General features: G+C 71.2%; 82 protein-coding genes and 3 pseudogenes. 28 read left to right on the plus strand and 57 right to left on the minus strand.

Annotation, left to right across the window (positions count from 1 at the left end):
* Both DI272_RS44390 and DI272_RS01800 read left to right on the plus strand, forming a co-directional pair.
* Positions 1-563: pseudogene (locus DI272_RS44390) on the plus strand (glycosyl hydrolase); the annotation flags it as partial.
* 402 nt (positions 564-965) lie between these two features.
* On the plus strand, positions 966-1,598 hold the full coding sequence (locus tag DI272_RS01800; protein ID WP_109493367.1) for a PASTA domain-containing protein: 633 nt from the start codon (positions 966-968) through the stop codon (positions 1,596-1,598).
* A 154-nt stretch (positions 1,599-1,752) separates the two neighbouring features.
* Here the strand turns inward: DI272_RS01800 and DI272_RS01805 are convergent, their stop codons facing one another.
* On the minus strand, positions 1,753-3,093 hold the full coding sequence (locus DI272_RS01805; RefSeq protein ID WP_109500629.1) for a phosphoribosyltransferase family protein: 1,341 nt from the start codon (positions 3,091-3,093) through the stop codon (positions 1,753-1,755).
* A 434-nt stretch (positions 3,094-3,527) separates the two neighbouring features.
* Here DI272_RS01805 and DI272_RS01810 point away from each other — a divergent pair, with 434 nt between their 5' ends.
* From DI272_RS01810 to DI272_RS01820, 3 genes are read left to right on the plus strand one after another with little or no spacing between them, the layout of a single operon-like run.
* On the plus strand, positions 3,528-4,835 hold the full coding sequence (locus DI272_RS01810) for an ABC transporter substrate-binding protein (RefSeq protein ID WP_109493368.1): 1,308 nt from the start codon (positions 3,528-3,530) through the stop codon (positions 4,833-4,835).
* A complete protein-coding gene (locus tag DI272_RS01815) occupies positions 4,832-5,779 on the plus strand; it encodes a carbohydrate ABC transporter permease (protein ID WP_258314425.1) in 948 nt (315 codons plus the stop codon). Before DI272_RS01810 ends, DI272_RS01815 begins: the two co-directional genes overlap by 4 nt.
* 11 nt (positions 5,780-5,790) lie before the next feature.
* Entirely contained in the window at positions 5,791-6,612 is an 822-nt protein-coding gene (locus tag DI272_RS01820; RefSeq protein ID WP_109493369.1) for a carbohydrate ABC transporter permease, read from the plus strand.
* A gap of 260 nt (positions 6,613-6,872) precedes the next feature.
* Here the strand turns inward: DI272_RS01820 and DI272_RS01825 are convergent, their stop codons facing one another.
* From DI272_RS01825 to DI272_RS01840, 4 genes are all read right to left on the minus strand, one after another.
* Complete coding sequence (locus tag DI272_RS01825; protein ID WP_109493370.1) at positions 6,873-7,901, minus strand: DUF2157 domain-containing protein; 1,029 nt, start codon at positions 7,899-7,901, stop codon at positions 6,873-6,875.
* 274 nt (positions 7,902-8,175) lie between these two features.
* On the minus strand, positions 8,176-8,322 hold the full coding sequence (locus DI272_RS01830) for a hypothetical protein (protein ID WP_258314426.1): 147 nt from the start codon (positions 8,320-8,322) through the stop codon (positions 8,176-8,178).
* A 118-nt stretch (positions 8,323-8,440) separates the two neighbouring features.
* Positions 8,441-9,067: a helix-turn-helix transcriptional regulator gene (locus DI272_RS01835; RefSeq protein ID WP_109493371.1), complete on the minus strand. Its 627-nt coding sequence runs from the start codon at positions 9,065-9,067 to the stop codon at positions 8,441-8,443.
* A 157-nt stretch (positions 9,068-9,224) separates the two neighbouring features.
* On the minus strand, positions 9,225-10,736 hold the full coding sequence (locus DI272_RS01840) for an MFS transporter (RefSeq protein ID WP_109500631.1): 1,512 nt from the start codon (positions 10,734-10,736) through the stop codon (positions 9,225-9,227).
* A gap of 240 nt (positions 10,737-10,976) precedes the next feature.
* On the opposite strand from DI272_RS01840, the gene DI272_RS01845 reads away from it, so the two are divergent.
* Positions 10,977-11,738, plus strand: a complete 762-nt coding sequence (locus DI272_RS01845) for a maleylpyruvate isomerase family mycothiol-dependent enzyme (RefSeq protein WP_109493372.1) — start codon at positions 10,977-10,979, stop codon at positions 11,736-11,738.
* A gap of 42 nt (positions 11,739-11,780) precedes the next feature.
* Here the strand turns inward: DI272_RS01845 and DI272_RS01850 are convergent, their stop codons facing one another.
* Positions 11,781-12,161 (minus strand): hypothetical protein, encoded by a 381-nt coding sequence (locus tag DI272_RS01850; RefSeq protein ID WP_258314427.1) that lies wholly within the window; start codon positions 12,159-12,161, stop codon positions 11,781-11,783.
* A 182-nt stretch (positions 12,162-12,343) separates the two neighbouring features.
* Positions 12,344-14,419, minus strand: coding sequence for a glycosyltransferase family 4 protein (locus DI272_RS01855; RefSeq protein WP_181387058.1), 2,076 nt, complete (start codon positions 14,417-14,419; stop codon positions 12,344-12,346).
* Between the two features lie 177 nt (positions 14,420-14,596).
* Between DI272_RS01855 and DI272_RS01860 the strand changes: the two genes are divergently transcribed.
* Positions 14,597-15,934, plus strand: coding sequence for a glycosyltransferase (locus DI272_RS01860; RefSeq protein ID WP_109493375.1), 1,338 nt, complete (start codon positions 14,597-14,599; stop codon positions 15,932-15,934).
* Positions 15,935-15,961: 27 nt separating this feature from the next.
* Here the strand turns inward: DI272_RS01860 and DI272_RS01865 are convergent, their stop codons facing one another.
* The 4 genes from DI272_RS01865 to DI272_RS01880 all read right to left on the minus strand — a co-directional run bounded on the left by DI272_RS01865 (position 15,962) and on the right by DI272_RS01880 (position 18,841).
* Positions 15,962-16,768, minus strand: a complete 807-nt coding sequence (locus DI272_RS01865) for a YqjF family protein (RefSeq protein WP_181387059.1) — start codon at positions 16,766-16,768, stop codon at positions 15,962-15,964.
* Positions 16,769-16,775: 7 nt separating this feature from the next.
* Positions 16,776-17,477 (minus strand): SDR family oxidoreductase, encoded by a 702-nt coding sequence (locus tag DI272_RS01870; RefSeq protein ID WP_109493376.1) that lies wholly within the window; start codon positions 17,475-17,477, stop codon positions 16,776-16,778.
* Between the two features lie 208 nt (positions 17,478-17,685).
* Positions 17,686-18,018 carry a hypothetical protein gene (locus DI272_RS01875; protein ID WP_109493377.1) on the minus strand — a complete coding sequence of 111 codons (333 nt, stop codon included), beginning with the start codon at positions 18,016-18,018 and terminating at the stop codon, positions 17,686-17,688.
* Between the two features lie 268 nt (positions 18,019-18,286).
* The gene (locus DI272_RS01880; RefSeq protein WP_109493378.1) at positions 18,287-18,841 is read right to left on the minus strand and encodes a dihydrofolate reductase family protein; all 555 of its coding nucleotides are present in this window, start codon (positions 18,839-18,841) and stop codon (positions 18,287-18,289) included.
* 128 nt (positions 18,842-18,969) lie between these two features.
* Here DI272_RS01880 and DI272_RS01885 point away from each other — a divergent pair, with 128 nt between their 5' ends.
* Positions 18,970-19,881, plus strand: a complete 912-nt coding sequence (locus DI272_RS01885; protein WP_258314428.1) for a LysR family transcriptional regulator — start codon at positions 18,970-18,972, stop codon at positions 19,879-19,881.
* 202 nt (positions 19,882-20,083) lie between these two features.
* On the plus strand, positions 20,084-20,689 hold the full coding sequence (locus tag DI272_RS01890; protein ID WP_109493379.1) for a dihydrofolate reductase family protein: 606 nt from the start codon (positions 20,084-20,086) through the stop codon (positions 20,687-20,689).
* 214 nt (positions 20,690-20,903) lie between these two features.
* On the opposite strand, the gene DI272_RS01895 is transcribed toward DI272_RS01890, so the two are convergent.
* The 10 genes from DI272_RS01895 to DI272_RS01940 all read right to left on the minus strand — a co-directional run bounded on the left by DI272_RS01895 (position 20,904) and on the right by DI272_RS01940 (position 29,573).
* Positions 20,904-21,236: a TcmI family type II polyketide cyclase gene (locus tag DI272_RS01895; RefSeq protein WP_109493380.1), complete on the minus strand. Its 333-nt coding sequence runs from the start codon at positions 21,234-21,236 to the stop codon at positions 20,904-20,906.
* A 20-nt stretch (positions 21,237-21,256) separates the two neighbouring features.
* Entirely contained in the window at positions 21,257-21,736 is a 480-nt protein-coding gene (locus DI272_RS01900; RefSeq protein WP_109493381.1) for an SRPBCC family protein, read from the minus strand.
* Position 21,737: 1 nt separating this feature from the next.
* Complete coding sequence (locus tag DI272_RS01905; protein ID WP_109493382.1) at positions 21,738-21,995, minus strand: acyl carrier protein; 258 nt, start codon at positions 21,993-21,995, stop codon at positions 21,738-21,740.
* 80 nt (positions 21,996-22,075) lie between these two features.
* A complete protein-coding gene (locus DI272_RS01910; protein ID WP_109493383.1) occupies positions 22,076-23,323 on the minus strand; it encodes a ketosynthase chain-length factor in 1,248 nt (415 codons plus the stop codon).
* Positions 23,320-24,588, minus strand: coding sequence for a beta-ketoacyl synthase (locus DI272_RS01915; protein ID WP_109493384.1), 1,269 nt, complete (start codon positions 24,586-24,588; stop codon positions 23,320-23,322). The genes DI272_RS01910 and DI272_RS01915 overlap by 4 nt, the downstream gene beginning before the upstream one ends.
* Positions 24,585-25,022 carry a cupin domain-containing protein gene (locus DI272_RS01920; RefSeq protein ID WP_109493385.1) on the minus strand — a complete coding sequence of 146 codons (438 nt, stop codon included), beginning with the start codon at positions 25,020-25,022 and terminating at the stop codon, positions 24,585-24,587. The genes DI272_RS01915 and DI272_RS01920 overlap by 4 nt, the downstream gene beginning before the upstream one ends.
* Positions 25,023-25,116: 94 nt before the next feature.
* On the minus strand, positions 25,117-26,268 hold the full coding sequence (locus DI272_RS01925) for a SchA/CurD-like domain-containing protein (protein ID WP_109493386.1): 1,152 nt from the start codon (positions 26,266-26,268) through the stop codon (positions 25,117-25,119).
* Positions 26,269-26,430: 162 nt separating this feature from the next.
* Positions 26,431-27,030 carry a class F sortase gene (locus DI272_RS01930; RefSeq protein WP_109493387.1) on the minus strand — a complete coding sequence of 200 codons (600 nt, stop codon included), beginning with the start codon at positions 27,028-27,030 and terminating at the stop codon, positions 26,431-26,433.
* 173 nt (positions 27,031-27,203) lie between these two features.
* Positions 27,204-27,674, minus strand: coding sequence for a hypothetical protein (locus DI272_RS01935; RefSeq protein WP_258314429.1), 471 nt, complete (start codon positions 27,672-27,674; stop codon positions 27,204-27,206).
* A gap of 231 nt (positions 27,675-27,905) precedes the next feature.
* Positions 27,906-29,573: an FAD-dependent monooxygenase gene (locus DI272_RS01940; protein WP_109493389.1), complete on the minus strand. Its 1,668-nt coding sequence runs from the start codon at positions 29,571-29,573 to the stop codon at positions 27,906-27,908.
* 269 nt (positions 29,574-29,842) lie between these two features.
* On the opposite strand from DI272_RS01940, the gene DI272_RS01945 reads away from it, so the two are divergent.
* A complete protein-coding gene (locus tag DI272_RS01945; protein WP_109493390.1) occupies positions 29,843-30,928 on the plus strand; it encodes a bifunctional class I SAM-dependent methyltransferase/NUDIX hydrolase in 1,086 nt (361 codons plus the stop codon).
* Positions 30,929-31,246: 318 nt separating this feature from the next.
* Here the strand turns inward: DI272_RS01945 and DI272_RS01950 are convergent, their stop codons facing one another.
* Genes DI272_RS01950 through DI272_RS01960 form a run of 3 tightly spaced genes read right to left on the minus strand, consistent with a single transcriptional unit; the run spans position 31,247 to position 35,158 of the window.
* Positions 31,247-33,313, minus strand: coding sequence for an iron ABC transporter permease (locus DI272_RS01950; RefSeq protein WP_109493391.1), 2,067 nt, complete (start codon positions 33,311-33,313; stop codon positions 31,247-31,249).
* A 4-nt stretch (positions 33,314-33,317) separates the two neighbouring features.
* A complete protein-coding gene (locus DI272_RS01955; protein WP_109493392.1) occupies positions 33,318-34,304 on the minus strand; it encodes an iron-siderophore ABC transporter substrate-binding protein in 987 nt (328 codons plus the stop codon).
* Positions 34,301-35,158: an ABC transporter ATP-binding protein gene (locus tag DI272_RS01960; RefSeq protein WP_109493393.1), complete on the minus strand. Its 858-nt coding sequence runs from the start codon at positions 35,156-35,158 to the stop codon at positions 34,301-34,303. The genes DI272_RS01955 and DI272_RS01960 overlap by 4 nt, the downstream gene beginning before the upstream one ends.
* Before the next feature lie 489 nt (positions 35,159-35,647).
* Between DI272_RS01960 and DI272_RS01965 the strand changes: the two genes are divergently transcribed.
* The gene (locus DI272_RS01965; protein ID WP_258314430.1) at positions 35,648-35,935 is read left to right on the plus strand and encodes a carbohydrate-binding module family 20 domain-containing protein; all 288 of its coding nucleotides are present in this window, start codon (positions 35,648-35,650) and stop codon (positions 35,933-35,935) included.
* Between the two features lie 196 nt (positions 35,936-36,131).
* On the opposite strand, the gene DI272_RS01970 is transcribed toward DI272_RS01965, so the two are convergent.
* Complete coding sequence (locus DI272_RS01970) at positions 36,132-36,971, minus strand: GntR family transcriptional regulator (protein WP_109493395.1); 840 nt, start codon at positions 36,969-36,971, stop codon at positions 36,132-36,134.
* Positions 36,972-37,400: 429 nt separating this feature from the next.
* On the opposite strand from DI272_RS01970, the pseudogene DI272_RS01975 reads away from it, so the two are divergent.
* From DI272_RS01975 to DI272_RS01985, 3 genes and pseudogenes are all read left to right on the plus strand, one after another.
* Positions 37,401-37,757 (plus strand): annotated as a pseudogene (locus DI272_RS01975) (cellulose binding domain-containing protein); the annotation flags it as partial.
* Positions 37,745-38,092, plus strand: a pseudogene (locus tag DI272_RS01980) (Type 1 glutamine amidotransferase-like domain-containing protein); the annotation flags it as partial. The pseudogenes DI272_RS01975 and DI272_RS01980, both read left to right, overlap by 13 nt.
* An 80-nt stretch (positions 38,093-38,172) precedes the next feature.
* The gene (locus DI272_RS01985; RefSeq protein ID WP_258314431.1) at positions 38,173-38,826 is read left to right on the plus strand and encodes an ATP-binding protein; all 654 of its coding nucleotides are present in this window, start codon (positions 38,173-38,175) and stop codon (positions 38,824-38,826) included.
* A 182-nt stretch (positions 38,827-39,008) separates the two neighbouring features.
* On the opposite strand, the gene DI272_RS01990 is transcribed toward DI272_RS01985, so the two are convergent.
* The 3 genes from DI272_RS01990 to DI272_RS02000 all read right to left on the minus strand — a co-directional run bounded on the left by DI272_RS01990 (position 39,009) and on the right by DI272_RS02000 (position 42,111).
* A complete protein-coding gene (locus tag DI272_RS01990; protein WP_109493397.1) occupies positions 39,009-39,443 on the minus strand; it encodes a hypothetical protein in 435 nt (144 codons plus the stop codon).
* 155 nt (positions 39,444-39,598) lie between these two features.
* Positions 39,599-40,555: a helix-turn-helix transcriptional regulator gene (locus DI272_RS01995; protein WP_258314432.1), complete on the minus strand. Its 957-nt coding sequence runs from the start codon at positions 40,553-40,555 to the stop codon at positions 39,599-39,601.
* 539 nt (positions 40,556-41,094) lie between these two features.
* On the minus strand, positions 41,095-42,111 hold the full coding sequence (locus DI272_RS02000; RefSeq protein WP_109493398.1) for a LacI family DNA-binding transcriptional regulator: 1,017 nt from the start codon (positions 42,109-42,111) through the stop codon (positions 41,095-41,097).
* A gap of 174 nt (positions 42,112-42,285) precedes the next feature.
* Between DI272_RS02000 and DI272_RS02005 the strand changes: the two genes are divergently transcribed.
* From DI272_RS02005 to DI272_RS02025, 5 genes are all read left to right on the plus strand, one after another.
* Complete coding sequence (locus DI272_RS02005; protein ID WP_109493399.1) at positions 42,286-44,112, plus strand: glycoside hydrolase family 2 protein; 1,827 nt, start codon at positions 42,286-42,288, stop codon at positions 44,110-44,112.
* 132 nt (positions 44,113-44,244) lie between these two features.
* Positions 44,245-45,591 carry an extracellular solute-binding protein gene (locus DI272_RS02010; protein WP_109493400.1) on the plus strand — a complete coding sequence of 449 codons (1,347 nt, stop codon included), beginning with the start codon at positions 44,245-44,247 and terminating at the stop codon, positions 45,589-45,591.
* Positions 45,592-45,626: 35 nt separating this feature from the next.
* On the plus strand, positions 45,627-46,532 hold the full coding sequence (locus DI272_RS02015; protein WP_109493401.1) for a carbohydrate ABC transporter permease: 906 nt from the start codon (positions 45,627-45,629) through the stop codon (positions 46,530-46,532).
* A gap of 1 nt (position 46,533) precedes the next feature.
* Entirely contained in the window at positions 46,534-47,481 is a 948-nt protein-coding gene (locus DI272_RS02020; protein WP_109493402.1) for a carbohydrate ABC transporter permease, read from the plus strand.
* Positions 47,482-47,541: 60 nt separating this feature from the next.
* Entirely contained in the window at positions 47,542-48,999 is a 1,458-nt protein-coding gene (locus DI272_RS02025) for a glycoside hydrolase family 43 protein (protein ID WP_109493403.1), read from the plus strand.
* A gap of 71 nt (positions 49,000-49,070) precedes the next feature.
* On the opposite strand, the gene DI272_RS02030 is transcribed toward DI272_RS02025, so the two are convergent.
* From DI272_RS02030 to eccD, 12 genes are all read right to left on the minus strand, one after another.
* Entirely contained in the window at positions 49,071-50,165 is a 1,095-nt protein-coding gene (locus tag DI272_RS02030; protein ID WP_109493404.1) for a mannose-binding protein, read from the minus strand.
* 61 nt (positions 50,166-50,226) lie between these two features.
* Positions 50,227-51,627, minus strand: a complete 1,401-nt coding sequence (locus DI272_RS02035; RefSeq protein WP_258314433.1) for an RICIN domain-containing protein — start codon at positions 51,625-51,627, stop codon at positions 50,227-50,229.
* Between the two features lie 18 nt (positions 51,628-51,645).
* Complete coding sequence (locus DI272_RS02040; protein ID WP_109493406.1) at positions 51,646-54,372, minus strand: hypothetical protein; 2,727 nt, start codon at positions 54,370-54,372, stop codon at positions 51,646-51,648.
* A 386-nt stretch (positions 54,373-54,758) separates the two neighbouring features.
* The gene (locus tag DI272_RS02045) at positions 54,759-69,845 is read right to left on the minus strand and encodes a hypothetical protein (protein ID WP_109493407.1); all 15,087 of its coding nucleotides are present in this window, start codon (positions 69,843-69,845) and stop codon (positions 54,759-54,761) included.
* 53 nt (positions 69,846-69,898) lie between these two features.
* The gene (locus DI272_RS02050) at positions 69,899-70,264 is read right to left on the minus strand and encodes a hypothetical protein (RefSeq protein ID WP_109493408.1); all 366 of its coding nucleotides are present in this window, start codon (positions 70,262-70,264) and stop codon (positions 69,899-69,901) included.
* An 11-nt stretch (positions 70,265-70,275) separates the two neighbouring features.
* Positions 70,276-70,746, minus strand: a complete 471-nt coding sequence (locus DI272_RS02055) for a YbaB/EbfC family nucleoid-associated protein (RefSeq protein ID WP_109493409.1) — start codon at positions 70,744-70,746, stop codon at positions 70,276-70,278.
* Positions 70,743-73,955: an AAWKG family protein gene (locus DI272_RS02060; RefSeq protein ID WP_109493410.1), complete on the minus strand. Its 3,213-nt coding sequence runs from the start codon at positions 73,953-73,955 to the stop codon at positions 70,743-70,745. Before DI272_RS02060 ends, DI272_RS02055 begins: the two co-directional genes overlap by 4 nt.
* Before the next feature lie 61 nt (positions 73,956-74,016).
* Positions 74,017-74,511: a type VII secretion system-associated protein gene (locus DI272_RS02065; protein ID WP_109493411.1), complete on the minus strand. Its 495-nt coding sequence runs from the start codon at positions 74,509-74,511 to the stop codon at positions 74,017-74,019.
* A gap of 73 nt (positions 74,512-74,584) precedes the next feature.
* Positions 74,585-74,905 (minus strand): WXG100 family type VII secretion target, encoded by a 321-nt coding sequence (locus DI272_RS02070; RefSeq protein ID WP_109493412.1) that lies wholly within the window; start codon positions 74,903-74,905, stop codon positions 74,585-74,587.
* Positions 74,906-74,961: 56 nt separating this feature from the next.
* Positions 74,962-75,306, minus strand: coding sequence for a WXG100 family type VII secretion target (locus tag DI272_RS02075; RefSeq protein ID WP_109493413.1), 345 nt, complete (start codon positions 75,304-75,306; stop codon positions 74,962-74,964).
* A gap of 126 nt (positions 75,307-75,432) precedes the next feature.
* Entirely contained in the window at positions 75,433-76,959 is a 1,527-nt protein-coding gene (gene eccB, locus DI272_RS02080) for a type VII secretion protein EccB (protein ID WP_109493414.1), read from the minus strand.
* Between the two features lie 107 nt (positions 76,960-77,066).
* Positions 77,067-78,467: a type VII secretion integral membrane protein EccD gene (gene eccD, locus DI272_RS02085; protein WP_109493415.1), complete on the minus strand. Its 1,401-nt coding sequence runs from the start codon at positions 78,465-78,467 to the stop codon at positions 77,067-77,069.
* Between the two features lie 216 nt (positions 78,468-78,683).
* Here eccD and eccCa point away from each other — a divergent pair, with 216 nt between their 5' ends.
* Positions 78,684-82,679, plus strand: a complete 3,996-nt coding sequence (eccCa, locus tag DI272_RS02090; protein ID WP_109493416.1) for a type VII secretion protein EccCa — start codon at positions 78,684-78,686, stop codon at positions 82,677-82,679.
* Between the two features lie 235 nt (positions 82,680-82,914).
* Here eccCa and DI272_RS02095 read toward each other — a convergent pair whose 3' ends face one another.
* Positions 82,915-84,102 (minus strand): S8 family serine peptidase, encoded by a 1,188-nt coding sequence (locus DI272_RS02095; protein ID WP_109493417.1) that lies wholly within the window; start codon positions 84,100-84,102, stop codon positions 82,915-82,917.
* A gap of 187 nt (positions 84,103-84,289) precedes the next feature.
* On the opposite strand from DI272_RS02095, the gene DI272_RS02100 reads away from it, so the two are divergent.
* The 3 genes from DI272_RS02100 (at position 84,290) to DI272_RS02105 (ending at position 91,514) form a co-directional block, all read left to right on the plus strand.
* Positions 84,290-87,607, plus strand: a complete 3,318-nt coding sequence (locus DI272_RS02100; protein WP_109500635.1) for a right-handed parallel beta-helix repeat-containing protein — start codon at positions 84,290-84,292, stop codon at positions 87,605-87,607.
* A 119-nt stretch (positions 87,608-87,726) separates the two neighbouring features.
* A complete protein-coding gene (locus DI272_RS46140) occupies positions 87,727-87,921 on the plus strand; it encodes a nucleotidyltransferase domain-containing protein (protein ID WP_375138021.1) in 195 nt (64 codons plus the stop codon).
* Between the two features lie 314 nt (positions 87,922-88,235).
* Positions 88,236-91,514: a LamG-like jellyroll fold domain-containing protein gene (locus tag DI272_RS02105; protein WP_109493418.1), complete on the plus strand. Its 3,279-nt coding sequence runs from the start codon at positions 88,236-88,238 to the stop codon at positions 91,512-91,514.
* Positions 91,515-91,594: 80 nt separating this feature from the next.
* Here the strand turns inward: DI272_RS02105 and DI272_RS02110 are convergent, their stop codons facing one another.
* From DI272_RS02110 to DI272_RS02165, 12 genes are all read right to left on the minus strand, one after another.
* Positions 91,595-93,958: an AbfB domain-containing protein gene (locus tag DI272_RS02110; protein WP_109493419.1), complete on the minus strand. Its 2,364-nt coding sequence runs from the start codon at positions 93,956-93,958 to the stop codon at positions 91,595-91,597.
* 125 nt (positions 93,959-94,083) lie between these two features.
* Positions 94,084-95,118, minus strand: coding sequence for an ABC transporter permease (locus DI272_RS02115; RefSeq protein ID WP_109493420.1), 1,035 nt, complete (start codon positions 95,116-95,118; stop codon positions 94,084-94,086).
* A complete protein-coding gene (locus DI272_RS02120; protein ID WP_109493421.1) occupies positions 95,115-96,077 on the minus strand; it encodes an ABC transporter permease in 963 nt (320 codons plus the stop codon). Before DI272_RS02120 ends, DI272_RS02115 begins: the two co-directional genes overlap by 4 nt.
* Positions 96,070-97,629, minus strand: coding sequence for a sugar ABC transporter ATP-binding protein (locus tag DI272_RS02125; protein ID WP_109493422.1), 1,560 nt, complete (start codon positions 97,627-97,629; stop codon positions 96,070-96,072). Before DI272_RS02125 ends, DI272_RS02120 begins: the two co-directional genes overlap by 8 nt.
* Positions 97,630-97,744: 115 nt before the next feature.
* On the minus strand, positions 97,745-98,839 hold the full coding sequence (locus tag DI272_RS02130) for an ABC transporter substrate-binding protein (RefSeq protein ID WP_109500636.1): 1,095 nt from the start codon (positions 98,837-98,839) through the stop codon (positions 97,745-97,747).
* Positions 98,840-99,536: 697 nt separating this feature from the next.
* Positions 99,537-100,571, minus strand: a complete 1,035-nt coding sequence (locus tag DI272_RS02135; RefSeq protein ID WP_109493423.1) for a LacI family DNA-binding transcriptional regulator — start codon at positions 100,569-100,571, stop codon at positions 99,537-99,539.
* A 299-nt stretch (positions 100,572-100,870) separates the two neighbouring features.
* Positions 100,871-101,158, minus strand: coding sequence for a DUF6510 family protein (locus DI272_RS02140; protein WP_109493424.1), 288 nt, complete (start codon positions 101,156-101,158; stop codon positions 100,871-100,873).
* 50 nt (positions 101,159-101,208) lie between these two features.
* Positions 101,209-101,943, minus strand: coding sequence for an FAD-binding oxidoreductase (locus DI272_RS02145; protein ID WP_109493425.1), 735 nt, complete (start codon positions 101,941-101,943; stop codon positions 101,209-101,211).
* A complete protein-coding gene (locus DI272_RS02150; protein WP_109493426.1) occupies positions 101,943-102,545 on the minus strand; it encodes a molybdopterin-dependent oxidoreductase in 603 nt (200 codons plus the stop codon). Before DI272_RS02150 ends, DI272_RS02145 begins: the two co-directional genes overlap by 1 nt.
* A 118-nt stretch (positions 102,546-102,663) precedes the next feature.
* Entirely contained in the window at positions 102,664-103,641 is a 978-nt protein-coding gene (locus DI272_RS02155) for an alpha/beta hydrolase (RefSeq protein WP_109493427.1), read from the minus strand.
* A 208-nt stretch (positions 103,642-103,849) separates the two neighbouring features.
* A complete protein-coding gene (locus DI272_RS02160; RefSeq protein ID WP_109493428.1) occupies positions 103,850-104,446 on the minus strand; it encodes an NADPH-dependent F420 reductase in 597 nt (198 codons plus the stop codon).
* Positions 104,447-104,510: 64 nt separating this feature from the next.
* Positions 104,511-105,395, minus strand: a complete 885-nt coding sequence (locus DI272_RS02165; RefSeq protein ID WP_109493429.1) for an inositol monophosphatase family protein — start codon at positions 105,393-105,395, stop codon at positions 104,511-104,513.
* 133 nt (positions 105,396-105,528) lie between these two features.
* On the opposite strand from DI272_RS02165, the gene DI272_RS02170 reads away from it, so the two are divergent.
* Positions 105,529-106,443 (plus strand): LysR family transcriptional regulator, encoded by a 915-nt coding sequence (locus DI272_RS02170; protein WP_109493430.1) that lies wholly within the window; start codon positions 105,529-105,531, stop codon positions 106,441-106,443.
* Between the two features lie 134 nt (positions 106,444-106,577).
* Here DI272_RS02170 and DI272_RS02175 read toward each other — a convergent pair whose 3' ends face one another.
* From DI272_RS02175 to DI272_RS02185, 3 genes are all read right to left on the minus strand, one after another.
* The gene (locus DI272_RS02175) at positions 106,578-109,118 is read right to left on the minus strand and encodes a discoidin domain-containing protein (protein ID WP_109493431.1); all 2,541 of its coding nucleotides are present in this window, start codon (positions 109,116-109,118) and stop codon (positions 106,578-106,580) included.
* Between the two features lie 276 nt (positions 109,119-109,394).
* Entirely contained in the window at positions 109,395-109,997 is a 603-nt protein-coding gene (locus DI272_RS02180; protein WP_109500637.1) for a GNAT family N-acetyltransferase, read from the minus strand.
* A 73-nt stretch (positions 109,998-110,070) separates the two neighbouring features.
* Entirely contained in the window at positions 110,071-110,832 is a 762-nt protein-coding gene (locus DI272_RS02185; RefSeq protein WP_109493432.1) for a ZIP family metal transporter, read from the minus strand.
* Positions 110,833-111,127: 295 nt separating this feature from the next.
* Between DI272_RS02185 and DI272_RS02190 the strand changes: the two genes are divergently transcribed.
* The gene (locus tag DI272_RS02190) at positions 111,128-111,619 is read left to right on the plus strand and encodes an SPW repeat protein (protein WP_258314434.1); all 492 of its coding nucleotides are present in this window, start codon (positions 111,128-111,130) and stop codon (positions 111,617-111,619) included.
* Positions 111,620-111,760: 141 nt separating this feature from the next.
* On the opposite strand, the gene DI272_RS02195 is transcribed toward DI272_RS02190, so the two are convergent.
* On the minus strand, positions 111,761-112,324 hold the full coding sequence (locus DI272_RS02195) for a DM13 domain-containing protein (RefSeq protein WP_109493434.1): 564 nt from the start codon (positions 112,322-112,324) through the stop codon (positions 111,761-111,763).
* 335 nt (positions 112,325-112,659) lie between these two features.
* On the opposite strand from DI272_RS02195, the gene DI272_RS02200 reads away from it, so the two are divergent.
* The 3 genes from DI272_RS02200 to DI272_RS02210 all read left to right on the plus strand — a co-directional run bounded on the left by DI272_RS02200 (position 112,660) and on the right by DI272_RS02210 (position 115,248).
* A complete protein-coding gene (locus DI272_RS02200) occupies positions 112,660-113,598 on the plus strand; it encodes a hypothetical protein (protein ID WP_146238303.1) in 939 nt (312 codons plus the stop codon).
* 29 nt (positions 113,599-113,627) lie between these two features.
* A complete protein-coding gene (locus tag DI272_RS02205) occupies positions 113,628-114,056 on the plus strand; it encodes a hypothetical protein (protein WP_109493436.1) in 429 nt (142 codons plus the stop codon).
* Between the two features lie 187 nt (positions 114,057-114,243).
* Complete coding sequence (locus DI272_RS02210; protein WP_109493437.1) at positions 114,244-115,248, plus strand: helix-turn-helix transcriptional regulator; 1,005 nt, start codon at positions 114,244-114,246, stop codon at positions 115,246-115,248.
* The last annotated feature ends 95 nt before the right edge of the window (positions 115,249-115,343 follow it).

A 115,343-nucleotide genomic window follows, 5' to 3' on the forward strand; every position in this document is an offset into this window, starting at 1 on the left:
CCGTCAAGGCCCGCGACACCGCCGATCAAGTGGGCCCGGCCAGCGGCACCATGACCGTCACCACCAGCGGGCCTCCGCCGGTCACGGGTGACACCTTCTATCTGCGCTCCGACGGGCAGCTGAGCACTCAGGCGGCCGCTACCGGTTCCTCGGACACGATCCCGTCCGCCGGCGGCGCAAACCACGACGGGACCCCGTACAACCCGCTCGTCTACGAGGTGAAGAACGTCAACGGGGCCCTCAAGACGAGCTCCGGCACGAACTTCGTCTTCAAGGTCGACGCCGGCACCCACGTCGGCTACGCCCAGCAGGCCCGGGTCTCCTACGACCTGACCGGCGACGGCACCTTCGACCGTGTCGAGACGTTCCGCTACTTCGCCACCGATCCGGTCGACGGCTGGGAGGACTACTCCGCCGCCCGGCAAGGGCTGCACTCCGCGTCGGGCACCCTGGGCGACCTGAAGGGCGGCACCGTCCGCGTCGAGATCTGGAGCGCCCTCGGCAACGGTCCGTCCACCCTCCAGGTGGGCACGGGATCCGTCCTGACCATTCCGTTCGCCTGACAGCCGATCGGACCGGCCCGGCCTGGAGACGCGACGTCCCACAGGCCGGGCTCGTCCGGTGGGCGCTCCGTCGACATCGCCCTACTCGTACCACCGCAGAACGGGCCTGCCCACGGAGCGGCCGGGGCCCGGCCCACGTCAATGGCCCATGACGCGGGGGGCGTCGGTACTGGCAGAGCCGTTTGCCACTGCTGTCGTCCTTCGCCGCCGCGTGGACCAGGCTCCACGGGAGAAGCGCACCGACGCCGGGCCGGACAGCGCGGCGCACATGAGGTCGGACATCCCAGCCCCAAGGGCCCAACGGCCCACGCCGCGCCTCCAATCGAGCGGGATGCTGGAATCGGCCGTCGTCCCCCCGACCGAGCGACTGGCACTCGACCGCGGCAGGAAGGAGACCAGGCCATGACCGACTTCGCCGGCGCACTCGTCACGCAGGAGTCGCCATCGCCCTCGCCGGCTGATGGAGTGGACACGCTCACCTGGGGGCAATCCCTCACCGTGCTGGTGATCATGGGCGGCGTCGTCCTGGCCGTCGGCTTCATCGTCATCTTCGCCCGATGGGCTCTGGCCCCTCGACGCCGGAGGGTCGAGCCGGCGGCGGCCCAGAACGACGAGAAAGTCAACGAAAAGGCCATAGAAACCGATGGCGTTGTCCGCAGCTGGTTGGCCATCGCTTTCGCAGCCGGCGCACTGATCCTCGTTCCCATCACATTCGCCCTGCAAGACAGTACGACGCGGAACGTTTTGATCGGCGCGCTGGTGGCGACCCTGTCCGCGGCAACCACCTTCTACTTCACCACGAAGTCCGCTCAGGAAGCCCAACAGAACCTACTCAAGGCGCAGGGCACCGAGCGCGTACCCGACCTGGTGGGCTTCACGCTGACTGAAGCGAGGAAGATCACCTCCGTCTCCTCCCTGATTCTGGACGTCGACCCCAACACACCGGACGGCCAGAACAAGAGGGTCAGGACAGTCCAACCGACTGCCGGCACAGAGATCACGAAGGGCGCCCACGTAACACTGACACTGGGATGAGTGCGGGCCCGACGAAGAGACCAAGCGGGTCCCGATGCCGACGAATTGCGCGGGGTGAGTCCCGGCGACTCACCCCGGTGCTGGAGCGCGATCAGCCAAGTGTGCACACCCCTCGACGAGCACCCGACCCGTCACGACCGGACGCTGACGACGGTCACGCCGACCGGCGAAGCGGTGTTTCGGTCGGAGTCTCGGCGAGGTGGGCGGTGAACCAGTCCCCCGCCAGCTCGGCGACCTTGGCCAGGGCGCCGGGCTCGGTGAACAGGTCGGTCGCGCCGGGAACGGCGACGAGTCGGTGTTCGCAGTGCATCCGGTCGGCGGCGCGTCGGTTGAGTTCGACAACCGTGGCGTCCCGGCTGCCGACGATGAGCAGTGTGGGCGCGCGCACCCGGGCCAATGCGGTGGGGGTGACAAGGTCGGGGCGGCCGCCCCGGGAGACGATCGCGCGGATGTCGGCGTCGGGAGCGGAGGCGGCTTCCAGGGCTGCCGCAGCTCCCGTGCCACGCCCGAAGCAGACGACGGGCAGGCCGGTTTCGTGCCGCAGCCAGTCGGTGGCCGCGCGCAGGCGCCGGGCGAGCAAGAGGACGTCGAACACGTTGCCCCGGTCGTGTTCCTCGTCCTCGGTGAGCAGGTCGAGCAGCAGAGTGCCCAGCCCCGAGCGGTTCAGCGCATCAGCGAGGTACCGGTTGTGGCGGCCGTGTCGGCCGCTGCCGCTGCCGTGCGCGAAAGCCACCACCGCCGGGGCCTCGTCGGGGAGGGTCAGGCGGGCGGCCAGCCTCACCCCGGCGGCGGGCAGTTGGACCTGCCTGCGCCACAACCGCGGGCTCGGCGCGGCGGCCACGAGCGGGACGGCGGGCATGGGGTGGGCAGCTCGGACGAGCAGGTCGGCCACCTCGGCATCGGACGTCTGGCCGAAGTGGTGGTACCAGGCGCCGACCGAATCCATGTGCAGAAGGGTCTGCAGACAGATGACGTCGTCCGCCACATCGTGCAGATCCGTGACGACGGCCGCCGGTCCGACCGGCACGGCAAGGACGATCTCCGCCGCCCCTTGACCGCGTGCGACCCGGCATGCGGTCTCGGCCGTGAGGCCGGTGGCCAGCCCGTCGTCCACGATCAGCGCCCTCCGCCCGGCCAGCGGGAGAGCCTGCCGGCCTGCGCTGTAATGGCGTACCCACCAGGCGAGTTCGGCCCGCGCCCGCCGTTCCACCACCCTCTGCTCGGCAGGACTCAGTCCGGCTTCCCGGACCACGGCATCGTCCAGCACGCGCACCCCGTTCTCACCGACGGCGCCGAACTTCCACTCCGGCTGCCACGGCACGCGCATCGTGCGCACCACGAGTACGCTCAACGGCGCGCCCAGTTCCTGGGCCACTTCATAGGCCACCGGCACACCGTTCCGTGCCAGCCCCAGCACCACCACGTTGTGGCCGCGCAGAAACTCGAGGTGCCAGGCCAGCTGCCGCCCTGCTTGCCTGCGGTCGTCGAAGAGCATCGCCGCCACCCCCACTCCTGACAGACGTGCGGCGGCACTCAACCGCCGCGACAGGGCGCTGAGTTGTTCCTCCACTCTCATTGCAGCGCGCTTCGCCGCACTCCGGTAGGGGCATCCGGCCCAGGCCCTGGCCCATCGGGCCCTGCCCGTCACCCGGTTCCGCCGATCGGGATGCCCATCCTGTCCGCAGGAGAGGCGAGTTCGGGAACGAGTCGCGCTCCCGGACACCGGCCCCGGGTACCTGCTGGTCCCGGTCCAGGGGCCGTTCAGACCCTGGGCAGTCCCCGGCGAGAGGCAGTCGGATGGAAGATGCGCATTCAACTACGCCGTGGGGCACGCCATTTGCCGCACCGCGGTCCGGCAGGTCCGGTGCCGGCGGCACAACGCGGCAGCCCCGGTTCGGCGCTGCGCGTCCGACGTCCAAGGGAGGAAACATGACCACGCGCATCCCCCGGCCCTCGGGGCCGAGCCGCCGAACGGTGCTGGCCGTGACGGGACTCAGCGCCGCCTCCTGGGCCCTGGCGGCCTGCGGCGACGACGACGGGTCCGGGAAGGGCAAGACCGACGTGGAGGTCTTCTCGTGGTGGACCGGCGGCGGCGAGGCGGCCGGACTCAAAGCGATGGTCGCCGACTTCGAGAAGCGCAACCCGGACATCGGCTTCAAGAACGAGGCGGTCGCGGGCGGCGCCGGCACCGCGGCCAAGCCGCAACTGGAGGCAAACCTCAAGGCGGGCAACCCGCCCGACTCCTTCCAGGGGCACGCCGGTGCCGAACTGCTGGACTACGTCAAGGCCGGCTACGTCGAGGACCTCACCTCCCTCTACGACCAGCAGGGCTGGACGAAGGTCTTCCCGGCCACTCTGCTCCCGCTGATCACCCAGGGCGGCAGGATCTACTCGGTTCCGGTCAACATCCACCGGGCCAACATGCTCTGGTCCAGCCCGGAGCTGCTGAGCGCGGCGGGGATCACCGGGGCGCCCCGGACCTGGGACGAATTCCTCGGCTTCCTCGACAAGGTGAAGGGAAAAGGCAAGATCCCCCTGTCACTGGGCGAGCAGTGGACCGCCAAGCACCTGCTGGAGACGGTTCTGCTGGGCGAGTTGGGCCGCGACGGCTACGAAGCACTGTGGAAGTCCGGCGGCGACTGGGGCGGGACGCGGGTGACGGGCGCACTGGACACCTTCGGCAAGGCCCTGGGCTACACCAACTCCGATGCGCCGTCGCTGACATGGCAGGACGCCGGCAAGCTGGTGGTGGACGGCAAGGCGGCGTACAACATCATGGGCGACTGGACCGAGGGCTACTACCGCACCGACCCGCCTGACGGTCTGGCGAAGAAGCCGAAAACCGACTACGACTGGGCCGCCGCCCCCGGCACCGACGGCCTGTACCAGTTTCTGTCGGACTCCTTCACCCTGTGCAAGAAGGCCCCGCACCGCGATGCCGCGATCGCCTGGCTGAAGGAGTGCGGCAGCAAGGCCGGCCAGGACGCCTTCAACCCCAAGAAGGGCTCCATCCCCGCCCGCAGCGACGCCGACGCCTCGCTGTACGACACCTATCTGCAATGGGCGCTGGGCGAGTGGAAGAAGGACAGGATCGTCGGCTCGCTCACGCACGGTGTGGTGGCCAGCAATGCCTGGAACACCGCCATCGACAGCGCGCTGGGTGTGTACCTCAAGGACAAGAAGGTGGCCCGGTTCCAGGACACCCTGGCCGAGGCGGCGGGGAAGTACGCGGCGTGACCGCCACCGCCACCCCCGCCAGGCCCTCCGCCGGCTCGTCGGGCGGCGCGCGGGTACGCCGCGCGCGCCGCCCCCGGGCCTGGCTGCCGGGGCTGCTCCTGCTCAGTCCGTCGATCCTGGCCATAGCCGTGTTCGTCTACGGCATGATCGGCTGGAACATCCGGGTGTCGCTCTCCAACTGGCACACGACGGTGGAAGACATGTCCTGGGGCGGCTTCGGCACGTACCGGGGCCTGCTGGACGACCAGCGGTTCAGGGACGCCTGGCTGAACCTGCTCACCTTCACCCTGGCCTTTGTCGTCGGCACCCTGGTGATGGGTCTGGTGATGGCCCTGCTGCTGGAGAAGGGCGTGCGCGGCGAGGGTTTCTTCCGGGCCGTCTACCTCTTCCCGATGGCCGTCTCCTTCATCGCCTCCGGCATCGTGTGGCGATGGCTGATGAACCCCGCCCCCGGCGACCGGGCCGCCGGGCTCAACAAGCTCTTCGGCTCCATCGGTCTCGGCGGCCTGTCCAACCCCTGGTGGCAGGACCCGCACTGGGGCATGGCCGCGATGGCCCTGCCGGCCGTCTGGCAGATGTCCGGCTATGTGATGGCGCTGTTCCTGGCCGGATTCCGGGGCGTACCGGAGGAGTTGCGCGAGGCGGCACGGGTCGACGGCGCGAACGAGTTCCAGGTCTACCGGCACATCGTCTTCCCCCACCTGCGCCCGGTCACCCTCAGCGCGCTGATCATCATCGGCCACATCTCGCTGAAGGTGTTCGACCTGATCGTCGCCATCGCCAGCCGGCAGATCATCGCCGACGTCCCGGCCGTCTACATGTGGGACATCACCTTCTTCGGCCAGGACTACGCCAAGGGCGCCGCGATCGGCGTCGTCCTGCTGCTGTTCGTCGCGCTGCTGATCATCCCGTACCTGGTTCACACCTTCCGCCAGGAAAAGTGAGGGGAAACGCCATGGTCGTCTCCACGGCCCTGCGGACCGCGAAGTACCTCGGCCTGCTCTTCCTCGTCCTGGTCGTGCTGCTGCCGGTGTACGTCCTGCTGGTCACCAGCTTCAAACCGCTGTCCGAGGCCGATCCCACCCAGGCCTGGCAGTTGCCCCGGCACTTCACCACACAGGCGTGGTCCACGGCGTACGACGCGCTGCGCGAACCGCTGCGCAACAGCGTGCTGCTGACCGTGCCCGGCTCGCTGCTCTCCGCCGCGCTCGGCTCCCTCAACGGCTACGTCCTCGCCAAGTGGCGCTTCCCGCACGCGGATCTGGTCTTCACCCTCATGTTGTTCGGCATGTTCATCCCCTACCAGGCGGTGATGATCCCCCTCGTGCAGCTGTGGACCGACCTGGGGCTCAGCGGCAGCGTCCTGGGCCTCATGCTCGCCCACATCGTCTACGGCATCCCGATCTGCACCCTCATCTTCCGCAACTACTACGCCGCCATCCCCACCGAACTCATCGAGGCGGCCCGGGTCGACGGCGCAGGCATGCTGCGCGCCTACTCCTCAGTCGTGCTGCCCAACTCCGGACCCGCCTTCGTGGTCGTCGTCATCTGGCAGTTCACCGCGATGTGGAACGACTTCCTCTTCGCCGTCTTCCTCAACGCGGGAGGCTCTCAGCCGGTGACCGTCGCCCTGAACAACCTGGCCGGCTCCCAGGTCGTGCCGTTCAACCAGCAGATGGCGGCAGCCTTGCTGGCATCACTGCCCACGCTTGTCGTGTACGTCGTCCTCGGCAGGTTCTTCATGCGGGGCCTGATGGCGGGAGCACTCCGGGACTGACGACCGAGCTCGGCAAGGCCGGGGGGGACAGAGGAGAGGGGCGGTGCCTCGGAACTGTCCAGAGGCTGCACCGAAGCCGCAGTGATGCTGCGCGGGCCGGTCGGCGTTCCCGGGCCGCGGCCCGCCCACGGCTGCGGCCGTCCTGTGACCGTCAAGGAACCAGGTGCGGTCCGCCTGCCCCGCACCGCTGGGGTCGCCCCGCGCGCCAAGGCTCGGCGACGGGAGCGCCACGCGGCTTGCGGTGGCCGCGTCATGCCGCGTCATCCGGCGGTGCGGGCGCCGCCGGGAGGGCGACGCGGACCGGTCCGCTTCGACCACTTCGCCAGGACAAGCGCGAGCATGAGCAGGACCACCCCGACCATCAGCACCGACAGCGGCGCGGCAAACGAACCGGGCAGATACCGCTCCGCCGTCTGCGGCACCGTCTGTACCGTTCCGTAGGCGCCCAGGGCCAGCAGCCACACCCGGCGCAGAACCACTCCGGCGGTCAGCAGGCCGCCGACGGTCGCCAGTGCCAGAACATGTCCGACGGGCAGTTCCAGCGTCATCTGCGCGCTGACCAGCAGACCGATCGCAGCCACGAGATACCCGGTGCCCCTGGGGGGCACACGGTCGTGGTGCGCGGCGACAGCCCAGGCCGCGGACAGCAGCCAGACCCCGCTGCCCGGCGCCCACAGTGGCACGTCGTCGCCGACGCAGGCGATGGCCGCCCCCGTCATCACCGCCGCACTCGCGAACACCGCCAGATGCTGCAACGGCAGTGGCTCGCGCAGCCACAGCAATGTGGCGTACGCCGTCGCCGTCCCGGCGGCTGCAAGCACGGTGATCTGCGGTGAGAAGTCCCCCACGCGGCCTGCGAGGACGCCCGCGAAGGCCGCCAGGCAGGCGGTGGACAACAGCCACAGCGTGCTCCGCAACCGCACCAGGGACGGCTGGGCAGCGGCAGAAACAACGGTCGCGGCACCACCGAGGGCAGCGGCAGCGACCGCGGCGAAGGTAGCCTGCGCCCCGGCCGGAATGTCGGGCCACAGCCGGTGTACCGCCAGGAATCCCGCGACCACGGTCATGGCCGCCCCCAGGTAGCCCAACGCCTCGACGACCAGGGAACCGCGCCCGCCGCGGTCCGCCGCTGAAGGCACGTGAGCAGACGGGGCACGCTCCGATGTCCAGGACGTGCGCCCCTGCTCGGCCGCTTCGATCCGCTCCGCTTGACCGCGATCCAGCAGCCCTGCAGCAACCCAGGCCGCGAGCCGGGCGTGCAGATCGGGATCGGGTGGGATTGCAGGCATGGACAGCCTCCTGTCCTCCTGCTTCCAGGGTGGACCGGACGACTGCCTCCTCACGGGGCCCAAGTGGCCTGCACCGGGGGCCTGTCGGCCCTTTCCGCTCCGATGCAGCCCGCTCGGCACCGCTGACGGCGCGCACCCCCGGGTACGGCCAGGTCCTCGATCGGTGGTGTCGTCGGTGAGCACTGGGCGAAAGCCGTCGGCAGTTCTTGACGGGACTACCTGTGTAACGGCCGTCGGCCGTCGGCCGGTCCCCGTTGGTGCCGCGGCATGGTGTTCACGCTCCCGCCGTGGCGGCCAGGGGCTTCCGGCCGGAGAAGACGTCGTTGATCTCGTCCTCGGTCCAGCCCTGCCACGAGACGGCCCGGAGCTTGCCCGTCACCGGCTTGCGGGTCGCCTGGTGCCGGGCGAGGTCCTCCTTCACGGAGGCACACGTCTTCAGGCACCACCGACGTCCCGGGCACGTCATCAACAGGGTGAGCGTCCCTTGACTCAGCACCGCCGCAGAGCCGAGGCAGCATCGTGACGCCGTCGCCGGTCGGCTACCGCGTGTCGCCGTCGTAGAGCCCGGCGATGACTGTGACGTCCGCCTCGGACATGCCCAGAATCCTGGCGATCTCGCGGACGAGGAGCGGTTCCGGGTTGTGGCTGCCGCTGCGCAGCATGTGGATGGTGGACATCGACCGTCCGGACTCCCTCGCCATCTCCCTGACCGAGATCCCGCGTACGTCCATCAACCCGGTGAGCAGCGTGGCGAACGGATGCGGCTCCAGCCGTCCGGCGGAGGCCACGGCCGGACCGAGGACCACATCGCCGATCTTGGCTTGGAATCGGATCAGCTGGTGGCTCGTGAACCCCACCTTCGCAACGAAGGGCAGGCTCTCACCACCATGGGAGCCGACCGTACCCGGTACTGACACCTCAGTGAACCGTGCAGGGTGACCGTGGTGATCGCTGTCGATCTCCAGGGGAAGCCCCGCCTCGACATCGCGGACCGTCCAGTCGCTGTTCCACCAGGGAAGTTCCCGAAGCACCTCGTCGAAGAAAGGTGGCAGGACCGTGAGATCCACCGGATCCGGGGGGTTCTTCTGACCTCCCCAGATGACACCGGGCCAGTACCTCAGTGCCGCGATCACGTCGGCTGTCAGCGTGCGGTGGGCCATCTCCATGGCCACACTCTCCCACCGGTCGACAGGGCCACGGCAGCGCCGGCTCCAGGCCGCCCTCGACGCCGGGTACCGCCGCATCGGCTCAACAGCCGCAGGCCCGCCCCGGCGCGCTCGGCCGGGGGTGAGAAGACGAGGCCGGGCCGCCGGTGCCTGCCGCTCAGTTCTGCCGGGAGTGGACCGGGCTGTTGGCGACCTCGTCAGGGCAGCGGCGGTGCGCGGCCTCGCCGTCGCGGTCGCGCAGCCAGTCGCTGACGGCCAGCGCCAGTGAGGCGGCCATGCCGACGAGAGCCACCCCGAGGGCGGCCAGCAGGGCCGTGCGGTAGTGGTCGGTGTCGCCCAGGACGAGGTAGTAGATGCCCGGTAGGGCCGCGGTGCCCACGGCGGCGCCGAGGCGCTGGCCGGTCTGGAGGGCGCCGCCCGCCGCCCCGGCCATCCGGACGGGGACCTCGCGCAGGGTCATGGTGATGTTCGGGGAGACCACGAAGCCTCCTCCGATACCCGCGACGAAGAGGGCCGGTGCGGCGATCCAGGGCGCTGCGTCGTCCGACACGAGCCACAGCGACAGCGCGGTGGTGCCCATCCCGATGATGACCGCGCTCAGTCCGCACACGGTGAGCAGGCGGCCGAAGCGGTCCACGAGGCGGCCGGCCGTCACCGCGGCGGCGGCCGACCCGAGGGCGAACGGGGTGACCGCCAGCCCGGACTGCAGCGGGGTGAAGTCCAGGCCCCGCTGGTAGAAGAGGGCGAAGACGAGCCACACCCCGCTGAAGCCGATGAAGTACAGCGTGCCGACGCCCGCGCCGACGGCGTAGCCCCGCACCGTGGTGAACAAGCGCGGGTCCAGCAGGGGCTGGGCGTCGCGCGCGACGAGGCGGTACTGGCGCCGTGCGAAGAGCGCGAGGAGCACCGCGCCCACGGGGAAGAGCCACCACAGCCGTCCGAGGCCGCCGGCGTCCGCCTGCACCAGCGGGTACATCACCGCGAGCACTCCCAGGCCGAGCAGGACGACGCCGGGGACGTCCACCGATCCTCGTCCGGAGCGTTCGACGCGCGGCAGCAGGCGCAGGCCGAGCAGGACGGCGAGGACGCCGATCGGCACGTTGACGAAGAAGATCCACCGCCAGCCGTCGGCCGAGCCGGCGAGGGCGATGATCGCGCCGCCGGTCAGGGGCCCGGCGGCGGAGGAGATGCCCACGGTGGCGCCGAAGAAGCCGAAGGCGCGGCCCCGTTCGGCGCCGCGGAACATCTGCTGGATGAGGGCGGAGTTCTGCGGGGCCATGAAGCCGGCGGCCAGGCCCTGAGCCAGTCGGGCCACCACCAGCAGGGCGATGCCGGGGGCCGCGCCGCACGCGGCGCTGAAGAGGGTGAACGCGCTCAGCGCCAGCAGGAAGATGCGGCGCCGGTCGAGTGCGTCCCCGAGCCGCCCGGCGGTGACCAGGGCCAGGGCGAATGCCAGCGCGTACCCGGAGACCACCCACTGCACCTGGGCGGGGGTGGCGCCCAGGCCGCGCTGGATGGTGGGCAGGGCCACCGCCACGATCGTCACATCGAGCAGGCTCATGAATCCCGCGACAAGGGTCACCCACAGCGCGCGCCACCGGTTCGGATCCGGGGTGTACCCGGTCCCGTCACCGCCCGCGCGCGGTCCGTCCGCCTCCGAGTCCGACACCGCCGCCACAGGACCCCTTCCGCCGCTCCATGATCAGGGGACGGGTTCCCTTTCGCGGCCACCCGCACACCCGGACGGCGCCGACGCCGCTGCCAGACCGGCAGCAACGGCTCCACCCGCCCCCACAGGTCATCCGGCACCCCCACGGAGGACCAATCCCTCCCAGGTGCTCCGACTCCCGCATCTGACGGCCTCGAAAAGAGGGTGCGGTCGGCTGAACTGGGGTGATAGGTAAGCGATGTGACAGAGAGTCTTGAGTATTCCGCTTTGCTGCGCCTGATCGACGAGCGGTCGGCCGCGTTCCGGAGTGCGGTTGCCACCGCGCCCAGCCTTGACGCGCCGGTGCCGTCCTGCCCCGAGTGGACGCTGTTCGATCTGGTGCAGCACCTGGGTACCGGCCAGCGCTGGTGGGCCGCGATCGTCGCCGCGGGCCCGGCCGCGGCTCCGCCGGCCAAGGATGCCGCGCAGGCGCCGCGCGAACTCGAGGCGCTGCTGGCCTGGTACACCGAGTCGAACGAGCTGCTGCTGCGCACGCTGCGCGAGGCCGGCCCGGACCGCGAGTGCTGGACATGGTGGAGCGCCGGTGTGTCGCCGGCGAATACCTGGGGCGTTGCCCGGCGCCGGGTGCACGAGGTGCTGGTGCACACCTACGACGCCCAGCTCGCCGCAGGTGCCGTGCAGCCGATGCCGACGGACGTCGCGATCGACGGTGTGGCCGAGTTTCTCGACACCTGCAACTCCACCCCGGCGGCCTGGCCGCACGAGGCCGCCACCGTCCACTACCACGCCACCGAGGGCCGCTCCTGGCTCCTCACGCTGGACAGCACCGGCGCCTGGCCCGCACCCCTCACGGCCGACGCCGCGCCCGCCTCCGCTGCGGCCACGGGCACGGCCGAGCAACTGCTCCTCTTCGTCTGGGGCCGCCTCACGCTGCGCGACCTGAGGATCGAGGGCGACCAGAAGGTGTTCGAGCAGTTGATCGCCTGGGAGCCCGAGGAGTAGCCAGAACGCCGTCGGTGGAGTCGTCGAGGGTCTCGTCGGCTGCTACGTGGCGGCGAGCGGGACGGTCACTGCAAGGTGCCCGTCATCGTCGGGTCGCGGGGTGTCGAGAGCATGCATGCGGGCGGCCAGGTGGCCGATCACGCGACTGGTGAGTGACTCGTCCGGTGCGGCCGTGCCGTCTGGGGGCAGACGTGTTTCGTCCTCACTCGGCGGGTTGCTGCCGAAGTAGCGGGCTGTGTCCATGTTCACGACCCAGCAGGCCAGCGAGACCCTGACCTGTCCGGGTGCCGTGGGGCGTACCCGGACGTGGGCACACATGTTGAAGTCGTCTCCGCGCAAGGTGACCGTCGTGGACGGCTCCTGGCCGTCGGCGCATTGCTGCATCAGCTCGCGTACGGCCGGTTCCACGACGGCTTGAGCCATGGGTTCTGCGTAGACCATCTGACCTCCTCGTCTACGACTGAAGATCCCAGGCGGGGTGCTCCACGGCTACCCCCGCCGGCGCCAAGGCGTCCTCGCAAGGCTTGCCCGCGCGCGACCGATCGCGCCTCGCCGAATCGTCCGGCGGGACCTGGGGCGGGGCCGCAAGCAGCTCTCGGATCGTTTCAGTGGCGCTGCAACGCGGTGTACTCGGCGGCCAGTTCGTCCGCCATCCGAGTCACTGAGAACCGGTCCGCGACCAGGTCCCGGCCCGCGGCGGCGTACCGGTGTCGGTCGGCGTCAGGGACGGCCATCAGGCGCCGCAGGCCGCGCGCGAGTCCGGTGTGGCCGGAGGTGTCCAGCAGGATTCCGTTGGCCCCGTCACGCACGTAGTGGGCGACGCCACCGCGGCGCGGCCCGGCGACGGGAAGGCCCGCTTCCATCGCCTCCAGGATCGCGATCCCGAACTCCTCCTTGGCGCTCGGGCACACGTACCAGCAGGACGCCGGCCGGGGGCGTCCGGCCAAGGCGCGTTGAAGACGTCGTACGTCGGCGTTGGGCAGCGCGGGCAGCAGGGCGAGCCGCCGGGACGCCTGCGGGCAGTCGGCGAGCAGGGTGTCGATACGGCGCCGCATGTCGGTCTCGGCCTCGGTGCCGGCGCGGGGGCTGCCGCCGATCAGCACCAGTGTGCTGGTGCGATGTCCGCCCGTCGCGAGCCAGGCCCGCACCAGGAGGTCCTGCTGCTTGACCGGGTGGAGGCGGCCCACGGACAGCAGCAGCGGCAGTTCGCGGTCCTCGGGGTCCAGGGCGTCCGGGCGGGCGCCGTCCCGGTACAGGTCCGCGAGCCCCGCTCGGCGCCGCGCGTCCTCGTCGGGGGCGGGCCGGTAGGGGGTGATGCCCTCGGGCGGGGCGCTGGGCCCGTCGCCCCCGGCGAGCCGGGTCAAGTGGGGGAAGTGACGGACGAGTTCGCGGGTGCCGCCGCGGCCGGGGATGCCGACGACCGTGTCCGCGCGCTCCACGAGCCGGTCGGCCACGAAGACCCGGTGCAGGTCGTGCCGGAGCGCCCGGGACGCCCGCGGGTCGCCGCGGTCGCTCGCGGTGTGCCGCTCGGCGAGTCCGCGGTGCGGGTCGGGCGTGGCCGTGAAGACCGTGGCCGCGCCCAGCCGTTCGGCGGCGTCGGCGAGGGCGAGGCTGCCGTCGTCGGCGTATCTGACGTGCAGTACGTCCAACGGCCGCGGCATGCCGCCGAGCAGCCGGACCGCCCACCAGGTGAGCGCGGCTCGGTGCAGGTGCATCTGCGTCGGGTCGGGTGCGCCGGGCGTGTCGAGGGGAAGTCTCACGACCCAGTGCCCGGCGCGTCGTTCGTGGGCGAGCCGGCCGTCGGCCGCCAGGTCCTCGTGCCCGGCCGTCACGATCGTGATCACACCGGCGATCCCCGCGGTCTCGGCCAGCTGGTCGCCGAGCCCGCCCAGCAGGACGGCCAGTCCCCCGCTCATTCCCTGCCCCGGTGTGTCCAGCCCGCCCAGCAGCATGGTCTGCGCGACCAGTCGGCCGGCGCGCCCGCCCCTTCCCGGTTCCAACGCGGGCTTCGGCGGTTCCAGCAGCAGCCGCTCGTAGACATCCGCGGCCGCTGCCGGGCGGGGCAGGTGGGCCGCACCGCCGGGGAGCTGGTGCAGATACCGCCATGCGGAGTGGCGTACGGCGCGGTCGGCGTGGTGGGCCGCGAAGTCGGTCTCGGACGGGGTCAGCGGGGCGAGTCCGGTGGCCGCCGCGAGGTCCAGGAGGTGGCCGGTCGCGGGGGCGCCGGGCGATGCGGTGAGTATTGCGGTGAGCGTTGCGCGGAGCGCTTCCTCCGCGTGGCGGTGGCCGTGCCAGCGCACCGTCTCCGGCCACAGCTCGGTGAGGACGGCCCTGAGCCACGGGCCGCCGTCGTGGTGGGCGAGCAGGGCCTCGGGCGTCAGCGGTACGCCGAGACGGGCCGCGCGCCGGAGGCCCGCCACGGCCGCGTCCTCGCGTCCGACACCGAGTCCGTCGCCGGGCGGCACGGCGCGTGGCCGCAGCCCGTACTCGGCCTCCAGCAGCCGGGCCAGCTCCTCCGGCGGACGTCCGGTGGGCCGGTCGTCGGCGAAACCGGTCCATCGGGCATCGCTGAAGAAGGCGGTCCGGGCGGCCACCAAGAGGTCACGGTCCTGGGTGCCGACGGTGGCCGGTCGTCCCGGGGACGGGGTTGCCCGGGTGGGTGCGAAGGCGGCGGTGGCCACGCGTTCTCCTGTCTCAGGAACGGCTCTGACCTTGGTGGTTCCGGGGCTGCCGGGCATGCGGATGCACCCGGCGACGGTGGTGATCGTCATGCGGTGCGATGCGCCGGGGCGCGGCTACGATGCGCTGGCCCGCTTCCGGTCGACCGCGGGCGCAGGACGTCTGACCGAAGGGTTCGCATGCCGCGTGTCGTTGTCGTCAGTCCCCCGTTCCTCTCCCACGCCCAGCCCCTGTCGGTCCTGGCCGGTGCCTTGCGCGAGCAGGGCGCGGACGTCCACTTCGCGTGCGCGCCGGCCTTCGAGCATCTGGCCCGGCGGGCGGGTACGGGCTTCGTACCGGTGTCCGTGACGCGCAACGCGAACACCGGGGTCGCCGAGGCGACCCGGCAGGACGCGGGGGAGGCAGAACGGCTGCGGGAGTTCCTGGACGCCACGCGGCAGGGAGCCGTCGCCGCGCTCGTCACCCAGGCCCGGCACCGGCGCGCGGACATGCTCGCGGACCCCGAAGGGGTGCTGGAGGCGCTGCGGGCGACCGACCGGCGGCTGCGGCCCGACTGGTACGTCGTCGACCAGCTCAGTTACCCCGTCACTCTGGCGCTGCACTGCCTGGGTCTGCCGTACGCCACGTTCTGCCCCGGTCATCCCAGCTATGTGCTGTCGGGCCCCGACGCCTGGTTCGGCGTTCCGTACGCCTGGCCGAAGGCCGTACGGCCCGAACCGGACGCTCTGGAGGAGCTGTACGCCGCCGCGCGGGCCAACGATGAGGCCTTCACCAGCCTTTTCGCAGCCTTCGCCCGCAAGCACGCGCCGTCCCGGCCGGCTCCGGGCAGGGCCTTCGCCCTCAGCTCCCCGTACGCCGTCGTGCACGCCTATCCCGACTTCGGCTGGCTGCCCAGGCCGCCGCAGGGGCCGGTCCGGCTGTTCGCGGGGCACATGGCCGCCCCGGCGGCAGCCTTGGACGCGGAGTGGGAGGCGCGGCTGAAGGGGCTGCGCGCTGCCGGTGAACGGCTCGTCCTCATCGCCCTCGGCACGTTTCTGTCGGCGCGCGACGACGTCCTGCGCACCGTCGTCACGGGCGTGCTGGAGGGACTGCGGGACGTGTCGGTCGTGGTGGCGGCCGGCGAGCGGGCCGGGGCGCTGGCCGACCTGGCGGGCGCACGGGTCGTCGTGGCGCCGTCGGTGCCGCAGCAGGCGCTGCTGGAGCACGTGGACGCCATGGTGCATCACGGCGGCGGCAACTCCTTCACCGAATGCCTACGGGCGGGTGTGCCCGCGCTGGTGCTGCCGTTCTCCAGCGACCAGTTCTCCGTGGCGCACGACGTGGAACGCTCGGGCGCGGGCGTGGTGCGCGATCCGAACACGCTGGCCGCGGGTGACGTGCCCGCCGCCCTGGAGGCGCTGCGGCACACGTCGGGGCCGCGTCGGTCCGGACTGAGCGCCTCGGTGCGGCGGCACGGACCGCACTGGGCCGCCGGTGAGCTGCTGAGGGTCATGGCCGGACGGCGGCCCCCGCAATGACGGCGCCGTCGCGGGGGCGGCGGCAGGTCAGGCGGGGAACGGCCCGGGGGCCGGCAGGGGCACGGGCGGGCCGAAGCGCACCGGGAGGCCGGGGGCGTACAGGACACTGACCGGCTCGCCGTCCGGCTTCGGCAGCCCCGCCGCCGGGATCAGGCCGTCCTCCCAGCCCAGGAGGGTGCAGCTGCGGAAGGTCCAGGCGGGGTGGGCGTTGGGAAGGTAGTAGGTCCGGCCGAGGAACCGTTCGTGCAGGCCCCATCGGCAGGTGAGGAACTCCTCCAGCGGGCTGGGGGTCACGGGCGTGTCGCCGACGTCGATCCACGCCCGGGACCCGCTCCGCTCACCGCCGCCGCGCCGGGCGGTCGCGTACAGCAGCCGGTTCTCGAACCACCGGCTGCTGATACGGGACCAGCGGTAGGGCAGTCCGAATCCGGCGCGGGCCGTCAGCACCGGCAGCAGCCGGTCGCAGTCGAGCGAGCGGAACACGACCCCGCGGCGGCCCAGGGAGTCGCGGCTGTACAGGCGTACGTTGACCTCGCCGAAGCTGCCCAGGTACGGCAGCGGCGGAGTCCGGCCGAAGCCGAGGTTCTCCATCCGGAAGAAGACCAGACCCACGTAGGTGCGCCCTTGGTGGAGGTCGGGGACGGTGCCGGCGGGCAGCAGTCCGGCCACGCGGAACGGGTCGGCGGGCCAGTGCAGGAACACCAGGTCGCGCCAGTGCTGCCGGAACAGCACGTGCCGCAGGGGCCTCGGTGTCAGGGGGGTCAGGGCCTCGGCCGGCCGGTGGGCGTGAGCGCGGTGCGGCGCCGGGTCGGGAGCGAGATGTCTTCTGGTCATGCCCGTCCTACCGGACCACTTCGAGCGGGGTGGCGGTCCCGGGGCGCACCAGGCGGGCGCCGTCGGACAGGGCCGTCACGACGGCGTCCACGGCCTCCTCGACGGGCAGTCCCCGGGACAGTGGCGGCGCCTCGCCGTGTACGGCTCGTCCGGCGAAGCCGGTGTCCATGTGCGGGAGGTTGATCTCCAGCACGCTCACGCCCCTGCGGCGCTGTTCCCGCCGCACCGCCGTGAGCCAGGTGGCCAGCGCCGCTTTGGCGGCGGCGTAGTCCGCCATCCGGGCCGGGGCCGCCTCGGCGACGACCCCGGTGACGGCGGCCAGGACGCCTCCCTCTGCGATCCGGGGCGCGGCGGCGCGCAGAAACGCCATCGGGGCGAGCGCGTTGACCGCGGCGAGGTGTTCGGCGACGGCGTCGCTCACCTCGGGGGCCGGGCCGAACGCGGCGACACCCGAGCAGACCACGACACCGTCCAGACCGCCCAGTTCGGTCTCCGCCCAGCGCACGGTCAGCGCGCAGCCGTCGAGGTCCCACGCGTCGAACGTGCGGGCGGGAGCGCCTCCGCACTCCGCCGAGATACGAGCGAGCGTGTCTTGATCACGACCGGCGAGGGCCAGGCGTGCTCCGAGGGCGTGCAGGCGAGTGACGAGGGCTGCGCCGAGCTGACCCGTGGCACCGGGCACCAGGATCCGTGCGCCGCGCATCTCCATGCCGCACCTCCCATGACTCCATGATCGCTGTCTCATCTGCTTCGGCGACCGCCCGCCGATCGGATGCAGGTCATGGTCCGTCCGTACACCTGTGGGGCATCCGAACGAGGAACGGATCACCGAGGGGCCGGCCGAGTCGAGACGACCGGCGGCAAAAGGTTTGCTGGGCTCAGGCCTGGAGGGGCGGCGTTCACATGTCAGCCGCCGTTCAGGACGTCTCGAGAGCCGGAGGAAGGTTCGAGCTCGTGTACGCATCTGCGATGCCGAACACACTCGCGCACGCCGGGCACTCCGCAAGGCCGAAGACGTGCCTGATCCCCTCGGCCATCTCCTGTTGCTCGTCCCGGACGGCTGTGGCGAGCATCCATCGACCGGGGTCGCGAAGCTCCTCGGCCTGGGCCGGCCGCAGCGCCCGCCGTCCGACATCCCCAGAATCCCAGTCGCGTATGGCCGAGTAGCAGCCGTGGTCACCGACGGCGATGGTCACTTCCGCTTCGCAGTGCGGGCAGGACACGGCGCAGAAGGCGTCGGTGAAGTCCAAGGGCGCCGGCCACCTCCAGCGCCTGGCCACTCATGGAGCCAGGAATGCCACACGCGGAAGAGCAGCGAAGCTCGCAGGGAAGACCGTCTCACGATGCAGGCACCGACGGTCCCACAGCTCTTCCCATGCCTCCGGGGCTTCCTCTCACTCAACCTGATCCAGGTGCGCCCGGTACCGACCCGCAGGACGCCAGAGCCACAGGGCGTGGGCTTCCTTCAGGAGTTCCGGCAGGGGTACCGGGCGCCGAGGGGGTCCCCCCGTGAGACCGCTACCGGGCCGGTGTGTCCAGCCGGTAATGCAGGTGCACGACGCCGGTGTCGAAGGTGTGCGTGCCCGCGAGAGTCATGTCCAGCCGCTTCCCGTGGTCCGGGAACAGCCGGGTGCCGCCGCCGAGGACGATCGGGAACACCATCAGGTGCAGATCATCCAGCAGACCGGCCTCCAACAGCGTGCGGACGACGGAGATGCTGCCGGACGTGTTGATGTTCCGTCCCGGGGCGTTCTTGAGCTCGTTGAGCTGCTCTATGAGGTCGCCGCCGAGGATCTCGCTGTTGTTCCATTCCGCCACGGTGAGGGAGTGCGAGGCGACCAGCTTCCGCATCCCGTTGAACGCGTCCGCCATCGGCCCCGTCTGCTGCGACCAGTAGCCGGCGAACTCCTCATACGTGGTGCGTCCCAGCAGCATGGTGTCGGCTTCCGCCACCAGCCCACCGATGATCGCGCCCGCCTCCTCGGTCATGTGCTGGAAGGTCCACTGCTCCGGCGCGCCCACCACGCCGTCGGCGGAGATGAAGAGCCCGGCCACAATCCTGCGTTGCGTCATGATGCTTCCCTGTCATTGACCTGCGGTGACAAGGACAACCCTCACGCGACACGGCAGCACCATCAAGATCGCTTCTCGCTACGATCGTTGCGCCTGACACAACGATGGGGGACGACATGCTGGAACGCGTGGAAACCGAAGTGCTTCTCACCCTGGCCGAGGAACTGCACTTCGGCCGCACGGCGGAACGGCTGCGGCTGACCACCAGTCAGGTCAGCCGGATCGTCAAGAGTCTCGAACGGCGGGTGGGGGCAAGCCTGTTCGCACGCACCAGCAGGGTCGTGACACTGACCTCCATCGGCGCCGCGCTCGTGGCGGACCTCAAGCCGCACGTGCGGGGCATGGACGCGGCCGTACGCAAGGCCGTCGAAGCCGGGCGCGGGGTCCACGGCACGCTGAAGGTCGCGTTCCTCGGGGCGGCCGCGGGACAGCTCCTCCTCAAGGCGGTGGCCCTCTTCGGCGCCCGGCACCCCGACTGCGGGGTCAGCCTGCACGAGGCCCAGGTCCACGACGCCTGCGCCCGCCTGCTCGACGGAGACGTCGACGTGCTCATCACCGCACTGCCCGTGCGCGGCGTCCGGGTGGGACCGGTCCTGCTGTCCGAACCCCAGATACTGGTCGTCCCCCGTGGCCACCGTCTCGCCGGCGAGGCTGCCGTGAGCCGCGAGGTGTTCGCCGATCACCCGGTCGTCCAGATGCCCGACACGCTTCCCGAGGAGACCCGGCTGCACCGCGTGCCGGCAACGACCCCCAGCGGCCGCCGGGTCCGCCTGGGCCCCATGGCGAACACCTTTCCGGAGATCCTCGGCCTCGTCTCCTCGGGCCAGGGCATCTTCCCCGTCGGAGAGCACGCAGCCCGCTTCTACCCGCGCCCGGACCTCACCTACATTCCGCTGGCCGACGCACCCCCTGTGCAGTGGGCGCCGGTATGGCGGGAGGCGAACGAGACCGGCTCGGTGCGGGCCTTCGTCCAGTGCGCAGTACAGGCCGCACACGACGCATCCCCTCGAGAGGCGGCGGACGGTACGCACACGCAATGAGGGGGCTACGGCACAGTACGGGGCCGGTCGTGACGGGCCGGCCATCCGCTGGCCTTGGTGGAATCCATCCGGGCCAGTACGACGGCTCGCCGTGGTCCCACCGACCGCAGCGTGACGAGTTTTCCCGATGCTCCCGGCGCGGCCGATGAGTTTGCCGCTCCCGGCCGGTCCACGCTCGTGACACCCAGGAAAGGACATCGTCATGTCGGAGCTTCTCGTCGACTTCATCACCTCCCTCGACGGCTACGCATCGGGAGAGGGATGGCCCGGCTTCTGGGGGCTCGAGGGCCCGGAGTACCTCGCGTGGCTCGGCGAGCAGCCCCAGGCCACCTATCTGATGGGAACCAACACCTACCGCCTGATGTCCGGCTTCGCCGCGGGCGAGGTCCCCAAGGGCCAGGACGAGTTCAGGCCCGAAGAGGAGGCGTCCGTCGACGGGCTCACGCAAGCGGCCAAGGTGGTGTTCTCCTCCTCGCTGGCGGAGCCCCTGACGTGGGCCAACTCCACGCTCGTCCGCGACGACGCCGTCGAGGCGGTCCGCGCCATGAAGTCGAGTGGCACGGGGCTCCTCAGCACGATCGGCAGCCTCAGCCTGTGCCGGTCCCTGCTACGAGCGGGACTCGTCGACCGCTTCCGGGTCGTGATGTTCCCGGTGATCACCGGGGCCACGGGCGAGGAACGCATCTACGACGGCTATCCCGACGTGGCCCTGGAGATGATCGAGCACCGCACCTTCGACGGCCGCATCCAACTCGTCGAGTACAAGCCCAGCGTGCTCGACCACCCGCCGCTCGGCACCCCCGCGTGACTTCCCCCTCCGGTTCTGGTCAGGGCGAGTCAGGCGGCCTTGATGCATGGCGGAAGGCCTCTTGGCGGCTCGCGGCTACGGCTGTTGAGTCCAGCGAGCCGCAAGAGGCCCCGGTGTTCACGGACACCCGCCCGGCACCGACCGTTCTCCGCCGCGAAACCGCTTGGCTGACCGGCAGCATCCGGACGGTGAGGCACGCGAAGAGAACGGCTTCTCATGACGTGGCGTCCCGCTCCCAGCGGTAGAAGCAGCGCGCCATCGCGTCCTTCGGTGAACGCCAGGTCGCCGGATCGTACGCGGTGACGTACGCCGACAGCCGTTCGCTGACGTCCCGGAACTCAGGATGTCCGGCCAGCTCGGCGATGGCGGGTGCGGGGTCCCGCTCCGACTCGATGAGGTGCAGATAGACGTCACCGAACTGGAAGAGACTGCGGCGGGCAACCCCCACGAGGTGTGGCAGCTCTCCCCGGTCCGACTCCTCGAACACCTTGGCGATGTCGAAGGCCGACTCCGGCGCCATGCGGGCGATGATCAGGGATTGGTGCATCGTCCTGTCCTCCGTCCGGCTCAGTCGGACAGCACCGGCGCGGGCCGGCGCTCCCTGGCAGCCTGCTCGATCCGGTCCCGGATCAGGGCCATCTGCACCTTGGAGTTCCGGTTGATGTTGTTCGTCATCCAGGCGTCGTCGACCGGTGCGTCCGGCTTCATGGCGAAGTCCTGGGTCCACACCATCCGGGTGCCCTCGAGCACCGTCTCGTACCGCCACACGATGTTCATGTAGGCGAAGGGGCCGGTCTCGACGCGGCGGGCCCGCACCATGAGCGCGTCCCGGTCCGGCTCGCGTTCCGACACCCAGCTCCACACCTTGCCGTTGTCGTCGGGGTGCATGGTCAGCCGGAAGGTGGTCCTGTTCCCCTCCTGGGAGAGGATCTCGGCGGAGGCGTACTCGCTGAACAGCTGCGGCCAGCTCGCGACATCGTTGGTCATGTTCCAGACCAGGTCGAGCGGTGCGTTGATGGTGATCTCGTTCTGCGTGTGCCCGGTCATGTCAGGCTCCCGCCAGAAGAACGCTGTTGACCATTTCGAGGAACTGCTGGGGTGTCTTGCTCTTCTCGGCGTCGGCAGGCATCGGCGTGCCGTACCGGTTCTCCAGCTCGCCGACGATGCCGAGCAGCGCGAGGGAGTCGATCCCGAAGGCGTCGAAGCCGGTGTCGTAGCGCTCCCGGAGCTCCTCCGGCGAGACGGTGACTCCGGCGGACTTCTTCATGAGCTCGGTGAGCTCTTCCACGGTGATGCGGTCACTCATGCGGTGTGTCTCCCTGTCGTGTCGGTGTATCGGTGTGTCGGGTGTTCCGGGGCTGTGTGATGGGAGCCGGTGATGCCTCGTCATGAGGCGTCGCCGGTGCCGCGCCGGAGCACGAGCGCCGAGTTGGAGCCCATGAGCCCTCGGCTGAGGACGAGTGCTGTGCGCAGGTCGGCGGCGCGGGCGCGGGAGGTCACGAGGTCGAGGTCGTGACAGGCGTCGAAGACGTTGGGGGTCGGCGGGATCAGACCGTGTTCCAGCGCGAGGACAGCCGCGGCGACGTCGAGGACGGGCGCCGCCGAGTAGCTCCGGCCGGTGCCGGTCTTCGGCGCCGTGACGGGGACGCGCCTGCCGTGCGGGCCCAGGGCGTCGACGATCGCCAGTGCCTCGGCGCGGTCCGCCTCCGGCACACCGAGGGCGTCGGCGAACACCACGTCGATCTCCTCGGGCGCACAGCCGGCCTCCTCCAAGGCGCCCCGCACGGCCTGGGCCAGGCCCTGTCCGGACTGCTCCCACCGGGAGGCACCCGTGAAGGTGGCGGCATGGCCAGCCAGGGTGGCGCGCACGGACGCGCCCCGTCGACGGACCGATTCCTCGCTTTCCACGACGAGCATGGCGCCGCCTTCGGCGGGCACGAATCCGCAGGCCGCGGCGGTGAAGGGGCGGTAGGCCCGCTCGGGGTCGTCGACCGTGCTCAACTCCTGGTAGCCGAGCTGGCAGACCATCGAATACGGGGCCAGCGGCGCCTCGGTCGCGCCGGCCACGAGCACGTCGGTGCCGCGCCGCACGGCCCGTGCCGCATGCCCCAGGGCGTCGAGTCCGCCGGCCTCGTCGGCGGCCACCACACCGCAAGGCCCTTTGAAACCACGGCGGATGGAGATCTGGCCGGTGCTGGCGGCATAGAACCAGGCGATGGACTGGTACGGGCCGACGTAACGACTGCCCTTGTCCCACAGCTGCTGGAGTTCCCGCTGCCCGAACTCACCGCCCCCGGAGCCTGCCGCGGTCACCACACCGACGGAGAACGGTGCCGTGTCCGTGCTGCTGCGGCCGAGGCCGGCGTCGTCGAGGGCTTGGTCGGCGGCGGCCATCGCGAAGTGGGTGAACCGGTCGGTCTGGACGAGGTAGCGCTCCTCGACCAGGGTCGGCGGGTCGAAGTCCCGGACCTCGCCGGCCACCCGCAGCGGGAGGTGCCCGCATCCCTCACGGGTGATCCGGTCCAGGACGCTGATGCCCTCCTGGGTCGACTTCCAGAAGGTCTCGGTGCTGGTTCCGTTGGGCGCGACCAGCCCGATGCCGGTGACGGCCGCGCGCCGAGGATGTCCGCTCATCGTGTGTCCTTCCTCGGCAGGGTCAGGACCACCGCGGACTGGAAGCCGCCGAATCCGCTGCCCACGGAGAGAACACTGTTCAGCCTGCGCTCACGGGCGGTGCGCGGGACGTAGTCCAGATCGCACTCGGGGTCAGGTGTCTCGTAGTTCGCGGTGGGCGGGACGACCTGGTGGGTCAGGGACAGCGCACAGGCGACGAGTTCGATCGCGCCGATCGCGCCGAGGGAGTGGCCCACCATGGACTTGATGGAGCTCATGGGTGTGTCGTAGGCGTGCGCGCCGAGGGCCCGTTTGACGGCGGCCGTCTCGTGCCGGTCGTTCTGGAGGGTGCCCGAGCCGTGCGCGTTGACGTAGTCGATCGCCGTACGGTCCAGCCGGGCTTGGCCCAGGGCGTCCTCGATGGCCCGGGCCATCTCCAGGCCCTCGCTGGTCAGACCGGTCATGTGGTAGGCGTTGCCGAACGTGGCGTACCCGCCGATCTCGCAGTACACGTGCGCGCCGCGGGTCCGGGCGTGTTCCAGCTCCTCCAGGACGAGGACCGCGCCGCCCTCCCCCATGACGAACCCGTTGCGGTCCGCGTCGAAGGGACGCGAGGCGCGGGCGGGGTCGTCGTTGTTCGGGGACGTCGCCTTGATGGCGTCGAAGCAGGCCATGGTGATCGGTGAGATCGGCGAGTCCGACGCCCCGGTTATGCAGATGTCGGCTCTTCCTTCCTCGATCGTGTGGAAGGCGTAGCCGACCGCGTCCAGGCCCGATGTGCACCCGGTGGACACCGTCTGCACCGGGCCGCGGGCCTCGAACCGCTCCGCCACCGTCGAGGCGAGCGTGCTCGGCGAGAACGCCCGGTGCAGATGCGGGCCGGCCTGTCGGTGGTCCACGTCCCAGCGTGTGCCTCGCTCGCTGGCCAGCACGTAGTCGTGCTCCAGTCGGGTGGTGCCGCCGACCGCGGTGCCCAGGGAGACCGCCACCCGCCACGGGTTCTCCGTGGCGAGGTCGAGGCCGGAGTCCCGGACCGCCTCCTCCCCGGCCGCCAGGGCGAACTGGATGTACCGGTCGCACCGTGCGATCTGATCCGCGTCCAGGCCGTGGGCCGCGGGGTCGAAGTCGCACTCCGCGGCGATCCGCGAGCGGAGCCCGGCCGGGTCGAAGAAGGTGATGCCACGCGTCGCCGTGCGCCCGTGGGACAGCAGGTCCCAGAAGGCCGTGACTCCGATGCCGTCCGGGGCGACGACGCCCAGGCCGGTGACTGCCACCCGCCTGGTCATGACCGGACCTGAGGTCGTTCGGCCACCCGCCCCACGGCCGTGTGGGTCGGTTCCGCCGCGATCGGCACGCCGTCGGCGTCCTCGGTGTCGACATGGCCGAGTGGCGGGCTCGGCGCGAGCGGGCCGAGGTGGAAGACCATGCGGGCCTCCACCCTGCCGACGTTGCGGAAGCGGTGCCGCATGTGAGCGGGGATCAGCAGCCCTTGCTCGGGCTGCAACGGGTGTGTTTCACCGTCCAGGTCCACCTCCAGCTGCCCGCAGAGGACGTAGATGAACTCCTCCGAGTAGGGGTGGTAGTGCTCGGCGATGCGGTCGCCGGGCTGCACGATGGCCACGCCCATGAAACCGCTGGTGGAGCCGACGGTCGTGGGGGTGAGCAGGGCGCGCAGGTCGCCGCCGCGCCGGGTGTTGGGCTCGATCTCGCTCAGGTCCACGATTCCAGGAAGTTGGGTCACGACGTTCCTCCGAACATGTGGTGCGTCGGCATGGCACGTGGACGTCACACGGCCCGGATGCCGGGGTGGCGAATCAGGCGTCGGGCGCCCGTCGGTCGGTGACGAGGGTCATCAGGGGGGCGCCGAGGTGGTGTGCGGGGCCGCCGTCCCGCGGCGCCGGGCCGTCCACGTCGAGGGCCTGCGGGTCCAGCAGTTCCGCGAGGCCGGTCGCCCGGCCGTGGTCCGTGAGACCGGGCACGGCAACGTTGTCGAGCCCGCCCCGTACGTCCACGAGCCGCACCACGATGTCGTCGCGCTGGAAGATCGTGCTGCTCAGCAGCGGCGTGAGCGGGTCCGCGGACGCTGCCTCGTCCTGCCGGGCCAACAGCTCGGCCAGGCGCATACCGCACCCTTCTCGGGCCGGGTAGTACAGCGCCTGCCGCACGGCGTCCGCGCTGTCCCGGTCCGACGCGACATGGTGTACGGCGGGCAGCGCCGCGCGGGTGAAGAAGAGCCTGGCGGCCTCGGGGTCGTCGAGGTCCCGGTCCTGCTCCAGATACGGGTTGAGGGCCTCCTCGACGGCCCGCACCTCGGGCTGCCTGGCGACATGACGCAGCGCGGTCACCAGGTCGCCCCGCACCTCGATGGCCCGGACCACCCGGTTGCCGTGCATGAACAGGGAGGTGCGGCACAACTGGGTGGTGTCATCGACCCGCGACGCGGGTGAGGCGTATCCGGCCAGGATCTCGGCCACGGTCCTTTCGCTGCCCGGCTTGACCGTGAAGGTGAGGGCGTGCCTGACCAGACCGTCACCGACCCTCGCCACCGCCTGAAGCCCACCGGTGCCCGGCCCGCCGGCCGCCCCCGGGGCGCCGGTCTCGCGGACGACGTGGAAGCGCAGTGACCGGGTCTCCCTGACACACGTGCGCAGCGGCTCCACCATCCGTATGTGTTCCTCACTGTTCACCCAGGTGAGGAAGGGCGGAGCGCTCTCCCACTCGCTCGTGATGAGCCATTGCGTGGAGTTCTCGATGGACTGGCACAGCTGGTCGCTGACGTGTCCGGGGAGGGACGCGATCTGGCTGCACAGCTGCTCGTACGCCTCCAGGAACTGCTGCTGGGTACCGTCGTGGATGTCCACCAGCAGGACCACACGCAGCCGGGAGCCGTCGAACACGGACTGAGAGACACGATGCGACGCCTCTCGTATGAAGGGTTCCGAAACACGTTCGGACGTGGAGGTCATCCTGCGCACATCTCCTTGGCGGGCAACGAACCGGACGGGTCTCGATCACGTCGATGCGCCTCCGACGTGCTTCGATCCCCTCGATCCTGAGCCCGCTGCCGGCAGCGCGCGACTCGTGTGCAACTGGTCGGGCGACCTTGGGGCCGGGCGGAGCAGGCCCGTTCAGGCGAGGTGAGCGAAGACCACCAGGTTGTCCGTGTAGTCCTTGATCGTGCGGTCGTAGTCACCCGCACAGGTGATGAGCCGGACCTGTGCCTGGGGCGTGTCGGCGTACACACGCCGGCTGGGGAAGTGCTCCTTGTCGAACGTCTCCACGGTGTCGACCACGAACGACGCTGTGCGCCCGTCGGCGCGTCTGACCTCGAAGGTGTCCCCCTTCTCCAGTGCACCGAGGTCCGCGAAGACCGCCGCCGAGGTGGCCGTGTCGACGTGACCGGCGATGATCGCGGTGCCCGCCTCTCCCGGGGAGGCGCCCTTGGCATGCCAGCCGACGAGATTGGTGTCGCCGGCCGGGGGCGGCTGGAGCTGTCCGTTGCGGCCGATGGCGAGTGCCGTGAAGGGGGCGTCGACGGAGATCTTCGGAATGAGCAGGCGTACGGGTCTGGCGCGCGGCAGATGTCTGCCCGCGGCCCGTCCGGCCGGTGGAGCCGCGGCAGCGTCGGTGTGAGGGGTCCGGGACGGGCGGGAGGCGTCGGACGACTCGGTGTCGGTCCCGCCGAACAGGCCCATGACCAGTACGAGGGCCGCTGCCACACCTCCCATCAGCACTTTGGTGCGCAGCGGGTGGTCTGCGGGGGAAGAGGGACGGGCTGCCATCGGACGCTGCCTCACGAGGGTGGAAGGACGATCGGACGAGGGGCCGGCACGCGGGCACCGGCCGGGCCGCCACGCGGCGCGCGCGTGGCGGCCGCAGCGGCTATCGCATCCGGCATGGGTCAGGCCACGCTTCCGGCGGTCTTCCTACGCCGCGCCGCGTACAGACCGGTGCCGGCGACCGCCAGGACGGCCAGCCCACCCGCGGTCACGGACGGCGAGGCCAGTGCACCGCCTCCGGTGTGCATTCCTCCGCTGGGCTTCTCCCCGCGGTCGCTCCACTCGTCGCCGTCCGGCTTGCCGCCCCAGGAGTCCTCTTCCTGCCTTCCACTGCCGCCGTCCTTGCCGTGCTCCTTGTAGGTCTCGGGGTCGAACCTGGGGTCCTGCGCGGTGTCCGAGCCGTCCGCGTTCACGGCGGTCAGGGCCCCGCCCCCGGTGTGCATGCCCCCGCGCGGCGAGTCGTGGCCGCCGTCCTTGTCGTGCTCCTTGCTGTAGGAGGAGTCGGTGTGGTCTTCCCAGTCGTTGCCGGCCGCTTGAGCGCCGGGGGCGCCGAGAACGAGGACGGTCGAGGCCGCCGCGGTGGCAAGAAACATGCGAGCAGAGTGCATCTGTCATTCCCTTCGCCGAGGAGCGGACAGCTGGCGCTTCGTCAGCTGAGACGACCCGTCCTCGACGTGATCCACCGTCAGTGCGCGGAGTGCCTCTCACCACCGGGGACGATCATGCGGGTGAACACACCCGCGTGGCGACGGGAGCGGAACGACCAGCGCACGGCGCGGCCGACCCGCGTCGTCGAGGGGGCGGGTCGGCCGTGTCCCGCAAGGTCAGGCCGGCGCCAGCAGAGTGGTCAGGGCATGACGCAGTGCCGTCTCGGGGTTGGGCTCCGGCGCCGCGGCCCGCCAGGCCACGAACCCGTCGGGGCGGACAAGTACGGCACCTCCAGGCGATGTTCCATGAGCGGCCGACCAGTCCGTCTCGCCCTCGGGGGTCAGCTCGGCGCCGGCGGCGCTGCCCACCCGGTAGGAGGTCAGGGGGGCGGACGTCGAGGCGGCCACCCGGACGGCCGCCTCGTGCCAGCCACTTGGCCGATCGGCGTCGCTGAGCAGGACGAACGACCGCTCGTAGAGATCCAGAGTGGAGATCCGTTCACCCCGGTGGCGGACCGTCAAGTGAGGCGCCCTGCTGCCGGGTTCCCCGGACAGGTCGAAGCGTTCCGGTACGACCGGCGCCTCGGGGTCGGTACCGATGACGGCACCCTGCGGGTATCGGTAGCCGAGGACCGCGCCGAGCATGCCGCGTTGCGGTCCCCCGCCGCCGCCACCGCCCATGCCGGGCGGCGGGGCGAAGCCGGGGTGGCTGTGTTCCACGGACCGCTCGGAGGCGCGGGCACTGGTCGCCTCGGCCACCGGGCGCCGCTCGGCGTCGTAGGTGTCCAGCAGCCCCTCCCCCGCCCAGCCGCCGAGCACCGCGGCGAGTTTCCACGCGAGGTTGTGCGCGTCCTGGATACCGGTGTTGGAACCGAAGGCCCCGGTGGGTGACATCTCGTGGGCCGAGTCACCGGCAAGGAAGACCCGACCTGCCCGGTAGCTGCGGGCGACCCGCTGTGCGGCGTTCCAGGGCGCCTTGCCGGTGACCTGTACGTCGAGGTCGGCCACTCCGACCGCGCGCCGGATGTGCTCGGCACACCGTTCGTCGGTGAACTCCTCCAGTGTCTCGCCGTTTTCGGGATGCCAGGGAGCGTGGAACACCCACTTCTCCTGGTTGTCCACCGGCAGCAGCGCCCCGTCGGCCTCCGGGTCGGTCAGGTAGCAGACGATGAACCGGCGCTCGCCGACGACCTCGGCGAGGCGTCGGGACCGGAAGGTGATGCTGACGTTGCTGAACAGGTCGCCAGGACCGCTCTGGGCGATACCGAGCTGCTCGCGCACGGGGCTGCGGGGGCCGTCCGCGGCTACGAGGTAGTCGGCGCGGACGGTGGTGTGCTCGCCCGTCTCCCGGCTCTTGACCACGGCGGTGACGCCGGAGGGGTCGCTGTCGAACGACAGCAGTTCGGTGCCGTAGCGCAGGTCGCCGCCGAGCCGCTCAGCGTGGGCGAGCAGCACCGGCTCCAGGTCGTTCTGGCTGCACAGGCACCAGGAGCTGGGGCTGAAGCGAGCCAGTGCGCCGCCGGCGTCGATCTCCCTGAAGAGCCACTCGCCCGCGTCTCCCACCAGGGTGGGTGTCTGGAGAATCCCGTGGTTGTCGTTCAGGGTGGCGGCGGCCTCCCGGATTGCCGGCTCGACCCCGGCCGTCCGGAACAGCTCCATCGTACGGACGTTGTTCCCGCGTCCGCGCGGGTGAAGGGACGTGCCGGTGTGGCGCTCCACCAGGGTGTGCCGTACGCCCAACCGGCTCAGGAACAACGACGTGGACAGGCCGACGAGCGAGCCGCCGACGATGAGGACAGGGACGCGGTGCTCCGTGCGGTCGGTCTGATCGTCTCTTCGTGCCATGGCCCGCCTCCGGCTCGTTGTGTCTGTCGACTCGGCCGGATTCGGCCGCGAGCCTCATCCATGCCCCCCGGCATCGGCGCGGGCCCAAGCTTCACCCGCTCAACTCGCCGGGTTCGCCGAGTCAGCGGACACGTCCGCGATCTCGGCCGTGCTGTGCGCGCGTCCGCCCATCGCCGGGGCAGTTGCGGCAGGAGAGTGTGCGCGCGCATATTCGACCTGCCTGTTCTCTGTCTGCGTCCACACCCTTCTTCCCGGCAAGGAGCCTCCCGGTGGCCCACACCACGCCCGACAGGTGGAACGCGCACTACGCCGACGGTGGCGCGTTCCGTCGGCTCGGTGACGCCGAACGCCAGTTGCTCGCTCAGCACGCGCCCGCCTCGGACGGCGCCCTCGCCCTGGACGTCGGCTGCGGGCTCGGGGAGCTGGCCCGCCATCTGGCCGGCAGCGGCTACACCGTCGACGCCCTCGACCACGCCGACGCCGCCCTCACCCGCGCCCGCGCCGACACCGCGCCGGGCACGCCCGTCACCTACCTGCTGGGCGACATCGAGCATGACGGCACGGACGAACTGCCGCACCCCGCATACGACTTGATCACCTTCCGGCTGAGCTGGGCTTTCCTGAACGACCGCACCCGGGTGCTGCACCGGCTGCGTGAACGCCTGCGCCCCGACGGCATCCTGTGCGTCATCACGCCCCTCGCCGCCACCGTCCCGGAGGGCAAGCGGGGCATCGCCCTGGACGAGGAAGAACTCGGTCTGCTGTGCGCGGGCTGGAAGGACGCCGAACGCCACGACGCCGACGGCCTGGCGTTTCTCGTTCTGCGAGGGCCGATCCCGCTTCCGGTCCGGTACGCCGGCAAGGGGCGGCCCTCCCCGCATGCCCTGACCGGAGCCGGCGTCGTCGTCACCGATCCGCAGGGGCGGGTCCTGCTCGGCCGGTCTGCCCGCCGGGAGGTCTGGGAACTTCCGGGCGGCAAGAACGACGCCGACGAGGACTTCCTCGCCGCGGCCGTGCGGGAGCTGGAGGAGGAGACCGGGTTGACCGCCCACGCGGCGGACGCGCGACTGCTCGCCCTGCTGATGGACTCCGTCCACGGCATGCCGCGGCTGACCGCCGCCGTCCGCGTCCGCGCCTTCAGCGGCGAACCGGCCGTCCGTGAACCGGACTTGATCAGGCGGTGGGAGTGGATGGAGCCCGCCGACCTGCCTCAGCTGGCCCAGCCGCTGTTCACGCCGAGCGCGCACGTCATCGACACCGTCTGGCCCGGACTGCTGCCCGGCCTGCCACCCGTCCATCGCTATCCGATCGCGCCCGCCGCACCCCCGGCACCCACCGAACAGACCGCGCCGTGAAGGTCGGCGCCCCCGCGCTGCTGACACCGGCGTGGCCCCCCCAGCGGCAGGGTGCGGCAGGTGGGGTCGGCGTGGCCTGTCGGGCGGCGAAGTGGCTGGGGGACCGCGCCCCGACGAAGACGTCCCGAACGGTGAGCGCGGTGACGGCGTGGTCCGTGCCGCGCCCTTGTCCGGGACGGCGCCGCGCACGACCGTGGCGGCCTCCGCGGGCTCGTCTCCGCCGGGTGGAGCGCGGGTACGGAAGCCTGCCCGCGGCTCGCCGCAGGTGCTCCCCCACCGGAACGTGCCGGAGCACGGGGCACGAGCTCCCGCCGTCCGCTACCTGCGGCTGCGCACCAACAGGTAGAGGAAGTAGGGCGTTCCGATCATCGCGGTCACCATGCCGGCGCCGAGTTGGGCGGGTGCGATCACCGTGCGGCCCAGCAGGTCCGCACTGCACACCAGGCCGGCGCCGAGCAGCATGGCCACCGGGATCACGCGGACGTGTTGTCGGCCCACCAGGGCGCGGGCCGCGTGCGGGGCGACGAGCCCCACGAAACCGATCGTGCCGGCGGCGGCGACGGCCGTGGCGCTGAGCAGGACACCCAGGGCGAGGAGTCCGAGGCGTTCGCGTGCCAGGTCGATGCCCAACAGCCGCGGGGTGTCCCCGTCGAGCGACACGAGGTCCAGCTCCGCACGCCGCAGCACCGCCACGACCGCCCCCAGGGGCACCACGGCCGCGAGCGGCACGATGTCCGGCATGGTGCGCCCGTAGGTGGAACCGGACAGCCAGGTGAGGGCCTTGACCGCGTTGAACGGGTCGGTGAGGACGATGAACAGGCTGATCAGGGCTGAGGCGGCAGTGGCGACGCCGATGCCGACGAGGACGAGCCGGTTCTGCTGGAACCCGCCCCGGGCGGCGAGTCCGAAGACGATGAGGGAACTGAGCGCGGCGCCCGCGAACGCCGCACCCGCCAGCCCCCACGAGTCGGCCGTCGGCACGGTCGTCACCAGCAGTACGGCGCCCAGCGCGGCCCCGCCGGACACCCCGAGGACGGCGGGTTCGGCGAGCGGGTTGCGGGTCACGGCCTGGATGAGTGTGCCGGACAGGGCGAGGGCCGCGCCCGCGAGCACGGCCGCGAGAACGCGGGGCACCCGGGTGTCGAGCACGAACGACACGGTCCGGCCCGCCCTGCCCTCCGCCCAGTTGACGACGTCGCCCAGGAGCAGCTTGGCGTCGCCGAGCAGCACGGCGGCGATCACCACCCCGACGAGGACCAGCGCCAGCACGACCGTGACGCCGGCGAAGACCGCCCGGCTTCTGATGCGCAGACGGTCGGGTGCCGTGGCGGCGGCGGTGTCCTTCAGCCTGACGGCCATGACGACGAGGAAGACGGCGCCGACGAGGCTGGTGACCACGCCGGTCGGCACGGCGACCGCCAGGTCCGCCGGCACCAGGGAGCGCAGCAGCACGTCCGAGCCGAGGACGAGCGCCGCACCGGTCAGGCCCGTGACCGGAAGGCTCGCCCGCGACCGGGTGAAGGCCCGGAACCTGCGGGCCAGGGCGCGCACCAGGGCGGGCGCGCACAGGCCGACGAAGCCGATCGGCCCGGCCAGGGTGACCGCTGCCGCGGCGAGCACGGCCGCGAGCACGACCACCGTGATCCGGGTGGCGCGGACCGGGACACCGAGGCCACGGGCCGCGTCGTCGCCGAGGGCCAGGGCGTCGACCCGGCGGGCGACCGCCAGCAGCCCGAGCACAGCCGCGAGGCCGACGGGCGCCAGCTGGGCCACCCCGTCGAAGCCGTTCTGGGCGATGCTGCCCTGGTTCCACTGGTAGAGCCCGTGGGTCTCCTCCGGGAACAGCAGGAGCAGCCCCTCCGTGACGGCGTTGAGACCGAGCATGAGGGCGGTGCCGGCGAGCACGAGGCGTACGGTGCCGGCGCCCAGGCCGGACAGGCCCAGTACGACGGCCGCCGCGGCCAGCCCGCCGAGGAGTGCGACACCGGAGGAGGCGAGCAGCGGCAGCGACACGCCCGTGACGGCGGCCAGCCCGAGGGCCAGGTAGGAACCGGCGTTGACGGCAAGGGTGTCGGGGGACGCGAGGACGTTGCGGCTGACGGCCTGGAGGGCGGCGCCCGCCGTCCCGAGCATGGCCCCGACCAGAATTCCGGCGATCATGCGGGGCAGCCGGGAGGCGATGACGACGGAGGCGTCGGCCGGGTCGGCGTGGCCGGTGAGGGCCTTCCACACCTCACCGGCGCCGACGGATGCGGTGCCCTGCGTGAGGTCGACGACCGCGAGGGCCGCGACGAGCAGGAGCAGGGCGGCCGTCACCGTGGCCGCGCCCGTCCGGGACGTGGCCACCGGCGGACGGGTGGCGGGGGTGGTCGCGGTGACGGCCATGGTGTTACTTCGTCAGCTCGGCGACGACGGAGTCGATGTACTGGCCCATCGACTCGGGGCCGCCGAACATCCAGATGCCGTCAGGCAGCCGGTGCACGTTGCCCTTCTTCACGAACGGCAGCGAGGTCCACACCTTGTCCTTGGCCAGTGCGCCCGTCCAGGGTGTGCTGCTCTCGTCGTCGTCGTTGCCGATGTAGGCGAACTGCACGTCGTCACTGAGCTTGGTGAGTCCCTCGACGTCGGTGGTGCCCAGCCCGTAGCTCTGGTCGCCCTTGACCGTCCAGTCGTTCTCCAGGCCGAGCCGCTCGTTGACCGCGCCGATGAGCGAGCCGCTGGTGTACGGGCGGATCGAGACCTGGTGGGAGATGTCGTAGCCGTCGGCGAAGGCGTACTTGGCGCCGTCGAGACCGGCGTCCGCGAGGGCCTTCTTGCCCGCGGTGACCTTCGCGTCGAACGCGTCCTTGATCTTCTCGGCCTGCTGGGTGGTGCCGGTGGCCCGGGCGAGCAGGTCGAGGTTCTCGTTCATCTGCCCGATCGGGTCGGCGGCGTCGGCGGACCGCACCTCGACGACCGGGGCGATCGCACGCAGCTGCTTCACGGCGGCGGGCGGCAGGTCGGTGCTGGCGACGATGAGGTCCGGCACGAGGGCGGCGATGGTGTCCATGCTGGGCTCGCCCCGGGTGCCGATGTCCTTGGGCTCGTTCTTCAGCGGGACCGCCTGGTCCCAGGTCTTGTAGCCCTTGACGTCGGCGACGCCGACCGGGTCGACACCCAGCGACAGGAGCAGCTCGACCTCGTGCCACTCGGTGCCGACGACCTTCTTGGCCGGTCCGTCGAGTTCGACCTTCTTGCCGGAGGCGTCGGTGAGCGTGACGGCCTGGCTCGCCGCCTTCGTTTCCTTGCTGTCGGCGGCGGGCTCGGTCGTACCGCAGGCGGTCAGGGTGAGCGCCGCGGCGGTGGCGGCCGCCGCGGTCATCAACAGTCGTCTCATGAGGGGGTGTTGAGCCTTTCGCTTCGCGTGTGGTGCCGGCCGATCGCGCGGGTGCGCAGATGGCCCGTCAGGGGGTCGGTTCCGACTTCGATGCGGATGCCGTAGACGTCGGTCAGCCGCTGGGCGGTCAGTACGTGTGCGGGGAGGCCGTCGGCGACGATCCGCCCTGCGTGCAGCAGCACGATCCGGTCCGCGAGGGCGGCGGCCTGGTCGAGGTCGTGCAGGACGGCACCGACGGCGATGTCATGGTCGTCGGCCAGGTCGCGGACGAGGTCGAGGAGTTCGATCTGATAGCGCAGGTCCAGGTAGGTCGTCGGCTCGTCGAGGAGGAGGACGCCGGTCTCCTGGGCGAGACAGCCCGCCAGCCACACGCGCTGGAGCTGTCCGCCGGAAAGATGTTCCGCGCCCCGGTCGGCGAGGGCCGCGACTCCCGTCATGGCCAGCGCCCGGTCCACCGCGGCCCGGCCGTCCGGGTCAGCCTTGCCCCAGCGGCCCCGGTAGGGATAGCGGCCGAACTCGACGACATCCCTCACCGTCAGTCCGCTCGGCGTGGGCCGGCCCTGTGTCAGCAGGGCCACCCGGCGGGAGAACTCGCGAGGAGTCAGTGCCAGACCGTCCGTGCCGTCGATGACGAGCGTGGCGGTCCTCGGCTGCTGCAGGCGCGCGAGTGTCCGCAGCAGGGTCGACTTCCCGCTGCCGTTCGGCCCCACGAGCACGGTCACTTCGCCCGGCCGCAGCGTCACCGAGGCGTCGTGCACGACGTCGACGCCGTCGTAGGCCACGGTGACAGCCGTGGCGGACAGTTCATGACCGCGGGGGCGCACCGCCGCAGGATTGTCTTCACCTGATCGCACGGAACGAAGGTTAGCCTAACCTAATAACCACTCCCGGGCGCGGGGGTCATCACCGAGTGACGCGGTCGCGCATCACATTCATGCGGCGGTTCCGCTCGCCCCGGAGAACCCCGCAGAGGACCGAGCCGCCCACCGTGCACCCGCGCGCACCCGCTGACGGCGCGGCACTAGTCCGGCTCGACATCCGGCATGATGCAAGAGTTTCAGGCCGGGAAACGCACCTTGAACAGCTCACATGCTTGATCGTTGCACCATGTCTGAAAAATCCTTCATGTCTTTGCGCAAGGCGCGCGGAGGACATAAGGATGACGGCCGCAAGTGCATGACAGACCGTCCGCCATCATCCGAAGGGCTCTCTTCATGGACCGCAACCGTCCCCGAATCCGCCTGCGCCTGAGATTCGCAGCCGTACTCGCCCTGTTCCTCGGTGCGCTTCTCACGCCGCCGGCGTTGGCCGCACCGTCCACAGGAGCACGCGAGGACTCAGTGGTGGCGACGTTCAACGTCACCGCGTACACACAGTGGGGCCAGCAGGTCTACGTGACCGGCAACCGCCCGGAACTGGGGTCGTGGAATCCGGACCAGGCCGTGCCGCTCTCCTCGGCCGCCTACCCGACCTGGTCGGCGACCGTGATCCTGCCCGCCGACACCGCCCTGGAGTACAAGTACATCATCAAGGCGGTCAACACCCCCGTCGTATGGGAGAGCGGCCCCAACCGCACCACCGTCACCCCGCCGACAGGCACCTACATCACCCACGAGACCTTCCGTAACTGACACTCGGCGGCGAGGGCCGGGCGCGACTGCCCGGCCCTCCGGACGCGGCTGCGCATGCGCCGGTCACCGCTCGAACACCGGTCGTCGGGGCCGTTGAGCGAATCGTGCACCTCGCGCACTGCCCTCACGAGGCAGATCATGTCCTGGCTGGAAAGGCCGCTCTTCGAACGCCGGCCGGACAGGACGCCTCACCGCCTCAAGCCCCCGCCTGAATGTCCCCCCGGGTCGAGGAGGCGATGGCGTCGCGGTGGGCGAAGTCGCCCGGGGGGATGCCGGGATGGTGTCCGAGGCGGTCGGGTGCTGCGATGACCGCGGGGCCGAGGGTGAGCCGGGAGACGATTCGGTAGCGGTCACCGCGGTACAAGGAGTGCACGTACTCGACGGGCTGCCCCTTGGTGTCTGAGGTGAGCCGCTCGAAGAGCAGTGCCGGGGACAGCTCGGGCACGTCGAGCAGTTCCGCCTCGGCGCGGGTGACCACGGTCGGCTCGATCGCCTGCACCGCCTCCCGGACGTGCACGCCGTGCTGCCGACGGAGGTGCTCGTAGAGGTCACCGGCCTCGAGTTCCTCCGCGGACAGGGCGGGGACCAGCTCGGCCCTGATGTGCAGGTGCTCGATGGCCATCGGGGCGCCGTCGACCAGGCGCAGCCGCGCGACGTACACGATCTCGGCGGCGGGCGAGATCCGCAGCCTGCGGCCCACGCGCGCGCCGGCGGGGATGGTGGTGAACTCCAGCAGCCGGCTCGACCAGGCGCCCGCGGCCGGCGGCACGGTCATGGACTGCTCGGTGGAGACGAGTTCCTGGGTGATCTTCTCGGGGGCCACGAACATGCCCCGGCCGTGTTCGCGCACCAGCAGGCCCGCGGCGACGAGCTCGTCCACCGCCGCGCGCAGGGTCGGGCGGGACACTTCCAGCCGGGCGCACAGGGCGCGCTCCGAGGGGATGGCGTCACCGGGACGGCGGGACTCCACCAGGTCGAGGAGGTACTCGCGGACGCGCTCGCGTTTGAGCACCGCACCAGGTGCATCGGCCTTCATGCGGACCCCCTTGCTGTGAACCCTGAGCCGACCAGAGGATCAGGCAACCAGTTGACCACTTGACCAGTGGTCAGCCAGCGGTTCCCTTTCCCGGCGGACGAAGTGTAGCCGCAGGGCATCGACGGTCGTCAGCGCATCCGCCGCCTTCTCCAGTAAAACCCTTGTCTGCGGCGGGGGTTGACGCCGCAATTGGTCTATGCCACCTTCATCCTCACCTCAACAAGCAACCTGACCACCAACCCCCACTGGTCAGGTGGTCAAGTGGCCAGGCGGTCCGATGGCGCCCTCCGGAGGTGCCACCTCCCCCCGGGTTCCGCTCCCGTCGCAGCCACACATCGCTCGGATCGACGCCCTCGGCATCCCCACCACCCCTGACGCACACCCTGTCCCATTCCGGGAAACACCCCCACCTTTCTGGAGGGAACAACGATGAGATCCACAACGAACCGGTGGCGCGCCACCGCAGCGACCGCCATCGCGGTGGGCATGGGCGTCGCCGCGCTCACCGCGCTCCCGGCCACCGCGAACGCGGCGACCGACGCCCTGAGCGTCCAGTACCGGACGAGCGCCACCGGTGCCGGCGCCGACCAGGCGGAGCCATGGTTCAAGGTGAAGAACACCGGCACCAGCACCGTCTCCCTGCAAAGCGTCAAGATCCGCTACTACTTCAAGGCGGACTCGGCCAACTCGACCTATCGCTTCGCCTGTTCATGGGCCGTCAAGGGCTGTGCCAACATCACCGGCACCTTCGGCACCCTCGCCAACCCCACCACAACGGCGGACCGGAAGCGCTGGAAAGCAGGGTCTACGTCGGGTTCAGTGCCGGATCGATGATCTTGAGCCGTCATCTCACCGACCATTCCGCCGACGTCATCGGGGACACCAGGGACCTCCACGTGCTCGGGGCGACGACCATTCAGCCGCCGTTCGGCCTCTTCGACTGGTATCTCAAGCCTCACCTGTACTCGCCCGATTTCCCCGAGCGGGACGACGCCTGGGCTGATCGCATCGCCGCGCGGGCGGACTTCCCGATCTACTTCATCGACGACGAGACGGCCGTTCGCGTCCGGGACGGCAAGACGGATGTCATCTCGGAAGGCCGGTGGCGGTTCCATCCGTGACTCGCTCTGCGGACATTCTTGCCCGGTCAGGCGCTGGGCCTCGGTCTGAACCATCTCCCTGACACCCGTTTGCTCAGACGATGCCCGCCACCCCGCATACTTCATGGATGGACACCTCAAGGTCTGCCTGGCGAAACACCACGCACGACTGGGCAAACACCGTCGACCACGACCACCTTGAGCGCATCCGCCAGGCCCCGGCCGCCTTCGCTCCCGGCGGCCTCCTCCACCTGATCCTGGAAGTCATCGCCTATGCGGCGGATGAGGCGGAGTCAGACAACGGCGGCCACTGCCGCATCGTCCTCCATCCGGACGGGTCGGTGAGCGTGGCCGACAACGGACGGGGCACCGATACGCGACGCGACGAGCACGGACTCGTCGTGAAGAAGCCCGTCATGGCGACAAGGGACCTCCGGTTCTTCGACAACCCTGACACGCCGTCCCTTCCCGACACACATCCTCGCCAGGGCATGTCCGTCGTCGCCGCGCTCAGCACATGGCTCGTCCACACGAACCGCCGGCGCAACGGCTCCTGGACACAGCGGTACGAGCACGGCGTGCCCACCACCGATCTGCGCCCGGTCGCAGACGACCGCACGACCGGGACCACCGTCCACTTCCTGCCGGACGAGTTCCTGCGTACAGCAGGTGGCGCAGCGGCCGATGATCTGGCACGGCTGGCCACAGCGTGGCCGCACCTCTCCATCGAAATCGACGACCGCCGCGGCGTCTGAGACACGCTCAGCAGACAAGGCCGGCATGACGAAGGTTCGCCGGCGGCCCCGTCCGAGGCACAGCACGTCGCCGCCACCGGCGCCGAGGGGGTTCTGACCCTCCTGGCCCTTGTCAGCAACGGCGACTTCCTGCCCTACGGGACCTTCCGGTGCAGACTCCGGCCGATCCGAGGGGGCAGGGCTCAGGGCCGCCGGTAGGGCCGGCAGAGCAGGTCCTTGAGGTTGCCGTCGTCGAGGCAGACACGCACGAGCGCGGCTCCGCCGGGGACATTGGCCGGAACGGCGAAGCTGCTGTAGGTCTTGGTCGTGCCGCACGCCGTGTCGGCGGCGTAGGAGCCGGCCGAGCCCAACCTCGCGCCGGCGGCGTCGTAGGTGTACACCCAGGTACGTCGGCAGTACTCCGGGCCGGCCGCGCTCACCGACTTGTGTGTTCCCGCCACCGCGATCGAGCGGTCGTACCAGGTGATCGTTCCCATCGTCCACGTGTTGCCGACCTCGATGGGCTCGACGGGAGTGACGGGGTAGGCGGAGGTCTGAGCGCCGGCGGCAGGAGCGCCCAGCAACGTGCCCGCGGTCAGCACGGCGGAGCCGAGCACGGCGGCGAGATGCGTCTTCATGTGTTCTCCAGGGTGGGGTGGGCCGGTTGCGGCTTCACATCCTGGACGGGCCTGCCACCTGCGGCCCACCTCTTAAGCCACGCCTTAAAGGGGGCGCCGTGACGGCGGGAACGGCCATGCGCCACCGCAGGACCGTGGCGCTGCGCTCCCGGGGCTCACCCCTGGGTCAGGGAGCCGGTCCGCAACAGGGCCAGTCCGAGGGGGGTGATGAAGTGCAGTACGGACCCGCCTCGGCGGCTGGTGGTGATGAGGTCCGTGTTCCGCAGCACGCTCGCGTGCTGACTGGCCGCTGCGGGAGTGACGTTGAGGCGGCGTGCCAGCTCGGTGGTCGTGCAGCCTTCCGCCGTCACCTGCAGAGCAGCGGCTCGCGTGCGGCCGAGCAGAGACTCCAGGTTCCGCACGGTGGAGTCCTCCGACTCGCCCAACTCCGTACCGGTCAGCGGCCGGCGAAGGGCCGGCACGGTCAACCGGGGCGGCTGGGTGATGTCGAGCGGGTCCCACAGCAGACTCACCGGCAGCTTCGAGAAGACCGTGGGCGTGATGATCAGCCCCCTGCCCTGCAGGCGCACCTCCACCCGCCGCGGGTAGGGAGCTTCGAGGACGGGCGGACGCCAGCGCACCAGGGGTGGGCAGATCGAGCGCAGCAACAGATCGGTGCCGCCCTCCAGCACCAGGTTCGCGCAACGGGTGGACAGCGCGACCAGTTCGGACCGCCCTCGATGCCAGTACGGCTCCACGGTCAGCCGGTGGCAGGCGCGCACCGCTTCGGCGAGCTCCCGCAGGGCGTCCCGGTCCCCCTCGGACACCCGCCTGGCCCAGGGCAGGTGTGCGGGGTGGAAGTCGAGACCTTCGAACTCGCGTCGCAACCGGGACACCGGGGCGTGCAGCAGGTTGTCCACGGCGTGGTCCAGAGAAACCACATCACCCATCAGCGCCAGCAGATCAAGTCCGGGGCCGCGCACCGGGATGAGCGACGTCAGGGGGCGTGTGTCCGCTCCCATCCGCCCCGCCACCGCTGACCGCCACGACCGCAGGTGAGGCAGGTCCCGCTTCTCCCTCAGCAGCTCCAGGCTGTAGTAGATCTCCGCCGCGACGCCGATGGTCGCCGCCACCCGGGTCCGGGCAAGGTCTTCCGCCGTGAAGTGAACGCGTAACACCAACCGGCCCCCCTGACACGGCGACAGAGCGCGTGAACGCACCCTCAGCATGCCCCAACCCGGCACACCCCAAGAGCCACTCCCGGCCAAAGCCGTGCCCCGTCCTCCCGCCACCACCGCGTCCCGGCCTTGCCCCGGAGGTACCGGCACCTGAAGCCGACGTCTCAGAACACCCGTAAAGCACACTCGTGAAGAACGCCCACGCAGAACACCTGTGAAAGACGCCCGCAAGGGAGAGGAACCGCCGCCCGGCCGCGAGAGGGGGCGCTGCCGGAGTTCACCGCGTCCGGCGCACTCCCGAGGATGAGCGCGCTGACGACGACACCACCTGGCACGGCGGGACCTCAAGGACGGATACACGGGTCGAGACCTGGCGCATGTGCCGTGCCGGGAGTCTCAGCCGTTCAGCCGCCTCAGGGCACCGCCCGTCCCGCCGCCGGCCTGAGTAGCCCGGCGGCGATGAGCAGGCGCGGCGTCGGCCCCGGTGCGGCGGCTCAGCCCCCGCTGCTCTCCCGGACGACGACCCGATGGCCGACGACCACATCCCGGTACGGGGCGGTGGAGTCGGGGGCGTCCACGCGGTCCAGGAGCAGGGTGACCGCGAGGCGGGCGATCTCCCGTTTGTCGGGGGCGACGGTGCTCAGGCTGGGCACGCTGAACCGCGAGGCCTGGATGTCGTCGAAACCGATCACGTCGATCTCGTCGGGCACCCGCACACCGGCCTCGTGCAGGGCGCGCAGGGCGCCGAGCGCCAGGTTGTCGTTCAGGCACAGCAGCGCGTCCGGCGGGGAGGCGTCCCGTGCCGCACTGGCGGCGGCCTCGGCGCCGTCCCGCCAGTGATAGGCCTCCACCGGCACCACCAGGTCGGCCTCGAAGGGCAGCCCAGCCGCGGCCAGGGCCTCGCGGTAGCCGTCGGTGCGCAGCCGGTCGGTGCCCTGTCTGCCGCGCAGGGTGCCGCCGATGACCGCGATACGGCGGCGCCCCCGGGCCAGCAGGTGTTCGGTGGCCTCGCGTGCGGCGCGCACGTTGTCGATACCGACGTGGTCGGTGTGTCCTTCGGCGGAGTGTTCGCCGAGCAGTACCAGGGGCAGCCGGCGGTCGCGGGTGGCGAGGTCGCGGGGCAGCAGGGACAGGGGGCTGAGGATCACTCCGTCGCAGAACTGGGTGTCGAAGCCGTGGAGTGCGGCCAGTTCACGGTCGCGCTCTCCGCCGGTGTGGTCGATCAGTACGGTGCGGCCGTGGCGTCCGGCCGCCTCCATGACATGGCGGGCCAGTTCGGAGAAGTACGCGACGTCGAGTTCGGGCACGGCGAGGGTGATCATGCCGGTGCGGCCCTGGCGCAGTTGGCGGCCGGCGATGTTCACGCGGTAGCCGAGGGCGTCGATCGCCTCCTGGACGGCTGTGCGGGTCCGTTCCGAGACGTGTTCGTAGTTGTTGATCACGTTGGAGACGGTTTTGGGTGAGACGCCGGCGTACTCCGCCACGTCCTTGATCCTCGGTCTGGCCGCCACGCTGCCCTTCCTTCCGAACTCCGGTGATCATACCGATCACGGAGAGCGCTTTCCGGCCACCGGTTCCCGCAGAATCTGCGCCCGAGCTATTTACATCGATGTAATCGGCATGGTGCCATGTGGCCGCACCATCCGCATCACGCACCGACCTGCACACTCGCCACGAGGAGCACCATGCCCGACCCGTACCTCCCGGACGAACCACCCCGCCCCGAGTACCCCAGGCCCCAGTTCGTGCGGGACGCCTGGCTGAACCTCAACGGTGAGTGGCAGTTCGAGATCGACCGGTCCGACACCGGTCTGGAACGCGGCCTCCCCGACCGCGACCTGGCCGACCGCATCCTCGTCCCGTTCTGCCCGGAGTCGGAGCTGTCCGGCATCGGTGAGACGGACTTCCTGGAGGCGGTCTGGTACCGGCGCACCGTGACCGTGCCCGCCGAGTGGACCGACGCCCGCGTCCTGCTGCACTTCGGGGCCGTCGACCACGACACCACCGTGTGGGCCAACGGCCAGGAGGTCGCCCGTCATCGCGGCGGCTTCACTCCCTTCACCGCCGACCTCGGCGACGTGGTCGCGGCGGGCGAGGAACTCACCGTCGTCGTCCGCGCCCGGGACAGCCGGCACACCGTGCAGGCCCGCGGTAAGCAGGCCACCTGGTACGCCAACTCGCACTGCCACTACACCCGGACCACCGGCATCTGGCAGACCGTGTGGCTGGAGCCGGTCCCCCGGACGGTCGCCCTGCGCCGCCCCCGCATCACCCCCGAGCTGGCCACCGGCTCCTTCCTGGTCGAGCTGCCGCTGTCCGCGAACGTCGCCGGGCACCGGGTGCGCGCCACGCTCAGCGACGCCGACGGCGTCGTCGTCGCCGCCGAGGGGCGCGCCGACCTCGACCTGTGCCCGCGGCTGACGCTCGCCGTCCCGGAGGCGCGGCAGCGCACCTGGTCGCCCGCCGATCCCCACCTGTACGACCTCGCCCTGGAGGTCCTCGGCCCGGACGGGGAGGTCGTCGACGCCGTCCGTTCCTACGCCGGCCTGCGCTCGGTCTCGGTGCGCGGCAAGGAGCTGCTCCTCAACGGCGAGCGGATCTTCCAGCGGCTGGTGCTGGACCAGGGCTACTACCCCGACGGGCTGATGACCGCGCCCAGCGACGCCGCGCTGCTGCGGGACATCGAGCTGGGGCTCGCGGCCGGCTTCAACGGCGCCCGGCTGCACCAGAAGGTCTTCGAGGAGCGCTTCCTCTACCACGCGGACCGGCTCGGTTACCTGGTGTGGGGCGAGTTCGGGGACTGGGGCTGCGAGGTCGGTGTCCGCGACGACAACCAGCGGCCCGACGCCTCGTTCGTCACCCAGTGGATCGAGGCCCTGGAGCGGGACCACTCCCACCCCTCGATCGTCGGCTGGTGCCCGCTGAACGAGACGTACCAGAACCTGCACGACCGCATCACCGTGCTGGACGACGTCACCCGCGGCATGTTCCTCGCCACCAAGCAGGCCGACCCGACCCGGCCGGTCATCGACGCCTCCGGCTACGCGCACCGGGTGCCGGAGACGGACGTCTACGACTCGCACTGCTACGAGCAGGACCCGGTGGCGTTCGCCAAGATCATGGCCGGGCTCGCCGCGGACCGGCCGTACGTCAACACCGGCCCCGAGGGCCGCGCCTGGTCGGTGCCCTACCGCGGACAGCCCTACTTCTGCAGCGAGTTCGGCGGGATCTGGTGGGACCCGGAGGCCGCCGCGGCGGCCGGTGACGACTCGGCGAACTCCTGGGGGTACGGCGAACGACCGCGCACCGAGGCGGAGTTCGTGGAGCGCTTCCGCGGCCTGACCGGCGTGCTGCTCGACGACCCGGGCATGTTCGGCTACTGCTACACCCAGCTCACCGACGTCTTCCAGGAGCGCAACGGCGTCTACCGCTTCGACCGCTCCGAGAAGGCCGACACGGCGGCTCTGCGCGAGGCCCAGGTGCGTGAGGCGGCGTACGAGAACACGCCGTAACGCCGGATCGCCGCTCGCCGTGAGCGGACACACCGCCCCCTGCTCAAGATTTACATCGATGTAAGAAGCAGCATGTGGTGGGCGGGGCACGCGGACTGCCTCCCCGTGCCCCGCCCACCGGAAAGGAACCACATGACCGGCACACCCGCCCAGGTCGGTCGCCACGGGCCGACCAGACGCCGCGTCCTGACGACGGCACTCGCCGCCGGTGCGGCAGCCCTCGGCGCCGGAGCGCTCACCGGCTGCGGCTCGGCCCTCGCGGCCGACGACGGCTCCACCGTACGGCTGTGGGACCTGTTCAGCGGCGCCGACGGCGGCCTGCTGAACGACATGGTGGCCAAGGCGCAGCCCGACATGCCCGGGACGCACGTCGAACGCACGGTCCTGGAGTGGGGCACGCCCTACTACACCAAGCTCGCCATGGCATCCGCCGGCGGCCGGGGACCCGACGTCGCCGTCTCGCACATGTCCCGGCTCGCCGGGTACGCGCCCACCGGGCTGCTCGACCCGTGGGACCTCGGCGTGCTGGCGGAGTACGGCATCGCCCCCGACGACTTCGCCGACGCGGTGTGGTCCCGCACCCAGTTCGACGGCAAGACCTACGCCATCCCCCTGGACACCCACCCCTTCATCGTCTTCTACCACCCCGGGCCGGCGAAGAAGGCGGGCCTGCTCACCGCCGACGGCACCCTCGACACCGACGCCTTCTCCTCCCCCGCCGCATTCCTCGCCGCGGGCAAGGAACTCGCCAAGGCGTCCGGCAAGCAGGGCATCGCGTTCGGCTACGTCACCGACACCGCCCAGTGCTGGCGGCTGTTCTACGGCCTGTACCACCAGACCGGCGGCCGGTTCGACCTGCCCGAGGGCGGCCCGGCCGAGGTGGACGTCGACCGGATGGCCGAGGTCATCGCCTTCATGGCCAAGATCGTCGACGGCACCGTCAACCCCCGCAGCCTCGACTACGCCTCCGCCATCGCCTCCTTCGTCAACAACCAGACGGCGATGATCCTCTCCGGCGAATGGGAACTGGGCACCTTCCGCACGACCGACACAAACGTCGGCGCGGCCCCCTTCCCCACCGTGTTCGGCACCCCGGCCGTCTACGCCGACTCGCACTCCTTCGTCCTCCCCCGCCGCGACCACCCGGACGAGGAGCACCGGCGCCGCACCCACCGCGCGGTGGCCGCGCTGCTCAAGGCCGGACAGATCTGGGCCACCGCCGGCCACATCCCCGCCTACACACCCGTCACCGGGACAGCCGCGTACGCCGCGCTCGAACCGCAGTCCCACTACGCGCAGGCCGCGGACCACGTCGTCCTCGACCCGGCGGCATGGTTCGCCGGAGCGGGCTCGGACTTCCAGAACGCCATGTCCCAGGTCCTCCAGCAGGCCCTCCTGGGTGACATGAGCCCGGACCGCGCCGCACGCGCGATGGTGCGGCGCCTCAACACCTTCCTCTCCAAGCCAAGCCCGGCCTGATCCGGCCGCGAACCATCCGCGCAGGAGGCACAACGATGTCCTCTCCCACCGTTCCGTCCCGCACCGGGACGCTCCCGGCGCGCCGGATCCTCTCCCCCGGCCTGCTGTTCGCCCTGCCCTTCCTGGTGCTCTTCGCCCTCTTCATGGTCTGGCCCCTGGTCCAGGGGCTGTGGATGAGCTTCACCGACACCTCGCTGTCGGCCCACACACCGAGTTTCGTCGGCCTCGACAACTTCTCCGAGGCGCTGCGGGACGCGGAGATGTGGCGGGCGCTCGGCCACACCCTGTGGTTCACCGTCCTGTCGACCGTCCCGCTCGTCGTCGTCGCCCTCGGCATGGCGCTGCTGGTCCACACCGGACTGCCCGGCCAGTGGGTGTGGCGCCTGGCCTTCTTCGCGCCGTATCTGCTGCCCGTCGGCGTGGTCACCTTGGTGTGGGCCTGGCTCTTCCAGGGCGACCTCGGCCTGTACAACCAGCTCCTCAACGCCGTCGGACTCGACTCCGTGGCCTGGCTGAGCGACAAGTCGGTCGCGATGTGGGCGATCGTGCTCACCACCCTGTGGTGGACCGTCGGTTTCAACTTCCTTCTCTACCTCGCCGCCCTGCAGTCCGTGCCCGACCACCTCTACGAGGCCGCGGCACTCGACGGCGCGGGCGCCTGGCGGCGCCTGTTCTCCATCACGCTGCCGCAGCTCAGCCGGATCACCGTCGTCGTCACCGTGCTCCAGGTCCTCGCCTCGCTGAAGGTCTTCGACCAGATCTACCTGCTCACCAAGGGCGGCCCGGACAACTCCACCCGCCCGGTCATCGAGTACATGTACGACGTCGGCTTCACCGGCTACCGGCTCGGCTACGCCTCGGCGATCAGCTACGTCTTCTTCGCCCTCGTCATCCTCGCCTCCGCGGCCCAGTACGCCGCCCTCCGCCGCCGGGAGAAGTGACATGACCTCTACCACCGAGCTGCCCGCCCGCAGCCCCAGGACCACGCCCCGCTCACCCGTCATCCGGGAGGTGGCGGCCCGCAGACACCGTGCCGAGGCCCGCCGCACCCACCTCTCCCTGGGCGAGAGCCGCACCGCCCGCACCCTCACCTTCGCGGTGCTGACCCTGCTGGCCCTGCTCTGGCTGCTGCCGGTCGGCTGGGGACTGCTGACGGCGTTCAAGTCGGAGCAGGACGCCAGCGATCCGGTCCACTGGCTGTGGCCGCAGCACGGCTTCACCCTCGCGGGGTTCAGCAGTGTGTGGGAGCGCGGCGACCTGCCGCTGTGGATGTTCAACAGCTTCCTGATCGCGGCCGTCGTCACGGTCGTCACGGTGGCCGTGTCCGCGATGGCCGGCTACGCCTTCTCCCGCACCCGGTTCGCGGGCCGCAAGGCCTTGTTCACCCTCACGGTGGCGGCGGTCCTGGTGCCGCCGCAGATGCTGATCGTGCCGTGGTTCCAGCAGATGCTGACCCTGAACCTGGTCGACACCTACGCGGCCGTCATCCTGCCGCAGACCGTCGCGCCGGTCATGGTGTTCATCCTGAAGAAGCACTTCGACTCCCTGCCCAGGGAGTTGGAGGAGGCGGCCCGCATCGACGGCGCCGGACACATCCGGATCTTCTGGTCCGTGTTCCTGCCGCTGTCCCGCCCGATGCTGTCGGCCGTCGCGATCTTCGTGTTCATCGGGGCCTGGAACAACTTCCTGTGGCCCTTCGTCGCCACCTCAGACCCCGGCCTGATGACCCTGCCCGTCGGCATCACGTCGGTCAAGGACGCCTACGGCGTCCAGTACGCCCAGTCGATGGCGTCGGCCGTGCTGGCCGCGCTGCCGTTGGTGGTCGTCTTCCTGTTCTTCCAGCGGCACATCGTCAAGTCCGTCGCCACGACGGGACTCGGCGGCCAGTGAACCCGCCCTCCGGCTGAAAGGCCCCACCACCGAGGCACCACTCGTCCCACGGAGTCGCCCATGAGTACATCCCCCCGCACGATCCGCATCTCGGCACTGCTCGCCCTGCTGTCGGCCGTGATGTTCTCGCTCGTCTCCCCGCCCAGGTCGGCCGCGGCGCCCCAGGCCGCGGCCGCCACCGCCACCGCCACCACCTTCCGCAATCCGCTCAACACCGGACCCGACCCGTACCTGACGTACTTCAACGGCTCGTACTTCATGACCACGACGCAGGGCGGCAGCATCCGCATGTGGCGCTCGCCGTCCCTGGCCACCCTGCTCGCCTCCGACCCCGTCACCGTCTGGACCGACACCGACGCCTCCCGCAACAAGAACATCTGGGCCGCGGAGTTCCACCGCTTCGGCGACCGCTGGTACCTCTACTACACGGCCGACGACGGTGTGGACGACCACCACCGCCTCTACGTCCTGGAGTCCGACGCCGACTCCCCAACCGGTCCCTACCACTTCAAGTCGGCGCTGATCCCGCCCAACCACACCGGTGACTTCGCGATCGACCCCAGCGTCTTCACCCACAACGGCAAGCTGTACCTCGCCTACAGCGGCATCAACGCCTACCAGCACAACGGGCTCAACATCGCACCGCTGTCGAACCCCTACACCGTCTCCGGCGACGCCGTCGCCGTCGACGCCGCGGGCGGCTGCCCCGAGGTGCGCGAGGGACCGGAGTTCCTGCACCGCAACGGCCGTACCTGGATGACCTATTCGACGTGCGACACCGGCAAGCCCGACTACCAGCTGTGGATGCTGTCCCTGGCCGACGGCGCCGACCCGCTGGCGCCCGCCGCCTGGCAGCAGCACGGCGGCGCGGTGTTCTCACGCAACGACGCCGTCGGCGTGTACGGGCCCGGCCACCACGCCTTCTTCAAGTCCCCCGACGGCAGCCAGGACTGGATGGTCTACCACGCCAAGACGACCTCCCAGTACACCTACGGCGACCGCACCAGCCGCGCCCAGCAGATCCGTTGGAACGCCGACGGCAGCCCGGACCTCGGGACCCCGCTCGCGATGGGCGCCACCCAGAACCTGCCCTCCGGCGACCCCGGTTCGGGCAACCACTGGATCAACGACGACGGCCGCTCCAGCGGCGACGGCACCCTCACCTACACCGGGGGCTGGAACTCCGGCACCGGCTGTGCCACGCAGTGCTTCTGGGGCGACGACCACTGGAGCGACCAGGCCGGCAACACCGCGACCTTCACCTTCACGGGCACCCGGATCGCGCTGCTGTCGGTACGCGACACCGGCAACGGCATCGCCGCCCTCAGCGTCGACGGCGGCGCGGAGACCCGGGTCGACTTCTACGGGGCCCTCCGCACCGGCGAGACCGTGCAGTACGTCAGCCCGAGACTCGCCTCCGGCCGGCACACCCTGCGCGTGCGGGTGACCGGCAAGCACAACGCCCGGTCCACGGCCTCCTTCGTGAGCGTGGACCGGGCCGAGGTGTACACCGACTGACCCGGCGGACGGCGGCGGCCCCCAGGCAGCACCGGGGCGGCCGCTGCACCGCCGCTCCCGGCCCGTCGGTCTCAGGTGGACCAGGTCACGTCGGTGCCGTCCATGATGACCACCTTGCCGTCCGCCCGGAGAACCAGCTTCGCGCCCGGGTGCCCCCAGACGTCGGCACCCCAGATGGGTTTGTCGTCGCCGTTGTGGATGACGAGATTGCCGTCCGTCTGGAACCGGGCCGTGTGGTGGGCGCCGAAGGTCATGGACGCCCAGGTCGCCTTGCCCTTCTCGTTGTAGACGACGAGATTGCCGTCCGTCTGCATGGTCATCTTGATCCGGTTGGTGCTCCAGGACTCCCCGGCGGACAGCGTGCTCGGGGCCGTGACGGACGTGCTCGTCCACACCGGCGTCCTGGGCTCGGGCTCCTTGTCCGGGCTCTTCGCTGAGCGGGTTGCGCTGGGCGTCGTGCCGGGCTTGGCGTCCGTGGCCGCACCGCCCGCGCCCTGCGGCTCCGGGGACCGGGTGGGGCTCGGTTCGGGCTTCTTCGACGCCTTCTTGCTCGGTGCGGCGGTGGGAGTGCGAGTGGCGTAGCCGTCCGGTGCCTGGTGCGTCGCGCCCGCTCCCAGGAGGGTGTCGGAATCCTCGTGCCCGGCGGAGTTCGCCGTCGCCTGCTTGCTGTCGTCGTCCGACGTGTCTCCCATCAGCAGGAAGGGCACCGCGATGAGCACGGCGCCGACGATGGCCGCGGCGGCCAGCATCGGCTTCTTGGGCCGTCCGCCGTGCGACTCCCCCGAGTCCGCGCCGGGGTGGTCGGCGTCCGTGGCGAGCAGCGGCACGCCCCTGTTCGGCTCGGTCGCCTCGGCGCGGGATTCCGCCGTCCCGGCAGCAGCCGACTCCTCGTCCGGTTCCGGCGCTACGGAGGTGCCCGACAGCGTTGTCGCCTGTTCGCCGGCGTCCGCGCCCGCGGCCTCCGGGCGGGCCGGGGCGGCCGAAGCACGCTCCTGTTGCGCCGCTTCACCCGCCGTCGTGTCCGGGGCGGGCACGGCGCGGCCCGGGGTCAGCGCCCCCACGGGCGGCTCGGGGGAAGCTGGCAGAGCGACCGCAACGCGCACCTGCGGGGTGCCGGCGGCGGTGTCGGGGGAAGTGCCGTCTCCCGCGTTTCGTTGTGCACTCATGCGGTCGTTCTCCGTCGTCTGTCGGGGGCCTCAGGGCAGTCGGCGCTCTCACGGATGTACGTCAGATCGTCCAGCGGTCGGCGGGACCGCATCCGCCGATCTCCAGGTGCGCGTCGTTCCCGGCGGACGCGCCCCCCTCCAGTCCCAGGCAGAGGTTGTTGCTGGAGTAGCTGCGGATCCAGTACGAGCCGTCCGAGCGGGGATCGAGCCACCACAGCTGGTTGTCGGCGGTCGCGCGGCAGTAGTACTCGGTGACGTTGGTGCCCGTGGCCGCCGAGCCGTAGTAGGGCAGGTCCATGCAGAACTTGTCCTTGCTGTTCCTGATCAGGAACAGCGAGGCCCCTTGGGGGCCGCCTTCGGCCTCCGCGACCTCCAGGTTCCACAGCTGGTTGTCGGCGGCCGTGCCGTTGCAGGGGTACTGGTTGACCGGGCCGTCGACCTTGCCGTTGCCGAAGGCGGGGACATCGGCGCACAGGCCGGTCGTCGCGTTCCTGACCAGGATGCTGCGGGCGCTGGACGCCGCGTTGGCCTGCCGGCGCAGCTTCTCGGTGGCGCTGACGGTGGTGGCCTTCTTCTGCTCGGCCTTCTCGGACACACCGGCCGTGGGGGTGGCCTGCTGCGGCTTGACCACCGGCGCGCGGTGCGTGTCCTTGGCCTGTTTCTCCTCGGGCGACTTACTGGACGAAGGGGAGGCGGAGGTGGAAGCGGCAGGGGTCGGCGATTCGGTGGCGTAGCTCTCCGAGGCGTGCGGGACCTGGTCCGTGTCCAGAACCGTGCCGGCCGCGTTGTCGGTCCGTTCCGCACCGCGGTCGTCCTTGTCGCCCTGCCCCGCCACAAGGAACGGAACCCCGATCAGGATCGCCCCGACGATGGCCGCGGCGGCCAGCATCGGCTTCTTGGGACCCCCGTGCGCTTCGCCGACCGCCGCGGCGCCCGTACCCCCGTTTCCCGATCCTGCGGCGACGACGTCGGGGCCCGACTCGGTGGCCGCGACGCCGGGCGCGGAGGAGGGCACGGCGGCGCCGGGCGCGAGGGCTGGGACGGCTGCGCCGGGTTCGGCGCTGGGTGCGGAAGGCCTCGGCGCTTCCTCCTCCCGGACCGCCGCAGTTGGCTCGGCGCCCTTGCTCCCGGCCCCCGCGGCGCTCTCGTTGTCCGTGCGCGCGGGCTCGCTTCGCGGGTTCGGGGGCGGAGCGGGTACGGCCGCCGGCTCGGCGGCGGCGGAGGCATCCGGTGCCGCCGCGGGCGCGGCGGCCGTTGACGCCGTGCCCGTGCCCCCGCGTCCTCCCCCACCCGGTGTCAGCGCCGCGCCGGGGTCCTGCGCTGTTCCCTGGAGCGGCACGGCCCGGCGGACCGTCACCGGCGACGCACCGGACTCGGACGGCGCCCCTGAGGGACGGCGGCTGCCGGACGGTTCGGGCCCGGCCGGCGGCGTCTCACCGGCAGGATCAGTCTGACGAGCCATGCGACTCCCCTACTCGTGTCAGTGGTTCGCGGTGGTTTCCGGCTGCGCGGTGCCGAAGGGCCCGGAGCAGCGCTCGGGCCACTGCTCGGCACGCGCCGGGGCCGAGCGTCCGCGCACGGCCTCGTCGAGGCGGGCGAGTGCGGCGAGGTCCCCTTCGGGGTCGGACCTGACCGGCGCGTGGGAGCCGGGCAGTTCACGCAGGAAGATCTGGTGGGCCTGGTCCTGTCCGCTGCGGCGCACGTCCAGAACCCTGAAGAGGGACCCGGGGGTGAACACCACTTCCTCCGGTCCGTCGCCGGGGTCCAGCAGTTGCCGTACCCGGCGGGCGCCGACGGACCAGATGACGTAACTCGCGCCCGTCGTCATCGACGGGCGGGCCGGGTCGAGCGGAGTGGCGCTCACGGGGGCCGCGTCGCGGAGCAGTGCCCCGGGGCGTGGCACGGTGCGGTCCGCGGTGCCGCCGGTGGCGCGCAGCACCACGCCTCGGTAGGAGGGCAGTCGGTTCAGCGCTGACGTCAGGCATGCCACGTACGGCAGCAGGCCACTGTCGTGCGCGCGCACGGCACGCGCCAGGGCCTGGTGACTCAACGGCCCCTCGGTGTTGTGCAGATACAGCCGCAGCGCGATCAGATCGGCGCGAGCGGCCTCCTGTTCCTTGCCGCGCAGTGCGGGCATCCGGGCCAGCGCCCGGGTCACGGCCGTCCCGTGCCGGTCCCACTCCGCGTCCGCCAGCGCACGGAACACATGGCGCTCGTCCTCCGTGCTGCGGTGCCCCGGGCCGAAGGGGACGGGAGGCAGGGAGCTGCTCGGCGGCTGCGGGGCATCGGGTGCACGGGGAGTCTCGGCGGCAGGATCGGAGCCTGCCTCTTGCCGCAGGGGCGCCTGGTCGGCAGCCCGCTCCTGTGTTTCGGCGAGGGGCCCGCCAGGCGTGGAACCGGTCGTGACGAGTCCTCGCGGGGCGGCGGACACGCTCTCCGGCGCGGTGCGCGCCGACGCCTTGGCTGGAGGCGGAGCCTGACCCGGGGCCGCGGAGTCCTCGCCCTCGTCCGGTGTCCGGGGCGAGGTGGCGCCTTGAGCGGTACGGGAGCTGTCGGGCGTGGCGGCGACGGCGACCGGTCCCGTGCGGCTCGTCCCTTCGGAGGCCTCGTGCTCCCGGGGGGTGTTGGACGGGCCGGGGCGCTCGGCGCTCCCCGGTCCGACGGCCTTCGGCGGGGCCGGTCGCGGCAGGGCAGGGGCAGCCGCGGCAGTCGGCTCGGCGGCTGGGGGCTGTTCCTCGGCGCCTTGTGCGGCACCAGCCTGTGCGGGGCGTGCGCTCGGGCTCGGTTTCGACGCAGGGGATGTCGGGGCTGGGTGCTCGGCGCGTCCCGGGCCGGACGTCGTGTGTGGTCTGGCGGCCGTCTCCGGCGGACCGGTCAGCTCTCTCCGGAGCGGGGCCGAAGGAGTGAAGGAGGCGAATCGGATCGTCCGCAGGCCGTGGTGCGCGGCCAGGCGGCGCAGCTCACGGCCGCCGTCCTGGGGACTGCCGTGCACATGCAGGGTGACACTCGCGCGGAGGGCGGGGAGCAGTGCGCCCAGCAGGCTCGACAAGACCGGCCACAGCGACAGGTCGAGGCGTTCGCCCGGAAGGCCGACCTCGATGAGCGGGCCGGACGGGCTCACGGGGCGGTCCGTGTGGGACAGGCGGGGGCCGTCGAGCGGGCCGACCCACAGACCTGCCCGGGTGACCGTGACCTGCCACCGGTCGGACAGGGCGACCACGCCGTCCGCGGGTTGGGCGGCGCCCGGCACGGGCGCGGTCCAGCGCAGCAGCCGGGGTGGCGGCGCCTGGGCGGCGCCCCGGGCGGGTCTGCACATGACGGCGTCGACGAAGGGCAGCCATCGCGGCGTACGGTCGGCTCCCACCAGGACCGACTGCACGGAGTACGTTCCGAGCGGGCGGCCGGCGGCGATGAGCGGCAGCCCGGTCATCAACTCCACTTCGGCGTCCAACCGGTCGGCGACCGACTGCGCGAGCGGCAGCAGGTCACGCCGGCCGCCCGGCGCCAGTCGGACGGCTGATCTGACCGGTTCCGGCAGAGCGGCGAGGATGTCGCCGACGTCATCGGCCAGGACGTCCTCGCCGTGGTGCACGCCGACGACGACCGCGAGGCGCGCGGGAGAGACCGGTACGGAGTGGTAGAGGTCGCCCGGCCGGGTCGGTGCCGCCTCGGCGGGGCGGATCAGCAGTCCCGCCGGTATCTGCTCGACGACGCAGCCGCTGTCCGTGCCCGCGGGGATGCCGCGCAGCGCGTCCTGCCAGGAAGGGGCGGGGGTGCGCGGACCCAGCGGCCTCGGCCGCGTCTGCGGGGCGAAGCGCCACCAGCCGCCGTCCGTCGCGGATCCGACCGGGACGCCGGGGACGAAGAGTGTGCCGCCGGGCACGAGGAGCGGCGGCCCGTCCGGGGCCTCCACTGTCAGCCCCCATGCGTCGGCGATCCGGCGGGCCGTGGCGGGCCGGTCCGCGCCGTCGAGACCGGCGCCGGCCAGGGCCAGCCGGACGGTTTCGGTGCCCGAGTCGCCCAAGGTGTCCAGGAGTTGGCTCAGCCGAGGCCAGAAGGCATCCGCCGTCACGCTCTCGCTGCCCGCGACGAGGGTCAGGGTTCCGTCGTCGGAGCGCTGGCCGCGGGCCAGGTCGGCGATGTCGGTCGGGCTCAGCGAGTCGTCCGCGGGGGAACGGAGCAGCAGCAGGCTGTCGTAGTCCTCCACCAGTACCTGGGTGGCCGTCCCTGGCGTGTCGTCCCGGGACGCAGGGCTCGCCGGCCCGGCCCCGCGAACGGCTGACGGCCGGTCGCTGCCGCGGCGCCTGCCGAAGGAGCTCCAGCGCGTCATGCGGCACCGCTGCCGGTCAGGATCATGGCCGCCGAGGCGGGACCGTTGTCGTGCCCGGTCACCGGCACGTCCTCCAGCAGCACAAGACGCGTTCCATCCCTTCGGCCTCTGCAGCCTCTTCGAACACATTAGCTTCGATCGAGCAGTCTGCGGGTGATTCCCCAACCGGACCGCCCGCCATGGTTGCTTGACGGTGTGCGGGACATGAACTGCCGGTTCCGAACGGACAATTCCGTACCCGACGGAACATCAGCGCCGCATCCTCACAAGGGAGTTGATGGCAGCGCCGCACGATAGACACCGTCTGTCCGGGCCAGGACGATAGCAGGTCTCCCACCAGGTCCGAACTGCCGTATCGCACCGTCCGGTTCGATGATCACGATGTCCAATCCGATTTCTCTGGACACCAGTTCGGCGACGATGTCCGTGACGGTGCCGTCGTCCGGGCTCTGCCGCAGCAACCGGTAGCGCTGGGGCAGCGACAGCTCGACCTCCGCCGCGGGCAGGCTGGTCCCGCCGAGTTCGACGAAGACGCGCTGCTCCGCATTGAGCGCCACGCCGGCCTTCATGAGGTCGGCGGTGGACAGTTCCTGGCGGCCACCGAGCCAGTCGGGACCGGCGATCAGCGGCGCCTTGTCCGCCGCGTCAGGGGCGGCGAGCCGCTGCTCGACCCAGCGATGCAGTTCGCCAGGTCCGTCCGGAACCTCGTGGGCGGCGACCGGTGCGGCGTCGCCTTGCGCCAGGCGCGCGGGGTCGGCCCGCAGAGCGTGGACCAGCGCTTCGGCGAACCTGTCGCCGTTTCCCGGTACTTCGTGCAGGTGCAGCGGCGTCCCGCCGAGGGTGAGCACGCCGCCCTCGCTCCGGACGGGGGCGGGCGGGACGGCGGTCCGGGTCTCGCCGTCGCCGACCACCGTGGCCGCTGCCCGCAGTCGCGCCAGGGTCGCGGCCGACAGTCCGGCTGTCAGCCGGTGTGCGTCGGCCTCGTCCGCGCCGTGCCTCCGCAGCAGGCGGGCGAGCCGGTCGCGGGTCTCCCTGTCCTGCGTGGAGAGGGGGGACTGCGGGGTGAGCCGGTCGTGCCGTGCCGGGTGCGGGGCGGCGCCGGTGCCGGCGGGTGGCGCGGGGATCAGCGCCTCATAGTGGTCACGGCCGTTGTAGTGGACGTACACGACCGGGCCGGTGGCGTCCGGGGAGAGCGGCACGACGGTGTGGTCCCCGTCGGCGGCCGGCTGCACGAGGACGAGCCGCACGCCCAGCCGGCGGGCCAGCAGCGCGGGCGCGTCGTCGTAGAACGGGGTGTGCCACAGCGCCGGGGACGCCAGGGAGCGGGCGACCAGCGCGCGGTAGCCGGTGGCCACGAACGTACGGCGGTCTGCCGGGATGTGGGCCTGGGCCTCCGCGGGCAGGGAGGAGCGGATCCGCCGCCACACCGCGTCCGCCCGTGCGTCGCCCGCGGGAGCGCGCAGCAGGCTCAGCACCTCCGCGCGCAGGGTGCCGGCCTGGGCCTGCTGGGTCAGCCTCCGGGCCCGGGCCGGATCCGCCTGCCACGGGTCGGCCGTGGCAGCGGGCAGGAGGGCCGTGACGGCTGCCGCCGGGAATCCGGAGAGCAGTTCGCGTTCCCGCTCGTCGGCCGCCAGGGCCCGCAGGTCCGCCCGGCGCCGGTCGTGCGTCAACTGCCCGGTGATCCGGTCGCGTTGCTCGTCGGTGAGGTCGGGCGGCCCGTCGCGTCCCAGCAGGTTCTGCAGCGCGGTCGGACCGGGGAGGAGATCCGCGACCAGCGTCTCCACGGGATCCTGCGCGTCGTGCAGGGCGCGGAAGGCAGCGGCTTCGGCGGAGTTCGTGTACCAGTGGGCGAGGTCGCCCCGCACCCGTGGCAGGTCCGCGGCCGCGCCGGGCGCCTGCCGTGCGGGGTGCTGGGCCGCCATGCTGTCCAGCACCGCGTGGAACAGACAGTCCCCGTCACCGGGTACCGGGCGCACGGTGAAGGACCGGCCGTCGGCATCGACGGGGCGTCCGGACCGCACGGGCGGGGCGGGCGGCACCGGCGGGGGGACGGATGCGGAACCGTGGGGCGGCGCGGTCTGTGCCGCGGTCCCGGCATTCCCGGGTGGCGGCTGCGGAGTCTCCTCCCCCTCCGGCGTATCCCCGCCCCCGGCCGGTACCTGCCGTCCCAGGGGCCGGGTCGGCTGATAGTGGCGGTCGGTGAGGCTGAGGACCACATGCGGGCGAGCGATGCCGGCGTCGTCGACCAGTCCCTCGAGTCCGTGTCCTGCCGTGGCGCTTGCCGGGTCGAAGTCGTCGAAGGTCCCGTCGGCCCTGACCACGGTGAGCCGCACACCGAAGGTCCGCGCCGCGAGCATCGGCAGCAGGTCAGCGGCGGAGTGGTTCCAGCCACGCTCCGACTCGGCGTCGCCGCGCCGCAGGAGCTGGGCGACCGCGAGCCCGGCCCGGGCCTCGGGGCTCAGGTCGGCGGCGTGCGGGATGACGCCGAGGGCGTCGAACTCGCGGCGGGCCGGGGTGTCCGTGCCCAGATCCAGGCCCGCGTCGCCCACCTCCTGCGCGGTGAAGGAGTCGGTGTCGTCGGGTGTCACGAAAGCCAGCAGATCCACGTCGGCCGGGTCGGTCAGCCGGGCGGCCAGCCTGCGGCGCAGCTGCGGGACGGCGTCGGGGCTCGCGGAGTCGATGCCCACTGCGGCGAGCAGTTCGGGGTCCGCCCCGTCCAGGCCGCGCAGGAGCGCGTGGAAGAAGGCGTCGCCGTCGCGCTCCACCTCGTCGAGCACATGGCTCTGCCGGCCGCCGGGTGCGGTCAGCACGGTGTGCTCCTCGGTGACGGTCCTGGTGTAGCGGGGCCGCTCGGGGGGCGTGGGCGCGGTCGGCTTGGGCGGCGCCTGGTAGGTCACCTCGGGGGGTTCCTCAAGACCGTCCAGTTGCCGTCTGCCCTCCGCGGTGGCCGCCAGCCGGTGCCAGCGGGTGAGCTGGTCGGTCTCGGCCCGCACCCGGTGGTATTCGGCCGCGGCGCTGTCCGCGGCCGTCCGCAGCCGGTCCAGCTCCTGGCGTCGGGCCTCGAAGGCAGCACGGGCCGCCTCAAGGCGTGCGGTCGCCGCGGCCTCGGCCCGTGCGGGCTGGGCGAGCCGCTGCGCCGCCGCGGTCTGCCGGGTGCGCGCGGCGCTGACCCGGCGGTCGGCGGCAGCGCGCAGGGAGGCAGCGGTCCGCCGGGCACGGGCGGCGTCGGCCGGCGGGGCCGGCGGCGTGTTCCCGCCGTCCGCCGCCTGTTCCAGCGCGGCCAGCCGGCCGGCGGCCTCGTCGCGTTCGCGTCGGGCGGCCCCGACAGCGCGGTCCGCCGCCGTCCGCAGTTCGTCCGCTCGCCGCCGCGCGACGGCGAGGTCGGCGGTGGCCCGCTCCAGGTGGTCGGGGTCCAGTTCGTTGCCCGGCAGTTCGGCCCAGCCGGGCAGCATGTCCAGCGTCTCCTGCGCCGCGGCCACGAGCGCCGCCGCCGTGGCACGGTCGGCCGCCGCGGTCTCCCGCACGGCCTTCAGGCGGTTCTCGGCCGTGTCGAGCGCGTCCGCCGCGTTGTCGAGGTCGCGTGCGGCCTCGTGGGCGGTCGCCGCGTCGCCCTCGGCCCGCTCCAACGCCGTGTCGGCCGCTTCCGCGGCGTCCAGCAGCGGGTTGAGGCGGTTGTTCGCCTCGATCGCCGCGGTCTCAGCCGTACGTACCGCGTCGCGCAGGTGGATCGCGCTCCGCCGCTTCTTCCAGTAGGCCTGGTCGGCGTCGACCCACCCCTTGCTCGCCTTGCCCACCGCGTCCCAGGACGTGCCGACGGACGCGGGGAAGTTCTCCTCGGTGATCAGCATCAGCTCGCGGGCGACGTCCTCCCGCACCCAGGCGACGACGTACGCCTCGGTCGCCATGGCCTGCGGGCCCGGGCGGACGTGGCCGAAGGTCCCGCGCAGGTGGCTCACCGCCTTGGAGTCCTTGAACGTGCGGTGGACGTCGCCGACGCCGACGAAGACGGTGGGGATGGCGAACAGGAAGGTCCGCCCGGTCTTCGGCTTGAGGTTCCTGGACGTCAAGTGATCGTCCCCGACCGGCATCCCGTCGCCGTCGAGGGCGTTGGGGCCGGGGCCGAAGAGCCCGATCTGGTTGAGGCCGACCCCGTTCGGCGAGTCGTACAGGAATCCGCCGCCGAAGCTGCCGCCCTGCGTGTGCTCCCCGGCCGAGGAGGTGACCGCGTTCTCGCCGTGACGCCGGAGCACCTCAAGCTTCTTGCCGTCGGCGACGGTCAGCAGCAGGGCGCGGCTGAAGTCCGGTGTGGAGTGCAGGGACAGCTCGCCTTGGTCGGTGCCCAGGAAGGACTTCTCCGTCAGCCCCGCGATCTGGTAGCCCGCGGGCTCCAGGGTGCGCGGGTAGAAGGAGGTGACCGCCATGTGGCTGGTGCCGTCCTCCAGCGCCTGCGCCGAGCCGGTACCGAGCCGGGTCAGGCCCGTCGTCCGGGTCCTGCGCAGCAGCGCGGTCAGGGTCGCGGCGTCGGGGCCGTCGGGGGTCTCCAGGGCGGTGAGAGCGAAGCCCGCGTCGTAGGACCTGGTCAGGAGCAGGTCGTTCGCGGCGCGGATGTTCTCCGTCCCGATGACGGCCCGCGGGTGGAAGCCGTTCTCGGGGAAGGCGAACGGCCGACGGACACCGTCGCCGTACACGACGGTCGGTTCCCGCCGCGCCGGGGGAACCGGCGTCGGCCGGGGTGCCCTGGTCAGGGCGGGGTCGGTCCTGGGGTCCGGGGCGGGGAGCGCCTTGCGGGGGCCGGGCGTAACGGCACCGGGCGTGGTCCGCTCCGGCGGTGCCGGTTCCATGAGGCTCAGCGGCACGTGTTCGCGCAGGCTCCCTACGCCGTGTTCCTCCACGATCCTGCGTCTGCCGAGGAAGCGGTCCAGGGCCGTGGTCGTCGCTTCCTGCGCCGTCCGGCCGGAGGGGTGGCCCGGGTGGGGGGTGTCGTCCGCCTCCAAGGTGATGCGCATCGCGTACGGCGTGACGATCTCCGCGTGGGGTTCGGTGGAGGCCGCCCGGTAGATCGTGACGGTGGTGGTCGTGTGGCTCGACGACACGCTCTGCTTGTGGGAGCCGCCTTCGGTGTACGTCGGTCCGGCGCCCGCGACGGACGCGTTGCCGGTGTGCGCCAACTGGCTGGTCTGGAGGGCGAGGTCAGCGCCGGAGGACGCCTCCGAGTTCGTCTGGACGGCCTCGATGGCCCGCCGGTTCTCCTCCATCTCCACGCTGTGGTCGAGTCCGTGGAACTCCGGTGTTCCCGCGATGAGTTCGACCCGCACCCGTACCCATCGGGTGCCGATCCGTACGCTGCCCCAGCCGGAGCCCTTCACCGCGACCAGCGCCGACGGGCCGGAGGTCGTCATCTCCCCCTTCAGTGCGCGGGTGGCGCGGGCCGTCACCAGTTGCCGGATCTTCTCCCGGCTCGGCTCGTCCAGCCCGAGACCCTCGATCCGCCGTTCGAAGGCGAGCAACGCGTCCGTCGGGTCCAGGGAGTTCACCGCGTACGTTCCGAACGGGGCGCCGAGCAGCCAGGGTTGCGGCGACCAGAGGTGCCGGGTGTAGCGGGGGACCTCGCCGAGTCCGTCGTCGATCAGCCCCATCCGGTAGGCGCTCTTCTCCGGCAGATGTGCGAGCAGGCCGGCGGGGGTCGTCACTTCCGTCCCCGCCGTTCCGGCCAGGGCCGACGGGACGAGGGAGCTGCCCGCCGCGGCCCGCCCGAGGCGGCCCGTCCCCAGCCGGCTCGTCGTCAGCGCGAACCAGTGCTGCACATCACCGGTGACCAGCACCTGGTGGGTGTACCCCTTGCGGTTCATGTCCGCGACGACCGTGCGCACGACGTTGCTGCTGCGGGCGCGCGACAGCGAGACGGGGTTGGCGACCAGCCCGTACACGCTCAGGAGCCCGTGTCCGGGGGCGCGGGCGGCGTTGTAGCCCAACTGGCCGCCGAAGACGAAGGTGGTGGTGTTGCTGACCTTGCCGGAGGCCTGGCGGGTGCCGCCGAGGATCATCTCGGTGTCCATGGCCATCGACCCGGTGAGCGGGGTCAGCCCCGACACCGTGGTCACGTACCGGAAGGTCCCCCACAGTGCGGCGGCGGGCCCCTTGCCGAGCAGCCCGCTGCCCGCGAGCCCCAGGGGGCCGGAGCTCTGGTCGAAGTGCGCTGTCAGGTACTGGGGGGTGAAGACGCGGGTGATCGCCTCCCGGGTGGGGGCGCCTTCCTCGACCAGCTGCCAGGCGTTGCCGGATGCGCCGCGCAGGACCCGGTCGGCCTCCGCCACCAACTGCGGTGACAGCACCACGTTCACGAGCACGAACGGGTGCTGGCGCAGCTCACGGAACTGGTCCGTGCCGCGCCCCGCGAGCCGTCCCGTCCCGGCGCCGCTGTCGTCGGGCAGCACCAGGTCACCCTTGGCCAGGGCGAGGGCGCGGTCGCCGCTCATCGTCACCGGGTCGGGCTCGTCGGTGAGAAAGGGGTTGAGCGCCCCGTCCGCGTGCGGGTCGGCGGCGGGGGCGTGCTGGACGGGAATGCCGATGACAACGTGCCCCGTCACCGGACCGCCACCCCGCAGCACCCCCCGTGCGGTCCGGCCGAACAGGAGGTCGGTGGGTTCGTCCAGCACCAGCAGACCCGGCAGCCCGAGGCCGAGGCCGCGGATCAGCCCCCGGGGCCGCCAGTACCCGCCCAGGGTCGCGGTGAGTGCGAGGTCGTAGCGGTAGAGGTGGGTGGGGTGGTTGCTCACCGACATGGGCTCGTTGATGACGGTCGAGCCGAAGCCGGTCTCCGCCTCCCGCTGCCATCCCTTGCGCGCGCCGGCCGTCACTCCGAGCGTGTTCCGCGGCAGCCCCGCGTCGTCGACGTCGTTGTCGCGCCCCGACAGCGTGCCCTCGAACCCCAGGTCGACGCCGCGCCTGGCGCTGGTCTGGCCGTCCATCCGCTCCACGCCCTGGGCGCTGAAGCGCATGCCCTCGTTGAGGTCCTTGCCCTCGTAGCGGCGTCCGGTCAGCGTGCCGTGCACCCGCACGGTGTAGTAGGTCTGTCCGACGGAACCGGGGTCGGTGAGCCGGATGCTCAGACCCACCGTGGTCAGCGCCTCCAAACCGGCGGTGACGTTCTGCTGGGACAGCACACCGAGGATCTGAAGGGTGTTCTGGAGGGCCGTGTGGTACTTCGCGGGGTCCGACCACTGAGCCGGCACGGGCAGGCCCTTCGCCGCGTCGAGGAGCCTGCCGGGGGCACGCCGCATGAGGTCGTGGAAGCGGGCGCGCCAGCCCTTCGGCAGGTTCAGCTGGTCGAGGGGGACGACCAGTCCCCGGCGCCGGGCGGCGATCGCGTTCACCACGCTGTCGGCGAAGGCGTCGAGCAGCGTGCGGCCCACCCCGTCCCCCGTGTCGGGCAGTACCCGGGTGCGCAGACCGTCGTCGAAGGTGAACTCCCTCACGCGGTGCATGCCCAGGGTCCGCGGCCGGTCCACGGTCAGATGGGCCGGGGCGAACGGCACGGCCCCGTGCCGCAGGACGAGCGAGGTGCCGTCGTCCCAGCCGGCCAGCCGCCGCGCCTCGGAGCTGGTCATCCGGTCCAGGCTCCAGGTCAGGAACTGGGCGGGCGGTCCGCTGTCGCCGGCCCGGCGCACCCGCACCGACTTCACGACCACGTACAGGGCGGTCCTGGGGCCCTTGACCTGTCCCGCCGACTTCAGCGACCCTGCGCCGCCGAGGCCCCCCTGCCGGTTGCGCGCGAAGGAGTACTGGGCGTTCGGTCCGAACTGCAGCCGCAGGTCGAACGGGGCCAGGCCCGGTTCGAAGAAGTTGAAGGCGGGCCCGGCAGCGGCCTGGAGCAGCGCGCTCCTGCCCTGGGCACGGCTGCGTTCGCTGCGGACCGTGGAGGTGTTGATGTCCCGCATCTCGGCCTTGTCGGTCTCCCCGAAGAGGACGGCGGCACGGGGGATGACCTCCTCGACGACGAAGACGCCCAGAGGCGACTTGTTCCTGTCGTCGGCGAAGAGCGGCGGGGTGGTGATGCGGCCGCGCGCCATCGTGGCGCTGTGCCGTTGGAAGCTGTCGCCCGAGAAGAAGGTGTCCAGTTCGTCGTAGGCGGTGCTGCCCGGCAGGGCGCCGATGAGCTGGGCCGCCCAGTCCCGGATCACCGCGACCGGCCCGTAGCCCTCGACCCGGACGAAGCGGTACTGGGAGTTGCGGTCGAGGTCGATGGACCTCGGGATGCGGCCGGGCTCGGCCACCTTGGTCACGCTGTCGGGGAGGCGCACCTGCAGCCCGTTACGGACGCCGAACTCGAAGCGTACGGGCACCACTTGGGAGACCTCGGCAGCGTCGTCGGTGACAGTGACGGTGACGCTGCCCGGCCGCGCGCCGGAGGCCGTGTCGACGTCCGTGTTTGTCTGCGTGTCAGTGTCCGTGTCCGTGTCCGTGACGGCCTGTCCGGCGGTGTCGGTGACCCACACCTCGTAGTGGAGGTCGTCCAGATAGGTTCGGGAGTCGTCGAGCGTGCGGGTCTCCATCTGGTTCTGGCGCTGGTCCGTCAGCGTGTAGCCGACCTTGTCGATGAAACCGAACCGGAAGGCGAGCCGGCCGTAGCCGCCGAAAGCCGCCGCGCCGACGGGTCCGAGCGGCCCGCCGAGGCCGTACTGGGAGTTGGCCTGCATGTTCTTGGTGAACCCGAAGACGGCGGCGGCCCGGTGCATGCTGTCGATCTTCGAGGCGTGGCCGATGCCGTCGTCGTACGGCGTCCAGTGGCCGTGATGCCGCGTCCTGATGTGCAGCACGCGCAGCTTGCCGTCCTCGGTGAGGTACGGGAACGGACGCCCGCGGTCGGTGAGTGACTTCGGTTTCTCCGTGAGCGTCCGGGTGACGTCAGCCGTGAGCCGATCCGGAGTGCGGGGCCGCACACCGGGCCGGCGCCCCAGCTCGTGCCGGATGCTGGCCACCGCTTGGTCGATGCCGCGGAGGACGACGGTGCTCTGCCCGAAGGTGCTGGGGTTGTCGAGCAGTTGACGACGCTCGTCGTCGGTCAGGTCCTGCGGAAGGAGCGCTTCGAGATCGTCGACGTACGCGGGCATCGTGCGGCCGGCTTCGAGCGCCGCCGGGGTGCGCCGTCCGGCGGGCGGGGCCTGCAGGCCGGGGTCCAGCACGGGAGCGTGCCGGACGGCCGGCGAGGTGGCCGTGGGGGCCGGGGCGGGAGTCGTGTCGTCGCTCTTCTCCGCTTCCTCGGACACCGTCGGAGTTCCGGGCAGGTCCAGCGGCAGCTGGACGGCCTGGGAGCCCTCCCCCTCGGGGGCCATGAACACGCCCCTCGCCCGGTCCGCCACCAAGGTGTAAGGGGCCGTACCGGGGTCGAGTTCGGCAAGCACCTGGCTCAGGGTGTCGATGTTCTCGACCCGCCCGATCCAGCCGCTGTCCCCTCTCAGATAGGCACCGGACGTCATATGGACGAAGTCGTCGCCGAATCCGGCCCACCCCTGCGAGGGCACTTCCGCCCCGTCGGGGAGCCGCACCCGGCCCGTGGTGCTGATCTCGTACCCGGGTGGCGTGGAGTCGGACGAGCCGGAAGCGATGGACGCGGCGTCGGCCGGCATGCGGAGGCTGACGGGGAACCAGTCGTCGTGCGGTGTGTTCTTGCCCTTGCCCTTGTCCTCAGGTAGGGGTACGTCCGCCACGCGCACGGTGACGGGACCGCCGTCCCCCGCCGGGGCGCGCCGGGGCGCCATCAGGGTCACCGGACGTCCGACGGGCCACCGTGACGCCAGCGGATCTGCTCCGTTGTCGCGCGATCCGCCCAGCAGACGGCCACGCGGCTCTCCCCCGGACGCGGCGTGCGGGTCGAAGGCCCTCGACGGCAGCAGCAACGGCGCCTCAAGGGCCGGCGGCCGGGCCTCGGCGGTGCCCCTGCCGCCGTCGGCGGCGTGCGGATCGTAGACCGTCCGTGGCAGTGGCAACGGCGCGACGGACGCGGCCTGACCGGTGGGGTCGGGCGAAGCGGGTGGGAGGTCCGGGTCCGAGGTGGTGGTGTCGTCCTCGTCCGACGATTCCGTGCCGGTCACCTGTCGCTCCGGGCCAGCGGGCTCGGACGGCGCCTGCTCGTCGGGGAGTTCCGGCAGATGGTCCCGCAGTACGTCCATGTCCAGCGGGCGGCCGTCGGCGGGCAGGCTCGCCGCGGCCTCGACGGCGGCGAGGACGTGTTCGTCGAACAGGTCGTCCTCGGGGCCGAGTTCATGGACCCGGACGACGTACTCGGAGATCGCGTCGGGGCCGGGCAGTTCGGGGAAGAGTGCGCCGGCCGCCTGGCGGAGCCGGTGAAACCCCGCGAGCCATCTGCTCTCGCCGGCCTCGTCGGTGTCGGGCATCGCGTCACCGAACATGGCCCGGGCGGTCCGGACCGTGTCCACCACCCGGCGGCGCTGCTCGCCGGGTGTGTCCTCGGTCAGCCCCATGCCCTGCGCCAGGCGGTCGACCCTCCGGGTGTCCCGCGGGCCGCCGAACTGGTTGAAGCCGTCCCATCGCGCCCACCGCAGGTGCTGGTCGAACCGCTCCATGCCCTCCTTGAGGTGCGCGACGATCTCCGGCACCGAGAAGCCGCCGAGGAAGAGCGAATGCGAGTTCATCAGCACCGCCGGCCTGAAGCCCTGTTCCAGCAGGAACTTCTGCATCAGCGTATGGACGTTGACCCGGCTGTTGGCGTCCGTGAACGGCTGGAGGACCTGCAGCGCACGCGTCACCCGCGCGATCGCCCGCAGCTTGTCGTCCGGACCGGCGGCGACGGCCGTTTCGTCGTAGTAGCGGTCCAGCAGGGCCTGCACCGCGTCCCGGGCTTCCTCGACCGTGTAGTTGCTGGAGACCCGCCCGCCCATCCAGAAGACCATCATCGGCCGCGGACCGCCCGGCTGCTGATCCTTGAAATCGACCAGCAGAGGCCGTCCCAGCACCCTTTCCCCGCTGATGTCCGCCGCCAGGCGCTCCACGCCCGTGCCGCGATGGGTGATCATCGCGGAGCCCGACCACGTGGTCGTCCGGTTCTGTCCGCCGTCCGTCAGATGACGAGTGGCGAGGTCGTGCATCTCCTCGTAGGCGGCGACATCGACACGGGACCAGTCGCGCCCGCCGCTGCCGCCGTCGAGGACCTCGGCGTACAGCTCGGTCATCCCCCGGCGGTAGCCCGGGTACTTGGTCCGGTCCAGGTGACCGCCGATGTCGTCGGGCCGTGGCGCGAAGACCTCGTCATGCACGTTCGGGTCGATGAACAGTCGCCACCAGGAGCCCTGCGGCAACAGGTCCGACAGCCGCGGAACGGCGGACCGGGGCGGCCGGCCGTAGGGGCCGCCCGCGTAGAACTCCCGGACCCGTTCGCTCGGGAACCGGCCGCCGACGGCGACATGGTCGCGCAGCTCCTGCTCGCTGATCGGTGCCAGCCGGTGGTAGCGGTCCCAGTCGTCGTCGTAGCCGAAGTCGAGGCCGTGCCGGTCCGGGTGGGCTTCCTCCGTGGCCCACAGCTCGGCGGCCCGCAGGACCTCGTGCAGGGAGTGGTGGCGGTTGGCCAGCAGCGTCCCGACGAGCGCCAGGCGCATCAGCCCGAGGTCGAGACCCGCGTCCCACTGCTTGTTGGCCGCCTCGACCGCGTTGAGCCAGAAGTAGGCGGTGCCGGACAGGCCGGTGATGAGGAGGGCGCCGGTGCTCTGGGCGGCGTAGTGCGGGGAGTCCGCCACCGTCAGCGGACGCTCGTCCGCGGACGTGGGTGCGGGCGGCCTGTGGGCGATACCGGAGCGGCCCTCCCCGGTCACCAGGTCCGCGCCGTTCGACGAGAAGTCCCGCTCTGCCCTGCTCAGGGGCGGGCGCATGTGGTCCGCGTCGCGCAACGGCAGCGGCCGGTCCGTGGGGCTGCCGCGCCAGCGGCGTTCCTCGGCGATCAGCGGCGGGTAGTTCTTGCGCGTGCCGTGCAACTGGTCGAAGACGTGGTAGCGCAGCGCGTTCCACAACAGCACCGACTGCTCACGGAAGTTGCCGTTCTCCACGACGTCCTGGAGGGCGCTCACGGATCGGCCGACCGAGCCGGGGACGGTGTTGTCGCGTGAGCCCAGCATGGGCCGCAAGACTTCCGGCGTCTTCTCCCACAGCAGCGCGACGAACCGTTTGACCTCCGCCCTGACCTCCGGGTGCTCCGACAGGTAGTCGCCGAGCCGCAGCTCGTACTCCTCGGCCTCGCTCTGGTAGCGCAGCCGCTCCAGGTCGTCGGGACGCACCCGTCGGGGCCGGAACTCGGCCGGGCCCGACTCGGCCTGCTCGGCGGGGGGCGGGTCACCGTCCGAGTCGTCCTCGGAGTCGGAGACCTCCTCGTCGGAGTCGGACTCCTCCTCATGGGCGTTGGCGGCTGCCGTGCCGGAGGCGTAGGCCACCTCGTCCTCGGATTCGGAAGACTCTTCCTCGGACTCCGACGACTCGTTGTCGGAGTCCGGCGACTCCTCGTCGGACTCGGGTGGCCGCTGACGCGTCGAAGGGGGCGCGGTCCGATTCGTACGGGACGGGGACGCTCCGGCGGTGGGAACAGCCGTCGGCCGGGCGGGGGCGGTGTCGCCCGCCCCGCCGCGCAGACGAGCGGGCAGGCCGAGGTTCTGCCGGAGGCGGTCGGCGAGGGCGGTGGCCGTGTCCCGGCCGCCGCCCGACACCAGGACCTCGGCGACCTGCCGGACGGCGCTTCGATACGGGTCCTCGGCATGCCGGGAGTCGGCCCGCGCCGGATGCAGTTCCAGCGGCAGCACCAGGGCCATCGCGGTGCTCCAGGCCTGGGCGGTGGTGTCCTGGGCGTCATCCGGGGCGGCGTCGGCGAAGTCGGTATAGGCCTCCTGCCAGATGCGCCGGGTGGCGTTGGCGGCAGCGGTGTCGAGAGCGGCGGACCAGGGACCGGGCTGGAGCATCAGCGTCCTCGCCCGGTCGACGGCGTCCGCGGGATCTGTGTCGACGGCGGGGTCGAAGAGGTCGGCGGGCAGATCGGCCGCCGTCACCCGTTCGGCGATCCACTGGCGCTGGAGGTCGTCGCGCCGCACGACCGGGACCATGTCACTCGGCGGCTCCGGCGCGTACGGATCGACGCCCAACCGCCGCAGCCGGTCTTCTGCTTGCGCCAGCCGGGCCTGGGCCTGATCGGCGCCGGACGTGGCCTCGGTCAGGGCGGCGGAATCGCGGCTGGAGCCCACGCCCGTCTCCATACGGTGCCGGATGGCATCGGCTCTGCCGGTGGCTTCGGTGACCGCACGCGCCGCGTGCAGGTGGTCCACGCGTGCCTCGGCGATGTCAGCCGGGAGCGCCGGTGACGTGACGTCGTCCGAGCCGCTGGGGTGGCTGTCGCCGAGCGGCCGGGGAGCACCTGAGGAGGTACGTGTCTCGGGTGGCACCGACCCCGAGGTGGCCGTGGCCGTGGCCGGTGCCGGTGTGCGCAGCTCCGTGCTTGTCGGGGAGCCGTCCACGGTCGCTTCGCCACCGGCCGTGGTGGAACGCTCCGCGCGGTCGGTGGTGTCGGTGGTGCCGGTGGTCGCCGCCTGTCTCGGCCGGCCCGCCGGATGCTCGGAACTGCCCTGTTCCGCCTCTTCGGGCTGGTCGAGCTGGTCCGGTTGGTGGTCCGGCAGGTCCGTGTACCGCTCCGGCTCCTGGGGCGCGTGCGTTCGCGGGACCGACGTCGTGCCCTGGGTGGTCGGCGCCCTGCCCGTGCCGGTGTCCGCCGGGTGGGACGGACCGGCCGACGTCGGCAGCGGGTTCACGGGCGCGCTCGCGTCGGAGCCGGTGGACGTGGTGTCCAGCTCCGATTGGTTCGCGTCCCCGGATCCGGCCCGCGTGATCGTGGTGTCCGTGCCCGTCGTCCCGGGGGCGGCCACGGGCTTCGGGGGCGTGAGGCCGGGTGTGTCGGTGAACTCGCCCGTCGTGGAGGGAAGCGTGTCGGGGTTGAGTACGGACTCGATGGTGGAGGGCGTCAGCGAGGCGTCGGTGGATGTGGGGTTGAGGTTGCGCTCCGGGTGGTCCGAGGTGAAGGTCGAGGCTCCGGGGATACGCGATGACGCCGAGGGTGTTGTCGGTGAGGGTGTCGGGGTCGTGGTGAAGGTGGGCGTGGATATCGGTGCGGGGACGGGCGCCGGGGTCGTCGAGGAGGTCGCCGTCGACAACGGCGCAGGCGTCGGTGTGGGGAGGGGGGCCGAGGTGAACGGGGTCACGGCAGGCCCGCCGAGGAGGCCTGAACTCCCCTGAGCGGCAGGTGACTTCACCGGCTCTGGCCCGATCCCCGCTCCCTCCGCGGACCCCGGCATCTCGTTGGTGTCGGTGAAGATGTCCTGGTCGGTGAAGAACTTGTTGTGCGCCCACAGCCCGGCGCCCCCGAGCGCCACCGAGGCACCGAGTTCGAACACGGCGCTGGAGCCGCTGCCGACGAAGGTCTCCCACTTGAAGTCCCAGTTGCCCTCGAATGCGCCGGTGACGATGTACTCACCGAGCCCTTCGGCCGCGCCGGCGATGACGAAGGCGCCGACGACCTCGGGCGGGCCGTTCTTGAGGACCTTGTACGGCAGGTGGTTGGGGTTGAAGTCGAACTTGATCAGCACATCGGCGTTGAAGTCCTTGAATATCTGCTTGAACGGTTTCGCCACCCATTCGAAGACGCTGCCGAACAGCCCGACGACCGCTCCGAACGCAGCGGCCTTGCCGACGTCGCCCCAGTCGATGCCGCCGGGCTTGCGGCCGCCGCTGTTGAGGGCGATCTGCGCCAGCCGGACCGCGAGGGTCTGGAGTGCCTCCGTGACCGCCTCGGTGAGCGTGGGCATGATGTGGGTCATCGTCAGCAGCCGGTCGATGATCATCAGGACCGCGAACCGGCTTCTGGCCCTGGCCAGGAAGATCTGCGACACGGACGCGCCGCCCGTGAACGCCATCAGGGCCGTCAGGATCGCCAGTTCGGCGATCAGCATGATGATCTCGGCGATGATCTCCCACTTGGCGCCCTGCACGTTCTGGGAAAGGTCGATCTGCCGGTTCTCGAGATCGGTGAGCTGATCCAGCACCCGCTGGACGGGATCGTTGCCCCGGCCCTCGCCGACGAGCATGGTCAGGCCCTGGACGTACTGCTCCGCGACGGCGGGCGGCAGGGAGTCGCGCGACTTCTGGATGGTCTCCCGTGCGGTGTCCCTGAGCTTGGTCAGGTTCTTGCCGTAGTAGCTGTACAGCTCCCGGCTTGCCCACAGCAGATTCTCCCTGGCCTGCAGCGGCATCTCACCGATCAGGACGAACAGCATCTTCCGGACGTCCGGCGGGAAATTGATCTCCTCCATTCAACGCCTCCCGCCCACGGACCACGCCCTAGTGCCCATACGTGTGAACCCGCTCAGTGCTTCCCGGACCCGGAGCCGTCCCCGAAGGAGTCCAGCCGGTTGTTCTGCAGGTTGATCCCGTCCAGGGCGTCCTGCCGGGTGCCCTCGATGTTCCGCAGGTTTCCCAGCGTCGCCGAGCCCAGATACGCGAAGGCGTTGCCGTACTCCCGGAAGACGGACAGCAGGGTCTCGTTGGTCTCCGTGTAGCCGGGGAAGTTCTGCTGGTAGAACTCGTCGTCGTAGCCGAACGCGCCCTGGAATTCTGCCTGGTGGGCGATGAAGTCGTCGCCCGCCTTCTTCGCGAGGTCGGGCAGCACCCCGATCAGCTCGACACCCTCGCGCAGACCGGCGGGGTTCGCCTCGTACCTGTCCGAGCTCATGGCTACCGTCCTCACCCTCGGGGCTTCTGATGGTCGTCGGGATCCTCGTGGATCTCGTCGCGCAGGCGGTCCTTGGCCGTCCGGCCGCGGCCGGCTGCCGTGCCGTCGTCCAGCGCTGAGCCGAAGAGCCGGTCCCAGTCGATGTCGATGCCGCTGATGCCGGTGGTGCCGCCGCCCTCGCGCCGGGTGAGCGGGGCGAACGTCTCCATCACACGGTGCGCCATCTGCGCGCGGGCCTCCTGCACGGCCTCCAGCACCGAGGCGGCCAGTTGGGGGCCGGGCAGATTGCGGAATCTGCCGTCCAGGAACTTCAGGCCGGTCAGTTCGCCCTGCGCGCCGACCGTGGCCTCCACCGTGCGGTCCCGGGAGCGGGCGGTGGCCGAGGCCTGGTTCAGTTCGCTTTCGGCGCGGGCGACGGCCTCCTGCACCGCCTCCAACTCGGCCATGGCCTGCGCCAGTTTCTGCTGCATCGACTCGCTCATCGACCGATCACGGCAGGTGCGCCTCCCTCGTCCGCGCCCCAGACGTCCTCGTCCTCGGGCTCCCATGCCTCGCGGGCGCGGTTTCCGCTCTGTGTCTCCGGCCGCCCCGGCACTCCCCCGCCGCCGGCCGGCGGGAGGAACGGGGTCGCGCCGGCGGTCGGGCCGGCCGCTGCCACCCGCACCTCGTCGTCCGCGTAACCGCCGTGGGCACGTGCACCACCCGACCCGGTGCGGGTGCGGCGGTTGCTGATGACGTCGCTGTCGATGACGTTGCGGACCCGCTCGCCGTCGTTGTTGCCCGCGCCGCCGCCCGCGCCCATGCCTCCCATGCCGCCCATCGGCATGCCTCCCATGGGCGTTCCGCTGCCGGTGGACGCCGTCGAACCCGCGGTGCCGTCGAGTCCGCCGCCGGTCGTGGCGAGACCCGGGAACGCGGCGGTGTTCAGCAGCCGGCGGTTGCTCGACGCCGTCTCCGCCGTGCCCGACCCGCTGTAGTCGAGGGGGGATTGGTAAGGGGTGTCGTCGTACAGCTCCTCCTCGTAGGAGGGGTGGTCGTACGACGGCGAAGGGGAGGACGAGGAGCCGTACGAGGGCAGGTCGCCGCCGTTGAGGTAGCCGGAGGAGGTCGTGCCGTCGGGCAGGGTGACGGTGGTGGAGCCGGTGTCCGGGTCGACCGTCTGGACGGTGCCGTCCGGGTACTCCGTGATCACATGGCCGTTGGCGTCCAGGTGGGTGACGCTGCCGTCCGGATTGTTCAGCAGGTCACCGGTGTTGAGCGGGCCGGAGAAGGTGGTGCCGTCGCCGCGGGTGACGGTGGAGCTGTGGGTGACCGGGTCGATCGTGGCGGAGCTGCCGTCGGGGTATTCGGTGACCACGCGCCCGTTGGAGTCGATATGGGTCTCGCCGCCGCCGGGCAGGTCCAGGGTGCCGTCGTTGACCGGGCCCGTGATGGTGGTGGGCGACAGCTGTGACAGATCGCCGTTGTTGAGGATCTCCTGCCGGGCGCTGTCGTACTGGGCGAGCGCCTCCTGCTCCCGCCGCGCCGCCTCCTGCTGGAGCCGCTGCTGTTCGGCTTCGGCCTCGGCCTGCTTCTGCTCCTGCTCGGCCTGCTTCTGTTCGGCCTTCGCCTCCGCCTCCGCCTGCTTGGCCTCCTGTTCCTTCTCCTTGGCCTCCTGCTCGGCCTTGGCCTCGGCTTCCTTCTGCTCGGCCTTCGCCTCCGCCTCCGCCTGCTTGGCCTCCTGCTCCTTCTCCTTCTGCTCCGCCCTGGCCTCGGCCTCCCTCTCCTTGGCCTCCTGCTCGGCTTCCTGCTCGGCCTGCTTGGCTTCGGCCTCCTTCTCCTTCTGCTCGGCCTTCGCCTCGGCTTCGGCCTCCTTCTGCTCCTGCTCCTTGCGCTGACGCTCCTGCTCGGCCTTGGCCTGGTTCATCTGGGCGATCTGCAACTGCTCCTGACGCGCCTGCGCCTCGGCCTGCTTGGCCTCCTGTTCCTTCTCCTTCTGCTCCGCCTTGGCCTCGGCCTCCTTCTCCTTGGCCTCCTGCTCGGCCTTGGCCTCGGCTTCCTTCTGCTCGGCCTTCGCCTCCGCCTCCGCCTGTTTGGCCTCCTGCTCCTTCTCCTTCTGTTCCGCCTTCTCCTCGGCCGCCTTCTCCTTGGCTTCCTGTTCGGCCTTGGCCGCGGCGGCCTTGGCCTCGGCCTCGCGCTCTTTCTGCTCGGCCTTCTCCTCGGCTGCCTTTTCCTTGGCCTCCTGCTCGGCCTTCTCCTTGGCGGCCTTCTCCTCCGCGGCCTTCTCCTTGGCCTCCTGCTCGGCCTTCGCCGCGGCGGCCTCCGCCTCGGCCTTGGCCGCCTGGTCCTTCATCCACTGCATGTACGCGGCCTGCTGCGCTGCGGCTTCCGCCGCGGCCTTGTCCGCCTTCTCCTGGGCGAGTTCGGCCTCGTCCTTGGCCAGGCCCTCCTCCAGCGAGCTGCCGCCCCGCGACTTCACGGCGCCGAGGTCGAAGGTGCTCTTGCTCCAGGCGTCCTTCACGTCCTTGAGGGCCTCGACGGCGGCCTTGTCGAGTTGGTCGACCACGGACTTCTGCCAGTCCAGGATCGCCTGGTTGCCGATCTGCGCCCAGGTGCCGAGGTCCTTCAGGTCACCGAACTCGCGCGCCGGGGTCTTCGCGTCGCCGGGGTCCTTGGCCGTGTTGTCGAAGCCGGCTTCGGCGACGTAGTTGACCGAGGCCGGGGCTTCGGAGTAGCTCGGGACGATCTCGTAGGTGATCTTCGTGATGTTGTGGTCCCACACGTGCTTCATCACCCTGGACAGCAGGGCGTGCAACCAGCCCAGGGGGTTGCCGTCCCGGTACTCCCACGTCGCCCAGGCGGTGTGCAGATCCCAGGCGGCAGCGCGCAGGGCCTTCTTGGCGTCGCGGACCTCGTTGCCCTGTTTGGAGAAGTAGCTGCCGTTCGGGCTCATGTCGTCGGCGTAGTCGCCGTACTGCTTGTTGAGCTTCTTGACGAGGTCCCAGAAGACACCGGCGGCGGTGCCGCGCCAGGCGTCGTTCTTCTCCACACCGACCCGGGTCTGCCACTCCTCGATCTTCTTCTGCTGGTCCACGAAGAACTTGGCGACCCGGTCGAACGCCCCGGCGACCACGTCGAAGTTGGCGAGCGTCACGGATGCCGCTTCGTCGACGGACACCTCGTTCCAGGTGAATCCGTGCGTGCCCTCGGGCTTGTTGAGCAGCGCCTCCAGGGCGAGCCCGGTGCCGTAGCTGTACTGCGCCAGCGGCCTGGTGTCCCAGGTGGGCTTGCCCATGCCCAGATGGTTGTCGTACTGACTGGTGAAGGTCCCGCCCTCGACATAGCCGCCGGTCGGAGGGCTGTCCCCGCTCTTCTGCCCGAGCAGGGTGATGCGCGCCTTGTGCATCGACACGTCCGAGCCGGCCCCGCCGGAACCACTGGTCGAGTAGAACGGGATGACGAAGTCGGTGTTCTGGATCTGGTAACCGGCGTTCTCGTAGAGCCAGTTCAGATCCTCGGTGTCGACGTAGTCCACTTGGGAGACGTCGGATATCTCCACCTTCATCAGGGGGATGCCCTCGTTGCCCACCAGGGTGTCGAACAGCGTGTCCCGCGCGGGTGCCACGTATCCGGTGAACAGCTTGATGGCCTCGTGCCAGTGGTCGTTCGTCGCGGTGAGATCACCGGTGATCTTGGTGGGGTCAAGAGCCATGCCGAAGGACCTTCTCCATCAGGTGGGCCGGGGAGGCGAGCAGGCGGGGCGGACGAAGGGGTCAGTCGTCCTCGTCGTCTCCCGACCCGGACCCGTCGGACAGGACGCTGTCGACGTCCTCGAAGAAGTCGATGAAGTCCTCGCCCTTGATCTTGTCGAGGTTCTCGTCCCGGGTCTTGAAGAGCTTTTCGATGGTGTCCTCCAGGCTGTCCTGGATCTCCTCGAAGAGCTCTCCCTGTTGTTTCAGGATTCCGGTGATTTCACCGATGAAGGTGTTCAACGCCTTCACCACGTACTGGCCGTTGGTCCAGCTGTTGTCGCCGGCCATCAGCCCGATCGCGATGGGGTTCTTGTCCTGGCCGGTCAGGAAGCCCGCCCGGGTCCCTCCCCCTTCCTCCAGGTCCACCAGGGCCGGCACCTCCAGGGTGCTGTCCCCCGGCGCGGTCCCCGGCAGGCCCATCTTGCGGAGCTCGTCCGCGAACGGGATCACGTCGTTGTCGAGAAAGCCTTGCAGCCAGGCCTTGTTGAGGTTGACCGTGGGGGCGGTCTCCGCCATGCCGTACTCCTTTGGATGCTGCGCCTGTCGGTTACCGCCCCGGGGTCATGCGGGCCTCGGGGGGTGAGGGCGGTCAGCCGCCGATGCGGACGCTCTGCCAGAGCTGGGTCAGCGAGTTCTCGCTGTACTTGTAGGTCCCGGAGACATCGGTGAGCAGGGCCGAGTTCTCGGCGAGGATCCGCTTCATCGTCTCGACAGCGTTGTCCCAGGCGGCCTGCTTCTCGGAGTAGACGGAGCGGTCCTCGCCTTCCCAGGTGTTGCGCAGTTCCTGGAGCTCCGCTTCCAGGTTGGTGAGGATGCTGTCGATCGCCTTGGTCTGCTGGACCATGTCGTCGGCGGCGTTCTCCATGTGGGAGTAGTCGACGTAGATGAGTCCGTCGGTGAAGTCGGGCATGGCTGTCCTCGTCTCTTTGCGGGCTTGTGGGGCGGGAGGGCGTGATCCGAGGGGTGTCAGCCCGCCAGCTCGTTGAAGATCGCTTCGGAGCGGTCGTAGGCCTCCTGGATCGACTGGACCGCCGAACCCTGCTGCAGGCCCTTGGCGCGGAGCGTCTCGTTGAGGGTGTCGATCATGCTGTTCAGGTTGACCGAAATGATCTCTGCCTGCTGGTCCCAGCGTTCCAGAAGCTGCTGGAACGCACCGCCGTCGCTGCCGGCGTATCCCGAGGAGAGGGTGTTCTTCATCGCGTCGACGTCCTGGCGGCAGCGCTGCACGCCGGCGAACGCCTGCTCCAGCGCGGTGACGCCGTTCCGTGTCGCTTGTTCCTCTGACTGCTGCTTGCCGGTGGGCGTTGTCATGGGGGCCGCGCCTCCTGAGGCTCAGGGTGAGTAAGTGAGCTTAGATGATGGTGAGTTGATGGATTTTTGGTCTACCCCACCTCCGGGCCGCCTGGCCAACCCGAACGACGGGATGACGCCAAGAGTTCATCCCCCGTCCGCTTCCGTCCCGCCCGGTCCACCGTCCGTTCTCGCGTCGCCCGCGCCGTCCGTACCGGTCCCGGCTTCGCCGGTTCCGCAGCGCGGTGCCGTCGTGGTGCTCGTCCCCAGCGCCGCCGCCTCGGGGGTCAGGTCCGGCCCGGTCGGCAGCATCGCCAGCAGCGGTGCGGGAAGCCCGCGCGCCTTGCCCTCGCCGTAACCGAGTGCCGCCAGCGCCTGCGCCGAGCCCACGCGGTACTTCATCCCGGTGTCCGTCACCAGGTAGAGGGTGCCGCCGACCTCGCTGCCGCCGGCGCCGAGCACCCGCACCAGAGCTCCGCCACCCGGCGGCACAGTGATCCTGTCGACCGGCACACAGGCCGGTGTCAGTCCCTCCGGCGGCGCCTGGGCCGCCGGGCCGAGGTCACCCGCCACGACCACGGCGACGCTGATGCGGGGGCCCTTCTGGCCCGGCTGCACCCGTACGCAGGCGGTCGTGCCCTCCTCGACGCCGACCACCTGCGGTGGTGCGGCGGGCCGGTCGGTGTCCTGTGCCGAGGTGTCGGCGCCGGGCGCCAGACGGCCGCTCAGTGCGTCCGCGCCCAGCGTCGCCACCTGCGCCGCGCGCCCCTCGTAGACCTTCTCGCGGATGTCCGGGGCGCCCAGCAGCAGTGCCGCACCGGTGGCGGTGAGGGGGACCAAGCCCTCGCGGCGCAGCAGGTAATAGCGTTCCGCGGAGCCGGGCACGGTGACGCGGAACACCTCGCCGATGCGGGTGCTCCGGCCGCCGAGCACCGGCCCCTTCGCGCCCAGGCCGGGGACGTCCGCCGGGGTCAGGTCGGGCCCGGAGGGCACGGAGTTCAAGAAGGCCGCCGACACCGCGACGCGCGGAGTGGCCCCGTATCCCAGGGCCTCTCGGGCGTTGGTGACCTTGTCCAGCCGCAGTTTGCTCCCCCGCCACACCAGGTAGTCGGCCTTGTCGGGACCGGTCACCAGCAGCGCCTGAGTGGTGGGCAGGCCCGCGGCGGCGGCCGGCGCGCCGACGGCCAGCGTGGTGCCGGTGGAACCGGTGGCGGTGCCCGAACACACCTGCCAGGGGCCGTTGTCCAGCTCGCCGCTGCCGGGGAGCGCGTCGGGGGCGCCGGTGATGCCGACGGGCGTCCCATGGGGGGCACCGCTCAGGGAGCCCGCCCCGACCGTGGCCACCGTCATGTCGGCCCCGGCCAGCAGCCGCGCCGAGGCGTAGTTGCGCACCGGCCGCAGCCTGCCGTCGAGGTAGAGGTAGCGCGATCCGGTGGCCTTGTTGACCACGAGCGTGCCCGGCTCCTGCCAGGAGTCCTTGGCGCCCGGCTTGAGCAGCCCGAGCACGAACGCCCCGGCGGAGATCAGCACGGCGATCACCACGCCGATGACCACTCCACGGTTGGTCCGGCCCTGGGGGCTCTCGGGCGCGTCCGGATCAGCGCGCAACATGCTGGAGGTGAGCCGCCCCATGACGAACATGTGCGCCTGGACCTGATCACGTCGGGACTGCATGGCGGCGTTCGGTGCCCTTTCGGTTCAGCGGGGTTCGGCCGTCTCGGTTCACCAGGGTTCGGCTGTCGGCGAGTCGGTCTTCGGGGAGTCGGTCCTCGGAGGCGTGCTCAGCCGTTGACGGACCGCAGGGCCCCGTAGACGCCGAGCACCCACAGGGCGAGCGGCAGCAGACTGATGGCCAGGGCGGAGTGCAGCAGCTCCGCCGCCCGCCCCCAGTACGGCACGAGGCGGCGTCCGGGCACGGTCCAGGACGCGATGGCCAGGGCCGCCGTGACCGCCAGCAGGCCGGCGGCCACCCCCAGCCGGGGTCCCGGTGCCAGGTCCGGAGCGTCCGCGAGGACCAGCAGGAGTAGACCGGCCACGCCCGGGACCACCAGCGACAGCCGCTGCCAGATGTTGCCCAGTCCGCGCGCGTGCAGCACCAGCAGCAGGGACAGCACCGCCGTCGTGATCGCCTCGGCGAGCCCGCCGTCCCGGGCGAGCACCGCGACACAGCCCGCGGCGACCACCCCGACCGCCGCGTACAGCGAGGTCATCCAGCCGTCGGCGAGGACGGCGCGGTCGGCGACCACCGACGCCGGATGCGGGTCGATGCCCTCCTGCAACTGCTGGGCGTTGGTGGGCAGCGGGGGCATCCGCATGCCGGACATGCGGAACGACAGGGAGGGCACGAAGGCGCCGAGCGCCACCGCCACGACGGCGAGGATGCCCGCGACGTGCGCCGGCGGGAGATCGGCGGCCAGCATCAGGGCCGCGGCGACCGCGCCGAACAGCGCGACCACGGCGAGGCCGAGGAACAGCGCGGCGAACGCGGCCACGACCGCGAGCGCCAGGACCGCGCCCCCTGTGGCGGCCGCCCCGGCCGACAACAGCCGTGCGCCGAGCGCCTCGTAGGCGTGTCTGCCGCTCAGTTCGCCGCCCGGCAGCAGCCAGCCCGCCACCGCCAGGTACGGGGCGACCATGAAGCCCAGCACGGCTCCGGCGCCGGCGTCCCCGACCGCCCGGCTCGCGGCACCCGCGCCGGCGAGCAGCAACAGCCCGGCCACCGAGGCGAACAGGGCCCGGGACAGGGCGGAGCCGCCGGGCACCGCGATCAGCAGCAGCCCGCAGCCGAGCACCGCCACCGCGATCCCGAGCAGCAGCCGGCGACCGGCCTGCGGGGTCCAGCCGTAGGGGTGTTGGCGCATGGTCGTGGCGATGCCGTCGACCAGGTCGTCGAGGTGCACCTCCGGCAGCGCCTCGGTGCGCGGCCTGAGGAAGAGGGTCTCGCCGTCGCGCAACGCGTAGGAGTCCAGGGTGCGTTCCTCGTCCATCGGCTCGCCGCCCAGGCGCTGAAGGACCCAGCCGCCGTGGTCGAGTCCGGCTTCCTCGAGGTCGTCGCCCGCATAGCCGAGGACCGCGGGCAGCAGGTCGGCGACGGGGACGTCGGCGGGCACGGCGAGGTCCACGGTCCGGGCCGGGGCCCGGACCGTCAGACGGCACAGCTCGGCCACCTGAGTGTCAGTCATGGGGCTGACTCACGCCTCTTTCGAAGTTGGTGCTGACTGGGGGCGGAAACACCGGGTGGCGTACCGCCGAACATCGTGTTAACGCGCGAGGCGTATGCAACTCGCCCAGGTGGGACGGTAGTTCACCGCCTCCTCGACGATCGTAATATCAGCCGACCGGTGGTTGCGTCCTGCCCCACCCTCCTCCCCTGCCCCACAAGGAGACGGCTCTTGAGTGTGGTCCTGTTCCGACGCCCGGCCCGGCGGCGAGGCCCTGAGATGCCGGACGGGGAACTCAGCCTGCAGGAACCACCGCCCCTGCCCGAGGTGGTGCCGGACTCCTCGGCCATCTGGACCTACCTCCCCATGGCCCTGATGTCCGTCTCCATGATGTTCATGTTCATGCGGCCCGGCGTCACCCGGGGCAGCGGCGGGTTCATCTACCTAGCCCTGGGCGTGATGGTGGTGGCCGCCGCCGCGATGATCGTCGGACAGGCGATGCGCCGCAGCAGTGAACGCAAGCAGCGCCTCAAGGGCGAACGGCGTGACTACCTGCGCTATCTCGGCCAGATTCGGCGCAAAGTGCGCGGCGCCGTCGCCGACCAGCAGCGCGCCCTGTCCTGGCGCCACCCGGAACCCGCGGCCCTGTCGTCGATGGTGGGCACCACCCGGCTGTGGGAACGCAGGCCGCGTGACGAGGACTTCGGCGAGATCCGGGTCGCGGTGGGCGAGCAGAAACTTGGCCTGAAACTCACACCTGTCGCCACCAGCCCCGTCGAGGACCTGGAACCGCTCAGCGCCCACGCGCTGCGCAGCTTCATCCGCGCCTACGCGACCGTGCCGGACCAACCGATCGCCGTCTACCTGCGCGCCTGGGCCCGGGTACTGTTCCGCGGGGACGAGGAACCCGTACGGGCCGTCACCCGCGCCCTCCTCGCCCAACTGGCCACCTTTCACTCGCCGGACGACCTGTGGCTCGCCTTCTGCGTCGCCGACGAGCGGCGTGCGGACTGGGAGTGGACCAAGTGGCTCCCGCACGCGTTGCATCCGCACGACACCGACGGCGCCGGCCCGGTCCGCATGACCGTCTCCGCCGTGGGAGAGCTGGAGGACGTCCTCGGCGCGGAGTTCCAGGAGCGGCCCGCCTTCGAGCCGGACGCCGTCCCCGGCCGGGAGGAGCCTTTCACCGTCATCGTGATCGACGGCGGCACCGTCCCGAGCGGCCACCGGCTCGACGGCCCCGGCTACCGCAACACCGTCGTGCTGGACCTGTCCGGCGCCCTGAGCTGGCGGCCCGGGCGGGTCACGCTGCGCTTCGAGGTGACCGAGGACTCCTTCGCCCTGGTGCGCACCGACCGGGACCGCAGGGAACAGACCACGGTGCTCGGCCGCCCCGACGCCTTCGGCACGACGGGCGCGACCGCCCTGGCCCGGCGACTCGCCCCGTACCGCATGGGCATGGGAACCGGCCCCGACGCGGCCCAGCCCCTGTCCAGCAACGTCGAACTGACCACCCTGCTGGGCATCCCCGACCTGCACCGGCACGATCCGGCCGCCCTGTGGCAGCAGCACACCGGCACCGCGCGGCTGCGGGTGCCCATCGCCGTCGGCGCGGACGGGCAGCCCGTGGAACTCGACATCAAGGAGTCCGCGCAGGGCGGCACCGGCCCGCACGGCATGCTCATCGGCGCCACCGGCTCCGGCAAGAGCGAACTGCTGCGCACCCTCGTCCTGGCCCTCGCCCTCACCAACTCCTCCGAGACCCTCAACTTCGTCCTCGTCGACTTCAAGGGCGGCGCCACCTTCCTCGGCCTGGACGAACTGCCGCACACCTCGGCCGTGATCACCAACCTGGCGGGCGAGGCGGCCCTGGTCTCCCGCATGCAGGACGCCCTGCACGGTGAACTGATGCGACGTCAGGAACTGCTGCGCGCCGCAGGCAACTACACCTCGGCACTGGACTACGAGAAGGCCCGCGCTTCCGGCGTCCCGCTGGAACCGCTGCCCAGCCTCTTCGTGGTCGTCGACGAGTTCAGCGAACTGCTGGCCGCCCACCGCGAGTTCATGGAACTCTTCGTCATGATCGGACGGCTCGGGCGGTCGCTCGGCGTCCATCTGCTGCTCGCCTCGCAGCGTCTCGACGAGGGCCGTATGCACCAGTTGGAGAGCCACCTGTCCTACCGCATCGGCCTGCGCACCTTCTCCGCCATGGAGAGCCGCGGCGTCCTGGGGGTGCCGGACGCCTACCAGTTGCCGCCGGCACCGGGCAGCGGCTTCCTCAAGTCCGGTGTGGAGGCCCTGACCCGCTTCCGCGCCGCGTACGTCTCGGGTCCCTACCAGGAACGCCGCGGGGTCGCCCACCGGGCCCGGGTCACCAGCCAGACCGTGCCGTGGACGACGACCTACGTCATGCCGCGCCATCTGCCCCTCACACCGGACCCCGACCCGGAGCCCGAGCCCGACGAGAACGGCGAGACGCTGCTGTCCGCAGCCGTGGCACGGCTGCGCGACGCCGGCCCCGCCGCCCACCAGGTGTGGCTGCCGCCGCTGGACCGGCCCACCACCCTCGACCAGGTGCTGCCCCCGCTCACCCCCGACCCCGAACTGGGCCTCACCGCGGTCGACTGGCCCGGACGCGGCCGGCTCACCATCCCCATCGGCATCGTCGACCGGCCCTTCGACCAGCTTCGCGACCTGCTGACCCTCGACCTGTCGGGCGCGGGCGGGCACATCGCCGTCGCCGGCGGTCCGCAGAGCGGCAAGAGCACGATGGTCCGCACCGTCCTGACCGCGCTCGCCCTCACCCACACCCCCCGCGAAGTGCAGTTCTACTGCCTGGACTTCGGCGGCGGCACCCTGGCGGGGCTGGCCGGACTACCGCACATGAGCGGTGTCGCGGCCCGCCTCGAGACCGAGCGCGTCAGCCGCACGATCGCCGAGGTCACCTCCCTGCTCGCGGCCCGCGAACGGTTCTTCCTCGACCACGGCATCGATTCGATGGCGACCTTCCGGCGCCGCCGCAACGCCGGGGAGTTCCCGGACGAGCATCACGGCGACGTGTTCCTGGTCATCGACGGCTGGTCCACGGTCCGCCAGGACTTCGACCGGCACATCCAGACCTTCGGCGCGATCGCCGCGCGCGGCCTCAACTACGGCATCCACCTGATCGTCACCACCGCCCGCTGGGTGGAACTCACCTCCTCGATCCGCGACCAGGCCGCCACCCATCTGGAGCTGCGGATGGGCGACCCCATGGACTCGGAGATCGACATGCGGCGCGCCGCGACCGTGCCCCGGCTGCCGGGACGCGGTCTGACGCGGGACACCAAGCTGCACTACCTCACCGCGCTCCCCCGCATCGACGGCACGGAGTCGGCCGACGATCTCACCGACGGCGTCGCCGACCTCGTCGCCGCGGTCCGGGAGAGCTGGCAGGGCCCGCCGGCCCCGCCGGTCCGGATGCTGCCGGCCAAGCTCCCCTACGCCGAACTCCCCGCCCCCGCCCCGGCGAGCGGACCCGAGGGCGGCTTCCGCATGCCGATCGGTCTGGAGGAGGAGGAACTCTCCCCCGTCTGGCACGACTTCACCGAGACCCCGCACATGATCGTCGTCGGGGACACCGAGAGCGGCAAGACCAACATGCTGCGGCTGGCGGCCAAGGCCGTCATGGACCGGTACACCCCCGCCGAGGCCCGCATCCTCGTCGTCGACTACCGCCGCGAACTGGTCGAGGCGATCCCGGACGAGTACCGCCTCGGCCACGCCGTCTCGATGGACGCCCTCAAGGACATGGTCTCCGGCGCCGCCCGGGCGGTCACCACCCGCCTGCCGGGCCCGGAGATCACCCCGTCCCGCATGCGCACGTGCGACTGGTGGAAGGGGCCGCGGCTGTTCATCCTGGTGGACGACTACGACCTGCTGGGCGCCGGACCCATGAACGCCCCCTTCGACCCCCTGCTCAACCACCTCGCCCTGGGGTGGGAGGTCGGCCTGCACCTGATCGTCTCCCGGTCCGCGGCGGGCGCGGGCCGCGGCCTGAACGAAGCCCTGCTGCGCCGCCTTCAGGAGGTCAACTCCCCCACCCTGCTGCTGTCCTGCCCGCCGTCGGAGGGGTTCGTCATCGGCAGCCTCAAGGGCCGCAACCTCCCGCCGGGCCGCGCGACCCGGGTGACCCGCCGCAAGTCGACCCAGTTGCAGACGGCACTGCTGGACGAGGTCCGCGCGGATGCGTGACCCCGAGAACGGCCCGCCCCGGGGCCCCGGACACCGGCGAACGTCCGGGGCACTGCGCGCGGTCCCGCGACGGGCGCCGTCCCAGGTCCTGCCACGACGGTGCGCACGCCACGAAGGGAGGGCGCGGCCCGCGTGCACACCGGCTGCGACACGGCTCGTCGGCCGCCCCGGTGCCCCGGGTCGCGGCAGCCCGCCCGCGGCATCGGCGGTACTCCGCCGACCGGTCGGCCGGCGTTCAGCTCCCCGCCGCGCGCCAGCCACGCGCTCGTCCGCGCGGGATCACCACCGCCGCCGCGGCCACCAGGGCCACCACCGCGGCACTGCCGGCGGCCACCACCAGCGCGCGGTTGCGGGGCCCGGTCGCGGCGGCCGCCGGGACCACGGCCGCCGCTGGGCGGGGTGGGGTGCCGGGGCTGTCGGGCAGTACGGCGCTCAGCGCGGCGTAGGGGTCGAGTCGGGGCGGTGCGGCCGGGTAGGCGGCCTCCGTCAGCCGCCGCGACACCTCGGCCGCGGACAGCTCCGGATAGCGCGCGCGGACCTGGGCCGCCGCTCCCGCGACATGCGCCGCGGCGAGGGACGCCCCGGAGCCGATGTAGTGGCCCTTGCCCGCCGGGCCGATGCCGACCACGCCGTCCCCCGGTGCCGCGAGGTCCGCGCCGGAGACCACCGGGGCGTTGTCGGGCCGCTTTCCGTCGGGCCCGAAGTCGGTCACCGCCAGCACCCCGGGCGCCGCGGCGGGCCAGTACCAGGGCTCCGGCGTCACCGGCTGCCCGGACCGGTCCTTCGTCAACGCGTCGGGCGCGAGCGGCGCCACAACCAGGGCGTCCTTCTCGCTCGCGTACGCCACCGCGGCCGACAGGACCGCCTTGCCGTCGGCCAGCGCCCCGCCGACGTAGATGACCGCGGCCCCTTCGTCGGCGGCCTCGCGGATCGCGTCCGCGAGCCGCTGGGCGGTGACGCCGCCCCTCTCGTCCGTGCCCCGTACGGCGAGGATCCGGGCCCGGGGCGCCAGCCCCGCCGGCCCGGCCGCACCGCCAGCCTCGGGTGCCGCCGCGATCAGCCCCGCCGCGAAGGTGCCGTGGCCGACGCAGTCGGTGCCCGCGTCCCCGAGGGCCGTCACCCTGCCCGTCAGGCCGGGCGCTTTCTCGCTGACACCGGTGTCCACGACCGCCACGGTCGTCCCGGCCCCCGCCGAGAGGGTCAGCGCCCGGGACGCGCCGAGCGAGGCCAGGGCCCAGGGCTCCGTCTGCACCCGCTGGGTGGAGGCCGTCGCACACGGCTCGTCCGATCCCAACGAGGTCCGTACGGCGGGCAGTTCCACGGATTCGGCCGCCGCGGGGGCGGCCCCGACGGCCACCAGCAGCGCGGCGGCGACCGCCGAAGCGGCCCCGGCGGCCTGCGGGCGGTGGGTTCGAGCGCGCATGGCGCACATCCTAGGCATGCCGCCCATCCCACACCGCGCCGGTGTACCCCGCCATCTCCCCTGCCTGTCCTGGAAGTTGACGGTCGGGGTCCCGTAGCGTGCACCCCGTGTGCGCACCGCCGTACGCCCGCACCGCGACCGGGCGGCGCAGTTCCAACAGGCGCATCATCACAAGGAGGATCACAGCGTGTCACGGCAGTTGCTCAGGGTCTGCCCGGGCCGATCGGACAGTTTCCAGAAGATCGGCGACGCCCTGGCGAAGGCACGCACGGGCGCGGTGATCCGAGTGGCTGCGGGCCGCTACGACGAGAACCTGACCATCAGGACCCGCGTCACCATCGTCGCCGACGGCGAACCGGGCAGCGCCGAGATCTGCCCCCGCCGGGGCACCGCCGTCGTCCTGGTCGCCGACGCCGTCCTGCTCACCGACCTGACGCTGCGGGGCGGCAGCGAGGACCTGCCCGTGGTCGACGCGCCACGCGGCCAGGTCGCCATGGACGGCTGCACGGTCGTCGGCTCGGGCTGGACGGCGGTCCTGGCCAGAGAGTCCGGTTCGCTGGCCCTGCGCGGCTGCCGGATCAGCAACCCGGACGGCGCCGGCGTCGTGGACACGGCCGCCACCGGCAGCATCGTCGCCGACTGCCTCATCGAGAACCTCGGCACGTCCGGCGTCGTCATCGGCGAGGAGGCCGACACGACCGTGCGTGACTGCCGGATCCGCGACGCCCGCGCCAACGGCGTCCTCGCCAACGGCTCGGCGCAGGGTCTGGTGGAGGGCTGCGACATCTCCGCCACCGACAAGCCCGCCATCGCCCTGGAGGGCCGCTGCGCCACCCGTGTCGTCCGCAGCGACGTCCACGACACCACCATCGGCGTCTACGTCACCAGCGGCTCGCGCCCGGTCTTGGAACAGGTCACGGTCACGGACACCTCCGGCCCCGGCATCCTGCTCGGCTCGGCCGCCGATCCGGAGCTGCTGGGCTGTCGTACCGCACGCACCAAGGGCAGCGGACTCGCCGTCACCGAACGCTCCCGGGGCACCTTCCGGGACTGCGACTTCGACAGCGCCGGTGCCCCCGCGATCCGCGTCATCGGTTCCAGCTCGCCGTCCTTCACCCGCGCCACGGTGCGCGACTGCGCCGACAAGGACTGCGCGGTGCTGCTGGAGGACGAGTCGGCGGCGGAGTTCGACTCCCTGCTGATAGCGGATGCGGCCGGCGCCGGCATCCGGATCCGCACCGCGGCCCACCCCCTGCTGCGCCGCGCCCGGATCAGCTCCCCGGGGGGACACGGCGTGGAGGTCGTCGAGGACGGGCGCGGGCGCCTGGAGCACTGCGAGATCGACCGGGCGGGTGCCGCGGCACTGCGGATCGCCTCGGGCGGCCGGCCGGAGATCCGCGACACCGTGCTGCGCGCGGCGGCCGACGCCGCCGTCTCCGTCGGCACGGCGGGCATCGCGGCCCTGCGGGACTGCCGCGTCGAGTCCGGCGCGGGCTCCGGCCTCGTCGTGGACAGCGGCGGCGAACTCTCCGCGCTGCGCACCCAGGTGACGGAGTGCGCCGCCCACGGCGTGCTGGTGTCCAACGGCGGCCGGGCCTCCCTGACCGGCTGTCAGATCACCGGCAACACCGGTGACGGCATCCGTGTCGACAGTTCCGAGCCGGTGACCGCCACCGACTGCACGGTGCGCGACAACCGCGGCGCGGGCCTGCGCCAGACCAGGTTCAGCGACCAGCTCGGGGTGCACGACCTGAGCAGCGCGGGCAACGGCGCACCGGACGCCTGGGGTGACACCTTGCCCGCGGACGTCGCGGCGGCCGGGCCGGGCGGCGGCGAACAGGCCACGGCGCCCCAGGGACCGCTGGAGCAACTGGAGTCGCTCGTCGGACTCGCCGACGTCAAGCATCAGGTGCACACCCTCGTGAACCTCAACCAGCTCGCCCAGCGGCGCCTCCAACTCGGCATGCCCGTCCCGTCGATGAGCCGCCACCTGGTCTTCTCCGGGCCGCCCGGCACCGGCAAGACCACCGTCGCCCGCCTCTACGGAGGCATCCTGGCGGACCTCGGCGTGCTGCGCTCCGGACACCTGGTCGAGGTCTCCCGCGCCGATCTCGTCGCCCAGGTCATCGGCGGGACGGCGATCAAGACCACCGAGGCGTTCAACGACGCCCTCGGGGGCGTGCTGTTCATCGACGAGGCGTACACCCTGCTGTCCGACAGCCGAGGATCGGGCGCCGACTTCGGCCGGGAAGCCGTCGACACCCTGCTGAAGCTGATGGAGGACCACCGCGACGACGTCGTCGTCATCGCGGCCGGATACACCTCCGAGATGGACGCCTTCCTCGCCTCGAACCCGGGCCTTGCCTCGCGCTTCACCCGGACCATCCAGTTCGACAACTACTCGGTCGACGAGCTGGTGACCATCACCGAGAACATGTGCGCGGCGCACCGCTACGAGCTCACCCCGGCGACGCTGGACGCCCTGAGCCGGCACTACGAGCGGATGCCGCGTGACGCCGCCTTCGGCAATGGCCGCGCGGCCCGCAAGGTGTTCGAGGAGATGGTCGACCGGCAGGCCCACCGGCTCGGTGCCATGACCAGTCCGGCGGAGAGCGACCTGAGCCTGCTGCTGCCCGAGGACGTGGCCGCGGACGCCGGTTCCGCCGCCGATACCGGACCGGGCGCCGAGGAGCTCCTCGCCGAACTCGACGCCATGGTCGGCCTGACCGCCGTCAAGAACGAGGTGACCGCCCTGGTCAACCTCCTCACCGCCACCAAGCAGCGCCGGGCCGCCGGCCTGCCCGTCCCGAAGATCAGCCACCATCTGATCTTCTCGGGCCCGCCCGGTACCGGTAAGACCACCGTCGCCCGCCTCTACGCCGACCTCCTGCGCTCCCTCGGTGTCCTGCCCAAGGGCCAGCTCGTCGAGGTCGCACGGGCCGATCTGGTCGGCCGCTACGTCGGCCACACGGCCCAGCTCACCAAGGAAGCCTTCGAACGAGCTCTGGGTGGCGTGCTGTTCGTCGACGAGGCCTACACCCTCACCCCCGAGGGCGCGACCTCCGACTTCGGCCGTGAGGCGGTCGACACCTTGCTGAAGCTGATGGAGGACCACCGCGACGAGGTCGTCGTCATCGCGGCCGGATACACCCGCGAGATGGACCGCTTCCTGGCCTCCAACCCCGGTCTGGCCTCACGGTTCTCGCGGACCGTGGAGTTCGAGAACTACAGCACCCAGGAGCTGCTGGACATCCTCGCCCGCTCCGCCTCGGGCTACGGCTACGACTGCTCGCCGGAAGCCCTCGACGCCCTCGGCGCCCACATCGACGCCCTCCCGCGCGACCGCTCCTTCGGCAACGCGCGCACGGCCCGCCGACTGCTGGAGGCCATGATGACCAACCAGGCCGGCCGCATCGGCGCGCTGCCCGCTCCCGGCCTCGACGACCTGCGCACGCTGCTCCCGGAGGACCTGCCGCCCCGGCCCACGACGACGAGCCCGCGCTGACCCGGCCGCAGGGACGGAAGGCTTCCTGCCGGTCCGGTGATCGCCCGGCTCACCGTCCCGCAGGCGGGCACAGCGCATCCCGGACGTGGGTATCCCCGTCCGCGGCCGGTGTCTTGAGCATGGCTGTCGACGTGTGTCCGCCCCAGCTGCACCGGGCGGACGTTGATGTCTGCATCCGCACGGGATGGGGAGTTGACGCTCTGATCGGCGAACAGACGTGCCAGCAGCGTGATTTGGACGAGATGCATCGGCAGGGCCAACGGGCCGCCGTGGTGGCGGCATTCACTCCGGGACAGGTTTCGAGGAAATCCTGAGCCGAAGGCTCGCGAGTGTGCCGTCGACGCCCCGCCGCTGGAGCTGCCGGGGCGGGCGGGAAGCATGACCAACACCGTGAACTCGCCCCCGCTGCAGCCCCTTTGCGGGTCCGGTTCCCTCCGCGTAGCACCCCGCCCTCGGCCCGAGCACCCCGACCGATCGCCCTGCGGCGGCCGGTCGACCGAGTGCTGCGCGAGGTCTGGACAGCCCCCGGAGGCCGTGTTGTCATACCGCTGTCACAGGATTTCCAACGTTGAAAAGGCCATGCCGGACCCCTCGCCCGGCCATGGCCTCTTGCACGAGGAAAGGTTCGATGACACAACACCCCACCCGCCGCCCGAGACCCGTCTTCCGGGCCCTGCTCGTCGCGGCCGCGCTGACCCTTCCCCCGCTGGGCCTGACGCCCGTCGCCACCGCCGCGGAGCTGCCGAGCGCTCCGTCGGTGTCCGCCGCCGCACCGGCCGCCGTGCAGACACACGGGCTGAAGGGCGAGTACTTCAGCATGTCGGCGCCCGGAGCCCGCGACTTCGCCGAGCTCGGCGGCACCCTCCTCGACCCCCAGATCAACTTCTCCGGACTGACCAGCACCTTCCAGGAGCTGACCGGCCGGACGGAACACACCACCGCACGGTGGACGGGACGGATAGCAGCACCCGCGACCGCCGACTACACCTTCCACGCCATCGGCGACAACGGCTTCCGGCTGTACATCGATGGCAAACCCGTCATCGACCACTGGGTGGGCGACTGGGACAGGGAGCAGACCAGCGCTCCCGTCCACCTGACCGCCGGCGAACAGCACGACTTCCGCCTGGAGATGTTCCAGGACACCGGCGGAGCCAACATGTTCCTGCGCTGGTCGACACCGACGCTGTCCAAGCAGCTCGTGCCCATGTCGGCGTTCACGCCACCGGACGACTTCGAGGTCTACCCGGTCGAACCGACCGTCGCCGCGGACGGCAAGCGGCTGCGACTGCGCTTCGACGGTGCGGTCGGCAGCCTCCAGGCCGTCAAGGACCATCTGGAGATCCAGGCCGACACCACCGCCATGCCCCTCCAGTCGGTGTCGGCCTACCCCGACGACCCCGCCTCGCTCCTCGTCACGCTCTCCGCGGCGATCCAGCAGAATCAGGCGGTCAGGCTCTCCTACGACGGTGAGGGCGGCCTGACGGTCGGCGGTGAGCCCGTGCCGAAGCTGATCCGCTACGCCGAGAACGCCTCCGCCCACCGGCTCACCACCCAGTGGGGCGACAAGCTCGACACCAGGCATCCGCTGCCGGAGTACCCGCGCCCGCAGCAGGTGCGCTCCGCCTGGAAGAACCTCAACGGGCCCTGGCAGTTCAGCGCCGCCGCGGCGGGCGAGGCCCCGGTGTTCGGCAAGGAACTCGACGAGAAGATCATCGTGCCGTTCGCCGTCGAGTCCCAGCTGTCGGGACTGGAGCGCCACGAGGACCACATGTTCTACCGCAAGCTCGTCGACGTCCCCAGCGCCTGGAAGGTCGGCAAGAGCGGACAGGCCAACCGGCTGAAGCTCAACTTCGGCGCCGTGGACTACCGGGCCACCGTGTACGTGAACGGCACCGAGGTCGCCCAGCACACCGGCGGTTACAACGCGTTCGGCATCGACATCACCGACGCCCTCAAGGGCACCGGCCCGCAGGAGATCGTCGTCGCGGTCACCGACACCGGCGGCGCCGACCAGCCCATGGGCAAGCAGTCCACCAACCCCGGCGGCATCTTCTACACCCAGACCTCCGGCATCTGGCAGACCGTGTGGATGGAACCCGTCGCCGCCACGTCCATCGACGACATCGTCACCACCCCCGACATCGACACCGGCACGCTGGCCGTGACGGTCGACGCCGACGACGCCTCCCCCGCCGCCCGCGTCGAAGCCGTCGCCCGCGACGCGCACGGCAAGGTCGTCGGCCGGGTCAGCGGTCCGGCCGGCAAGCAGTTGACGCTGCCCGTCGCCAAGCAGCACCTGTGGAGCCCGGACGATCCCTACCTCTACGACCTCGACGTCAAGCTCACCGACGGCCGCGCCACCGACAAGGTCCGCAGCTACTTCGGCATGCGCGAGGTCGGCATCGAGAAGGTCGGCGGCTTCAACAAGCTGGTCCTCAACGGCAAGCCGATCTTCTCGCTCGCCACCCTCGACCAGGGCTTCTGGCCCGACGGCCTGTACACCGCGCCCAGCGACGAGGCCCTCGCCTTCGATCTCGAGGCGCACAAGAAGCTCGGCTTCAACGCCGTCCGCAAACACATCAAGGTCGAGCCGGCCCGCTGGTTCTACCACGCCGACAAGCTCGGACTGCTCGTCTGGCAGGACTTCGTCTCCGGCAACATCACGAACGAGACGGGCCAGAAAGCCTTCGTGGACCAGGGCAGGGAGATGATGCGCCAGCACCACAACTCGCCCTCCGTCATCGGCTGGATCGTCTTCAACGAGGGCTGGGGCGAGTGGAGCCGCGAGGAGACCGGGCGTATCGCCGAGGCGGTGCAGGCCGCCGACCCGTCGCGCGTCGTCAACGCCCACAGCGGTGTCAACTGCTGTAACTCCAAGGGGGATTCCGGCAAGGGCGACATCGTCGACCACCACGACTACAACAACACCGACCCCGCCTTCCCGGACGGCACCCGCGCCGCCGTCGACGGCGAGCACGGCGGATTCGTGCTGCGCACCCCGGGCCACATGTGGCCGGGCGCCCCGACCGTCATCTACAGCGGCGTCGATTCCAAGGCGGAGCTGACCCGCAAGTACGTCGAGAACACCGAGCAGTTCTACCTCGCCCAGGCCGGCGCGGAACTGTCCGGATCGGTCTACACCCAGATCACCGACCTGGAGAACGAGCTCAACGGCCTGTACACCTACGACCGTCGGGAGATCAAGGTCGACGCGGCCCAGGTGCGGGCGATCAACCGCAAGGTGATCGCGGCGGGCGCCGCGGCCGGCTCGCACAAGCCGCTGACCGGGGGCGGCCACTGGTCCCTGGACGAGAACACCGGCACGACCGCCGCGGACCAGGGTCCCAACGCCCAGCCCCTGACCCTGCGCGAGGGCACCACCTGGACCTCCGGCATCAGCGGCAGCGCCCTGAAGTTCGACGGTCAGAAGCAGTACGCCGAGACCGCCGGGCCCGTCCTCGACACCGCGGGCAGCTACTCGGTGGCCGCCTGGGTCCGCCTCGACCAGCTCCCCGGCAACTACGCCACCGCGGTCAGCCAGGACTCCCGCGCCACGGCCAACCCCTTCTACCTCCAGTACGGCCACGGCACCTTCGCCTTCAGCACGCCCGGTGAGCGCCGCGCCCAGGTGACCCTGGCGGCGGAGACGGGCCGCTGGTACCACCTCGTGGGCGTGCGGGACGCCACGACCGACGAGATCCGGCTCTACGTCGACGGACACCTCGCGGCCACCACCACCGGGGGTGCCGCCTACCCGAGCACCGGCCCGCTGACCGTGGGCCGCGCCCACTGGGACGGCGCGAACGTCGACTTCTGGAACGGCGCGGTGGACGAGGTCCACGCCTTCGACAGGGCACTGAGCGACACGGAGGTGAGCGGCCTGTACGGGGACGAGAAGCCCTGATCCCGGACGCGGGAAGGGCGCGGCCCCGACGGGAGGTCCACTCCCCCGCCGGGGCCGCGTCCTTGTGCTTCAGAGGCAGGTCACGGTGCCCAGGGCGCCTCCACCGCCCATGTGGTGTCCTCGGTGAACAGGGCCGGGGTGTCGTAGGTGTGTGTGCCGCCCGGGGTCGCCAGCCAGAGTTCGGCGTTGTAGTGGCGCAGGTACTGCTCGGGGAAGTTGTACGCGGACAGGCGAACGCCTCCGTTCGCGCCGGGGACCGGGCAGAAGGTGGCGTCGGCGCGGAACAGGTCGGTGGTGCCGGATTCCTTGTAGACGCGGTAGTCGCGGTGGCGCAGGTACTGGCCGGGGTAGTTGCGGGACTCGAAGCTGTAGCAGGTGTTGTTCGCCAGACCGGGGACGATCTTCCAGGTGGCGTCGTTCTTGAGCAGGGCGTCACTGCCGCCGTTGACGACCTCGGTGAAGACCGCGCCGTCCTTGTGGCGCAGGTAGCGGTCGGTGTGACCGGGAGTCGTCACGCGCAGGGACTTGTACTGGCCGGCGGGCAGGGTGACCGGGGCGGTGGTGCCCTTCGAGGCGTCGATCAGCGCCCGGTTCGCGGCCCGCACCCTGGCCTCGTCGACCTTGACCACCTGACGGTCGTAGGTGAGCAGGCCGTTGGCCTCGTTCTCCACGTCGGTGATCTCGGTGTACACCGATGCGGACAGACCGCGCGGCATGCGGACCTGGCGGATGGCGTCGAGCAGGCCCACGAGCCGGTTGTCGAGGTTGGCCTGGCTGGGCTGGTCCTCGTAGCTGAAGCCGCCGCCGGGGTACCACTCGTGGCCGGCGACCTTGTAGCCCAGTCCGCCGAACTCGCCGAGCACCGCGGCCCGGGTGGTACTGGGCACGGTGATGCCCGGCCCGACGTAGACGTGGTGGTCGACGAGGTCGCCGTTGCCGCCGTCGACGGCGCCGCAGCAGTTGACGCCGCTCATGTTGTCGACGAGCCGCGAGGGGTCGTACGCCTTCACCTCGTCGGCGATGCGGGCCTGGTCGTACTGGCCCCAGCCCTCGTTCTGGTTGACCCACACGACGAGTGAGGGAGAGCTGCGGTGCTGGTCGATGATCCGGTCGTACTCGGCCTCCCACTGGGTGCGGGCGGCGCTGTCGGGGGTGCGCAGGTCCATGGCGGGCATGTCCTGCCACACCAGCAGTCCGAGCCGGTCGGCCCAGTAGAACCAGCGCTGCGGCTCCACCTTGATGTGCTTGCGGACCATGTTGAAGCCCAGGTCCTTGTGCTTTTGCAGGTCGTGGCGGAGCGCTGCGTCGGTGGGCGCGGTGTAGATGCCGTCGGGCCAGTAGCCCTGGTCCAGGGTGCCGGTCTGGAAGACGAACCTGCCGTTGAGAACGGGCCGCAGATGGCCGCCGACGCTCGCCAGGCCGATGGTGCGCATGCCGGTGTAGCTGCCGACGGAGTCCACGACGGTGGAGCCGGAGAGCAGGTCGGCCTTGACGTCGTACAGGAACGGGTCGTCCGGGGTCCACAGATGGGGGTTCGGGACGGGGACGGTGAACTCGCCGCCGACCGCGCCGGTGGCCGTGCCGACGGTGGTGCCGCCGGTGGAGACGGTGACGCGGGCCTGGTGGCCGCTGATGCCGGTGCCGTGCACGGTGACCTTCAGCCTGCTGTTCGCCGGGTCCGGGACCAGGTCGAGGCGGGTGACGGCGGCGGCGGCGGTCGGCTCCAGCCACACCGTCTGCCAGATGCCGGAGGCGGCGGTGTAGAAGATGCCCCCGCCGGAGTGCGGGGCGACATCACGGATGCGCTGCTTGCCGATGGCCTGGTTGCCGGTCTCGGTGGGGTCCCAGACGGAGACGACCAGGGTGTTGCTGCCGCCGCTCAGCAGGTCGGTGATGTCGAAGGAGAAGGCGTCGTAGCCGCCGCTGTGCACGGCTCCGGCCGAGCGGCCGTTGACCCAGACGCTGGTCCGCCAGTCGCTGGCACCGAAGTTGAGCTGCACGCGGCGGCCGTTCCAGCCCGCGGGGACGGTGAAGGTGCGCTTGTACCAGAGCTTGTCGTTCTGCGTGATCTTCCGCTGGATGCCGGAGAGAGCGGACTCGGCGACGAAGGGGACGCGGATCTGTTCGGTGAACGTGGCGGGCTGACCGGCGTCGGCCGCGGTGACGGCGAAGTCCCAGATGCCGTTGAGGTTGGCCCAGTCGGGGCGGGTCAGCTGGGGCCGGGGGTATTCGGGCAGCGGCGTGTCGGTGGGGACCTGGTCGGTCCACGGAGTGGTCAGCGGCGACGGCTTGGGGGTCCATGCCTGCGCGGCGGCGGTCGCGGTCCCGGCGACCGTCAGGGCCAGGCCGGCCACCGTCGCGAGCACGGCCGACACGGTGGTCGCCCACCGCAGACGGCGTCTCAGCCGGGCCGACGGCCCTTGGCATGCGGGTACTCGACGCATCATGGCTCCTTGAGTGGTGGGGGCGGGGAGACGTGCGCGTGCGAAAGGCGGCCGGGCATGAGCGTCCGACCGCCTGGACCCGGAGGCGGCGGCAGAGCTGTGGGCCTGCCGCCGTCCGGGGTCTGTCACATCAGCCGGCGTCTGCGGCCCAGCCAGGTCTGGGCGATGACGACCACGGCCAGGAAGGCGCCGCTGACGACCTGTTGGTAGGAGGAGTCCAGGGAGCCGATCTGGTTGATGACGTTCTGGATGACCTTCAGCAGCAGCACCCCGACCAGCGAGCCGCTTACGTGGCCGAGGCCGCCGGTGAGCAGGGTGCCGCCGATGACGACGGCGGAGATGGCCTCCAGCTCCATGCCGTTGCCGAGGATGGTCACCCCGGACGCCAGCCAGGCGGCGTTCAACGCGCCCGCCAGGCCCGCCAGGAGCCCGGACAGGGTGTACACGAGGATCTTGGTGCGGGCCACCGGGGCGCCCATCAGGGCCGCCGCGTCCTCGTTGCCGCCGACGGCGTACACGTGCTGTCCGAAGCGGGTACGGCGCAGGACGACGGCGCCGGCGACGAACAGCGCCAGGGTGATCCAGACCGGGTTGCCGAGGCCGAGGGTCTTGCCCTGTCCGAGGTCGGCCAGCACCGAGCCCTTGCCGATGAGGTAGGTGTCGGCGCCCTCGTCGGTCAGCGCCAGCAGCAGCCCGCGCGCGCCCAGCATGGCGGCGAGGGTGACGATGAAGGGCGCCAGCCGGGACCGGGCGACCAGCAGACCGTTGACGACGCCGATGAGCCCGCAGACCGCGAGCGGAAGCAGCAGCGCCACCAGCGTGCCGTGCCGCGAACCCCAGGCGGCCAGGACACCGCCGAGGGCGAAGAGGGAGCCGACGGAGAGGTCGATGCCGCCGGTGATGATGACGAAGGTCATGCCGAGGGCGACGATCGCGAGGAAGGCCGAACTGGTCGCCATGTTGCCCAGGTTGTCGCCGGTGGCGAAGGAGTCGAAGGAGAACGACGCCGCCAGGGAGACGAGGACGAGGACGGCCAGTGCGCCGTGCTGCTGGATCAGTGCGCTCAGCCGCTCGGCGCGGGCGGAGCCCACCGGCTGGGCGGTCTTCCCGGGTTCGATGCTCGCGGTGGTCACGGGCGGGTCCGTCTCGGTCGTGGTCATCGCTTCCCCCGTCCCCGCGCCGCGTAGACCGCGGCGACGATCACGACGGCCTGCGCGATCTGGGTCCAGGACGGCGGCAGGTCGTGCTTGATGAGCGTGGCGGTCAGCAGCTGGATGAGGACGGCGCCGGCCACGGTTCCGGCGATGTTGACCCGCCCGCCGGTCAGCGGGGTGCCGCCGACCACCACCGCCGTGATCGCGGACAGTTCCATCAGGTTGCCCAGCGAGGTCGGGTCGCTGGCCTGGAGCCTGGCGGTGGCCAGCACGCCCGCGACCGCCGCCAGCAGCGCGCTGACGACGTACACGACGATCAGGACCCGGCGTACGGGCAGACCGGCGAGCTGGGCCGCGGGGCGGCTGTCGCCGACGGCGAGCAGCTGGCGCCCGAAGGTGGTGCGGCGGACGACGAACGCCACCAGCAGCGCCAGTACGGCGGCGATCAGGATCAGATACGGCACGCCCAGGACGTCACCCGAGCCGAGGGACGCCAGGGCGGGGTTGCGCAGGTCCTTCAGCTGGGGCAGCAGCACCAGCGCCAGGCCGCGGCCGCCGACCATCAACGCCAGCGTGGCGACGATGGGCTGGACCCCGATGAGCGCCACCAGCGCGCCGTTGGCCACCCCGGCCCCGGCCGCGAACAGGGCGACGACGAGCAGGGCGGGCAGCAGGCCGTAGCCGAGGTAGAGGGCGGTGACGGAGGCGGCCAGCGCCATCACCGCGCCGACGGACAGATCGACGCCCTCCGTGCCGATGACCAGCGCCATGCCGAGCGCGACGATGATGACCGGGGCGACCTGGACGGCCTGGGTGCGGAAGTTCTCCGCGGACAGGAAGTGCGGGGTGATGACGACGTTGACGACGAGCAGGGCGCCCACGCCGGCGTAGACGCCGTAGGTCTGGAGCCATTGCAGGACGCGGTTCTTGTCGAACGGGACGGTGCGCAGGGCGGCTTCAGCCATCGACGGCGGCCTCCTCGTGGGCGTCGCGCGCGGGGGCGTCCCCGGCGATGGTGCGCATCAGTTTCTCCTCGGTGACGTCGTCGCCGGTCAACTCGCCGACCACTGCCCCGTCCTTCAGTACGACCACGCGGTCGGACCCTTCGATCAGTTCCTCCAGGTCGGAGGAGATGAGCAGGACGCCCAGGCCGTCGGCGGCCAGTTCGTCGACGAGTTTCTGCACCTCGGCCTTGGCTCCGACGTCGATGCCCCGTGTCGGTTCGTCGAGGAGGAGCACCTTGGGGTGCATGGCGAGCCAGCGGGCGAGCAGCACCTTCTGCTGGTTGCCGCCGGAGAGTTCGCCGACCTTCTGGTGCGGTGAGGACGCCTTGATGCGCAGCCGTTCGACGAAGGTGTCCACGACGGAGTCGACGCGGGCCTCGGAGACGAGGCCGAAACGGGACAGGCGCGGCAGGACGGCGAGGGCGATGTTCTCGCGCACCGACAGGCCCGGGACGATGCCCTCGCTCTTGCGGTCCTCGGGCAACAGGCTGATGCCGGCGCGGAGGGCGGCCGGGGTGGATCCCGTGCGCAGCGGCACACCGGCGACGGTGACACCGCCCGAACGGGTGGGCAGGGCACCGGCGATGGCCTTGGCCGTCTCGGTGCGGCCGGAGCCGAGCAGACCGCCGAGTCCGACGACCTCGCCGGGACGGATGCCCAGCGACACGCCGTGCAGCTTGTGAGGCACCGTCAAGTGGCGTGCTTCCAGCACTGGTTCGGTGCCGGCCGCGCCGTGGTCACCGGTGAACTTGGTCAGGCCCTCCGCGCGGACCTCGCCCAGGTCCCGGCCGAGCATCGTCGACACCAGGGCCAGGCGGTCGAGTTCGGCCAGTTCGCCGTGGTGGACGCGGCTGCCGTCGCGCAGCACGGTGACGGTGTCGCACACGGCGTACAGCTCGTCGAGGCGATGGCTGACGTAGACCACGGCGATGCCCGCATCGCGCAGGCGGCGGATGACGGTGAAGAGGGTTTCCACCTCACGGGGTTCGAGGGAGGAGGTCGGCTCGTCCATGATGACGATCCGGGCGTCGGTGGCGACGGCGCGGGCCAGGGCAACCATCTGCTGGGCGCCGACTCCGAGGGTGCGCAGCGGGCGGCGGACGTCCACCCGCACTCCGTAGGTGCGCAGAGTCTCCTCGGCCTGCCGGTTCATGCGTGACACGTCCAGCACCCCGAGGCGGTTGCGGGGTTCGCGGCCCAGGAACAGGTTGCGGGCGACGCTGAGCAGCGGAATGAGGTTGACCTCTTGGTAGATGGTGGAGATGCCCGCCTTCTGCGCCTCGAGCGGGGTGGCGAAGGAGACCGTTCGGCCCTGGAGGACGATCTCGCCCGCGTCGGGCCGGTACACGCCGGTGAGGAGTTTGATGAGGGTCGACTTGCCGGCGCCGTTCTCGCCGATCAGGGCGTGGACCTCACCGGCGTGCAGGGTGAGGTCCACGCCGTCCAGGGCCCGGACGCCGGGGAAGGTCTTGCTCAGTCCGCGGACGGCGAGGACTTCGGCGGGGGATGCCACCGTGTGCCTCCAGAATGCGAGGAAGGGATGACCGGAGGGGGCGGAGCGGGGCGGCGGTCGGCGCGGGAGCCCGGCGGACCGGGCCCACGCGATCGATCGGTCAGCGGGCCTTGCCTCAGTAGGCCTTGCCGAGGTCGCCCTTGGCGTTGTCCGCGGTGTAGGCGCCGTCCTCGATAACGATGTCCTGGGCGACTTCCTCGCCCTTGGTGAAGGTGTCCAGGGTCTGGAAGGCCAGCGGGCCGAAGCGCGGGTTGGACTCGATGACCCCGCTGATCCAGCCGTCCACGATGCCCTGGACCGCGTTCCGGGTGCCGTCGACCGTGACGATCCTGACGTCGCCGGCCTTCTTGCCCGCGCCCTTCAGCGCGGCGACGGCGCCGAGGCCCATCTCGTCGTTCTCGGCGTAGATCCCCTTGATGCCGGGCTTGGACTGGATGAGCTGCTCGGTGACCTGCTGACCCTTCTCGCGGGCGAAGTCACCGGTCTGTTCGAAGACCACCTTCAGCCCAGGCGCCTTCTCCGCGATCCGGTCCTTGAAGCCCTTGGTGCGCTCGGTGGTGACGTTGTTGCCGGCCGCGCCGAGCAGGATCGCCACCTCGCCCTTGCCTCCGGTGGCCTCGATCATCTGGTCGGCGGCACGCTTGCCCTGCTCGACGAAGTCGGAGGCGATGAAGGAGACGTAGTCCTTGCAGGCGGTGGCGTTGATCTTGCGGTCGATGGTGACGATGGGGACCTTCTTGGCCGCGGCGGCCTGCAGGACCGGGTCCCAGCCGTCGGAGTTCAGGGGCGCGATGACCAGCAGGTCGACGCCCTTGGCGAGCAGGTCCTGCACATCGCTGATCTGCTTGGAGAACTGCGACTGGGCGTTGGCCGTCAGCAGTTTGACGCCGCGCTTGCTCGCCTCGTCCTTGATGGACTGCGTCTCGGCGATGCGGAACGGGTTGGCTTCCTTCTCCGACTGGGAGAAGCCGACGGTGGCGTTCTCGAGGTCGAGCTTCTCGGCGCCGTAGGCGTCGATGGTGCAGGTCTCGGCGTCCGCTGCGGGTGAGGCGACCTTCTGTTCCGAGTCCGCGGCGGCCGAGGTGGCGGAGTCGTTCGACGCGTCGTCCTCCGACTTGGCGCAGGAGGTTGCGGTCAGTGCCACCGCCGCGGCCAGCGAGAGGAGAACTGGACGGGCGAGGAGGCGACGGCGGTGTGTGGTGCGCTGCATGGTGACCCCGATCCGGGCGACGCTGAAGGGCAACTGGGCGGCGGTGAGCGAGCAGAGGCCGAGCACAAGTCGAGCAGGAACGTCGAGCAGAACATCGAGCAGAACGTCGAGCAGGGTGGCGCTTCTCCCCCGGCGGACGTGCTGTTCGACCCGCCGCACAGAGGTTTTTACATCGTTGGAAGGATGCTGTAAACCCCTTGTGCACACGCCGGCAGCCGAACGTCAGGCGCCGGTCGCATCGGAAGCCCGGGGCGGCACCGTTGAGAGACGGCGTCACGCCGCAAGCACGTGGCGGCACGGATACGGCCGCCACACGGCCCGTCGGTAGCCATAGACAACGCCCTTGCACAAAAGGTGAGTTGGGCACGACTGGAGAACCGGGCGCGCGGCCCGAACGGGCACGTTCCGCTGCGTACGGCCCCGCACCCACGCCCGAACGGCGTCAGTCGCGTCGAGGGAACGCCCGGCTCAGGCACCTGCGAAGCACACCGGCAGCAGCGTCCACGCGCCCCGCCGCGAGCGCGTTCACACGCCACGCCTGGGACCTGCGGACCGCCACGACGCGACACAGGACCACCGCGCAGGGCCAGTGCCCGGCGCACGCGGAATCCTCCACCGCCGGTGGCGAATCAGCCGCGCACGCCCCGCCCCGAGCCTTGCTGGCGACCTGCGCGAAGCCCGTCCGGGCGCCCGCGCATCACCCCTGCCGGCCCCCGCCCGGTACGGAGCGGCCCAGCGTGCTCTCCCGCTCGACCAGGCGGTAGTCCGCCCACACCCGGCGGGGTTCGGGTGGCGTCCCGCCGCCCAGGCGGGCCAGCACCGACTCGACCGCGAGCCGGCCGATGGCTTCCTTGTCCGGCGACACGGAGGTGAGCGTCACCGCGCCGAACCGTCCCTCGACGACGTCGTCGAAGCCGACGACCGCGATGTCCTCGGGCACTCTCAGCCCGCGTTCGTGCAGCACGCGCATCGCACCGATGGCCATCGGGTCGTTGTAGGCGAAGACCGCGTCCGGACGTCGGCCCGACTCCAGGATGCGGGCCATGGCCGTCGCCCCGTCCATGTGGCCCCAGCCGTCGGTGGCCGCGACCAGCCCCTCGTCGGCCGGGAGACCCGCGGCGGAGAGTTCCTCACGCCAGCCGCGGATGCGCAGTTGGGCGGGTTCGCTGCGTCCTCGCCGCGCACCGATGAACGCCACCTCGCGTCGCCCCAGGCCGACGAGGTGCCGTACCGCGGCGCGGGCGGCGGCGACGTTGTCGATGGCGATGTGGTCGTACGGCAGGCCGTAGTCCCGTTCGCCGAGCAGCACCAGGGGGACGTTCTCCGTCCGGTCGCGCAGGTCCTCCGTCTCCAGCTCGATGGGGCTGAGGATGAGCCCGTCGATCACTCTCGCCCGGAAGCCCTGGCTGACCAGCACCTCCTGTTCACGCAGGCCGCCGGTGTGATCCAGCAGCACGATGTAGTCGTGCGCCGAGGCGGCGTCGATGACGGCCGCGGCGAGCTCGGCGAAATAGGGGTTGCCGAGTTCGGGCAGTGCGAGCGCGATGATGCCGGTGCGCCCTTTGCGCAGATGCCGAGCGGCGAGGTTGGGCTGGTAGCCGAGGGCGTCGATCGACTGCTGGACGCGCTCACGCATGGCCGGTGTGACATGCCGGTAGTTGTTCACCACGTTGGAGACGGTCTTGATCGAGACCCCAGCGTGCGCGGCAACGTCCTTGAGGCTGACCCGCACGGCATTCCCTTCAACAGCGTCCCGGCCGGAAGCGGCCGGTGAGGATACGGAGTCTTCACCATGGGCCGTGCCTGAGTCCCCGCACATGAACTTTTACAACGTTATACAGGCATCGTCACGAGGCTGACAAGGACGCGGGCCATCGAGCGCTCCGAGGTTCGGGCGCTACGGCTTCGATCCCGCCGGTGCGGTCAGGAACCTCTCCGGGTGTGGTCGGGGGTGACGCGCGGCGGGGCGCGGGCCACCTCTGTCCTGTTTGTGTCTGCCGGTGTCCTGCCGGGGCTGCGCCGCTCCCCGTTCTACCGCGGGGACGGGGGCAGCGTGAACCGGAAGGCGCCCTGACCGGTGCCGAGTTGGAGCCAGAGATGGGCGGGCTGGGTGACGACACGGAGGGCGAGCTGCGCGCAGCCAGGGCAGCGGCCGGTGAGGCCGGGTTCGGGGCCGTAGACATGCAGTTCGCTCATCGAGGCCGGGGCGCGGCAGGTCGGGCACGTCCAGCGGGCCGTGGTGGGGTCGAGCGCGAAGAGCTGGGAGAGCGGCCCCGCCAGGCAGTTGCCGTCGAGGTGATGCGGAGGCGGCTGGTTCATGGGGTCTCCTGCTGTCGCGGGCGGAGGAGCGGTCGCACGGGTGAGTGCGGTCAGCCGAACCGTTCGGTACGGATGGTGCGGGGCGGGTGTCCCTGGGTCTGGAGGAGGTCGGCGGCGTGCTCGACGAATCCGGTGGGTCCGCAGATGTAACAGCGGGTGTCCGGTGACGTGGGCAGCCCCTTGAGGTCGTTCGGTGCGATACGGCCGGCCGGGCGGCTCTCGCCGGGGGGTGCCCGGCGGGTGTGGAGGACGCGGATCTCCTCGGTCCCGGCCGGGTCGGCGAGTTCCTCGGCGTACCAGAGCTCGTCGGGGCCGCGCACGGAACAGAGCAGCGCGCAGGGATCACCGACCGGCCCCGCCGCACGCCGGGCGCGGACCATGGCCATCAGGGGGACGATGCCGCTGCCGCCGGCGACGAGGAGCAAAGGACCGCGGTCCTGCGGCGTCCACACGAACCAGCCGCCCAGCGGTCCCTTGACCTCGACCTCGGCACCGAGGGGAAGGACGTCGTTCAGATACGGGGAGACCTCTCCGCCGGGAGCCGTCTGGACGCCGAGTTCGACGGTGTCGCCGTCGGCGGGCGCCGCCAGGGAGTAGCTCCGGACGGCCCGGTAGCCGTCGTCGGCGGTCAGGCGCACATCGAGGTGCTGACCCGGCAGATGGCCGGACCAGCCAGGCACGTCGAAGCGGAGGGTGCGGCCGGTCGCCGTCCGGTCCTCCCGCGCGGTCAGCCGGGCCCTGCGCCAGCCGGCCCCGGGGCTCGGACCGGGTGTCGGGGCACTCATCAGTCGCTCCGGTAGCGCTGCTCGCGCCAGGGGTCGCCGTAGTCGTGGTAGCCGGCCGCCTCCCAGAAGCCCGGCTCGTTGGCGGGCGTGAACCGCAGACGCCTGACCCACTTGGCCGACTTCCAGAGGTACAGGTGCGGGACCAGAAGCCGGGCGGGGCCGCCGTGGTCGGGCGACAGCGGACAGCCGTCGAAGGAATGGACCAGCCAGGCCTTGCCTCCGGTGATGTCCGCCCGGGGCAGGTTGGTGGTGTAGCCGTCGAAGGACTCCGCGACGACGAAGCCGGCGGCTGTCTCCATGGCGTCGGTGAAGACGTCGAGGGAGACGCCCTGCCACCGGGTGTCGAACTTGGACCAGCGGGTCACGCAGTGGATGTCGACGACCGGGTGCTCCTGCGGCAGTGCCGTCATCTCGTCCCATGTCCAGCTGCGGCTCTCACCGGTGTCGCTGGTGACGGTGAAGGACCAGCGGTCCGTGGGCACGTGGGGGGTGGGACCGGCGGTCAGCACCGGGAAGGACTCCGTGGGGTACTGGCCCGGGGGCAGCCGCTCTATGAGGCTTCGGTCGCTGCGGCCGTGGAAACCGGGCGACAGACTGGCCATCGGGACTCATCCTCCCGTTCGAGGTCGGCCTCTGCCCGCTCATGGCCGAGGCCGTGTCGAGCGTGGGTGTCAAGGGCCTGGCCGCAAGGGCGCGGTTGCCGACAAGGCGTGGTGACGGTCAGCCGTCGTGCAGGGCCGTCCGCAGGGCGTCGACGGCGAGCTTGCGGGCGACGTTCGCCGCGCGGGTGTCACGGAGGCTGTCGAGGAGCAGGAAGTCGTGGACCATGCCGGCGACGCGGACGGAGGTGACGTCGACGCCGGCCTCACGCAGCTTGTTGGCGTACTTCTCGCCCTCGTCGCGCAGGACGTCGGCCTCGTCGGTGATGACCAGCGTGGTGGGCAGGCCCCGGAGTTGGTCGAGGGTCGACCGCAGGGGTGCGGCATAGTGCTGCTTCCGCTCGGCAGGGTCGTCGGTGTAGGCGTCCCAGAACCACTTCATGCCGTCGCGGGTGAGGTAGTAGCCCTCCGCGAACTGGACGTACGACGGCGTGTCGAAATCGGCGTCGGTCACCGGGTAGAGCAGGACCTGCGCCTTGAGGTCGAGGCCGTCCTCGCGCTCCTGGTTCATCAGCGCGAAGACGGTGGACATGCACCCGCCGACGGACTCACCGGTGACCGCCACCCGCGAGGTGTCCATTCCGTGGTCGGCGCCGCTCTTCCGCACCCACTGGCCCACCGCGTAGTTCTGCTCGATCTGCGTCGGGTACTTCGCCTCCGGCGCGCGGTCGTACACCGGGAACACCCCCACGGCGCCGGCCCCGACGACGAGTTCGCGGAAGAGACGGTCGTGGGTCTTGTCGTCGCCGAAGACCCACCCCGCGCCGTGGATGTAGAAGACCACCGGCAGCGGGCCGGCGGCGCCCTTCGGGCGGATGACGCGGGTGCGGACCGTGCCCCACTCACCGGCGTCGACGTCCACCCACTCCTCGTCGACCTCCGGCCGGGGCACACCCTCACCGCTCTGCAGACCGGCGAGGATCTCACGGCCCTGCTCCGGCGGAACCTCGTAGATCCGGGGGTGCGGGTCGGTGGCCTCGGCCAGTTCCTTCGCGGCGGGCTCGAGGTACGGCGTGACGGGCGGGGGCAGCTGGGTCATGTGCACTCCGGTGTGTGGGCGCCTCAGGACGAGGCACGATCCCCCCTGGAAACATCCCCGGACTCCATGTTCCCTGCTGCGCACGACGGCGCAAACGGGAGGCCCGGGACGCCGGGCCGGCGCATCGCATGCTGCGGACGGGCTCTCAGCGAGCGGAGGGAGCCTGACCAGCCCGCACAGCCTGCGCGCGACGCGCGCTCGGTGGAGGTCAGCGGGCGATGGACACCGCGAACGGTGTGAATCCGGCGGCGCGGATGACGTGCGGCACGAACAGGACCGCCGCCTCGGTGGCCCGCGCCGTTTCGATTCCGCCGAGGTCGGTGATCCACTCCGGCTGCCAGCCGAGGTCCGCGAGCAGCCCGCGCACGACCTGCTTGGCCTCCGCGTCGTCACCCGAGAGGAAAGCGGTCGGCGGGTGCGTGAGCGCCCCGGGGCCGGTCATCACGGTGTGCAGCATCGTGTTGAGGGTCTTCACCACGGCCGTGCCGGGCAGCGCTCGTTGCAGCAACTCCCCGAGGCTCGAACCGGGGTGGAGCAGTGCGGCGGGCAGGCCGTCCGGGCCCTGGACGGTGGCGTTGGAGACATCCAGGAGGATCTTGCCGTGCAGCGCCTCGCGCAGCGCGGAGAGCCGCTCCAACGAGCTGTCGCCCGGAGTGGCGTTGATGACGACGCGGGCGGTGCGGACGGCGTCGGCGGCAGCGTCCGGCGAGCGGTCCGCCACGCGCACGGCATGGCCGGCCCGGGTGAGGGCGGTGGCCAGTGTGCCGCCGACGCGGCCGTTGCCGAGAACGGTGATCCCGGTCATGAGGACTCCTGAAGGGTTGCGGGGTGTCGGGAGGTTGGAGGGCTGGAGGGGGTGCGGGCGCGGGTCAGCGGGAGAGGGCGGTGACGGCTTCGGCGTGCACCCCGGGTGCGGCGGCCAGGAAGCTGTCGTTGTCCGGGGTCCAGGGACGCCCTTCGGCATCCGAGAGGCGTCCTCCGGCCTCGGTGACGAGCAGCGCCCCGGGCAGCAGGTCGGCGCGTGCTCCGGCGTACTGCCAGAAGGCGTCGATCCGGCCGGCGGCCAGGTTCAGCAGGTGCAGGGTGGCCGGCACCGAGGTGCGCACGACGAGTGCGGCGCGCAGCATCTCGGTGATCGCGGAGCCGCTGCGTCGAACGACCTCGTCGTCCTCGTCCGGCCTGGCCTGGCTGGTGGCCACGATGCCGAGACCGAGGTCGGTCGTCCTGGACACGCTCAGGGAGCGCCCGTCGAGCCAGGCCCCGGCGCCGGCGCGCGCGGTGTAGGTCTCCCCGGTGAGCGGCACGTGGACCGCGGTGAGGACGGGCCGGTTGTCCCGCACCAGGGTGGCGGTCACCGCCCAGTCGGCCAGGGCATGGAGGTGGTTGACGTTGCCCTCTGCCGGGTCCACGACCCACCACTCGCCGGGCGGCAGCGCGCCTCCCGCGAGTTCCTCCGCCACCCAGCGCGCCTCGGGCCGCAGGTCGGTGAGGCGGGGGCGCAGGATGTCGAGGGCCGTCGCGTCGTTGGCGGCGAGCGCCCGCATCAGCTCGTCGCGGCTGCCGTAGGCCACGACCTCACCGAATCGCTCCAGCAGCGCGGCGCCGGCCGCGCGAACGGCGAGCGCGGTGCCGGTCAGCAGGTCGGCGTCGGAGGCGCTGTCGACGGTGAGGCCGAGGGACTTGGAGGCGCTGTCGACGGCGGGGCCGAGGGTCTCGGAGGCGATGCGGAAGGTGCTCCGGCTGGTTTTGGACATGGCTGTGCTCCTGTCTGTGCAGGGGTGGAGGTGGATCGGGCCGCCACCGTGACCGGGGCCGACCCGCATCTCGACCGTAGGGGGCCCGACACCTGACCTCAAGTGCATGTAAAGCACGCCTAGGATGACTGGCATGCAACTGGACCTGAACCTCCTCGCGGCCCTCGACGCCCTGCTGGAGGAAGGCAGCGTCGCCGGAGCCGCCGCGCGCCTGCACGTGACCGCACCCGCGATGAGCCGCAGTCTGGGCCGTCTCCGGCGCACGACCGGAGACGAGATCCTGGTCCGCACCGGACGCACCATGACTCCCACGCCCTACGCCCTCGCGGTCCGGGGACAGGTGCACGAACTGCTCCAGCAGGTACAGGGCGTGCTGGCTCCCAGCCGCGCACTCGACCTCGCGACCCTGGACCGCACCTTCACGCTGCGCTGGCACGACGCCCTGGTCGCTCGCAGCGGCCCGGCGCTCCTGGCGGCTGTGCGCGGGCAGGCGCCGGGCGTGCGGTTGCGTTTCCTCGCCGAATCCCATGTGGACACACCGGAGTTGAGGCGGGGCGAGGTCGACCTGGCCGCCAACGCCGAGCGGCCGACCGCATCCGAGATCCACGCCGAGCGAGTGGGCGGGTCCCGGTACGTCGTCGCGGTGCGGCGGGACCATCCGCTGACCCGCGAAGCCGCTCTCACCGCGGTCGCCTATGCCGGTGCCGCGCACCTCTCCGTCTCGCGGCGCGGGAATCTCGCCAACGCCCTCGACGCGGCACTCACCCGGCTCGGCCTGGCCAGACGGGTGGTGGCGACCGTACCGACCGAGGGGGCCGCGCTGGAATTCGTACGCGAATCCGATCTCCTCGTCACCGTGCCGGAGTCCACCACGCGCCCGGTGGCGGAGCGGCTGGAGCTGGCCCTGCTCCCGCTGCCGCTCGATCTGCCGACCGCGACGGTGTACCTGTCATGGCATCAGCGCTACGACACCGACCCGGCCCACGCGTGGCTCCGCGAACTCGCCCGCGCCGCGCTGGCCGACGCGGGGAGCGAACGGGATCGCTGAAGCCCCCGTACTCGACTCCCACAGCCAGTCGGAGTGGTCGTCGACCGGTGTCGGGCGAGGCCGTCTGCCGGGACACCGCGGCTCGCGGGTCCCGGCAGACAGTCAGGGGCGCAAGGCGCCACCCGTTCCTCCGGTCACGGGAAGGAGGTCAGCTTCGACGGCACCGTGTCCGTCCCCGACGTCGGCGCGCCGGTGTTGTTGACGACGTGGGCGTACTGGCCCTTCCCGCCGAGGGAGATCACCAGGACGTCGTGCAGCTTCACCCCGGCGGTGACCGGGACCTGGAAGCCGTGTGCCTGGACGATGGTCGGATCGGCGGTGTAGTTGCAGTAGCTGCCCAGGCCCCACGCCTCGTGCTGGGTCACGGTGTCGGCGACCTTGTAGGCCGCGTAGCCGACGATGCCGTCATGGGTGATGGCGGCGGCGTTCGGGGCGTCGTAGGCCTTCTCGTTCTGGAAGAAGATCGTGCGGCCGCGTTCGCCGCTCCACAGGACGTCGTACTTGTTGAAGTGCTCGACGAACAGCCCCGTGGCCAGGACGTCGTCGCCGTTGACGCGCAGGCCGTAGTCGGCACGGTTGGTGTCCCAGCCGACGCCGGTGCCGTGGTCGGCGCGCCACAGCCAGGTGTGGTCGATGACGACGTCGTCGCTGTTGACGACGACGGAGTTGGCGGCGAGGCCGGCCCCGGCTCCGCCGATGCGGACGAACACGTCCTGCACGGTGGTCGGATTGGCCGAGTGGTCGGCGCCGGCGCCGGGCTGTCCGATCTGGAGCAGGGTGTCGGAGTTGACGGGGCCCGCGTCGATGAGGAAGCCGGCGAGGCGTACTCCGTCGACGTCGGCCACATGCATGGCGTCGATGCCGTTGTCCGGCACGAGCGTCGCCAGGCCCAGTCCGAGCACGACGGTGTCGGCGCGGGTGACGTCGATGGTCTGGTCGAGGTGGTAGATGCCGGGCGTGAACAGGAGGTTGAGCCCCTGGGACAGCGCCTGGTTGATGGTGGCGGCGGTGGCGCCGGGCTTGACGACGTAGAACTGGTCCAGTGGCAGCGAGGTACCGGCGTTCGCCGGCCAGGACACGCCGCGAGCGTTGGTGCGCTTGGCGGGCACGAACACCTTGTAGGTGCTGCCGTCGAGGTAGAGGAACGGCTTCTCGCGGGAGACGGGTGTGGTGTCGAGGGAGGTGTACGGGCCCGAGTCGAAGTTGGTCGCCGGGGCGCCCTGCACACCGGTGAAGGTCATGTTCCACACGCCGTTGGTCCAGCCGCCGACGGAGCTGTCACGGGTGTACCACTGCTGCTGGGAGTACGGCCCGACGGTACCGTCGATCCTCGAGTCGGCGATGTAGCCGCCGGAGGCCCAGCCGTAGCCGTTCGGAGCCAGGTTGAGGCCGCCCTTGACGTGGATACGGCGGAACGGCGCGGCCTGCGCGACGGCCCAGCGGTCGGTGCCGTTGGAGGGCGTGATGGCGAGGTTCTCCGCCGAACGCCAGAAGTTCTGCGTGGCATTGCCGTTGAACCAGCCGGCGTCGACGGTGATGTCCCCGTTGATCTGAGTGTCGTCGGGGTTGAGGCCGAGTCCCAAGATCGAGGTGTAGAAGCCGATCTGGGCGTTGATGCCGTTGTAGGTGCCGGGCTTGAGCAGGAACTGGTAGCGGCCGGTGCCGAACTGGCTCGACTCCTGCTGGGCGAAGACGCTGTCGAACTTCTGCTGGAGGTTGGGGGTACCGGGGTCGACGACGATGACGTTCGGGCCGAGGTCGCCGCCGCCCTGGACCGGGGGAACGCTGCCGCCGGTCGTGGTGTGGACGGCTACCTCCCACAGGGAATAGCCGTAACCCGTGGCGCGGACGGTGCCGTTGACGCGGAGGTAGCGGCCGGAGCCGGTGACGTCGTAGGAGGCGGTGCCGCCGCTCGCGCCGGTGACGCTTTTGAGGGTGCTCCAGCTCTGGCCGTCGGAGGAAGCCTGGAGCTGGAACTCCTTGGCGTAGGCGGCCTCCCAGGTCAGGTCCACCTTGCAGAGGTTCACGACCGAGCCGAGGTCGACCTGGACCCACTGCGGGTCGGCGGCCTGGCTGGACCAGCGGGTGCCGGTGTCGCCGTCGAATGCGGCGGAGGCGGGGGTACCGGCGTTCTCCGTGGAGGAGGCCGAGGCGGGCCGGCCCTTCGCGGCGTTCGCCGGGTCACACGAGGACGTGCCCGTGCCGGAGGAGCCGAAGACCTGGAACTCCCAGAGGGAGTAGCCCCATTGGGTGGCGCGGTGGATGCCGTACATCCGGATGTAGCGGCCCTGTCCGGAGACGTCGAGGGTGTCGGTGCCTCCGTCGCCGCCGGTGACGGAGGTGAGGTCGGTCCAGGTGCTGCCGTCGGTGGAGGCCTGGATCTTGTAGTCCTTGCCGTAGGCGGTCTCCCAGGTCAGGACGACTTTCGAGACCGAGGCGGTGGCGCCCAGGTCGACCTGGAGCCACTGCGTGTCGGTGGCGGCCGACGACCATCGGGTGCCGGTGTTGCCGTCGACGGCCGCGGCTGCCGGGGTGCCGGCGTTCTCGTCGGACGACGACGTCGCGGTTCTGCCTTGCGACAGCGGGAGTTCGGCCGCGCCGGCCGAGTGGGGTACGGGGAGGGCGAGCAGCGCTGCCATGGCGGCGAGCACGACGCCCATGGATCTGAGTCTCATGGAGGTCCCTGCGGGTGTGATGGGAACGGAGGACGAGGCCGCCGACGGCAAGCGGATTGACACGCCAAGGGCTGCGCCAAGGCGCTTAGTTCACGTCTTGATTTAACTGATGAGTTGCAACTCTCGGCAAGACTGCGGAAGTTGCAATCTCTCTGGATCTGCTTCGGCCGGGTCTTCTGCCTGCCGGCCGTTGCCGACGCCGTGCACCATCGACCCGCATGACGGGTCACCGTGGACGTGCCCTCCGCAAGAGGTACGGCCACCGCCCCTCTCACTTCACCCCCGACCGCACCGCCGATCACCGCTCGCAGAATCAGGACGTGATGTTCCACGCGGCGACGATCGTGGTACCGGCGGCGGCAGCCGCATACCGAGCCACTGCTCGGCGTCCCAGGCGTGGAACCGCTCCACCTCCGTGAATCCCAGCTTTGCCGCGAGGCGCATCGAACCGATGTTGGCGGTCTGGGTATGGAGGACCACCGGCTCGCCCGGCAGCATGCCGTGGAACCAGTCCAGGGCCGCCGCGCAGGCCTCGGTGGCGTACCCGCACCCCCACACTCGCGGCAGGAACATGTAGCCGAGATCGACCTTCCCCAATGCAGCCGGACGACTGTGCTCAGGTGCTCTCCTGAGCAGGATCTGACCGATCATCACCCCGTCGAGATGCACGACGAAACTTCCCGGCCACCGCTCGGGCACCTCGGGCAGCTCGCGCTCAAGTTGTGCGGGCGGGCGAGGGCCGCCCAGGTAGGTGTGCACCTCGGGCGACGCCAGCAACTCGATGAACGCCGGACGGTCCCGGGCCTCGGGCCCACGGAGCACGAGCCTCTCCGTCCTGATCGGGACAGGAGGCCAGGCGACAGGTCCAAGATCAGTCATGCCCGCCAGCCAAGCAACAGACATTGCGGCGTTCAAGGCCGGCCCAGTACCTCGCCGTGTTGCCGGGTGCCCTTCATGCGTGTGAGAGGGCGAAGGAGACGAGGAAACCGCTGACGGTCACCAGCCCGATCGCCAGGTGGGCTTCCTGGAACGCCTCCGGGATCATCGTGTCGGCGATCATGGCCAGGATCGCTCCCGCGGCCACCGCCGTCACCGCGGCGACGACAGCCGGCGAGAAGCCTCCGACGACGGTGTAGCCCAGCACCGCGGACAGGGCGCTCGCGGCGGCGATGGCGCCCCACACCCCGAAGACATAGCCCTTGCTGCGTCCGGCCTTCTTCATGCCGGCCGAGCTGGACAGTCCCTCGGGGACGTTGCTGATGAACACGGCCGCGACGGTGACCATGCTGACGGCGCCGCCGTCGAGCAGGCTGACGCCGATGACCGCGGATTCGGGAACGCCGTCGAGCAGTGCGCCCAGCGCCAGGGCCAGGCCCGAGCCGCTGTGTTCTTCCTCGGAAGGCTGCGCCTGAGCCGGGTGGTGGCCGGATCGCTTTCGATGCCGGGCGCCGCGGCGCGCCAGCCACACATTGCCGGCCGTGTACGCCAAGGCCCCGGCCAGCGTTCCCACGGCCGCCGGGGCGAGCCCGCCCTGTTCGTAGGCTTCGTCGATCAGTTCGAAGGAGACGGCCGAGAGCAGGACGCCGGCGCCGAAGGCCATGACCAGCGCGATGACTTTCTGCGGCACCCGCAGCATGTAGCCGAACACCGCTCCCAGCAGCAGGGCAGCACCGGCCAGCAGCCCCCAGCCGCCCGCTTGGATCACCTGTGGCATGCTGCCCCGTCTACCCCTCGCGAGCCGGTCCCACCCTGTCGGTGGCCGCGGGCATGCGCCTGCCGTCAACGTGACCCTCTCCGGAAGCCGCTGGCGCCGCCGAGCGGTCATGCACACGCCGTCCCTTTCCCCTCGGGCACCGCAGCCGGCTCGCCTTCGCTACAGCGTCCCCGGCAGCCAACCTGAAACGGCCGCCCCTTGCGTGCAGGGCCCGAATTCGACGCCTCATCCCACCGGTAGGGGTACTCGCGGCGCAGCACGGACCCAACAGCCAACTATTTCGGAGGTGGCGGGAATGACAGCCTCGCCCCATTCGCCGATGGAAACCCATCCCGACATCATCGACATGCACCGGCGCCATGAACTGGCCGAGCATGCGACGACCACCACGCGAGCCCAGGCCGTGGAGACCTTGGCCTTCCTCACGGGGATCTATCTTGCGGCCTCTCCGTGGATCGCGGGCTTCGACGGCCTGTCCACGCTGGCTGTCAACAACCTGATCGTCGGCATCGCCTTCGCGCTGCTCCTGAGCGGCGGCTTCGGTCGTGCCTACGAACGCACGCACAGCATGGCGTGGGCCGCCTGTGCCCTGGGCGCGTGGACGATTGTCGCCCCGTGGGCCGTGGCCGGTGACGTCAGCACCACCCGGTCGATCGTGAACAACGTCATCGTCGGCGTCCTCGCTCTGATCCTGGGCATGGCCGCCAGCGCGATGGCCAATCGCAACACACCGCACGCTGAGGAACGAGGCGTACCACCGACGACGTACGGAACCGGCCGAAGCTGACCCTTCGGCACGGGCCGCGCAACGACCCTGTTGCCCGGGCGCCGGCGGACAGAGCGTCACGCCCGGGCAGCAGGTGCCATCACCAACCGCAAGAAGATCGGTCACCCGTACCCGTTCATGGCAGCAGCCGAGTGAACCCCCTCAGACAGCGGCGAGTTCGGCGGCGCCGAAGGAGACGTCGAAGCGGTCGCACCAAATGCTGACGCTGCTGTATCCGGACAGGTCGACGTCCTCGGGAACGACGTAGTTCTGGCTGCCCTTGTTGCCCTTCAGCTTGCCGAGGCTGACGTACTTCCCGTCGTCGAAGACACGCCAGCCGGCCGTGCCCTCCTTGACCGGCGCGTCGGTCAGCCACACCCGCAGGTCCGGCCCGTTGCTGGTGTCGAGGTTCTCCAGCCGCACGACATGGGAGCCGTCGGCCAGTCGTACGAGTCTCACCGTGCCCGAGGTCGCGTGCTCATGGCTGATGAGTTCACCGCTCGCGAGCGTCTGCGGCCCGGACTGCGTGGGGGAAGACGCCCCGGAAGACGCCGCAGCCGGAGGAACGAACGTCTCCGCGGCCTCGGGCAGCGCCTCTTGCACCGTCTCGTCCTGCCACAGCTTCCACGGCTGGAACCAGTACAGCCCGAAGCCGACCGCGGCCACGGCCACCACCAGCACCCCGACGATCCAGGACCTGCCCGGCAACTTCCGCACGCGCCTCACCCCTTGAGAGTTTCCTGTCCGTCCTCATTCAAGAGCAGGGACGGCCGACACAGGCGTCCGGAGAGATGACGGAACTCTTACGTCGCGGCGGGCGGCCCCTCCACCGGCTCAAGGCGTTCTGCCGACGGCAGGGGCGAGATCGGAAGACGCGCGAGCGGGGCTTCCGGAGGGGATCACCGTGTGCCTGATCCTCCCTCGCCCTGTCCAACATTTCGATCGTCATCGAAATCATTGCCGGTCGCGCACCGGTCACGCGAGTATCTGCTGGCTATACCAAGGTGACACTTTCGGGCCGGGACGGGTGACCGACCGGGATTCGGCAGAAGGGGCCATCAGTGACGGCATTCCGGCGAACTCCCGGCGCTCACCGGCGCTTTGTCGTGGCCGGTGCCATGTGCTTGGGCCTGGCCGTGGCCGGGGGAATGCACGCGTTCACCGTTCCCCCGCCGGCTTCTTCCACTGCTGCGGCTGGAGAAGAACAGCGTGAGCTGTCGCGGCAGGAGTTGAGCCTTCTGCATGACGCCGGCCAGATTTTGCTGCGTGACTGCATGCAGCGGAAGGGCTTCGAGTACCAGCCGGTCGAAGAGAACCCGATTCCGGAGGCCCGGGAGTTTCCCTACGTGCTCAACGACGTGGCGTGGGCCCGGAAACACGGTTACGGCACAGATATCCAGCACGATCTGTCCGAGCTGAGAAAAACAGACGCCAATCAGCGGTATTTTCGCGGACTGCCGGCCAAGCAGCGGGCAGCGGCTCTGACCGCAGCCAATGGTTCTCGCCCCCTGACGGTGACGGCCAGGGCCCCCGACGGCATGCTGTACCAACGGAGCCCCGAAGGCTGCCAGTCGGAGGCCGACGCGACGCTCTACGGAAACCTGGGGAACTGGTTCCGGGCGAGCGTCACTGTCGACGCGCTCACGGAGATCCGCCGTGCAAGGGTCACCGCGGATCCGCGCTTCGCCGAGGCGGTCAAGCCCTGGGTCACGTGTATGCGGGCCGCCGGCCACCCCTCTTCGAGCCCGACCGACTCGCGCGCGGCGGCCGGCTCGCGCAGACCACCTCTTTCCAGGAACGAGGAAATCGCACTTGCCGTCACCGAGGCACGGTGCGCCCACACCTCAGGGTTGGCCGAGACCGCACGGGTCCTGGACCTGCACTACGCCCGCAGCCTTCAGCGGCAGTACCACCAGGCCGTGCGTACCTACCGGGAACTGCAACGGAACGCACTGCCCCGTGCCCGCCGTCTCACACAGACGGCCGACACCACCTCATGAACCCGGAATCCGCAACGAGAGGAAAGAACATGGGCACAGTACGGCGCGCACTGATCGGTGCGGCTCTCGCCGTTGTGACGGTGGCAGCCACACCGCTCGCCGCGCAGGCATCGGACCCCGCTCCCCTGTCCCCGGGGAACTCGCTCGCCGATGGCTTTCTCCACGTCTACTACAACACCGGCTACTCGGGTTGGTGCGACTCCTGGACCGGAGAAGCCCCGGACTGGGGCAGCTGCCGCAACCAGGCGAGCTCGCTCTGGAACAACGGCTACCCCGGCAACCTGGACGACGTCTGGGTGTACTGGGGCCTGAACTACACAGGCGCCCGTCGCGGCGTCCACAACGGGGTAGGGCTCAGCGACCTACGCCAGTGGACCTTCGACGCCAACACGGGCCCCGGATCAGGAGAGTGGCTCAACGACAACATCTCCTCGCATCGGTGGACGAACCTGCCCTGAGTCGAGGCCCCCGAGTTCGAGGAGCTCGTCGCGTGAGAGGAGTGAGCGCTGCCGCGTCAGGAAACCGGCCATTCTCCAGCCGGTATCGGCCACTCACACAACTCTCGTCCCACCATGGCGCTCCTACCTCTTGCGGGACCACTCACAGGCTTTTGACCGAGGCCTGCCTCGCATTTCGGGGGATCACATGTTGACGTTCCATTTCACGAACGCGGACATCGCACGCGTACGGGTGGCGAGCAGACCGGATCCGATGTGGGAGCTGCTGCTCAGTCTGCATCTGGTGCGGGGGGAAGACGGCGCGGTCGTCTTCGGCCCGTGGAAGAGGCAGGTGCGGTCGCGGCTCTCCGCCGCCGTCCATATGCTCTTCGACCTCGCCCCGCCCCGGGGCTACTCCGCCGATTTCCTCACCCCGGCCCACGGCCGGGACGGCCTGGAGGCGGGGCTTGAGGGCCTGCTGTCCACCCCGCGCCGCGTGCTGCGCCGGGACATCAGGCGGCTGGCCGCCGCCCAGCGGCCCGGCACCTGGCTCCGGTCCCTGGCCGAGGGGGACCTGCACACCCTGCGCCGCCTCGACCGGACCCTGCGCGGGTACTTCGCCATCGCCCTGCGACCGCACTGGAGCCGGGTGCGCACGGCCTTCGACCGTGACCGCGCACTGCGGATGCAGGCGGTGACGGACGGGGGCGTCGAGGGCATGCTGGCCACCCTGCACCCGGATCTGCGCTGGCGGTCCAATCTGCTGACCATGGCCAGCGCCTGCGACCGCGACATCCATCTCGACGGACGGGGGCTGCTCCTGCTGCCGTCGTTCTTCTGCTGGCGCGCTCCGATCACCCTGCGCGATCCCGGCCTGCCTCCGGTGATCGTCCACCCGATAGCGCACGACCTGGGCTGGGCGCAGCCGGACACCGGGCTGCTCCGCGACCCGCGGGAGGCCCTGCGTACCCTCCTCGGCCGGACCCGCGCCGATCTGCTCGCCGCCCTCACCACGGGCGGCGCGTCGACCGGGGAGCTCGCCCGGCGGCTCGTCGTCTCCCCCGCCTCGGTGTCGCATCACACCGCCGCTCTGCGTGAATCCGGGCTGATCGTCACCCGGCGCCGCGGGCCGGCCGTCCACCACAGCGCGACCCCGCTGGGGGAGGCGCTGGTGGACGGCCGCCGCGGCATTCCGCCGGTCATGTCCGGGTGACGCGGCCCTGATCAGGCGCCCAGGGTGAGCACTCCCGCGCCCTGCCCCGGAGCCTGGGTCCAGGAAGCGGCGCGTGCCGTCGTTGAAGACGTGGA

This window comes from Streptomyces sp. Act143, assembly GCF_003143935.1.
In the GTDB taxonomy this organism is placed as follows: Bacteria; Actinomycetota; Actinomycetes; order Streptomycetales; family Streptomycetaceae; genus Streptomyces.

Excerpts from the sequence above, each read along its gene's own strand:
- DI272_RS01800 (WP_109493367.1), top strand. The coding sequence starts at position 966 with ATGACCGACTTCGCCGGCGCACTCGTCACGCAGGAGTCGCCATCGCCC.
- DI272_RS01805 (WP_109500629.1), bottom strand. The coding sequence starts at position 3,093 with ATGCTCTTCGACGACCGCAGGCAAGCAGGGCGGCAGCTGGCCTGGCAC.
- DI272_RS01810 (WP_109493368.1), top strand. The coding sequence starts at position 3,528 with ATGACCACGCGCATCCCCCGGCCCTCGGGGCCGAGCCGCCGAACGGTG.
- DI272_RS01820 (WP_109493369.1), top strand. The coding sequence starts at position 5,791 with ATGGTCGTCTCCACGGCCCTGCGGACCGCGAAGTACCTCGGCCTGCTC.
- DI272_RS01825 (WP_109493370.1), bottom strand. The coding sequence starts at position 7,901 with ATGCCTGCAATCCCACCCGATCCCGATCTGCACGCCCGGCTCGCGGCC.
- DI272_RS01835 (WP_109493371.1), bottom strand. The coding sequence starts at position 9,067 with ATGGAGATGGCCCACCGCACGCTGACAGCCGACGTGATCGCGGCACTG.
- DI272_RS01850 (WP_258314427.1), bottom strand. The coding sequence starts at position 12,161 with ATGGCTCAAGCCGTCGTGGAACCGGCCGTACGCGAGCTGATGCAGCAA.
- DI272_RS01860 (WP_109493375.1), top strand. The coding sequence starts at position 14,597 with ATGCCGCGTGTCGTTGTCGTCAGTCCCCCGTTCCTCTCCCACGCCCAG.
- DI272_RS01865 (WP_181387059.1), bottom strand. The coding sequence starts at position 16,768 with ATGACCAGAAGACATCTCGCTCCCGACCCGGCGCCGCACCGCGCTCAC.
- DI272_RS01870 (WP_109493376.1), bottom strand. The coding sequence starts at position 17,477 with ATGGAGATGCGCGGCGCACGGATCCTGGTGCCCGGTGCCACGGGTCAG.
- DI272_RS01880 (WP_109493378.1), bottom strand. The coding sequence starts at position 18,841 with ATGACGCAACGCAGGATTGTGGCCGGGCTCTTCATCTCCGCCGACGGC.
- DI272_RS01890 (WP_109493379.1), top strand. The coding sequence starts at position 20,084 with ATGTCGGAGCTTCTCGTCGACTTCATCACCTCCCTCGACGGCTACGCA.
- DI272_RS01895 (WP_109493380.1), bottom strand. The coding sequence starts at position 21,236 with ATGCACCAATCCCTGATCATCGCCCGCATGGCGCCGGAGTCGGCCTTC.
- DI272_RS01900 (WP_109493381.1), bottom strand. The coding sequence starts at position 21,736 with ATGACCGGGCACACGCAGAACGAGATCACCATCAACGCACCGCTCGAC.
- DI272_RS01905 (WP_109493382.1), bottom strand. The coding sequence starts at position 21,995 with ATGAGTGACCGCATCACCGTGGAAGAGCTCACCGAGCTCATGAAGAAG.
- DI272_RS01910 (WP_109493383.1), bottom strand. The coding sequence starts at position 23,323 with ATGAGCGGACATCCTCGGCGCGCGGCCGTCACCGGCATCGGGCTGGTC.
- DI272_RS01915 (WP_109493384.1), bottom strand. The coding sequence starts at position 24,588 with ATGACCAGGCGGGTGGCAGTCACCGGCCTGGGCGTCGTCGCCCCGGAC.
- DI272_RS01925 (WP_109493386.1), bottom strand. The coding sequence starts at position 26,268 with ATGACCTCCACGTCCGAACGTGTTTCGGAACCCTTCATACGAGAGGCG.
- DI272_RS01930 (WP_109493387.1), bottom strand. The coding sequence starts at position 27,030 with ATGGGAGGTGTGGCAGCGGCCCTCGTACTGGTCATGGGCCTGTTCGGC.
- DI272_RS01935 (WP_258314429.1), bottom strand. The coding sequence starts at position 27,674 with ATGTTTCTTGCCACCGCGGCGGCCTCGACCGTCCTCGTTCTCGGCGCC.
- DI272_RS01940 (WP_109493389.1), bottom strand. The coding sequence starts at position 29,573 with ATGGCACGAAGAGACGATCAGACCGACCGCACGGAGCACCGCGTCCCT.
- DI272_RS01950 (WP_109493391.1), bottom strand. The coding sequence starts at position 33,313 with ATGGCCGTCACCGCGACCACCCCCGCCACCCGTCCGCCGGTGGCCACG.
- DI272_RS01955 (WP_109493392.1), bottom strand. The coding sequence starts at position 34,304 with ATGAGACGACTGTTGATGACCGCGGCGGCCGCCACCGCCGCGGCGCTC.
- DI272_RS01970 (WP_109493395.1), bottom strand. The coding sequence starts at position 36,971 with ATGAAGGCCGATGCACCTGGTGCGGTGCTCAAACGCGAGCGCGTCCGC.
- DI272_RS01985 (WP_258314431.1), top strand. The coding sequence starts at position 38,173 with ATGCCCGCCACCCCGCATACTTCATGGATGGACACCTCAAGGTCTGCC.
- DI272_RS01990 (WP_109493397.1), bottom strand. The coding sequence starts at position 39,443 with ATGAAGACGCATCTCGCCGCCGTGCTCGGCTCCGCCGTGCTGACCGCG.
- DI272_RS02005 (WP_109493399.1), top strand. The coding sequence starts at position 42,286 with ATGCCCGACCCGTACCTCCCGGACGAACCACCCCGCCCCGAGTACCCC.
- DI272_RS02010 (WP_109493400.1), top strand. The coding sequence starts at position 44,245 with ATGACCGGCACACCCGCCCAGGTCGGTCGCCACGGGCCGACCAGACGC.
- DI272_RS02015 (WP_109493401.1), top strand. The coding sequence starts at position 45,627 with ATGTCCTCTCCCACCGTTCCGTCCCGCACCGGGACGCTCCCGGCGCGC.
- DI272_RS02020 (WP_109493402.1), top strand. The coding sequence starts at position 46,534 with ATGACCTCTACCACCGAGCTGCCCGCCCGCAGCCCCAGGACCACGCCC.
- DI272_RS02025 (WP_109493403.1), top strand. The coding sequence starts at position 47,542 with ATGAGTACATCCCCCCGCACGATCCGCATCTCGGCACTGCTCGCCCTG.
- DI272_RS02030 (WP_109493404.1), bottom strand. The coding sequence starts at position 50,165 with ATGAGTGCACAACGAAACGCGGGAGACGGCACTTCCCCCGACACCGCC.
- DI272_RS02035 (WP_258314433.1), bottom strand. The coding sequence starts at position 51,627 with ATGGCTCGTCAGACTGATCCTGCCGGTGAGACGCCGCCGGCCGGGCCC.
- DI272_RS02045 (WP_109493407.1), bottom strand. The coding sequence starts at position 69,845 with ATGGAGGAGATCAATTTCCCGCCGGACGTCCGGAAGATGCTGTTCGTC.
- DI272_RS02050 (WP_109493408.1), bottom strand. The coding sequence starts at position 70,264 with ATGAGCTCGGACAGGTACGAGGCGAACCCCGCCGGTCTGCGCGAGGGT.
- DI272_RS02055 (WP_109493409.1), bottom strand. The coding sequence starts at position 70,746 with ATGAGCGAGTCGATGCAGCAGAAACTGGCGCAGGCCATGGCCGAGTTG.
- DI272_RS02060 (WP_109493410.1), bottom strand. The coding sequence starts at position 73,955 with ATGGCTCTTGACCCCACCAAGATCACCGGTGATCTCACCGCGACGAAC.
- DI272_RS02065 (WP_109493411.1), bottom strand. The coding sequence starts at position 74,511 with ATGGCGGAGACCGCCCCCACGGTCAACCTCAACAAGGCCTGGCTGCAA.
- DI272_RS02070 (WP_109493412.1), bottom strand. The coding sequence starts at position 74,905 with ATGCCCGACTTCACCGACGGACTCATCTACGTCGACTACTCCCACATG.
- DI272_RS02075 (WP_109493413.1), bottom strand. The coding sequence starts at position 75,306 with ATGACAACGCCCACCGGCAAGCAGCAGTCAGAGGAACAAGCGACACGG.
- eccB (WP_109493414.1), bottom strand. The coding sequence starts at position 76,959 with ATGCAGTCCCGACGTGATCAGGTCCAGGCGCACATGTTCGTCATGGGG.
- eccD (WP_109493415.1), bottom strand. The coding sequence starts at position 78,467 with ATGACTGACACTCAGGTGGCCGAGCTGTGCCGTCTGACGGTCCGGGCC.
- DI272_RS02095 (WP_109493417.1), bottom strand. The coding sequence starts at position 84,102 with ATGCGCGCTCGAACCCACCGCCCGCAGGCCGCCGGGGCCGCTTCGGCG.
- DI272_RS46140 (WP_375138021.1), top strand. The coding sequence starts at position 87,727 with ATGGCTGTCGACGTGTGTCCGCCCCAGCTGCACCGGGCGGACGTTGAT.
- DI272_RS02105 (WP_109493418.1), top strand. The coding sequence starts at position 88,236 with ATGACACAACACCCCACCCGCCGCCCGAGACCCGTCTTCCGGGCCCTG.
- DI272_RS02110 (WP_109493419.1), bottom strand. The coding sequence starts at position 93,958 with ATGCGTCGAGTACCCGCATGCCAAGGGCCGTCGGCCCGGCTGAGACGC.
- DI272_RS02115 (WP_109493420.1), bottom strand. The coding sequence starts at position 95,118 with ATGACCACGACCGAGACGGACCCGCCCGTGACCACCGCGAGCATCGAA.
- DI272_RS02120 (WP_109493421.1), bottom strand. The coding sequence starts at position 96,077 with ATGGCTGAAGCCGCCCTGCGCACCGTCCCGTTCGACAAGAACCGCGTC.
- DI272_RS02130 (WP_109500636.1), bottom strand. The coding sequence starts at position 98,839 with ATGCAGCGCACCACACACCGCCGTCGCCTCCTCGCCCGTCCAGTTCTC.
- DI272_RS02140 (WP_109493424.1), bottom strand. The coding sequence starts at position 101,158 with ATGAACCAGCCGCCTCCGCATCACCTCGACGGCAACTGCCTGGCGGGG.
- DI272_RS02145 (WP_109493425.1), bottom strand. The coding sequence starts at position 101,943 with ATGAGTGCCCCGACACCCGGTCCGAGCCCCGGGGCCGGCTGGCGCAGG.
- DI272_RS02150 (WP_109493426.1), bottom strand. The coding sequence starts at position 102,545 with ATGGCCAGTCTGTCGCCCGGTTTCCACGGCCGCAGCGACCGAAGCCTC.
- DI272_RS02155 (WP_109493427.1), bottom strand. The coding sequence starts at position 103,641 with ATGACCCAGCTGCCCCCGCCCGTCACGCCGTACCTCGAGCCCGCCGCG.
- DI272_RS02160 (WP_109493428.1), bottom strand. The coding sequence starts at position 104,446 with ATGACCGGGATCACCGTTCTCGGCAACGGCCGCGTCGGCGGCACACTG.
- DI272_RS02165 (WP_109493429.1), bottom strand. The coding sequence starts at position 105,395 with ATGTCCAAAACCAGCCGGAGCACCTTCCGCATCGCCTCCGAGACCCTC.
- DI272_RS02170 (WP_109493430.1), top strand. The coding sequence starts at position 105,529 with ATGCAACTGGACCTGAACCTCCTCGCGGCCCTCGACGCCCTGCTGGAG.
- DI272_RS02175 (WP_109493431.1), bottom strand. The coding sequence starts at position 109,118 with ATGAGACTCAGATCCATGGGCGTCGTGCTCGCCGCCATGGCAGCGCTG.
- DI272_RS02180 (WP_109500637.1), bottom strand. The coding sequence starts at position 109,997 with ATGACTGATCTTGGACCTGTCGCCTGGCCTCCTGTCCCGATCAGGACG.
- DI272_RS02185 (WP_109493432.1), bottom strand. The coding sequence starts at position 110,832 with ATGCCACAGGTGATCCAAGCGGGCGGCTGGGGGCTGCTGGCCGGTGCT.
- DI272_RS02190 (WP_258314434.1), top strand. The coding sequence starts at position 111,128 with ATGACAGCCTCGCCCCATTCGCCGATGGAAACCCATCCCGACATCATC.
- DI272_RS02205 (WP_109493436.1), top strand. The coding sequence starts at position 113,628 with ATGGGCACAGTACGGCGCGCACTGATCGGTGCGGCTCTCGCCGTTGTG.
- DI272_RS02210 (WP_109493437.1), top strand. The coding sequence starts at position 114,244 with ATGTTGACGTTCCATTTCACGAACGCGGACATCGCACGCGTACGGGTG.